Raw genomic sequence first — 115,343 nt, 5'->3', positions numbered from 1 at the left:
AATCACCGATGCCATGGAAGCCGACGATCGTCAGGCCACCTTCGCCGGGCTGCTGGCCCATTCGCGCAATCAGGACGTGGACCTGTCCTGGACCAGGATCACCATCTGGCGAGCGCTGCTGACATCCATGGTGCAGCAGCCGCCCCACCTGCCCATCCGTTCAGTCAGGGTGACCGGCCAGGCCCACTACCTGCCATTGGAGCTGCTGGCCTCCTGGCTGGCCCTGAAATTGAAGGTGCCGGTCACTGTGGAGCGTGACCCGCAAGCCCAGGCTGTCACCGGTGTCTACTTCGAACGCCCTGACGGAGTGATGAGCATGGAGCGCCACCATGACGACCAGGCCCGGATCAACCAGCCCGGTCAAGCCCCACAGACCATCTCCATGCCCCTGCGCTCTGCCGTGGACTGCATGAGCGAGGAACTGGGTCGGCTGGATCCTGACGAGGTCTATCAGGATGTCATCCATACGGGCTGGGGAATGGTCGACCACCAGTAGGCGCCCGGTAGCGACTCAATTCATATGCAAACGCCCGGGTGTAGGCTGAGTCCAGCATCACCTGCATGCAAGGAGGATCAGATGACCGATCGTCGTACCGTGACCTATGCCACAACCAAGTTGCTTAACCAGGCTACGGCAGCCCGCATCCTGCTGGAGCTGGGAGACCTCCTGGCCCGTCAGGATCGGGCCGACCTGGCGCTGACCGGTGGCCGGGACGCGGCGGATGTCTATGCCCGGATGGGCGCTGATCCCCTGAGCCAGAGCGTGGACTGGAGCAGGGTCCACCTCTGGTGGAGCGATGAGCGGTTCGTGGGCCTGGAAGACCCGGACCGCAACGACGAACAGGCACGGCGGGCCTGGTACGGCGCGCTGATCGACCAGGGGCTGCTGCCACAGGCCAACGTGCATTCCATGCCCGTGGACACCCGCAGCCCAGCCCAGGTTGAGTCCGCCGACCAGGAGGAGAACGAACGGGCCCTGACCCAGGCGGCAGCCACATATCAGCAGGAAATCATCGATCAGCTAGGGCCTGAAGGCCGGATGGATCTGGCTGTCTTTGGCGTGGGCCCCGACGGCCACTATGCCTCCCTCTTCCCCGACCGCCCCGAGGTCAGGCTGCAGGATGACTCTCTGCTAGTGACGGGTGTCAGCAACTCACCCAAACTGCCCCCGCTCAGGGTTACCATGACCACGCCGTTCATCCGCCGGACCCCCAAGGTCTGGCTCTTCACCTCAACTGCAGAGAAAGCCTCGGCCGTGGCTGCTGCCCTGGGAACCACAGACGATCCCCACGTCCCCTCTTCCTATGCCAGGGGCACCCTGGAGACTCTCTGGCTTCTGGACGCTGATGCCGCCTCGAAACTGAGCTGACCCTTCTGTACCAAGAGCCTCTACAGATTTCAGGACTCCGAAGATTCCTTAACCGCAGCACGAGCGGAGTCTTCGGGGTCCTTTCTTGTCATTTGTTCGATAGCCCGATCGGATTCGTCGACGATCCAATCCATGGCATGCCGTGCCCCCTCTGCATCGCCCCGACGTATCAGGGCAGCTACGTCGCCGTGCAGACGCAGAGCCTTCTCATCGGCCTTCCTGGGCATAAGCTCATGTCGGGTCCGCCCGGACAGCACTGAGGCAATCACATCGCCCAGCGCCGCGAACATAGCGTTACCCGATGCCTCAAGCAGGGTTCGATGGAAGGTTTCGTCAGCCCGAAGATAGTCCGGCCCATCGGCCCGGTCAGCGTTGGCAACCATATCTATAGCGGCCCGCGTCAGTTTCGCCCATTGATCATGATCAGCCTGGCTGGCCGCCAGCTGGGCAGCCATGGGCTCCACGCACGCCCTGAGCTCGGACAGCTCATGCAGGGTCCGCCCCCGGTCAGGTCCACGCAGCCTCCACTCGATGACCCGCGGATCATAGATGTTCCATAGATGACGGGGGTTAACCGTGGCACCGACCTTGCGTTTGACGGTTACCAGGCCCATGGCCTCGAGAACCCTGGTGACCTCCCGGGTGACCGTGCGTGAAGGCCTCTGGCTATCCAGATCCGGGGCGGGCAGCCGGTCGCCCGGAGCGATGGCGCCACCGACGATGGCTGCCCCCCACTGGTCCAGCAATCGATCATGCAGGGTACCTTCTGCAGCCGTTTCGTCATCAGGTTTCCTCGCGCTTTCCACGAATTCCACTCTAGCAACCAGGCTCGTTCCCAAGCGGATCATAGGGGTCTGCAAACAAGTTCAGGCTCAACCCCGCCCTCAGCATGCCGTCTTCCAATCCATCCCAAGTTCGTGTAAGATAATGTCTGTTAAGGCATACTTAATATCATGCTGTCGATATTAAGTAATGCAAAAATAAGAACCGGGACGCCGCTGAAGCCGAACGGTTCACATCCTCAGAGAAGAGGCAGCCATGCTTTTAGCGTCGCAGCCGGCAGCCGACGGGTACCTAACCCTGGCGGCGAGTCAGGCCATATCCCTGAACACCACCCGATTGGGCATCAGTCTGGTGCTCAGCCTGGCGGTGCTTATTTTCCTGGTCACCGTCGTCAAACTTCACCCCTTTGTCTCCCTGCTGGGTGCCGCCCTGGTGGTCGGCATCGGTTCCGGCTACGGTCCCGTAGCCACCCTGACCAGCTTCACTGGCGAGTTCGGCAACACCATGGGCTCCGTGGGCATTCTGATCGGCCTGGGAGCCATGATCGGCAAGGTCCTCATGGACACAGGAGCCACTGACCAGGTGGTCAACACCCTGGTGGCCAAGTCCAAGCCCGCCACCATCCCCTGGATCATGGCCCTGATCGGCGCTCTGATCGGCCTGCCCATGTTCTTCGAGGTTGGCCTGGTCATTCTGGTCCCGGTCATCATTCTGGTGGCACGTCGTACCAAGCTCCCCCTGATGCGGGTGGCCATCCCCACCCTGGCAGGCCTGTCCATCATGCACGCCTGTGTGCCTCCTCACCCCGGTCCCCTGGCCGCCCTGAGCCAGTTCAAGCAGACCGGCAACGTGGGCCTGACCATGATGTTCGGCATCCCCTTCGCCCTGATCACCCTGGTCGTAGTGGGCCCGGCCTTCTCCCGGCTCGCTTCCCGCTGGGTGCCCATCCAGGCACCAGCCGATTTCGTGGCCAAGAGCGAGCAGGCGGGCAAGGAGGAGACCCGACTGCCATCCTTCGGTCTCTCGGTCTGCTGCATCCTGCTGCCGGCAGTCCTCATGCTGCTGACATCCATCTTCGAGATCGCTGTTCCCGGGTTCAAGGACCGCACGGACGGCCTGGCACAGACCATCAACTTCATCGGCAACCCGGTCATGGCCCTGGCCATAGCGCTGATTGTCTCCATGCTGGTCCTCAAGGCCGCCTCGGGTATCTCCTGGAAGACCGTCAATGACTCCCTGGGAGCCTCGCTACCCGCTGTGGCAGGCATCCTGCTGATCGTGGGCGCAGGCGGCGGCTTCAAGGGTGTTCTGGTCTCCACCGGCATCGGCAAGATCATCGGCACCTTCGTGGAGCACTCCAACATCTCCATCTTCCTGCTGGGCTGGGTCATCGCCGTCTTTGTGCGCATCGCCACAGGCTCGGCCACCGTCTCCATCCTGACCACGGCCGGCATCCTCAGCAACGCCATGACCATGATGCATGCGGGCTCAACGGCCACTACCCTCCTGGTCATCGCCATCGGCGCCGGGTCCATCTTCCTCTCCCACCTCAACGACGCGGGCTTCTGGCTGATCAAGGAGTACTTCGGCCTGAGTGTCGGCGAGACCCTGAAGACCTGGTCGGTTCTGGAATGCCTGCTGTCGGTAGTGGTCCTGGTCCTGGTCATGATTGCCAGCATCTTTGTGCCCATCACCGCCTGAGCGTCATTGTCAGATCACTTTTCAGAAAGGTTGCACATGGTCGACACAACGTTGAAGAATTCCGACGCGCTAAGCGCAGAAGATCACCCGGAGCCCCAGGTCCCCTCAGCAGTGGACAACACGGTTCCCACGGACTACTTCCAAGGCCGCACGCCCATCCTGGTCATCATGGGGGTCTCAGGCTGCGGCAAGACCACCATGAACGAGCACCTGGGCAACAAACTGGGCTGGGACATGGCCGAGGCCGACGACTTCCACCCCCAGGCCAACATCGACAAGATGGCCCGAGGCATCCCCCTGAACGACGAGGACCGATGGCCCTGGCTGGACAGCATCCATGACTGGATCGAGGACCACATACGCCGTGGAGTGCCCGGAACCGTCACCTGCTCAGCCCTGAAGCGGATCTATCGTGACCGGCTGCGGATGCCTGGGGTGGTCTTCATCCACCTGAGCGGGGACTACGACTCCATCATGGAACGGCTCTCCAAGCGGAAGGGCCACTTCATGAAACCGCAGATGCTGCGCTCCCAGTTCGATGACCTGGAGCCCCTGGGACCGGACGAGGTCCACCTGACCATCGACGTGGGTCTGCGCATGTCCCCTGAGATCGAGGCCGAAGAGGTCATAGACACTCTGGGACTCCAGTGTGACGTCAAGGCGCACACCGCCCAGGTTCAGGCCGAGCGCGCCCGGCAGGCAGCCCGCCAGCAACACCGACAAATCGGCCCGACCGCGGCCGATCAGCAACCATCGCGGTCAACTTCACACTGTTGCAGTCAAGGGAGAGGAACTGACACTATGAAGATTGGCATGATTGGCCTGGGACGCATGGGCAAGAACATGGCGGACCGCCTGCGCACCGGCGGCCACCAGGTGGTCGGCTACGACATCGCTCCGGACTCGGGCAGGGATGTTGACAGCCTTGGGGCCCTGGTCCAGGCCCTGGAGGCCCCCCGGGTGATCTGGGTCATGGTTCCGGCCGACAAGCCCATCGAGTCCACTCTCGATCAGCTGGGCGAGCTGATGGAGCGGGGCGACCTGGTCGTGGATGGGGGCAACACCCGCTTCACCCAGGACCAGGAGCACGCCCAAGCCCTGGCCGCCAAGGGTATAGGCCTGGTGGACGTGGGCACCTCCAACGGCATCTGGGGCAAGGAGAAGGGCTACGCCCTGATGGTCGGCGGCTCGGACCAGGATGTGGCCCGGATCCAGCCCATTCTGGACACCCTGAAGCCCGAGGGCGACTACGGTCTGGTCCACGCGGGAGGCACCGGCGCGGGCCACTATGCCAAGATGGTCCACAACGGCATAGAGTATGGGATGATGCAGGCCCTGGCCGAGGGGTATGCGGTCCTGGAGGCCTCCGACCTGATCAAGGAGCCGGGCGAAGTGGTGGAGTCCTGGCGCAAGGGCTCGGTCATCCAGTCCTGGCTGCTGGACCTGCTGGCCCAGGCCCTGAAGGAGGACCCGCACCTGAGCGGAATCGCCGGCAAGGCCGATGAGACCGGTGAGACCAAGTGGATGATTGCGGATGCCCTGGAACTGGGGGTGCCCACACCGGCCATCACCTCGGCCCTCTACGCCCGCCAGTCCTCCAAGATCGAGGACCCCATGACCATGAAGGTGGTCTCCGCCCTGCGCAGCGCCTTCGGCGGCCACCCCATCGTCAGGGAGTAACCGGATTCCGGGTCGGGTACCAGTAGGATCCCACCTGCGGGCGGACCTGGACCATGGTGCTGTCATCCGCGAAGTCCAAGGGGGCGAAGACGATTTCGCGATGGCAGCCGTCGCCCCGGCCGTCCCTGGCGAACCTGTGGTAGGCCACAATCCAATCGTCCCGGCCCGGCACTCGGGTGATGCAGTGGTGCCCAGTGGCCAGAATCCCCTTGGCATGATCGGCCTGGATCAGGACCTGGGGCGCGGTCCATGGCCCGTCCAGCGAGGGCGCGCTGGACCAGCGGATCCGGTAGCTCGGGTCCCTGGTGTCGTTCTCCGACCAGGAGGCATAGTAGGTGTCCCCACGTCGGCAAATGGTGACGGCCTCACGGAAGTTGTCGGGCACGGCGGAGCGCACTGAGCCATCTTCCAGACGCAGGCCGTCCGGGCTCAGCCGCCCCATGTAGGCACGGCCATTGCCCCAGAGCAGATAGGGCACATCGTCATCATCCACAAAGACCGAGGGATCGATGGGCAGGCAATCATAGACCCCCTGGGCGATGAATGGCTCCTGGGCCGCCCGGAAGGGACCGGTTGGACCGGGAGCGACGGCTTGGCCGATCTGCCCGTCGGCCACAAAATACAGGATATAGCGTCCTTGGCGCACCAACAGGCAGGGAGCCCAGGCACCCTGTCCCCCATGCCACCAGGGAACCTGGTCCAGGTCCAGGATTTTTCTGCGGGTCCAATGGCACAGGTCCACGGATTCATAAACATAGAAGGCATGCGAGGACCATTCAGGCAGACCATCCTCGGTGCAGTAGAGGTACCAGCGGTCTCCGATCATGACCAGATCCGGGTCCGCGCAGTAGCGATGCAAGGGGTTGCTCGCCAAGCCCGTCCCTTCCGACCCTTGATGTGCACTTGCGAATTCCTCCATGGACTTTGACTCCGATCCTTCATGAATGCGGCGGCCGGGACCTCCGACCGCCGCCATTGACTACGACCTTCCGATTGGCCGCCTTACCCCTTGACCGCGCCGGCAACCAGCCCGGAAACGATCCACTTCTGGCAGAAGATGAAGAAGACGAATACCGGAATCAGGGCCAGGACCGTAATGGTCATGAAGCTGGGCCAATCAGTGGTGAACTGTCCGACTGCGTTGTAGACCTGCAGAACAATGGTGCGCAGGTTGGAGCTGCTGATGAAGACGTTGGCCGTCATGAAGTCGTTCCAGGTCGACATGGTCTGGAAGACCACCACCGTGGTCAGGATGGGCCTGATCAGCGGCAGGACGATGCTCCAGAAGATCCTTAGGGGGCCGGCACCGTCGATCCTGGCGGCCTCGATGACCTCGAAGGGCAGGGACTGCATGTAGCCCACAATCAGGAAGTAGCAGAAGACCGCCCCGCCCAGGTACATGATGATCAGGCCCAGGAGCGTGTTGACCAGCCCCACGCTGGACTCCATCCGATAGAGGGGAATCAGGGTGGACTGGGTGGGAATGACGAAGGCGATCATGAGAATCACCCCGATGACCGAAGTGAAGATCGACTTGCGCAAAATCATCCCGTAGGCGGCCAGGGCTCCGATCAGCACCTGGAAGAGGACGCCGAAGAAGGTGACGATCAAGGTGTTGACCAGGCTGCGGACGATAGGCACCGTGGCGAAGGCCCGCGTGTAGTTGCGCAGCGTCCACTGCTTGGGCAGGCCCAGCGGATTGGTGGCCATGTCGGGGACGGTCTTGAAGGTGTTGATCAGTATGTACCAGAGGGGCACAGCGCAGATCAATGCGATAATCAGCACCACCACGCTCCTGACCACCGAACGCCGCCGTTCCCGCTGGCTCAGTGTCAAAGTCGAGCTCTTGCTGCTGCTCATTGGAACCTCCTGGAAATCAGGCTGGCGGCGCCCATCTGAGCGAAGACCACCAGGGCCGTGGCCACGGTGAACAGGACCGCCAGGGCCGAACCCAGCCCATACTGGGACTGGCCGATGCCCTGCTGAATGATGGACTGGGTCACCGTATAGGTGGAGTACCCGGGGCCGCCCTTGGTCATGGTGTAGGGCAGGTCGTAGACCTTGAGGCCTCCTGACATGAGCAGGAAGCTGGAGGTGACGATGCCCGGGATCAGCTGGGGCAGGGTGATGTGGACGAACTGCTGGCGTCTGGTGGCCCCGTCCACCGTGGCCTGCTCATAGAGGTCTCCGGGAATGGACTGCAGGAAGGCCAGGTAGAGTGTGGCATGCCAGCCGATCTGCGCCCAGACTGCGATGAAGATGACGCAGCACCGGGCCAGGGTCGAGTTGGACAGCCAGGGCACCGGTCCCAGGCCGAAGACGCCCAGGATAGTGTTGAAGACGCCTGACTTCATGGGCGAGAAGATGTACTTCCAGACCATGCCCATGATGGCCAGCGAGGGCACGCTGAAGAAGAAGAACAGGGAGCGGGCAAAGTTGCGGCCCCAGAACTTCCGGTTCAGGGTGACGGCCAGGGGGATGGCGAAGATGGTCACCAGGACCGTCTGGGCCACGGCGTACAGGATGGTGAACACCAGACCCTGCATGGTCGAGGAATCGGTGAACACGCTATGGTAGTTCTTCCAGCCCACATAGTGCATGTTCAGGCTATAGCCGTTGAAGTCGGTCACCGAGTAGATGATGGTCTGTACCAGCGGCACCGCGAAGAGGATGACGAAGACGGCCAGGATGGGCAGGAGAAACCAGAAAGAGGTCAGGTCCTGCCGCAGGCCGACCATGCGCCGCCGATGGACGTTGGCACGCTCTGCCGCAGATTGGGAAGCCATGATCCAGCCCTTCCTACTTGACCGAGGCCATCTTGTCGTCGATGGCCTTGGCCCACTGATCCAGATTGATGGACCCCTGCACCAGCTGCTGGGTCTCGGACTGGCGGACGGTTGTCAGCACATCCGGCTTGGCGTAGAAGTTCATGAGCAGGAAGTAATGGCCTGGCTGCACGTTGGCCCGGTAGACCTGCTCGTACTCTGGCTTGACCTTGGCCTTGAACCCCTGGACGGTGATGGCATCCCCGTTGTCGGCCGAACGCTGCAGGGCCCAGTGGCTGTCCATGAAGGTCAGGAACTTCCGGGCCGCCTTGAGCTTGTCGCCCTTGAGGTGGGAGTAGATGGCATAGGCGGGCGATGGCGATCCCTGGGCGTAGTTGACCATGCCCTTCTCCATGAGCGGCATGGGGGCCATGCCATACTTGAGCCCAGCCTGGCCGATGGATGGCAGGTCCCAGGGGCCGGTGCAGATCATGGCCACCTGGCCGTTGATGAACTGGGTCTTCATGTCGTCGCCGCTGATGCCGACCGTGTCCCTGGTGACCAGGCCCTGATCGTAGAGCTTCATCCAGGCCGCAGCCGCCTCACGCTGGTCGCTGCCAGGCTTTTGAGGGCGGCGGTCAATCAGACTGGTCACGTCGACCTTGTCCTTGTCGAACTGCGAGCCCATGAAAGCGTCAGGAATCCTGCTGGGGCCATCGGCGATGGTCTCCAGGAAAGGCGTGACCCCGGCGGCCTTGAGCTTCTTGCACAGCTGCAGGAACCCGTCCCAGGTCTCCGGTACCTCCTTGGCTCCCGCCTTGGCCAGCAGGTCCTTGTTGTAGACGATGCCGGAGGCCCAGGAGGACACGGACATGCCGTAGACCTTGCCCTGGTGGCTGACGAAGTCCTTGTTGGCCTGGGAGATGTTGCGCATGAAGGGCTCGTTGGTCAGGTCCCGCACGTAGCCGTTCTTGATGAGGTCAGCCTTGTTCTCGGAGGTGATGATGAACACGTCCGGGGCCTGGTTGCCGACCAGGCGGGTCTGCAGGGTCTGGATGTACTCGGGGGTCGGCGGCGAGTAGCTGAAGTCCACCTTGATCCCTGGGTTCTGTTGCTCGAATTGGTCGATGTATGGCCTCATCACCTGTTCGTTGTTCCATGACAGGAAGGTCAGCGTGGTCTTGGACCCGTCAGCGCCACCAGCCCCGCAGGCACCCATGGCCGACACCAACATGCCGACCCCCAACGCCGCAGCTATGCCCTTCCATGCTCGCTTCAGCTTCATGACTCCTCCTTGCAATCAATCCTCTGAACTTCCTTCCGGGCTGTTCAACGTCGAGACCCGGGAATTGACACGATTCAACTGCTGTCACAATATGGTATAGCACGTTGATTGAATCGTGTCAATTACATTCCGATAAGGCCACCCAGGTGCCTAAGATATTGGCTGAACCCCGGGAAAGGTGCGAGAGATGGTGACGATGAGCGACGTGGCCAAGGAGGCGCAGGTCTCTCGGGCCACTGCCTCCTATGCCCTTCGGGGCGATACACGCATAGCGGATGACACCAGGCGCAGGGTCCTGCTTGCCGCCCACAAGCTCCGTTACTCAGCCAATCTGTCGGCCAGAAGCCTGCGCTCAGGCAAGAGCGGCATCATCGGCGTGGCCATCTTCGAGCTGGATAAGCCCTACCCTGCGCAGATGAGTGCGGCCATCTCCCGGCAGATCAACGCCCACGGCATGCAGGCCATCATCCAGCAGACCTCCAACTCCAAACAGGACGAGGTCTCCATCCTCCGGCATGTCACCAGCCAGCTCTGTGACGGCACCATCTTCAGTCCAGGCAGCATCACCAATGAGGAGATGCAGGAGCTGGCCGATGGCAAGCCTCTGGTTCTGCTGGACGACCCCTCAGCCCAGCCGGTCTTCGATTCGGTCATGACGGCCGGATTCGAGGGAGCCGCCATGGCCGTGCAGCACCTGCTGGACTGCGGATGCCGACGAATAGGCGTGGTGGGTGCAGACATGACGGCCAGCACCGATCCGGTCCAACGGCACTCTGTCCGCGGTCGCAGGGTGGCTGGCTGTCTGAAGGCTCTGAAGGCCGCCGGAATCAAGGCGCGCCCTAATGACTTTCTGCCCCTGGACCGCTGGGACGAGGGAATGGCCCGCAACCTGGGCCGTCAACTGGCGGACACGTCCGACCTGCCCTTTGACGGCATCTTCTGCATGACCGACTCCCTGGCCCTGGGCCTGATCCGAGGACTGCACGAATGCGGCGTGGAGGTTCCCCGGGACATGGCCGTTGTGGGATTCGACGGCATCCAGGAGGGAGAGTCCTATATACCTTCACTGACCACCATCAGCACCGACAAGGAGGACCTGGCCCGCAAGGCGGTGGATGCCCTCCTGGCCCGCCTGCAGGGGGACGACGATAATCGTCCTCCCACTCGGACGACTGCCGATTGCAGGCTGGTGGTCCGGGAATCCACAGCCAGGATCCGCTGACAGGATGGCAGAAGGGTCCGCACTGCCGACCTGGCGGCAGTGCGGACCCTTGCGGTTCTGGCGAGAAGCTCAGTCCTGCTTGATCTCGGACTTGTCCTCGGCCCAGAGAGTGTGGAAGGCGCCTGGCTGATCCACGCGCCCATAGGTGTGAGCGCCGAAGAGGTCGCGCTGGCCCTGGATCAGGGCGGCGGGGAGCCGGTCGGAACGCAGGCCGTCGTAGTAGGACAGGGAGCTGGCAAAGACGGGAATGGGGATGCCGGCCTGGGTGGCACGGGCCACAACACGCCGCCAGGAATCCTGGGCCTGCTCGACCGCCTGCTTGAAGAAGGGGTCGAAGAGCAGGGAACCCGGCTCACGGCCAGAGGCATAGGCGTCGGAGATCCGGTTCAGGAACTTGGCCCGGATGATGCAGCCGCCACGCCAGATGCGGGCGATGGCACCCATGTCAAGCTTCCAGCCATAGACCTTGGCGCCCTCCTGCATCTCGTTGAATCCCTGGGCATAGGCCACGATCTTGGAGGCGTAGAGAGCCTGGCGGATGTCCTCGATGAAGGACTTGCGAGCCTTGGGGTCGGAAGCCAGGTCGGCCATGACGGCCTTGGGCTGCGGACCCTTCAGGCCCTCCTGAGCAGCCTGGCTGCGCAGCTCCGGCGAGGAGGACAGCCCCCGGGCGAAGACGGCCTCGCCGATGCCGGTCACGGGCACGGCCAAATCCAGCGCGGTCTGCACGGTCCAAGTACCGGTGCCCTTCATGCCGGCCTGGTCTGTGACGATGTCAATGAAGGGCTTGCCGGTGGTGGCATCGGTGTGATGGAGCACCTCGGCAGTGATCTGCACCAGGTAGGAGTTCAGATCCCCCTGGTTCCACTCTTCGAAGACCTGGGCGATGGCCTCAGGCTCCATGCCCAGGCCCCGGCGCATCAGGTCGTAGGACTCGGCTATCACCTGCATATCGGCGTACTCAATGCCGTTGTGGACCATCTTGACGAAGTGTCCTGCCCCATCGGTGCCGATGTGGGTGACACAGGGTTCGCCATCGACCTTGGCTGCGATGGACTCCAGGATGGGCCCCAGGGTCTTCCAGGATTCATCGGTCCCGCCAGGCATCATGGAGGGCCCCAAGAGGGCACCCTGTTCGCCTCCGGAAACGCCGCACCCTACAAAGTGCAGTCCACGGGCCCTGATGGCCTTCTCCCGGCGGATGGTGTCCTTGAAGTAGGCATTGCCGGCATCGACGATAATGTCACCCGGCTCCATCAGGTCGGCCAGGTCATTGATCATCTGGTCGGTGGGGTCCCCGGCCTTGACCATGATGATGGCCGTGCGGGGCTTGGTCAGCGAGGCCACGAACTCCTGCAGCGTCTTGGCCGGAACGAACCGGCCTTCCTGGCCATGATCGTGAATCAGGGTCTCGGTACGCGAATAGTGGCGGTTGTAGACCGCTACGGTATTGCCGTGCCGTGCCAGGTTTCTGGACAGGCTGGCACCCATGGCGGCCAGACCCACGACTCCGATATTGGCTTGAGCTTGTGTCATCACATCACCTTTCGACGGTAGCCCGGAAAGGCCGGGCACCAGGTTCCATGACGTCAATTCTATGGCCCGGACCCGATTTGGGCCAGGCTGGATAGGGTGAGATTCCACTCACTCAGCCCTTGTGATGCTTGCCGCCCTTCATCTTGCGGGAGGGCAGTACCACACGCGTCAGCTTGGGAACCGCCCGCGTGGAGACAAACAGGGGCTGCACCTCCACGATGGGGTTGTAGGGAGCCAGGCCGAACCACTTAATCGGCGAGCCCGCCACCTTGCGGATGGCGTACTTGACCTTCAACGAGAAGGCGCCGCGGGAGTCGATCTTGGACTCGGGCATCAGGGCCTTGTGGACCAGCACATAGGTGACTGTGCCGATCTGGGGGTCCTCGTCCACCTTGGGGTAGATGGAGGGCTGCTTGGGCAGCTCGCCGCTATCGATCAGCTCGTGCATGATTTGGTGCAGGTAGGTGGCCACATTCTGGTCCACCTTGAAGCCCAGCCTCATGCGCACACGGAAGAGATAGTTGGTGCCGAAGTTCTCCACCGAGTACTTGCGGGTGTAGGGTGCGTCCGTGGTCTGGACCGAGACGGCCCACCAGGCCCGGGCCCGCTTGGGTCGGTTGGCGAAGATGGAGAAGAAGATATCGGTGTCCAGCCGCCGCATCTCCGCATCCGAGGTCAGATAGACCAGGTTGTCCGCATAGTAGGGGACGCGGAAGTCGTTGTGGAGCATCTCCAGGGCGGGCAGGCACTCCTTGGCCGTCATATGCCGCCGCTGCGAGCGCTCCACCTTGGTGCCCACGTCCCAGGTGTACATGATGTAGAGGATGGCCGCGGTCAGCAGCATGGTGAACCAGCCGCCGTGCATGAACTTGGCCATGGAAGCCATGAAGAAGAGGATCTGGATGGCCAGGAAGACCAAGGCGAAGAGCAGGGAGAGCGCCCGTTTGCCGTCGTGCCAGATGTAGTCGGCCAGCAGAACGGTGGTGGTGATCATGGTCACCGTCAGAGCCAAACCGTAGGCGGCCGAGATGTGCTCGGAATCCTTGAAGATGGCCAGCACGGTCAGCGTGGCCGCGCACAGGACCCAATTGATGGTGGGGATGTAGAGCTGGCCACGGGTACGCGCCGGGTAACGCACCTGCAGGTGGGGCATCCAGTTGAGGCCGGTGGCCTCCGAGACCATGGTGAAGGCGCCCGTTATCAGAGCCTGCGAGGCGATTACGCCGGCCGTCACCGACAGGAGGACCGCCACGTAACGCACGGTGGTGGGCATCATCTGGAAGAATGGGTTGAGCCCGTCCACACCCTGCAGAGCCTTATTGTCACTGTTGCGCAGGATCCAGGCCCCTTGGCCGAAGTAATTGAAGACCAGGGCGACGTTGATGAAGGGCCAGGTGGCGTAGATGTTGCCGCGGCCTACGTGGCCCATGTCGGAATAGAGAGCCTCGGCTCCCGTGGTCGACAGGAAGACCGTGCCCATTATGGTCAGACCCACCGGGTTCTGCGGACTGAAGAGGAAGCGGATCCCATAGACCGGATTCAGAGCCTCGAAGATGGACCAGTCGTTGCCTATGCAGTAGATGCCGATCAGGGCCAGGAAGGCGAACCAGACCATGACCACGCTGCCGAAGACCTTGCCGATCCGCTCGGTTCCGCGCGACTGGACCGCAAACAGGATCAGGATGATCACGAAGGTGATGACCATGGTCAGATTTCCGTTTTCACGGAAGATCGGAGTCAGCACGGGGATGGTCTTGAGGCCCTCGACTGCCGAGGATATGGAGACCGCCGGAGTCAGCACCGAGTCAGCCAGGAAGGCTGCGCCGCCGACCATGGCCGGGATGGCCAGCCATTTGCCGTAGTGCCGGACCAAGGTGTACAGGGCAAAGATGCCGCCCTCGCCCTTGTTGTCGATGCGCATGGCCACCAGCACGTATTTGACCGTGGTAATCAGCGTGATGGACCAAAAGACCAGGGAGAGCATGCCCAGCACGGCCGCCCTGTCCACACGGGCCATGCCGCCCTGCCCGGCCACGAAGGCCTGCATGGTGTACAGGGGCGAGGTGCCGATGTCGCCATAGACCACGCCCAGGGCCACGATGCACATGCCCAGGCTGATCCTGTCAGGTGAGGACTGCACCCGCCGCCACCAGCGGCCCAGAGGACCCTTCGGCGGGGTACGGCGACGCTGGGCCGCCCGCTGGGCCTCGCGCCGGACCCGCTTGAGCTCGTTCTCCTCCTCCCGGGTGCGGGATTTGGCCGAAATCTTTGGGGCCTTGGTAAAGCTCTCCGGAGGAAGTATCGATTCTTTCGTCAACCGACCCTTACGAGAGGCCGCCGTCGACTTCGCCGTTTTTTCACCGGATAACCGGGGTGGTTCGTCAGCGCCCCTGCCATCATCCTGAGCCGCCAACTCATGCCGCTCATCCGCCATAGAGCCCTCCATCGGCCAATGCCTTCACTCATCTACTTCCGGGTGCCGTATGTTGCTGTTTGCGCACACGTGCGACGACAACCGTAGCACTCTCCCCCCCACACCCGGCAGGGGCGATTCAGACCGCGACACACCATTAGCTTAATACCGCCTGCCAGCGTCCGTCGGACATCCCTCACAAGCCATAAACCCGGCGCGTGGTGGCTGCCGTCGCTTCGGCCACCTGGGCCAGGGGGCAATCCAGAGCGTCGGCCATGGCACGCAGGGTGTAGGGAATCATGTAGGGGGAGTTGGTGCGCCCCCGGTAGGGCATGGGGCTCAGGTAGGGCGCATCGGTCTCCACCATGATGTGATCCATGCCGACCACGGACAGGGACTGGCGGATTCCCTCGTTGCCCTTGTATGAGACCGTCCCCGAGAAACTCAAATACCAGCCATGCTCGGCAGCCACCTGGGCCATCTGTGCATCCCCCGAATAGGAGTGGAAGATCGTGCGCTCAGGAGCACCGTCCTCCAGCAGTGTCTCAATGACCTGCTGATGGGCGTCGCGGTCGTGGATCTGCATGGGCAAGCCCAACTCCTTGGCCAGGGCGATGTGATCGCGGAAGGCCTGCCGCTGGATCTCTTCAGCCCCCTGACCGGTCCGGAAGAGGTCCATGCCCGTCTCCCCAATGGCCACCACCTGGTCGGGATATGCGCGAGCCAGGCGGGCGACCTCCTCAAGCGCCTGCTCGAAGGTGATCTCATGCCAGGGCTGATATTTCAGTGGCAGTCCGTCCGGTCCCGGCACCCCTCGATGGCCGTGAAGGACGGCCTCATTGGGATGGATGGCCAGGGCTGCGTGAACCACCCCGGGATGGGCCAGGGCCATGTCTACAGCCGTCTGCAGGTGGGGCAGCTCGCAACCCACGTCGATGGCCCCGACAACGCCCACAGCCCGGGCTCTTTCCAGCTGCTGGTCGACCGTGCGGACGGGGACCGGATCCTGCCCGCGCTCCCTGGCCTGCCGGTCCATCTCCTGGGCAAAGGGGACCACAGAGGCCATGTGGGTATGATCGTCGATGACTCCAATGCCTTCGGGCAGCGGCTCGGGGTCGGGAGCCCAGCTGCGGTCGCGATGATGCCTGCTCATGGTCCACAGTCTAGGGTCCCATGCCACCCAAACCGCGACCCGCCCGGACGGCCGGCTCTGTCAAAGGGAAGGTCGGCAGCTAGAATCGCCCATGACGGCCCTGGAACGGTCGGAACGGAAGAGCGAAGAAGCGCCCGCCGTCCGTCCGCCAGTCCCCCGCCGCCGCGGTACCGTTGCCGTAAACAGGAAAGGTGGAACATGTCTACGGATTGGCAACCCTCGTTCGAGGCGACCAGCGCCTACCTCTTCGTCCACTTCACCGGTCATGAACAAGCTGAGACGGATGAGCAGCTCTACTTCGCCCTCAGCCGCGACGGCCTGCACTGGCATGATCTGCGGGCCCAGGGAGATCCGGTGCTGACCTGGAGCGATGGCGAGGGCGGCGTGCGCGACCCCTATATCGTCCGGGGACCAGACGGCCTCTTCCACATCATCGCCACTGATCTGTCCGTCTACCACAGGGGCGGCTGGCAGGAGGGCCAGGCCACCGTGAACGGATCCACCGGCCTGGTCATCTGGGATTCACCTGACCTGGCCCACTGGGGCAGGCCCCGCCTGGTGGATGTGGCCCAGGCCATTCCCAAGGCCGGCATGGCCTGGGCACCGGAGGCCTGCTGGGATGCCGACAAGGAGCAATGGATAGTCTTCTGGGCCACGGCTGCCGCCGACAGCGCCGAGGACCCGGCCGCAGCCGACCTGGCCAATGAGCTGGGCGACGGCATCAACATGTACTACGCCACCAGCGCTGACCTGATCACCTTCTCCCGCCCGGTCAAGTGGATCGACCGCAGCAACGGAATCATCGACACAACCATGCTCAAGGCACCCGACGGCTGGTGGTACCGGGCCTCCAAGGATGATCAGATCACCCTGGAACGCACACGCAACCCCTATGCGGTCACCCATGAGCTGGTGCGCACAGACGATGACCAAGCCTGGTCATACCTGTCCAACCTGACCGACATCTTCGGCCAGGGACGATACTCCTCACGCTATCTGGAGGGCCCCGAGCTCTTCCTTTACAACGATGCCGATGCCGCTGGGCCTGACGGACGGGCCATGCCCTTCGGCCTGATCTGCGACCAGTTTGCGGAGGGCCGGGGCTACCTGCCCTTCCGCTCGGCGGATTTGTCATCCAGGCGGCAGCAGGACTGGGTCCTGGTCACGGATATGAACTTCGGCCGGTTGACCAAGCGCCACGGCTCCATCACGCCCATCACCGAGAGCGAGTATAGGATTTTGAAACGGACTCTGACCCGCTGAGCGGCTTCTCGGCAGGTTCGATCAGGTGTAGGTCAGCGGCAATCCCCTCTCCATCCACGTACAGGTACATGACATAGATGCTCGCAGACTCAGCCGAAATCCATATAGTCGACGAAAGCCCGGACGTAGGACGCGGTATCGGCTACGTTGCTCAGTCCCAGGACGGCGTGATCAGGCAGGCCGGGCACCTGCCGCCAACGCGATGAGCGGGAGAGATCCAGACCCATGGCATGGGACAGATTAGATACCTGCCGACCCTTGGAATCCACCAGAACACCCTGGCTGGCCAACCGCCGCAGGTCGACGCCCTTCAATCCTTGTGAGGGCTGAGCCACCAGCCCACGCTTGCACAGAGTCGGGAAGAGGCTCGCTGGGGCAATCACCATGTTGATCTCGCCTGCAGTGACCCGGGTCAGAGCCTTGGCCGAATCGTCGTACCCCCGGTCATTCAGCGTCAGGGTCGCCTCCATATCGACCAGTCGACCATCCTTGATTCCCCGGTCGCGCATGAATCCCTGTTTGAGGCGGTCGAACCCCTCCTCATGGGCGCTCAAGTTGAAGCCCTGAACTGAAATAAGCGGGTCCGGTGGCCTGGTCAGTCTGGTGACGACCAGGCCGACCAGCAGGGCCAGTACCAGACCGGCGGCCAGAATACCCGGAAGGAAGTGCTCGGCGAAGTATGGCCAACGCTTGTCCGGCGGCAATTGCCTGAAAATGGTCCATTTGGACTGCCCGGCGTGGGGATCCGCCGATGCCAGAACCCCCAAGGCATCCTCTTGCTCGGAGCTCAACCCATACTGATCGTCCTGACGCTCATCCATGCCTGACCTCCCCGCCCGCGACGCTCACCAGCCCAGTCTAAATCCAGTACGAACAAGGGGCCGATGGAGGTTGATCATCCCCCATCGGCCCCTCGGGCACCAAGCAAAGCGACCCACCCCTCAATGGGCCCTGTACCTGGTGCCGATTATGTCGACCTCGTCGGTCACTTGATGCCCGTCATGGCGATGCCCTGCACGAAGCTCTTCTGAATGAAGAAGAAGACGATCAACAGAGGCAGCGCCGAAATCAGGGCGCCTGCCATGACCACGCCATAGGGTGTGACCGAGGAGCCGTGCCCGGTCAGCATGGCCAGACCAGCGGTGATGGTCCTGGTCTCCGGGCGGCTGGTCATGATCAACGGCCAGAGCAGATCGTTCCAGTTGCCCATGAAGTTGAACATGGTCACCACCAGCACCGCGGACTTGGCGTTGGGCAGAATGATCTGCCAGAAGATGCGGAACTCGCCTGCACCGTCGATGCGGGCCGCGTTGTCCAGATCCTTGGGCAGGGATATGAAGAACTGCCGCAACAGGAAGATGCCGCCCACATCAGCCAGCCTGGGGATGATGATGCCCCAGTAGGAGTTGACCAAACCCATGCTTGCCAGCAGCTTGTAGACCGGGATCAACAGGGCCATGCCAGGGATCATCATGGTGGCGATCAGGATTCCCAGCAGGAACCCGCGCCCCTTGAAATCGATCCTGGAGAGCCCGTAGGCGGCCAGGGAGTCGAAGAAGACCGAGAAGACCGTCACAGCCCCGGCGAAGATCACCGTGTTCATCAGCTGCCTGCCGATGGGCATCCGCTGGAAGAGCGAGGTGTAGTTGTCGAAGGTGAATGAGGAGGGAATCACCTTGGGCGGCCAGGTCTGGGTCAGCTTGTTGGGCGTGAAGGAGGTGATCAGCACAATCAGCAGGGGGAAGATGATGATCACCGTCATCAGGATTAGCAGGAAGTAGGTCAGAACCCTTGCCACCATGTGTCGGGCATGGGCCCTCCTGAGCAGCTTATCGTGCTCGATTGCGGTAGGAGTCGACTGGCTCATCCGATTTCCTCCTTCTCATGCTTGTTGTTCCAGACCAGCTGGATAACGCCGATGATCAGCGTCATGATCAGCAGGACATAGGACAGGGCCGATGCGTAACCCATCTTGCCGTTGCCGAAAGCCTCGGTGTAGATGCGGTAGACGATGGTCTCCGTTGCGCGGTCGGGGCCTCCGGAGGTCAGAATGAAGACCTGGTCGAAGACCTGGAAGGATCCAATCAGTCCGAAGATGACCACGTAGTTGAAAGTGGGAAGCAACCCAGGCAATGTGATGTGCAGGAAGCGCTGCCAGGCGTTGGCCCCATCCAGGGAAGCGGCCTCGTACAGGTCCGGATTGATCCCCTGCAGACCGGCCAGGAAGATGACCATGAAATAGCCGAAGTTCTTCCATACGGTGATGAAGATGATGGTGGCCAGGGCCGTGGACTTGGTTCCCAACAGATCCATGTGCTGGATGCCGAAGAGCATCTTGCCCCAGTAGGGTATAAGACCCAGGGAGGGCGAGAGGAGGAAGCTCCAGGCGATGGAGGCCACAGTCAGCGAGATGATGTAGGGCATGAACAGGCAGGTGCGGAAGAAGCCGACCCCCTTGATGTCCTTGCGGTTGAGCAACAGGGCGAAAGCCAGGGCCACGATGACCACCAGCGGCGCATAGGCGACCGCGTAGATGACCGTGTTGCGGAAGTCTGTCCAGAAGTCCGCATTGGTGAACAGCTCGGCGTAATTGTGCAGACCGACAAAGATGCCCTTACGGTTGATGCGGTCTGTAGTCAGCGAGGTGAAGAAGGTCTTGATGGTCGGGTAGAAGACGAAGACCGACAGAACAATCAGGGCCGGGGCTATGAAGCTCAGCCCGATGCGGATATTGCGCCTGGAAAGAGTTTTCTTGTTCTCCTTGATGGCCGCGTCGGCGCCCTGCGCGGGTGGGATCCCAGTGGTAATGGACATAGGTACTCCAAAGTGCCGCCCGGACACCGGGCCCGGGCGACGGTCAGCCATGAGGGACCGGTCGACGGCACTACTGGCCGCCAGACCGGCTTCTCATGGGCGGATGGTCAATCAGTCCTCAGCCTTGTACTCGTCCAGATACTTCTGGATCTTGTTGGAGGCTTTGGACAGCGAGGCGGAAATATCATCGTCGGTGCGGGCGGTGTTCTGGGTCACTGAATCCAGAGTGGCCGAGATATCACCGAAGCCACCCTTGAGGCCGGCGATGCCGATGTAGGAGTTGTCCGTGTTCTCGGAGACCTTGGCGATCAAGGGCCGCTTGGAGAGCTCTTCGGTGGTCACGGTCTTGTTGTTCGGCGGATAGGCGGAGCCCAGAGACCACATGACCTGGTTGTCATGGTTGTTGTAGTATTTGAAGAAGGCGTAGATGCCCTTCTTCTTGGCCTCGTCCTTGACCTGCGAGGTGACCCACCAATACAGGCCGGTGGAACCGGTGTTGGAGCCCTTCTTGCCGTCGGGGTAGACATAGGTGCCGTCTCCGTTGGGCACGGGGAACAGATCGTGCTTGATGCCCTTGTCGGTGGCTGCCTGGTCCTCCCAGGGGCCGACGATGACCATGGCCGACTGGCCGGATTCGAAGGATTCACGTGCAGCGGTGTCATCCATGCCGGTCTTGGAGTAACCGCCCTTGTAGAACTCGCGCATCTTCTGCAGGAAGGCCTTGTTCTGCTCGGAGTTGATGGTGACCTTGCCCTTGGTGTCGTATAGACCGGTGCCGTTGCCCTTCATGAAGGCCGCCCATCCGGAGTCGGACAGGGCCATACCGTACTGGGAACCGTCACCCTTGGTCAGCTTCTTGGCCACATCCAGGAGCTGGTCCCAGGTCTTGGGATAGTCCTGCTCGGTCAGGCCGGCGGCCTTCCACATATCGGTGTTGTACCAGACGGTGGTGGGTGCGTAGCCCATGGGGACCGCGCACTGCTGCTTCTTGCCATCAATGGTGAACTGGGTCTGCTTGGTCACGTTGGGCAGGTAGTTCTTGGTCTCGTTGGAGGGATCGTCATAGAAGTCCTGCACGCACTGGAAGGTGCCGTCGATGGACCAGCCCTGGCCGTTGTCGGCGCCGGTGGTGACGAAGTCAGGACCGTCGCCCGAGGTGACCTTGGTGACCATGGTCTCGCCGATGGTGCTCCAGGGCTGCAGCTGGGCGTCGATGTGATACTTCTTCTGAGACTTGTTGAAGTTCTCGACGATCTTCTTCAGAGTCTTGCCATCGGCCTCGGAGAATCCGTGCCACATGACGATGTTGGTAACGCCGTCCTTGCCCTTGGCATCCTTGCCTCCACTGCCGGAACCGCAGGCCGAGAGCCCCACGGTGCTGAGCGTGGCGAGCGCGATTGCGGCTACCGCAGCCTTTCTGATTGCCTTCATTGTCTCTGTCCTTTCGACATCAAGCAACGGTTACAAAGGAACCGATGACGACCGGAACAACCATGTCCTGCCCATCTGGTCCAATGGCTTGCATCGCCTGGTCACGCTCCCAGATACGTGAACGTAGCCCACGCCTTTGTAAACCGACATCTTTCTAACGTTGCAAATTATATACTACTCGCTTCTCCAACGATGTACAAGCGTGTCGGGCATGGCCCGACGGTACCGCTCAATGGCTACCGTCGGGAGGCAGGATCTGACGGCTTGTCGGGGTCCACCGATCGTCCGGCAGAGGCCGTCCGAAATCCGGGCCATGGTCTGTCCAAGTGACCAGTCCGACCCTGGCATGGCGATTGGGATCAAAGAGGGGATCCCCTTCGATATCTGTGTAGTTGCGGGCATGGTAGACAATCAGGTCCTGGCTGCCGTCCTCGCTGACCGTGAAGCAGTTGTGGCCGGGGCCATACTGATGGTTCTCCTCTGCCGTCTTGAAGACAGGGTGATCGCTCTTGGTCCACGAGGCCGGATCCAGCAGGTCGGCATCCTCACGGGCTGTCAGCATGCCCACCGCATAGGGGACCCCGGTGCCCGAGGCCGAGTAGGTCAGGTAGATCATGCCCTGGTGAAGCAGGACCGCCGGCCCCTCGTTGACCTTGAAATCAATGCATTCCCAGTCATATTCGGGCTTGGAGAGCATGACAGGATCAGTGGCCAGCGTCCAGGGATTGGCCATGCGAGCGATATAGAGATTGGAATTGCCCTCGATGGCCGGATCCTTCTGGGCCCAGATCAGATACTGGCTGCCCCCGATCACCGCTGTGGTGGCATCCAGGGAGAAGGAATCGATCGGGGTCTGGATCTGCCCCTTCTCGGTCCACTCGCCATCCATGGGGTCTTCGTTGGTATTCTCCAGCACATACATGCGGTGGGTGGGCAGATCGGCAGAGCCGAAGTCCTCCTCTGCAGCGGCAAAGTAGATGTACCAGGCTCCATTGATCTGGTGGAGTTCGGGCGCCCAGATGTACTTGCTCATGGGGCCGGACTCGTGCTTGCGCCAGATAGTGCGCTCAGGTGCGGCCTGCAGGTCATTCAGCCTGGCGGCGGCACGCAGGATGATCCTGTCATAGGCCGGGTAGGAGGCGGTGAAATAGTAGAGGTCCCTGTGCCTGATGACCCAGGGATCGGCCCGCTGGAGTACCAGGGGATTGTGGTATGCGCTCATTATGTGTTCCTATCACGAAGACGGAGGTACTGGTCTATATGACCAATATACAACGTTGAATATTAGCGGACTGCCCACCCTCCGCCGGACGATCGAAGTCGGAGGCGGAGGGCTGTTTGGGCAGTGTTCGGGTTCAGCCCCGGGCTCGGCGAATGGCGGTGAACACCAGTGCTCCCAGACCCAAGACGAGGGCCGCCGATGCGGCAACGACGGGAGTCGACAGGGCCGATCCAGTCAAGGGCAAACGACCGGCCTTGCCTCCCTTGTTTCCCTTGCCGGAGCGACCTGCAGGCGCAGGAGTGGAGTTCGCGGCGGGAACAGCCGCATGACCGCTATCGACATTGGCATCCTTTTGAACCTTGGCATCGGTCAGAGGACGCGAACCCCAGATGGCCGCGGCACCTGCCGCCTTGGAGACATCGGCACCAGCCTCGGTGAAGACATCGCCGCCCAGCCCCGAGAAGAAGACGACCGGATGGCCCTGCTCATCAAGCTGTCGGCCCAGCTTGGCCCGATAGACGCCATGCAACAGAGTGCCCGGATCCGCCGAGTCCACCTTGATGGTCAGGTCGCCACCGGTCGCGGTCCAGGAGCCCTTCACCTGGCCGCCCAGCCGACCGCCGGCCAGCAGGCTCACCGACACCGACCGGTAGATGGCCGGGCTGGACAGGCCGGATCCCGCATAGTAACGGACCGGATCATGGACCACCACCTGGTAGTCGCCGACCACCTGGCTGGAGGAGACCCTGCCCACCGAATCCCGGTATTCGAAGGGCGTCATGACCAGCCAGCCGTCAGCGGTCTGCACCATCTGCTTGACCCGGACCTGGTGCTCTTCCAGGTTGCCCTCAGCGCGCACGAAGCGGGTGTGGTAAACGTTAAAGACGCGATTGTCGTCAATCAACAGTGCGTTGCCCCCCTGCGAGGTCAGCACCTGGTCCTGCCCGGGCTGGGCGAAGGAGGAGTCGATCCGCAGGCCCCGGTTGGCATCCAGATCATTCATTGCGCGCCCATAGACGGCCGGCTTGCCGTTCTGATCCAGGTAGGGGCCGGTGATGGAACGGGAGCGGAATTCACGCATCTGGTAGCCCCCGGTCTGCCCGAGTCCGCCGTAGGAAAGCATCAGATACCACCAGTCCCCCCGATGGACCAGGGCGGTACCTTCGCCTGAGTTGCCGAAGCCTCCGGCGAGTTTGTGCCCGTAGTAGGCGTCGGACTGGTTGGCCTGGGTGGGGTAGGTGGTGGAGTAGTCGCGCAGCCCGGTATTGGGGTCCAGGCGGATCATCCAGATGCCGCCGAACCAGGAGCCGAAACTCATCCACAGGCCCCCCTGACCGTCATCCTTGACACAGGCATCAATCGCATTGATACCCGTATCCGTGAGGCTGGCATAGCGCGACAGATCGGCATTGGGACCCAGCACCTTGGGAACGTCGGTGGCCGCCACATTGGACTTCTGGAAACCGGAGTAGACCACCGGACCCACCAGGCTCCAGTCCCCCTCGATGTCGTCGGCAGTCAGCAGGACGATGACCGACTTCTGGAAGGGGAACCCTCCCCCGTTCAGGCTCAGGTACATGCACCACTTCTTCATGGTGGCGTTGTAGTAGACCTCGGGCGCCCACATGTTGCCGGTCACATCCAGATTGGAGGACTGCTTGGGCCATGCTTTCCAGATGGGATCCAGAATGCGCTGGTAATCCCGGCTCAGATTGTTGGTGAAGGGCTCCCAATGCTTGAGATCGGTGCTGCGGGCCCAGGCCCGGTGGGAGCCGAAGATGTAGTAGCGCCCTCCGGCCTTGACCACGGAAGGGTCATGCACGGAGACGCGCGAGTAGGCGTTCTGACCGTCCTTGGAGGTGCCCCTGACAATAAGCCGGTAGTCCTGCTGGATGGCTTTAGCGTCCCGGGATGACCTCGAGACCTTGTTGGCCTGCAGCCGGGCCGTCAGCGTAACTGGGACATCCCGCTTGCCGGGGACCACATGGGCCCTGCCGGTGGCCGCATTGACACTGACCGTTCCAGGAGCCGAAGAGGTCCACCCCACTGATGCGACAGTAGTTGAGACCGGCAGGTTGAAATCACCGTCCACGGCTGCGGGAACCGCCAGGGATGTGGCCTGCTGGTCGATCAGATCCCCAAGGTCCTCCGGAGGCAGGGTGGCGACGATCTGGTCGGCATTCAGGGCCTGCGGATAGACAGCGAATGACTGCACTGCGCCGTGGAAGAGCGCATCGCCTATGCCGGGGTATCGGGACTGGCCGATTACGTTGTGATGATGGTCGCCAAAGGCGGCAGGATTGACCGTAGCCTTGCCCTCAGCCACCTGTAGACCATTGATATAGAGCCGGACCATATTGTTCTTGCCATCGATGGTGGCGGTCAGCGTGGAGAAGCGGTCATCAGGCAGATTCTTGGATGCCGGCAGATAGGTCTCGCCCTCGCCGTTGGCCTTGGAAGTGATGGATGTGTAGAGGGAGGTGTGGGTGGAGGCGGTCCAGGAGCCGACGGCCTGCTGACCGGTCCCCCCTAGCGACCAGAGGTAGGTCCAGGGGCCTGAGGCGTTGAACCGGTCGTTGCGCACGCGGATGGACACCGTGGCACTGGCGCGTCCGCTCAGTATGTCATCAGGAAGCTTGACATAGGTGGATCCATCGAACAGGAGCGCGTCGTCGGCCTTGACTGCCCCGGTCGGCTGGCCATCGGCGTCCAGGATACGGGCCGGGCCAAAGGATGAGCCTGAGACAGTATTTTTTGCCTCCTTGTCTCCTGTAGCAAGGGCTGAAAAATCGTAGCCGAGCAGGGGCTGTGGCTGGTCGGCTGACATCCTTGTTGTGACGCTGCCGTCGGCTGGGGACTGATCCGCCCATGCTGGAGAAACGACTGTGCCGCCCGCCAGTACCATGCCCACGAGGGCTGCCGCTGCAACCCCTCCTCGGCTCCGTCGTCCTGCGCCTGATGACGATTGATGACGCATGTTCACACCTTTCCATGTCGGCATCGGAGCGACTGCGCTCCGACCGGCAGGCCTCCATGGTCCGCCGATGCCACCTCGAATCGTTCGAGAACGTCTTCAGTATATTACAACGTTAGAAATCAAGAAACCAGGAACACACGAAAAAGAACATCAGCAATCAGACGGCAATCTCGTTTCCTGGCAGGGCACGGGTTGAATTGCGGACCACCAGCGAGGAGGATACCTTGCGGAAGACGTGCTCGCTTTCCTTGGTGTTCAGCGGCTGCACCCCGTTGATCCTGTCCTTGAGAACACGGACCGAGAGCCTGGCCACTGCCTTGAGCCCGGGCGAGATGCTGGTCAGCGAGGGCGACAGATACTGGGAATCGTCGGAATTGTCGAAGCCGATGACCGAGATGTCGTCCGGCACCGACATACCGTGCATTTGTATGGAATGCAGAACCCCTGCCGCCAGCATGTCGTTCAAGGCCACCACCCCGTCGGGGACGATGCCCTGGTCCAGCAGGGAGTTCATGGCGTTGACCCCGTCGATACGGTGCCACATGCGCGATGGGGCCACCAGCCGGGGATCATAGTCCAGGCCGGCCTCCTCAAGGCCCTGTCTGTACCCCTCCAGGCGAAGAGCGGCCGAACCCAGCTTTTCGCCGGGGTGGGTGCCGATGACCGCCACCCGACGGCAGCCGGTGTTGATCAAATAAGCGGTTGCGTGTTTGGCACCCTCCACGTTCTCCGTCGCCACATGATCAAATTGATCGCTGAAGATCCGCTCCCCCACAACCACCAGGGGGTAGTCCACCCGCAGCTGGTCCAGGTCGTCCATGCCCAACTCCAGCGGGCTGTAGATGAGGCCGTCGATCATGGATCGCTGTGAGCCGTGCAGGGCCTCGATTTCACCCTCGCGCGAGTAGAGGGTGGGCTCCACCAGCACCCTCATGCCCAGCTTCTTAGCCTCCTCGATGACCAGGGAGGAGAGCTGAGCGAAATAGGGCATAGCCAGATCCGGTATGGCCAGTGAAATCATCCCCGTATAGCCCAGCCGCAGGTTTCTGGCCGGCACGTTGACCCGGTAGCCCAGCTCCTCTATGGCCTTGTTGACCTTGCCCCTGGTGGCCTCGGAGACGAATTCGTAATCATTGACCACGTTGGAGACGGTCTTGACCGACACTCCTGCAGCCTGGGCCACATCCTTCATGGTCGGGGTGGAACCACGTCCTGTGCCGGGGGAAGCGGCTAAACTCATAAGACCCTGACCTCCAAGGTTACCGTGGCGCGGGTGGGGTCGAGCTCCTCATCCGTCTGCATATCCAATACGGGCATCCCCTCAGCAGACCAATGTACCCGCCGTACCTGACTGTCGCGGCCAAGGTAGCGGTCCTGGTCATGCTCGGCATTATGGAAGACGTAGATCATGGTGCCGTCCTCGTCCTGGGACCACATTCCGTGGCCGGTGCCCAGCTGCCAGTGGCCATTGTACTTCCCGGACTTCTGCAATGGGTAGTCCAGCTTCTTCCACACGCCGGGATCGCATAGATCGGCCCCGACTCCGGCCGGCGCGGTCACCAGTCCGGTGGTGTAGTCGATGCCCACCAGGGAGCCGGAATAGATCAGGAAGATCCGGCCGTCGTGGACCACGGCGTTGGGCCCCTCGGCAATCATGTTGTCCCAGGCGAACTCCGGGACGATGATCTGGCGCGGCGTGCTGGTCAGACGTTCGGGGCGGGCCGGATCGAAGGCGGCGATCCAGACCGAGCCCAGCTGCTGCCATGCGTAATACCAGCGGCCGGTATCGTGCAGGACCGTCATGTCCAGGCTGATTCGCTGGATGGGGTTGAGAGGGGTGCCTTCAGCCCGCAGGATGGGTCGGGGGCTGTCCCAGTTCTCAGGCTGGCGAGGGTCCAGATCCCGGCCCTGGTCGTCGCGGCGAAGCTGCATGATGTGGCAGCAGCCCGTCCACATGTCCGGCTTTCCGGCCCGATCATTGGCGGTCCCGTCCGGGTTGGTCTGCGGACCATCGAAGCAGGGCATGAAGAGGATGGAGAGCCTGCCGCCGATGAGGTGAATCTCCGGGGCCCAGAAGCAGCCGGTCATGACTCGGCCCTCGCTGTTGCGATCGCCCCTGCGCAGCAGGTCCACCTCCTTTTCATGGCCACCGGCCTGATCGCTCAGACCTTCAATGGAATCAGCGACCCGCAGGGGCATGTGCGTGTGCCCGTTCAAGGGGTCGACACAGTTGCCATCCGCATCCTCGGTGGCGATGAACATGAACAGGCGCTGTCCCCTCCAGGACCAGCGGAAAATGGAGGGATCGGCTCGCTGCCGGGCGAAGGGGACCGGGTAAGCCGTCTGCCGGACCCGTCCGCCGATCAGCCTGGTCTGCCCAGGATCCAGGCGACCCTGGGCCAGATCATTGGCCAGACGATCCAATTGACCCTGGTCCCAATCCACCCCGCGCAGGGCGGTGGATCCGTCACTGTAGAGGAGCCTTGCCTGCGCCTGCCGGACCGACTCCAGGCCGTCGCCTTGGGACACCTGAACCGGATCCACCTTCACGCCCGTGTTGTAGATGCGGCCGAAGCGTTCCAGCAGGCCACGCTCGCAATCGGCGCTGACCAGCACCACATTGCCAGCCAGGATGCCCTTCATGCCGCAGTCCTCCTCCAGTGCGTGCCGCCGATCCAGGGGCAGGGGGTCGCCTTGGGCCAGGGGATCATCATCCTCCAGAACCTTCATGTCGGCCACCATGCCCATCCGTGTCGGGTCGTCCACCGTGGCCGTGCACAGCTGCCCGCGGTCGTCGTCCCAGTAAAGCCGGCAGCACTGGCCATCGTCCAGGAGCCGCGCCCTGGGTCTGTGGACCCCATGAGCGCCCAGGATATGGACCTGCGGCAGCCGTCGATAGGTCAACAGATCCGGTGAAAGAGCCGTCAGGAAGGAGTCGGTCTGGGAACCGTCCAGCTGGCCACCCCTAGCCGTCCTGGTGGCCAGAATGACGAAGGTACCATCCCTCAGGGGCAGCAGGAAGGGGTCGATCAGACTCTTAAGGATCAGATCCTGCCCTGGGACCACCGCCAGTTCCTGAGCCGCCTGTGAAGCCTGGCCATCATCGACATTGTCACCGCCATCAGCATCAGCATTGGAGCCCTCGCCCTGATGAGCGTCCAGTCCAGGGTTTTGCTCGCCTTCTTGCGGCGCCACCTCGCCTGGCAGGGCAGCCCCGGCCGTGCAGGCCCCGCGGGCGCTATCCGGCACAGCCCTGGTGGGCACAGCCGCAGCGAAGAAGATGCCGTAGTCACCGTTCAGGGGCTCCCAACGACCGGTCGCCCGTGAACGCAGGGCCAGGTGCATGCTCAGGGCGACATCCTCGTTGTTGGCCTCCTGCCGATCAGTGGGATGCCGGGTATAGCACATGAGTGCAACCCCATTCCCAATTTCGCGTCCACCGTCCAGAGCATCCTCACCCATGACGATTCCTTCCATCCGGCTTGCCGGCTTCAACGCCGACGACTATCGTTTCTAACGATAGAAATTATACATGGAGACCAGTCCCCGACGCCCGATGCCCGCATGGATGAGGCCGGGCTGTTCGCTCATCCAAACCGACTCCGCAAGGTCGGCCATACGTCGCGGGTCGTTATCGATGTCGATCGGGCTGCCTTCACGGAAAGCGAGGAACCATGAGAAGACCCAAACGCACCGGACGGGCCATGAAGGCCTTGACTGCCCTGACGGCGGGTCTGGCGATGCTGTTGACAGGGGCGTTGGCCGCCTGCTCGAGCCAGCAGCCGTCAGCCGGCGGAACAAAAACCGCCGCCACCCAGGAGCCCAAGCGCGTCTCGGTACACGATCCCTCCGTGGTTCGCTCCGGCAAGAACTACTATGTCTTCGGCTCGCATCGGGCCTATGCCCGCAGTACGGATCTGGTCAACTGGACCCCCTTCACCAACAACCTGAGCCGCGATTACAAGAAGATCTTTGCCAAGATATGGAAGGACTGGCCCAAGCAGTCCTCCAATCCGGATGTGACCGGCAACATGTGGGCGCCCGACGTCTACTACAACGCCACCATGAAGAAGTGGTGCATGTACCTGAGCCTGAACGGGGCCGAGCATCGTTCGGTCATCGTCCTGCTGACCGCCGACCGGGTGGACGGCGACTGGACTTACGTGGGGCCAGTGGTCTATTCCGGCTTCACCCGGGCCAATTACATGCGCACCGACGTTCCCAAGGTGCTGGGCTCGGACCCGGAGCTGGACCGCTATCAGTCCTACACGGATACGGGTATCAATGCGATTGATGCCTGTGTCAAGGATGACGGTCAGGGGGGCCTGTGGATGAGCTTCGGCTCCTGGTTCGGCGGCATCTGGATGATCCGCCTGGACCCCAATACCGGGCTGCGCGACTACTCCACCACCTACCCCACCCAGGCCAACCAGTCCGACGCCTACTACGGGCACAAACTCGCCGGAGGCTTCGGCAACTCAGGCGAAGGATCGGCGCTGCTGCACACCAACGGCCACTGGTACCTCTTCCTATCCTACGGCAAGCTGGTGCAGACCGGCGGCTACCAGATGCGGATGTTCCGCTCGGACTCCATCACCGGCCCCTATCTTGACCAGCGGGGCAACCCAGCCATCGCCACCAGCGGCGAGGCCGACAACTGGACCAGCGAGACAGGCATCCGTCTGATGGGTTCCTACCAGTGGAGCGGGGACAAGAAGGGCGACATCGAGGTCTCACAGGGCGGTAACACGGCCCTGCACGACAAGGACGGCCGGGACTATGTGGTCTACCACACCAGATTCTCCGACCGCAAGGAGGAGCATCAGATCCGGGTCCGGCAGCTGATGCCCACAGCAGACGGATGGCTGGTGGCCGCACCCTATGAATATCTAGGCACCAAGGCCGGCGGCCCTTACAGCGCCAAGGACGAGGCCGGCACCTATGAGCTGGTGGAGCATGATCCGACCATCTTCTTCAAGGGACCGCGCAAGGTGACCGACACTCACAGCACCCGATACAGGGGCGTGGTCAAGGCCGTGGACATCCGTCTGGAGCCCGGCGGCCAGGTGACCGGAGCGCGCCAGGGCCACTGGCAAGTCGACGACCAGGGACGGTTGTCCATGGACCTCCAGGAGGAAGACGGGACCGTGACCTACCATGGCGTCTTCGCCCGGTTGCCCAGGGACAAGGACCACCGCACGGTCATGACCTTCAGCGCCCTGGGCAACAACGTCTGCATCTGGGGCTCCAAGCGCTGATCGCCTCAGCGGGGATCCAGAGCCACCCAGACCACGCCGTGTGCAGGCACCAGGGCCACCAGATCCCGGTCGGCACCCTGTCCTTCCAGGCTGACCTGGGCGGACTCAGTGGCCCGGCCCCGCCACAGGTCGACCGGGGTCCAGGCCCTATCCGCCCTATCCAGACCCACCAGGGAGGATAGGGCCGTCCTGACCTGCCGGGGGCGATCCCCGGTCCAGAAGACAGCCGCATAGACCCCGCCGGCATGGGCCGAGGGGGTTCCGTCGGCCCAGTCGCTGGCCAGGGCCCTCCAGACGATCTCCTCGCCTAAGGTCTTCGTGCCTTGGCCATCCCCGCCCTCGACCGGCTCCCGGATGATCTCACCGTTGTCGGCCGAACCGGCGGTAACCTCCTCCAGGGCCGGGTTGTCCAGCAGCGACAGGGTGGCTTCATCACTGCTGGGAAGGTCGCCGCCCACCATCAACGGCGAGCGCCCCATGGCCCAAAGGGTCAGCATGGTGCGCTGCTCATCGGCCGTCAGAAGGCTGGACCGGTCCCCGCCCCGCTCGGCCCGCAGTCCGATATGCCCCAGGGGCAGCATGTCCGCATCGGCCCAGTGGCCTGTGCTCTGCAGAGGTGCCCAGCGGGCCAGACGGGCGAACTGGGCATAAAGGTCCTGCCAACGATCCCAAAGGTCGTCCGAAATCCGCCAGAGTTGGGCATGGTCCCGCATGAAACCAAGATGGGTGGTGGGCACCCGGGTGCCCGGGGACAGGGAGAGGATCATAGGATGGCCATGGGCCTGTTCGGCCTTGCTGATGGCCCGTGCGTAAGCCTCGATCTCCCGGTCCATGAAGGGGGCCTGCATGTCGTCCACCTTCAGGTAATCCACCCCCCAACGGGCGAACTGGTCGACCTGGGCGTCGTACCAGGCCTGGGCTCCCGGATGGGACTGGTCCAGACCGTAATTGTCGGGATTCCAGGCACAGACATGGGTGGTATCAGCCACCTGGGCGGCCGTATAGGAGGTGCCGAGGACGGGCAGATTCCGCTCGACCGCCAGCCTGGGGATACCCCGCATGACATGGATGCCGAACCGCAACCCCAGACCGTGAATCCGGGCGGCCAGAGGAGCGAACCCCCGGCCGCCGGCCGCCGACGGGAACCGGACCGGATCGGGCAGCTGTCTGCCATAGTCATCCAGGACCAGAGGAGCCTTGGCGTTGTAGCCATGGGCCCTGGCGGTTGGGTCATACCAGGCGATGTCTATGACGACCGTGTCCCAGCCCGCCGGGAGCAGTCTGTCGCGCATGACCTGCGCGTTGTTCAGCACCTCCTGCTCGGTGACGGTGGTCCCGTAGCTGTCCCAGCTGTTCCACCCCATGGGTGGTCTCCAGGCCTTGTCCATGTCTTGCTCCTTTCTCAGTCCTTTGGTTCAGTCCTCTTGCGCCAGAGGGCGCAGACGTTCGTATTCCTGTCGGGTCAGGGACAGGACCCCGCCGTGCTTGGTATGGGGGCGCAGGTGGAAGTCCTGCTCCCGGGCGTAGTCGAACCCGGCATCCGGATCATCACTGACCATGGGCCTGTAGCCCACGGAGGGGATCACATCCACCAGCAGGTACCAACGGTTCCGGGCATGGTCGGCATAGAGGGCTGGGCCCTCCACGCCCGAGGGGTTGCCATCGGCGCACCAGTCGGCACCGATCCGCTCCTGGATGGTGGTCCACCGGGCCTGCGGCAGCCACCAGCGGGGATCGTCGGTGCTGTCCAACCAGATACCCCGGCCAAAGCCGTTGTCCTTGGTGGCCCGGTAGGTGCGCAGGCCACCGCCGGGAAGGGGACGCTGGACCATGGTGGTGTCGATGGAATTGCGACCGGTATCGATAAGCACACCCCCATAGCGGAAATGCTCCTGGGTGAAGTCGGTGGTCGACCCCCAGAGCACCCGGTCGTAGGCCGACGGGTCGGCATGGTCAGGATCATCCTGGTCAAAGAGCTTGGATGACCAGTAGAGGACGAAAGCCCCCTGGCCCGACCCCTCGTAGTCAGGCACCCATAGGCACTCCGGCGCCCAGGCCATGCCCAGCGGGACCCTGCTGCCGTCCTGCCGCAAGGACACATCCAGCGGCCAGGGACCTGACCAATGAATCAGGTCGTCAGTGGACCAGATCATCAGCTTGGTGCTGCCATGGCGGGACCAGTGATCCCAACCGCTGCCCTGCGACTGATCGCCGCCGAACACCCGTAGATCGGTGGCCATGACATAGACCCGGCCGTTGCGCGGGTCACGTACCATGTAGGGATCCCGCAGACCGGTGGTGCCCAGGTGCGAGGTCAGCAGCGGCCTGCCCCCGTACAGCGGATCCCAGCTCAGAGGGTCGTCGCCTCGCGACAGGTCGAAGTAGAGGCGCTCGGCATACCCCTGGGGGTCTTCGATGAAGTGCACCATCAGATACCCGTAGGGGTCGGCTCCCTCGACGTCCTTGTGAACCGTATTGCTCAACGTCCGCTCCTTTGCCCTGGCTGCCGAATCTGTCGGCTTTGACTTGTCGTTACTTATTTTACAACGATGTAATACTGCTAGCTGAAGACCGGTACCGACACATAGGTCAGCCTGCTATTGGGCAGAGACAGCCGAATCCTGCCGAACCTGGTTGTCCTGTCCTGCATCATCGCCAGGCTGTGCCGATTGTGCCTGGTCGCCGTTGGCTGTACGGATCATGGCGTACTGGGACTCATGCAGCCGGTAGTAGGCGCCCTTCTTGGCCAGGAGCTCCTGGTGGGTGCCATGCTCCACGATCTGCCCATGATCGATATAGAAGATCTGGTCAGCATTCTCGATGGTGGACAACCGGTGGGCGATGACGAAGGAGGTCCGCCCCTTGAGCAGGTGGGCCAGTCCGGCCTGGAGGGCTTCCTCGGTGCGCGTGTCGATGCTGCTGGTCGCCTCGTCCAGGATCAGGATGCGGGGGTCGGCCAGCAGAACCCTGGCAAAGGCGATCAGCTGCCGCTGTCCTGCAGAGAGGGTGGATCCGCGCTCCTCGACCTTGGTATCGTAACCGTCGGGCAGCTCCATGATGAACTCGTGGGCATGGACGGCCTTGGCGGCCTCCTCGATCTGCTGGTCGGTGGCATCCAGACGGCCATAGCGGATGTTCTCGCGCACGTTACCGGTGAAGATGAAGGTGTCCTGAAGCATGACTCCCATCTGCCGGCGCAGGGAGGCCAGGGTCACGTCGCGCACGTCATGCCCGTCCACGCAGACGCTGCCCTCGGTCACGTCGTAGAAACGCGAGAGAAGGTTGACGATGGTGGTCTTCCCGGCGCCCGTGGGCCCCACCAGGGCGACCGTGCTGCCGGCCGGCACATGGAAGTCCACCAGGTTGAGGATGTTGCGGCCTCCGGGCTCGTACTTGAAGACCACGTCGTTGAAGTCCACCCTGCCCTTGACCGGGGGCAGCTCTATGGCCCCCGGGCGGTCCTCGATCTCCGGGCGGACGTCCAGGGTCTCGAAGATGCGCTCCAGGTATGCCGAGCAGGTGATCAGCTGGTTGTAGAAGTTGCCGATGTTGATGATGGGGTTCCAGAAGTTGTTGGCATAGCCGACGAAGGCGATCAGCATACCCGTGGTCACCTGCACGCCGCCCAGGCCGGTGATCCCCAGATAGTAGATCAGCGCGATGGTGATGGTGGAGATGTTCTGCACTCCTGGCCACATCAGGTACTGGATGTGCACGGCCCGCATCCAGGCGCTGCGAACCTGGCCCTGCTGCTCCTGGAAAGTATGGAACTGCTCGCGCTCCCTGACGAAGGTCTGCGTGGTCTTGACCCCGGCGATGGACTCATGGATGTAGGCGTTCAGGTTGCTCTGCTTGTTGGACAGACGCTGGTAGGCCCTCCGCTGGAAGCGCTGGAGGACCAGCACATAGAGGACCAGCAGGGGCATGAGGACCAGGGACCAGAGGGTCAGCCTCCAGTCGATGACGAACATGACCACCAGGGTCAGCAGGAAGGTGAAGATGTCCGCGATCACGTTGATCAGACCCGAGCTCAGGGTATCCGAGAGGGTGTTGACGTAGTTGACCACCCTGATCAGGATCTTACCGTGGGGCCGGGAATCGAAGTAGGAGAAAGGCAGGGTCTGTATATGGGTGAAGAGGTCCCGGCGCATGTCCTTGAGCATGAGCTGGCCCACCTGGGTGATGGCCACGGTCCGGTAGCGCAGGAGGAGCTCGTAGACCACGATGGCCAGCAGGAAGACCGCGCCCAGGGCGAAGAGCCGAACCGGGTCTTTGGATGGGATGACCGTATCGATCATGGTCTTGGTCATGTAGGGAATGGCCACGGCGATGGCGCTCATGGACAGGACCGCCGCCAGGATGATCACCCCCTGGCGCAGGTAGGGCTTCAGATAGGCCCCTATACGCTTGATGTCACCGAAGTCGATCTGCTCCTCCAGGTCCTCGTCCTCGCGGAAGGTGTTCCTGCGCGCGGTGCCCGTCGAACGTTGCTTTTGCTGCTTCATCGTCTCACCTTGTCAAGCCTGCTGATGTGTCAGAATCCCGCTGACTGTCCGGATTGCAGCCCCAGCTGCTTACGGTAGATCCGGTAGTAGCGGCCATGGGCGTGGACCAGATCCTCATGGGACCCGCGTTCTACGATTCTGCCGTGATCCAGGACCAGGATCAGGTCGGAATCCTTGATGGAGGAGATCCTGTGGGCGATGGTGACCATGGTCCTGGTGCCCTCCATCTCCTGCAGATGCCGCTGGATGGTGGCCTCGGTCTCCATATCGACGGCCGATGTGGTGTCGTCCATGATCAGGATGGCCGGGTCGTCGGCCAGAGCTCGGGCCAGACTGAGCCGCTGCTTCTGCCCGCCCGACAGGCCCACGCCGCGCTCGCCCACCACGGTGTCGTAGCCCTCGGGCATCCGGCTGATGAATGAGTCAGCGCCGGCCATGGAGGCCATGGTCCTGACGTACTGCTCGTCGTCGCGCTGGGCCCCGAAGGCGATGTTGTCGCCGATGGTGTCCGAGAAGAGGAAAGTGTCCTGGGCCACGATGTTGACCTGGCGCCGCAGCAGGTCCAGGGGCCACTGCCTGGCATCGATTCCGTCGATGAGCACATGTCCCACGGTGGGGTCGTAGAAGCGGGCCACCAGGCTGACCAGGGTGGACTTGCCCGAGCCGGTCTCCCCCAGTATGCCCAGCCGGGTGCCGGCCGCCACGTGGAAGTCGATGTCCTTGAGGATGGGGGTCTCCGGATCGTCGGGGAAGGCGAAGCTGACGTGGTCGAAGCGGATGTCCCCACGGATCCTCACCGGGTCCTCGGTCTGCTCGCCGTTGACCTTGGCACGGACCGTGGCCGCCTGGACTACGCCGGCCTGGGCGTTCTTGCGCTCGACGATCCTGGGCTCGGCCGTCAGCAGCCGACGGATCTTGACGCAGGAGGCGTTGAAGCGCTCCACGTCGTTGATCAGCCAGCCGGACTGGCGCACCGGGCCGTCAATCATCCACAGGAAGCTGTTGAAAGAGACCAGGGCGCCCAGGGTCATCTGCTGGCAGATGACCAACCAGCCGCCCAGAATCAGGGTGATCAGCTGGAGCATGTAGGAGCAGCCGTCCAGCCAGGGCATGTAGGTGCGGCTGTTGCGGGCGGAGTCCATATTGCGCTGCATGTAGTCATCGTTGTGCTGATCGAACTTCTCGGTCTCATAAGGCTCGCGAACGAAGGCCTTGACCACCCGGTTGCCCTCGATGTTCTCCTCGACCATGGAATTAAGGGATGCCAGCGAGTTGCGGATGGCGTAGAAGAGCGGGTGGGCGTGCTTGGAGAGCTGCCAGGTGAAGTAGAAGAGGAATGGGGTCACAGCCAGCAAGGCCAGGGCCAGCCGCCATTCGATGGTGAACATGACGGCCAGGGACCCGGCAAAGAGGCAGACAGCATCCAGGATGTTGTAGGAGACCCAGGAGACGAAGTGGCGGATGGCATCGGTGTCCGAGGTCATCCGGCTCATGATGTCGCCATTACGGGTGTGGTTGAAGTAGGTGAAGTCCATGTCGTGGAGCTTTTCGTACTCGTCGCTGACCAGTCGATAGATGGTGTTCTGGCCGAACCGCTCCATGAACATCTGATAGCCATAGCGGCAGATGCTACGACCAAGGGTGACGGCTATCATGGCGAAACAAAGCTTGGGCAGCCGATCCTCATGCCCCTGGCCAATGACCTGATCCACAATCATGCCTGCCAGAATGGGCATAAGCATGACCAGGACCTTATCCCCCGCAAAGAGCACGAGGGCGGCGGCGATTCTACCGGCGTCCGGCCTGCAGTAGGGGAGAATCCATCGAAGGTTGTTGCTGTGCTGATTCTTCGCAGAATCGACGTACATTGGAGGACACCCTCACGTTCCCTGTTGAGCTTCTCTGATCTGGTCTCTTCTCATTGCCGTGACCGTCCGGGAGTGTGACTGACCGATGATGACGCTCGGCTATGTTCTTCACCGCCGCAAGGCCGCGCGCGTCCGCCCTGGATTCGTCCAAGCGTGGCCTATTTTATTGGAGCCTCAACCAGATGCAACCCCGGCTCTCGGCGTGTCTAGACCTAGAATCCGGAGATCATATGCGACGTGGGTGCCCCTGGACCAGAAGGTCCAACTCAGGTCCTGACAAGCGTTTCAGATCGACACCGTCTGATGTTACGACAACCTGGAACCTGGTGCCCCGCACCTCTAGCTGGTAGGTCAGCGAGCGCCAGGATGAAGGCAGGTGGGGGTCGATGCTCAGCCCGGTCCCGCCGGTGTCCCGCAGGCCGCCGAAGCCGCAGACCAGGCTGGACCAGACGCCTCCGCAGGCGGCCAGATGGATACCATCGGTCGTATTGGCATGCAGATCGTCCACGTCCGTAAACAAGGACCGACGGAAGTACTGCATGGCCAACTGTTCATGCCCCACCTCGGCGGCGAGGATGGACTGGGAGGCTGCAGACAGGGTCGAATCCCCGGTGGTCAGTGGATCGTAGTAGTCGAAATCAGCCAGCTTCTGCTCCGGAGTGAACCAGGAGCTGAGCAGGTAGAGGGCCATGACCACGTCGGTCTGCTTGAGCACCTTGTGCCGGTAAATGACCAACGGATGGTAGTGCAGCAGCAGGGGCCTGGCCGTAAACCGGTCGAAGTGCCAGCGGGGGCGTTGCATGAACTGGGCATCCTGGGCATGGACCCCCTCCTGATCGTCGAAGGGGACGAACATGGCCTCAGCCGCACGAGACCACTTGGCGGCCTCATCGTCGTCGAAATGCAGCCTTTCACGTATGCCGCCGATCAGATCCGGGTGCTTCTCGCACAGGGACTGGTAGGCCTTGTAAGCGGCCAGAAGGTTGAACCGGGCCATCTGGTTGGTGTAAAGGTTGTCGTCAACCAGGACCGTATACTCGTCGGGGCCGGTCACACAGTGGATGTGGAAGCGGCCGTCCTCCTTGTACCGTCCCAGGCCCATCCAGAGACGGGCCGTCTCCACCAGGATGTCGATGCCCTCGGCCTGCAGGAAGTCTTCATCGCCGGTGACCTGCACATACTGGGCCACCGCGTAGGCGATGTCGGCATCGATGTGGTACTGGGCCGTGCCCGTGGGGAAATAGGCAGAGGCCTCCTCGCCGTCAATGGTCCTCCAGGGGAAGAGGGCACCGTTCAAATTGAGCGCGCAGGCCCTGCGCCTGGCCGCCGGCAGCATCAGGTAGCGATAGTGAAGGACTGCTCTTGCCCGGGCAGGGGCCGAATAAATCAGGAAGGGGAGAATGTAGATTTCAGTGTCCCAGAAGTAGTGGCCGCTGTAGCCGGATCCGCTCAGGCCCTTGGCGCCTACCCCGTTCTCGATCTGGGCCGTGGACTGGGCCAGCTGGAAGAGTTCCCAACGCACCATCTGCTGGGTGCGACCGCCATCGTCGGCCTGGATGCGGATATCCTGCCGCTGCCAGAATCTGTCCAGCCACTCGCGCTGACGCTGCTCCAGCTCATCCAGAGAAAGGGTGCTGACTTCCTCCAGCCGATCGCGGCAGTCCTCGACCAGATTCCTGGTCCCCTCGCCCCGGGTCTGCACAACCAGACCGTTGCCGCTGGTGCCGGCCGGAAGAATGGGGTGACTGCGGTAGACGGCGTAACGGACCAGACGGGTGGAACCGCCCTTGGGCACGTCCATGCGCCAGCCGGATCCCTCGACAGGCCGTCCGTCCCTGAACTGCCGGACGCCCAGGGCCAGGCTGAGCCGTGAATTATTGCAGCGATAGACCCTGCAATCCGCACTCAGCTCACCGTAGACCGCATTGTCCAGCACTTCATGGATTCCGCAGCCGTCCACAAAGGTCGACTTTCGGGGGTCACTGGAGTTGACATGGCGGGGGTTGTCGGCGTTGACCGGTCCCTCGACCACCACAGCCATGTCCTGGTCGGGCGACTCAACAGTCAGCGTGCAGACGCTCAGGCTGCGGTCATACAGGCAGACCATGCGGGTGAGCACGGTCTTCAGGTGGATGCCGTGGCCCAGATCGTACAGATTGGTGGTGGTCGCGATTCCGGTTCGGAAGTCCAGACGCTGAGTGGTCTTCTCCGGCCGACCCAAGGGCAGCCCCTCCACCTTGAGGGTGAAGTCCGAGGCATCGGGCACCCCCTGGATCAGCTGACCCACCTTGGCATATCCGTAGGCGCTTTCGGGATGGGCTATCCGGAAGGTGTCATGGAAGCCGCTCAGGAAAGTACCGTTGCCCAGGCAGCGTTCCCCGCCGCCTTCGCCCCTGACGCCGACAGAGCCGTTGGTGACTGAGAAAATCGTGGCGCTGACCGCGTCGGGCCGACCGACCTCGCTGAGCCCCCAGTCCTCCACAGGGAAGCGATCCTCATCCAGACTGGGGTCCTCCCTCTGCCCACGCTCGCTAGCATCATCGTCGATCAGTTCGATCAGCTGGTCCACCACCAGGTCCGCACCTGCCTTGAGCAGCTGCTCACGGCCGGCCCCCCTGTTCACGCCCACAACCAGGCCGAACCTGCCCGCATGACCGGCGGCCACGCCAGAGATGGCGTCCTCGACCACAACAGCATCCTCATTACGCAGTCCAAGCACCTTGGCCGCATAGGCGTAGGTGTCCGGAGCAGGCTTACCCTGAAGACCCATCTTGTCCTTGAGATTGCCGTCCACCACGGTATCGAAGTATCCGGCAATCCCGGCAGCCTGGAGGACCTGGGCCGTGTTGCGCGAACTGGACACCACAGCCAGACGCTTCTTGTCGGTGCGCAGGTGCCTGAGCAGATCCACCGTGTCCGGGTAGGGATCGATGCCCTTCTGCTTCAGCATCCGCTCAAAGGTCATGTTCTTGCGATTGCCGTATCCGCAGACGGTGTCCAGCTGCGGATCGTCGTCGGGGTTGCCCCAGTCCAGCTCGATGCCCCTGCTGCGCAACAGGGCGTCGACACCGTCATAGCGGGGCCGGCCATCCACGTAAGCGTAGTAGTCCTGCTCCGTGTAGGCTGGGACGTTCGCGGGCAGGACCTGATCGAACAACGCCTTCCAGGCGGCCTTGTGCAGGATGGTCGTGGGCACCAGCACCCCGTCCAGATCGAAGAGCACACAGGCGAATTGGGCAACCTTCATGGTTACTCATCCTATGAGTCTTCCATGACGAAAGAACCCGGCGGTTCGAAGAGCCGCCGGGCGAGAAGAGAGAGAAGAAGGGGTTCAGTTATCGGGGCCGCATGACCCCCATCGGCCAGTACCTCAACCGACAGAACAAATATAACCAGCGCTACCTTGGAGGAAGTGTCCGAAAACCTCAAAGTTCTCTGTGAATCACGAATACCGTCCCGGGCGCGTCGACTGTTTACTTGCCCTGGTCGCCCAGCTTGGCCTGCTCGGCCTCGAATCTGGCGCGCTCCTTGGCCTTGCGGCGGTCCAGCTGCTCCTGGAAGCGGTCCAGCTCCTCCTGCACGGCTTCCTTGGGAATGCGCGGGAAGATGGGTGTGGGCCGATCAATCGGCGTACCGTCCCTAAGGGGCTCACGAGCCCAAGGATGGACCGTCTCCCCCAGCCTATAGTCGCCGGTGATGATGGGATAGTGGAAGTCGGACCGGTCCAGGTCGTCAACCTCCTCGACATGGGGTAAGGGTGAGAAGGTGCCCTTGCCGCCCATGGTCTCCCAGACCCGTTGAGAGGCATGAGGCAGGAAGGGGGCCAGCATGATGTTGGCATCCAGCACGGCCTGGGCGGCGGTATGCAGGACAGCAGCCAATCGGTTCTGGTCATCCTTAATTTTCCAAGGCTCCTGGGCGGAGATGTACTTGTTGATGTCGCCAACCAGAGCCATGGCCTCGACCAGGGCGGCCTTCTGACGGTGATTCTCGATCAGAGACCCCACGGTATCGAAGGCCTGCAGGCTGCGGTCCAGCAGGGCGTTGTCCTCCTCGGTCAGCCAGTCCTCCTCGATGTGGGGGATGCTGCCGAAGTCCTTGTTGAGCAGGTTGGCCACGCGGTTGACCAAGTTGCCCCAGGAGGCGGCCAGCTCCTCGTTGTTGTGTCGGACGAACTCAGCCCAGGTGAAGTCCGAGTCCGAAGTCTCCGGCCCGGCGATGGAAATGTAGTAGCGGACTGCATCGACCGGATAGCGTGCCAGGATGTCCTTGACATAGATGACGATGCCCCTGGAGGAGCTGAACTTCTTGCCCTCCATGGTCATGAACTCGCTGGCCACCACCTGCTCAGGCAGGTTGAGTTTGCCGTAGGATCCCGGCTGTCCGCCCTTGGAACCCTGGCCGTTGTAGGCCAGAATCTCCGAGGGCCAGATCTGCGAATGGAAAGTGATGTTGTCCTTGCCCATGAAGTAGTAGCCCAGTGCCTTGGGGTCATTCCACCACTTGCGCCAGGCCTCGGGGTCGCCCTGACGGCGGGCCCACTCGATGGATGCCGACAGGTAGCCGATGACGGCATCGAACCAGACATAGAGCTTCTTGTTGGGGTCGTCGACCCAGCCGTCCACAGGTACGGGAATCCCCCAGTCGATGTCGCGCGTGATGGCCCGCGGCTTGACCTCCTTGAAGAGCCCCAGGGAGAAGTTGAGCACATTGCTGCGCCAGCCCTTGCGGGTCTTCAGCCAGGCCAGGTTGGCCTCGGCCAGAGCGGGAAGATCAAGGAAGAAGTGCTTTGACTCCTCAAACCGAGGGGTCTCCCCATTGATCTTGGACACAGGGTTGATCAGCTCGTCCGGATCCAGCTCGTTACCGCAGTTGTCGCATTGGTCGCCGCGAGCGCCGTCGGCGCCACAGATGGGGCAGGTACCCTCGATATAACGGTCCGGCAGGGTCCGGCCCGTGGAAGGCGATATGGCCACCTTCTGCTGGCCCTCATAGATATAGCCATTGGCCCGGCACTGGCGGAAAAGCTCCTGCACCACCTTCTCATGATTGCCGGTTGTGGTCCTGGTGAAAAGGTCATAGCTGAGCCCCAGATCGCACAGATCCTTGACGATGACCCGATTGTAACGGTCAGCGATCTCCTGAGGTCCCACACCTTCGGCGTCAGCCTCCACCAGGATGGGAGTGCCGTGCTCGTCAGTCCCCGAAACCATAAGGACATCATTGCCCTTCATGCGTTCGTAGCGTGCATAGACGTCCGAGGGAACACCGAACCCAGCGACGTGGCCAATGTGACGGGGCCCATTCGCGTAGGGCCAGGCGACGGAAACAAGGATATGACTCATATCAGCAAGATTATCGGCTCAGGCCTACAATCCCCCTGCTCGTCCACAGGACTGCCGCCGAGCAAGCGAATTATCCACAAATGCACAAATTTGGCTCTCCCTCAGGCAAACCCGGGAAGGACCATTTACAGTCGAACCATGAATCGAGAACACGCGCTCGGGGGAGCATCGTGGACGCCTACCACTGCCGTTAGCGCCAGCCGCCCTCCTAGAGCTACCACCAAGCCGCCAAGTCGACCACTACAAGCCGGGGGAGCGCCGACTCATACCCGCAGCCGTCCTTCTACGGCCGAATTTGGGGCACCGATCCCCGAACCCAAACCGCTGCCCAGCCTGATCCAAACCGAGGACCTGCCCGGTCCGCTCAGCCTTAGCCTGCTGGTGAAGGAAGGGATCGTGACCTGTCTGGACCAATCCTGCTGCTACCTGAACGAACAGGCTGAGGGACTCTACGGTCGCGCCTCCATCGTCACGCCCATGGTTCCTTACGGCGCAGCGGCATGCGGCGGTCTGGCGCTCTGGATATGGATCAACGGCCAATTCCCCGATACGCTGGACATCATCTCCAACTCCCACTTCCGCACGCCGGTTCACGGCAGGCCCCTGCGACCCCACCAGCGACAGCTGGATGCCCGCTACCTGATGAAGCTCGGGAAGCTCTGGGTGACTTCGCCACTCTGGACGGCCTGCGATCTGGCCTGCGATTCCTCGGGCCGATGCAACGGGGAGGAGATTACGGCGGTCTTGCATGAACTCATGGAGCGGTATCAGGTCAGCTGCGGATCCTGCGAGGAGCTCCTGTCCTCCAACCCGCGCTGGCCTGGCCACGCCCAAGGACTGGAGACCATAAGACGACTCAAGGCGATCCTATGAACCAGGCGATGAGAGGTGGCCGACACGGTCATGGCCATCATCGACACTGGAATCGGAATCAGAATCGGGGCCGTCGTGGATTCTCCGCTGCTGAACGCATGGCCCGGCTCATGACTGCCGTCAGCAGCCGGTCGCACCCCTGGGCGGAAGACAATTTGAACCGAGAAGATTCCGATAGCTTGGGACCAATGACCGAGGTGCGCGCCCCACCGCCAGAGCCTCCTCTGGTGCCGACGGCCCTGATGGCCACAGACCCCGAGACCGACCCGAGCATCCTCTGGGCCATTGCCCGAGAAGAACCGCAGCTGCGTCGATGGCTGGTAGCCAATCCCGCCGCCTCGCCGGCCCTGCTGGAGGCCGTCTCCCAACTAGGCGGACCCGGTGTGCGCAGGGCACTGGAGGTGCTGCTTGATGAAGGGAACGGGAATCAGTCCTCCTTATCCTCTTCAACAGCCAAGGCATAAATCCTTTTGCGATTGGGCAGGCTACCATCGGTCAGGGGATGCTCCGCAGCCACCCGGGCGATGGCCTCCTTGAGCCGCAGGCCCTCGGATCTGGCCAGATCACGTGCCAGAGTGGCCAGCTGCTGGTCATCCATAGCATCCGGATCGTTGCGCCTGGCCTCCAGGGCGGAGGCACCAGCCACGACCAGGACCATCTCTCCCCTGGGGGGATCTTCTCGCAGGGATTGCACGATGTCGCCAACTGTGCCCCGCCGGATCTGCTCATGCTCCTTGGTCAGCTCCCGGCAGAGGGCCATGAGCCTATCGGGGCCGAAGACCTCCTGAAGGTCCTGCATAGCCTGATCGATGCGGTGGGGCGTCTCGTAGAAGACCATGGTCCGCTCCTCGCTGCGCAGGGTGCGCAGATGCCGCAGCCGCTCCTGGTGTCGGCGGGGAAGAAACCCCTCGTAGCAGAAGCGGTCGGTGGGCAGGCCAGAGAGGGCCAGGGCGTCCAGTACGGCGCTAGGCCCAGGAGCACAGGTGACCGGTATGCCTCGTTCGATGGCTCGCCTGACGATGGCCATGCCCGGATCGTTGATAGTGGGCATGCCCGCATCCGAAACCACCAGCGCGCAGGCCCCGTCACGAACCTGGTCCAGGATGGGGTCAGCCATCCGCCTCTCATTGTGATCGTGATAAGCCATAACCCTGCCGCCTACGCGCACCCCCAACCGGTTGGCCAAATCATAGAGCCTCCGCGTGTCCTCTGCTGCCACCAGATCCGCCGACTGCAGGAGCTTCACCAATCGTGTCGAGGCATCGGCGACATTGCCTATAGGCGTGGCCGCCAGCACCACCATTCCACGTGAAACACTGGGTGGAATCGACTCCTCATGACTTTCTCCGCCCTGTATATGTCCATCGCTCCGGCCATTCATGCTGCTCATGCCTTTAGTATGGCCTAATCTAGGGGGTGATGACATCTTTGGCAGGGCTTTCTTCGCAGCATCGCTCCTCCAGACACGGCAGGCACGCCGCCCACCGGTCCGGTCGCCCTGCCATGCTGTCCATCTTCAACAGGCCCAAGGGTCAGCATACCAAGAGAGGGATCAACCGGATTCCCCGGCTCTCCCATCGGCAGAGCGGCTGGCTGGCCTGCATCCTCATGGCTCTTCTAGGCGGGCTCCTGCGATTTGTGCGGCTGGGCAGCCCCCGGGCCATCGTCTTCGACGAGACCTATTACGTCAAAGACGCCTGGACCATGCTGATGACCGGCGAGCCCCGCAACTGGCCGAAAACAGCCGGCCCGCTGGACCTTCCCATCGACCAGATCTTCGCCCAGGGGCACACCAACGGCTGGCTGCCCCAGGCCGAATACGTGGTTCACCCGCCGGTGGGCAAATGGTGCATCGCCCTGGGACTCAAGCTCTTCGGTGGAGCCGGCAACCCCTTCGCCTGGCGAGTGGCCACCGCCCTGGCCGGCACCATCGCCATCCTGCTGCTCTGCCGTGTGGCCCTGCGCCTCTTCCATAACCTGCCTATCGCCCTGACGGCCGGCTTCCTCATGGCCATAGACGGTCTAGGCATCGTCATGAGCCGTACCGGCCTGCTGGACAACTTCGTCATGATCTTCGTCCTGGGGGCCTGGCTGTGCCTGATGGGCCATCGGGACTGGGCTCGGGCCAGGCTGCGACAATCCTGGGCCAAGGACCAGGCTGACTTCCGTCTGCACTACCGGGTGAAGGTCATTCAGTCACAGGGGCATCAAGGGCAGGAAAGCCGTGTCGAGCTGCCCGTGGCCACCACCGGCCCCTTCATCGCCTGGTCCTGGTGGCGGACGGCCGCCGCCCTGCTACTGGGTCTGGCCACCGGCACCAAGTGGTCAGGTGCCTATTTCTTCGCCGTCTTCGCCCTGATCTCGGTGCTCTGGGACGGCTGGGAGCGCCATCAGGCAGGATACGGATCCTGGTTGCAGAGTGCCGTGTTCCGGGACGGGCTGCCGGCGGCCTTGCTTATGATTCCCATCTGGGCGGGCACCTATCTGGCCTCCTGGACGGGGTGGTTCCTGCACGGCGATTCATTCATGCACAATTGGGCGGCCCAGCACCCTGGTCAGGGTCTGACCTGGTTGCCGGAGGGGCTCCGATCCCTGGCTGAATACCATCGGCAGATGTGGCACTTCCACACCACTCTGCATACCCGCCATCCATACATGGCCAATCCCCTGACATGGCCCCTGCAAATCAGGCCCACCAGTTTCTACTGGCAGAAGCTCACGGGCTTCCCCGGCCTGTGCGGACTGGCCAAGGACTCCCCCTGCGTGGCGGCCGTCACCTCCCTGGGCAATCCTCTGACCTGGTGGCTTGGCAGCATCTGCGTAATCCTGGCCATCGTCATCGCCGTCGTGGTCAAGCACGGAGATTGGCGCATCTGGGGTGTGTTGGCAGGCATGTTGGCCGGCTGGCTGCCCTGGGTCCAATATATGAACCGGACCACCTTCACCTTCTATTCCATCGTCATCCTGCCCTGGATGATTCTGGCAATCTGTTACGTGGTCAACTGGCTACGGCAGAACTCGGACAGCGTCCTCTACCGGCAGACCATGATCATGGGCCTAACCCTGCTTGGCCTGACTTCGGTCTTCTTCTATCCACTGTGGACCGCCATGCCTATCCCCTACGACTTCTGGCGCATGCATATGTGGCTGTCCAGCTGGATCTAAGACAAAGGCGGGGCGGTCGGACAGCGATGCCCAACCGCCTCGCGGACGCGTTTATAAGCCGTCGTGCTCAGACCGGAATCCTTCCAGAACCGCTCCTGAGTGTCATAGTCGACTCTGATCAGCCCAAAGCTCGATGCATGCCGACAGATAGCCGATGACGGCGTCGAACCAGGCATAGAGCTCCTACACCACTTTCTCATGATTACCGGTCATGATCACTCCGGTAGGGAATGTAGGCGGCCGGACACAATGGTGCAAGAGGGCAACCCACCGGGAGAAGGCAAGAGCCCGGCGGGCAGCCCTCCTGTTCCGTGAATACGGCAGCGCTCTAGAGACTGTGCCGAGCTCTGAGAGGTGGACTGAGACCACCCTGAACTCAAACGGTGGCCAGTTGCCAACCGGCCAGTCACCAACCCGGCCGCCTCATCGGTCCTCCCGAAGACCATATCGTATAGTTTGGGCGGGCACGGGGTCCGACGAACCCTGGAGACCTTCCTTGAATCACTGGGGACCCCAGGGCACGTCCGCATCTGTCAATTCTTTGAGTAGTACTGGTCGTAGGCCTTCTGCACCAATTTGATGTTCTGATCCAAATTGGCCTTTTTCAGGGTCTGCACATAGTTGTCCCAATCCTGGTCCACACCACCCTTGGTCACCCACTGGGCGAACTTGGTCATAGCGGTGTTCATCAGGGTCGTGTTGTTGTTCTGCATGGTGGTCTGATCCTCGGAGGAATACTTGAGGGCACCCGGAATGACATCCAGCTTGGGGTCCACATGGGACAGGGCCGGCTCAAGGGGCTGCTCCTGGCTCTTGACCTCCTCAAGATCTGCTGGCAGCTCGATCTTGAGATTGGGACGGATCCAGTAGGGAGAATCATCAGCCAGGGTCTCCGTCCACTTCCAGGTGGAGGGGTCCTTGCTGGAGTCAGCAGGCGGCAGGACCTTATAGGAGTCCGGCCCTGTCTTCTGCACGTCCGTGCCTAGGTCACCCCAGAGCATCTGCAGGGACATGTCCTGCCCATAGAAGGCGTTGGCCACCTTGATGGCGGTTTCCTTGTTCTTGCTCTTGGCCGAGACCACCAGTGCGAACTCACTATAGTCCAACCGGTCCCCCTGGGTGTCGTAGACCAGCTCATCCGGATTCTGGTCGGCCTTGGCCTTTAGCTGCGGCATGGCCACATACTGACTGGCCAACTTGTCACCAAAGCGGTCGGAAGCCGTCCACCCCCAGGTGAAGCCGATTTTGGCCTTGTCGCCCTGTCCTCGTGCGGTGGACTGGGACTTGGAGTAGTCGTGGGTGAAAGCGTCCTTGGCGATCAACCCCTCACCCCAGAGCCTGTTGAGGAACTGGATCAGCTCCTTGTAGCGGTCATCGGTCAGGAAGGACTTGATCTTGCCCTTGTCGGCATAGTAGCCCTGAGTGCCACCTACCGACGTCACGATGCCTAGGCTCCCCAACAGGAGGGTGGGCTGATAGTCACCGAAGCCTCCGGTACCGGGAGACTGGAAGTCGAAGGGGATCTCGTCGGCTTGTCCGTTGCCATTGGGGTCCTTGGTCTTGAAGGCCTTGAGCACCTCCTCAAGCTCATCCCAGGTGGTCGGCACCTGCAGGCCCAGCTTGTCCAGCCACTGTTTGTTGATGTACATGTGGCTGACTGCCTTGGGCCAGATTCCCTTCTTGACAGCGGGCAGGATGTAGATCTTCCCGTCAGGCATGGAGACCACCTGCTTGGCCGTGGGGTCGGTCTTGAACATCTTCTTGACATTCGGCATCTTATCCAGGTCCTGGCTCAGATCCTCGAAGAGGGTGCTGTAAGTGGCTATGTCTGCCAGGTTGATCCCCTTGAGGATGAGGTCGGGCACATCGCCGGCTGCCAGCATGGCCTGCTTCTTCTGGTCCCAGTCCGAGCTGGCCTCCTGCCAATGGATTTCGCAGCCACACTCCTTCTCCAGCTGCTTGGGCCACTTCATCTTGGATATCTTCTTGGTCAAAGGGTGCTTGGCCACGGCTATCGTGATGATCGGCTGGCCCTGGGCATTGGTGGTGGGTTCCTTGGAACCGCCGCAACCGGCCAGCATCATCGACATGGCCATCGTCATGGCCCCCACGGCCACCAGACGGTTTCTGAAACTGTGTTTCCCAAACGAACTCATGATTCGCTTCTCCTGTTCGACAGTGAACTTCTCTGCTTACCCCGGGCCCATGCACCAATCGCATCGATCCGGGCAATGTACGTAAAAGGACGAATCCGTCACTCTCCTTTCGTTGCCATCCCGCCCTGCGCGCCCTGGCGCATCCGGACGGAAAAACCATCGAGCCTGCCGTAGAACCAGACCGCTGACGACGACAGGAGGCAGGGCAGTGCAGGCCCGAAGACCACAGCCAGGCCAGGCCAGGACCAGCAGGCAAAGGCCATAAGGGCCAGGCCGAAAGCCAGAACCACACTCATCCAGGGGCGCGCCAGGACCATTTGAACCGACCTGACCAGGATCCAACCGACCCCCTGGTCGTAAAGGGCGAAGAGGACCCAGGACAGGGCAGTGGCGAGAATCAGGAAGACCATGAGGCAGAAGAGGATGCCAGAGACGAAAACCCCGACCCTGCCGGTCCGATGAAAGTTGACAATCCAATAATCCCCCAGCAGGAGGGCCCAGATGGCGGCCTGCCCCCAACCGAAGATGTTGGCCCCTCTGAGCTCCCTCTTCCACAGACGGTGGAAGGTCCGCCAGGTCTGGGCAATCCCCCACTCCCTGTCCTCATCTGTCAGCCACCTCCTGAAAACCCCGCAGGTCGCGGCCAGGGAGGGGAAGAAGCCTACCAGAACAAGCCCCATGATGGTATGTGCCAGTAGAGCCAGGTTCGTGATGAAGGTCACCAGGACCAAGCGGGCCGCCTGCTCGTATCCGAGGGCGAATCTGTGCATGCTTCCTCCTTCCCCGGGCACAGCCATAGCTGTCCGGCCCATACGTCTTGTCTTTGTTCCCCGTCAGTAGGACGGTCCGGTGCAATCAGCCCTTGATTGCCCCGATCATGACACCTTTGTTGAAGTACTTCTGTATGAAGGGGTAGATGACCAGGAGAGGGAGGGTGGAGACGATGATCACCCCGTACTTGATCTGATCAGCGAACTCCTGTCCGTATCCAGCGCCGGCTGTCGAGCCCGACCCTCCCTGGAAAGCTTGGTTGGACAGGAGGATGTCACGCAGGACGATCTGGAGTGGCTGCTTGTCGTAGGTGCGTATGTATACCAGACCGGTAAAGAAGTCATTCCAGTGCTGTACCAGGTAGTACAGGCCGATGACGGCGATGATCGCAGAACTCAGGGGGATGACAATCCGCGTAAAGTAGCGGAAGTACCCCACCCCGTCAATCTGAGCGGCATCGTGGAGGTCCTCGGGGATGGAGCTCTCGAAGAAGGACCGGGCGATGATCAGGTTGTAGACATTCAGGGCCTGGGGAATGACGAAGACCGCCCAGGAGTCCAGGAGGTCCAGCTGCTTGTAAAGAAGGTATGTGGGGATCAAACCGCCGTTGACGAACATGGTAATGGTGAAGAAGAGCATGATCAGGCGGCGCCACTTGAACTCGGGTCGGGAGAGGGCGAAAGCCGCCGGCATCGTGACCACCAAGTTCAAAACGGTGCCTGCCACAGTGTAAATCAACGTATTCCGGTAGCCGTTCCAGATTCTGTCATCCCCCAGAATCTGCTGGAAGCCATAGGCTGAAATGCCCTTGGGAAACCAGGTGACCTGGCCTGTATTGACCAGGGTCTGATCCGAGACCGAAGCGATGATGATGAACCAAATTGGATAGAGGATGGAGGCCACTATCAGTAGCAGGATGAGGACGATAATCAGGTCAGCCACCCAGTCTCCCAGCGTTCTGCCCCCAATCAGCCGTCTGACCCTGCGGGCCCCGGAGCGTGCCATATCTTGCGTGTTTTCCATTTTGTCTTCCTCCCCCTCAGAAGATGCCGGTATGAGACACCCTCCTGGAGATCTGATTGGCGATGACCAGGAAGACGAAATTAATGAGCATGTTGAATAGGCCGATAGCCGTGGAATATGAGAATTGATTTTGCAGAATGCCGATTTTGTAGGTGTAGGTCGATATGACTTCGGAGGCCGGTAGGTTCAGGGTGTTCTGCATGAGGAACACCTTTTCGAAGCCTACGTTGAGCACACCGCCCATGTTCAGGATCAGGAGGACGCCGGCGGTAGGCATTATGGCAGGTATATCGATGTAACGAATCAACTGGAAGCGGCCTGCCCCATCCATCTTGGCTGCCTCGTAGAGGGCCACGTCGACCGAACTGAGTGCGGCCAGGTAGATGATCGAGTTCCAGCCCATATGCTGCCAGACCTCGCTGATCCAGTAGATTGGCGTAAAGGTGCTGGGGTTCCCCATGAAGTTGGCATTGTCAATGTGAAGGAAGGAGAGGAAACGGGTGAGCAGACCCGTGGACGGGGTCAGGAAGAGGTTGATCATGGCCACGATCACGACCGTAGATATGAAGTGCGGCATGTAAGTGATGGTCTGTACGAAGCTCTTGACCTTGGTGGAGTGGATCTGGTTGATCAGGAGAGCCAGGATGATGGGGGCGATGAAGCCCATGACCAGAGTCCACAGACTAATCCTGATCGTGTTAACCATGAGGGGCTTGAACATAGGTGAGGCGAAGAACTGCCTGAAATACTGGAAGCCCACCCAGTCGCCTCCGGTGAGGCCCTTGGTGAAATCATACTTCCTGAATGCCAGTTGAATGCCGTACATGGGGCCGTAGTTGAATACGGCCACAAACAGCATAGCTGGAAGCACCATGACCCATAAAGGCCAACAGCGCTTCAGGGAAGATTTATACCCCCCCCCCCCCGCGAGAAAGGGTCTTATGCGCCTTGGCGGGTTTGGAGGAGGCGAGGCGCGCGGTTTTACCGGAAGTCTTGACCTGACGGTCGACTTCTTCATCGGTTCCGGTCATGCTCTGCCCTTCTATGACTAGTTTCGTTCCCATCCGGCTCAATCCTTGAACCTGGGGGAATCCATATCCGGCGACTATGCCGCTATGACAACGCAAGCTTATCTAACGTTGTAAAAAATGTCAATTCAGCCCTACATGCCGACGAGAAGAGCACCCCCCCCCTCCGTCGGCATGATCAACCTGATTAAATGGTCAGGATCGGCAGTGCGGACCACCAATCGCACGCGGAGCCATTACCGATCGCAGACCAATCGATATCAGAGCTCTTTCAGATGGCATTGGCCTGCACAATCTGGGAGTAGCGCTTTCCCGAATCCTTCCAGATCCGCTCCTGAGTGTCATAGTCGACCCTGATCAGCCCAAAGCGCTTGGTGTAGCCCAGGGCCCACTCAAAGTTGTCCAGCAGGGACCAGGCGAAGTAGCCGGTAACCCGAGCCCCGGCCTGAATGGCCCTGGCCACGGCCTTGACATGCTCTTCCAGATAGGCTACCCGCTTGGGGTCGTGAACGATCTTCCCGCTGGGCGCGTCCGGATCCCGACTGACCTGATCATCCCAGGCGGAACCGTTCTCGGTCACCATGAGTTCTATGTCGGGGAAACGTCGGCCCAGCTCGACCAGCACATCAGTCAAACCCTTAGGTTCCTGATTCCAGCCCATCCCTGTCAGCTCCCCCTGCGGGGCCAGTCCCTCCACGCCATCCTGGGCCGGCATGGCGTTGGCATGACGATCGACCAGCTTGCCCTCGGGACCGACCGACGCATCGGCGGATTCATCATCAGCCTTCCTGGCCTTGACATAGGTGGTGGCGTAGTAGTTCAGTCCCAGGACATCAAGGGGCTGATGAATGGTCTCCAGGTCACCGTCCTGCACGAAGCGCCAGTCGGTATCCTCCCCTGCCGCCTGACTGACACCTTCCGGATAGACACCTTCCAGCATGGGGGCCAGAAAGACCTCGTTGGCGAAGAGATCGGCCCTCTTCTTGGCGGCGAGGTCCTCCGGGCTGTCAGAAGCCGCCCGGGTCACCTGAAGGTTGAGGGTGACCGAGAGCTGGGCACCCTGCCCGACCTGGGCCCTGATGGCTTGACAGGCCAGGCCATGGGCCAGGCTCAGATGGTGGACGGCGGCCAGGGCCTGGTCGTAGTCCTTGATCCCTGGGGCATGGGCCCCGTTCCCATAGCCCAGATAGGCCGCACACCAGGGCTCGTTCAAGGTGGTCCAGGTGTCCACCCGGTCGCCGAAGGAGGCCGCCAGAGCGGAGGCGTAGTCGCCAAAACGGAGGGCTGTGTCCCTGCTGGGCCAGCCGCCTTCATCCTGTAGGTACTGGGGAAGATCCCAGTGATACAGGGTGACGACGGGCCTGATTCCATTGTCGCGCAGCATATCAAGGACCTTCAGGTAGTGATCCAGCCCGGCCTGGTTCACCGGACCACCAGCCGTGGGAAAAATACGGGACCAGGATATGGACATGCGGTAGGCACCGACACCCATCTGCTTCATCAGGGCTATGTCCTGCGGGTAGCGATGATACTGATCGCAGGCCACATCACCGTTGGACCCGTCGACTACCACGCCCGGCCGGGCGCAATATGTGTCCCAGATGGAATCCGTCCTGCCATCCTCATGTGCCGCCCCTTCCACCTGGAAGGCTGCCGTGGCCGTTCCCCAAGTGAAATCGGACGGGAAGATGAACTTGCTCTCTTGGCCCATGCCAATCCTCTCTTTCGTTTCTTTCATATCCATGGCGCTATTCTCTCCTGCAGTCATTTGCTGTCCCCCGGCCGTTGGACGTCCTCGGTGGCCGCTGTCCCACCGGAGGGGTCGTCTGGACGTAGCCGCTGGTCCTGCACCGCCGGTCCTCCACCCGTAATAAGGCCGTAGGAGGCCAGGCATTCTTCCGAGTCCGGGTCGATGTCACTGGGGTCCATGAACCCATGCCACTTCTCCTGAGGGAAGAGCTCATCGGAGAAGGCGAGCCACTCGGCCACCAGGTCGGCTGACCCGTCCGCCAGCCAGCGGTATTGCAGGCCATCCATGGCCGACATGCACAGCACCCACATGTGGTGGAAGCGGTCAAGGTCGTACCCTCTGGGCAGGCACCAGTTCAGTGACTTGATGGTCTGCCAAAACTTCTGGTTTCGGCCTATGAAATAGCGGTGGGCCGGGTGCGAGGGGCTGAGAGCCTCTCCGTTCAAGATGGAGAAGAGCTTGACCATCTCCGGCCTGCGGGCATTGAAAATGACGTTGTTGGCGCAGAACCGAGGGAAGAAGAGAAGGTTGTGTCCGTCCGCATCCGTCCCCGTGCAGGTCGTGTAGATGAACTCGTCGGCCTCAGGGGAGTCATAGGCCTGCTCCATGACCATCCTGAACAGGTCGTTCTTGGAGTCGATGTAATGATAGAGGGCGGCCTCGGTGATGCCCACCTGATCGGCCACGTCCTGCAGGGACATCCCCCAAAAGCCCTTGGCAGCAATCACCTTGACGGCCGCCTTGACAATCTGTTCCTTGCGCTCATCGGCGGTCATGCGCTTGCGCCGGGGGAAGCCCTTGCCAGTAAAGACCTGACGGGCACGAGGGTTCTCCGAGAAGGTGGACCCGACCGTCGGACCGGATCCGGTGACACTTTTTCCTGCCCGGTACTGGTTCCAATCCTCTACGCCAGTCATGAACCCCCCTTACTCAGGCACTTGGCGGGTGGTGGGATCCTGTCTCTTTACAGTGCCGCCCGCCCCTGCGGGTCCCCATCATGACTGCAGACGGCTCCAATCTGCCCAACCTTTGGGGTTCCGGCCTATTGGAAGCCACATGAGTTCAACCATTATAGGGAATCCGCACACGCTTATCTATAGGTTTATTAATTAATGCTATCATCTTAGTCAAACGATAATACAAACGCGGGTCGCCAGCCTTAGCAGTCTTTCCCGAAATGGGGCACGATTCCGGCAGCTATTCCGATCAGGCACTGCTGCTTTCAAGGGGTTGTGACGCCTCGGGACAGTCCGGAAGGGCCGCCTACGGCCTGCCCAACCGGCCCCAACCCGACGGGGCTGGGCCAAGGTTGCATTGAGGATAGGGAGAACATGCAATACGGTCATTTTGACGACGCAGCCAGAGAGTATGTCATCGACACACCCGCCACCCCGCTGCCCTGGATCAACTATCTGGGCAACCAGGACTTCTTCTCCCTCATCTCCAATACAGGCGGTGGCTATTCCTTCTACAAAGATGCCAAGCTCCAGAGGATAACCCGCTACCGCTATAACGGGGTACCTGCCGACAACGGCAGCCGCAGCTACTACCTGAGCCTTATGGATCGGGACAACCCAGAGTCCGCCCCCCTGGCCACCTGGTCGCCCACCTTCCTGCCCTCCAGGACTCCCCTGGACCGGTACAGCTGCCGTCAGGGGATCGGATATACCATTTTCGAATCCTCATATAAGGGCATCGATACAGTCATGACCGCCTTCGTCCCCGTGGATGCCGATGCCGAAATCAACCGTTTGAAAATCAGGAACACCACCGGCTCCCCCATCCTTCTGGATGTGACCGGCTGTGTTGAGTGGTGCCTGTGGAACGCCGTGGACGACTCCAGCAACTTCCAGCGCAACCTGTCTACGGGCGAAGTGGAGGTCGAGCAGGGATCGGAAGCCACCCTTCTCTACCACAAGACCGAGTACAAGGAACGCCGAAACCATTACGCCTTCTTCGGGGTCAACCAGCCCACCTGCGGGTTCGACACCAGCCGGGACGAGTTCCTGGGTAAGTTCAACGGCTGGGATACCCCCGAAGCCATCACCGAGGGCAGAGCCCGCAACTCCGTGGCACACGGATGGTTCCCTATAGCCGCCAACAGGGTCAGGCTATCCCTGGACCCCGGCCAGGAGGAGAGCCTGGTATTCATCCTGGGCTATGTCCAGCTGCCCAAGGAGGACAAGTGGGAGGACCCCGATGACCCTGCCAAGGTGGGAATCATCAACAAGAAGCCCGCACACGCCCTCTTCGACCGATTCAGAAGGGACGACCAGGTCGACCAGGCCTTCGCCGACCTCAAGGCCTACTGGGCCGATCTCCTGGGCCGGTTCACCCTGGACAGCGGCGACCCCCGCCTGGATCGGATGGTCAACATATGGCACCAGTACCAGTGCATGGTCACCTTCAACCTTTCGCGTTCGGCCTCCTATTTCGAATCAGGCACAGGGAGGGGGATGGGCTTCCGCGACTCCAACCAGGATCTCCTGGGCTTTGTCCACCTGATCCCCGACCGCGCCCGTCAGCGCATCATCGACATCGCCTCAACCCAGCTGGAGGATGGGTCGGCCTGGCACCAGTACCAGCCTCTGACCAAAAGGGGGAACGCCGACATTGGCGGCGGCTTCAACGACGACCCCCTCTGGCTGGTGGCCGGCACCTACGCCTACCTGGCCGAGACCGGGGATTCCTCCATCCTGAAGGAGCCCGTCCCCTTCAACAATGTGGCAGGGACCGAGAAACCCCTCCTGGAGCACCTGCGCCGGTCGATCGGGTTCACAATGAACCACATGGGCCCGCATGACCTCCCCCTGATTGGACGGGCCGACTGGAACGACTGCCTTGACCTCAACTGCTTCTCCGATACACCAGGAGAGAGTTTCCAGACTGTCGAAAACAATGACACAGGTGTGGCTGAGTCGGTCCTGATCGGAGGCATGTTCGTCCTCTATGCCGGCCACTACGCCGACATCCTGGACCATTACGGGACGGATTGCGGGATGGACAGGGATGCTGTGGCCCAGGAGACCGCCTCGGTCCGCCAGGCCATCGAGAAGATGACCCATACCGTGGAGGAGGCCGGCTGGGACGGCCAGTGGTTCCTCAGGGCCTACGACGCTTACTCCCGTCCCGTCGGCTCCCACACTGACACCGAAGGGCAGATCTACATCGAACCCCAGGGGATGTGTGTAATGGCCGGTATCGGTCTCGATGACGGCAAGGCCCGACAGGCCCTGACCTCGGTCAAGGAGAGGCTGACCTCCTCCTGGGGTACGGCCATTCTGGCCCCCGCCTATTCCACCTACCGAATCGAACTAGGCGAGATCTCTTCCTACCCCAGGGGGTACAAGGAGAATGGTGGCGTCTTCTGCCACGTCAACCCCTGGATCTCCATAGCCAACGCCATGGTCGGCGATGACGAAGAGGCCTTCGCGGTCTACAGACGCACCTGCCCCGCCTACCTGGAGAAGAAGTCCGACATCCGCAAGGTGGAGCCCTACGTCTACTGCCAGATGGTGGCCGGTCCTGAGTCCCCCACCCCCGGCGAGGGAAAGAACTCATGGCTGACAGGCACGGCCGCCTGGTCCTTCGTGGATGTCTCCCAGTATCTGCTGGGGGTCAGGCCCACCTTGGACGGACTGGTTATCGAACCCCACCTGCCCGCCGAATTCAACGAACTGACCGTCGGCAGGACCTGGAGGGGGGTCACCTATCGAATTTCCATGAAGCGGACTGGAAGGCGTTCGGTCAGCCTGGACGGCCACGAACTGAGTAGCGGGATGGTACCACCCCAGACAAGCGAGAATCCGGTGAACGTGACCGTGACCTTCTGAGGGGTCGCCGAGTCACCTGGTGATTTACAATGAGCCATGGCCTGAGGGCCCTAACTATCGAAGAGGATGAGAGCAGATGCAGTATTTTGAGCAGGAGATTGAGGGGATTGACGGCAGCCGGGCCAAATTCGTCGGCTACAGCTTGGACAACAGCGAGGAGGTATTGCCGGACCGGGTTCGCCCATCAGTCCTGGTCATCCCCGGAGGCGGCTATGAAATGACCTCGGACAGGGAGGCCGAACCCATCGCCGTACAGTTCCTGGCGGCTGGTTGCAATGCCTTCGTCCTACGCTATTCCTGCTGGCCCTCCGTGTACCCGACAGCCCTGGTCGAAGCGGCCGAAGCCATGAAGCGCATCCGTGAGCACGCCGACCAGTGGCACGTGGACCCCAAGGCCATCAGCATCATGGGCTTCTCAGCCGGTGGCCACCTGGCAGCCAACCTGGCCACAACCGCCGGAGACCAGGACCTCCGGGCCCACGGCTACGACCCCGATGCCGTCCGCCCCGACGGCCTCATGCTGGGCTATCCGGTCATCACCTCCGGTCCCCTCGCTCACCGAGGGAGCATCGACCACCTCCTGGGCGACAAGAAGGAGGACCCTACGGCCCTGGAGGCGGTCTCCATCGAGACGCACATAGACAGCAAGACCCCACCCGTATTCGTCTGGCACACCATGGAGGATGGTCTGGTCCCTCCGGAGAACACCCTCATGCTGGTAGAAGCATGCAAGCAGGCCGGGGTCAGCGTGGAAGCCCACCTCTTCCCCCATGGAGGCCACGGTCTGGGCCTGGGGACCGAAGAGACCGCCTGGCAGGGAACCAATGGAATCGAGCCCTGCGTGCAGATCTGGCCCCGTCTCGCGGCTGCCTGGATCAAGCGGACCTTCAGGGGGCAGGAGGAGCCGACCGTCTGACTTTTGCTCACACCCCAAGAAGGTGACAAGTCCCTGCCATCCACATTCCCCAGGATTCCGATCCTGCAATCAAGAACCGGAATTCTGGGGCCGCATCGGATGAGCCGGGCTTACTTCCGATCGGCATACTGCTTCTCGATCGCCTTGCGCGCCGAGAAGAGACTATGGGTGTTATCCATGTCCACTTGATAGACCTTCTGGAAGCCCAGCCCGTCCACGTTCTTCACCATGGAGGACCAGACCGAGTCGAACCCTTCGTCATCCTTGGCGAAGACGGCCTGCCAGCAGCCGTTAACCACTGCGGTCTTGACCTGTCCCCGGATGGTCGAGATAACGGAGGACTCCTTGGGGGTGGAATAGCTGGCCCCGGGTATCACAGCCAGCTTCTTCGCTTTCTCCAAATACTCCATCGTGGTGCGGGCACCGCCCATGTGCGCCTGCCAGTCCCTGTCGAGGGCCGTGGTCCGCTTGTCCAGTTCCGAATCCCACATCTGATAGTTGTAGGGGGCTTTAGTGGCGGGATCCAACCCCTTGTTCAGGACCGTGTTGACATTGAGTTGGGAGGCCCCATCCGTGTAGCCCCCTCCCCCGTATTCCTCGGGGACGTTTACCTTCTCACCGGACAGAGCTTTGACACCGAAATCCGTCAGGACCGGTCGGCCTCCCTCTACCTTCCAGGTCAGCCCCTTGAGCCCGGCGGCTCCGTTGGTCTGGGAGCCGGAGGCCTGTATGCCATCCGGTGAATAAAGCCAGTCGATGAATCTAACCAGGCGGGCCTTGTTCTTCGCCTTGGCCCCAACCCCGATGAAAGTAGAGGTCCCGTTGGGCTGCGCCCCCTTGGAGGCGATCTTCATGTCGTCTATGGAGAGCATCATGAACCCCTTCCCCTCTTGCCTGTGGGTCTCGGTGTTGTAGGCTGCCTGCCCCAGCCAGGGCCAGAAGGAGAAGAGAATCTTGCCCTGCTGGTACTTGGCGAACATGGTGTCGTAGTTCTGCGTGGTGGAATCGGGATCGACCAGGCCCATCCTCTGCGCCTTGTTGAAGAATTTCAGGGCCCTGACATAAATCCCGTCCGGGGCGATTAGGGACTGGGCATCCGACCCGTCGGCATTGCTCATCACATATCCGGTTCCCTCGGCATAACCGTAGAAGGCTGGCAACTGGAAGCCGTTTTGCATGGCTTGATCGTCCCAGTCCTTGAAGAGACTCAGGGCGTAGATGTCCTTGCGGCCGGTCTCCTGACGGGCTCTCTCCTGCATCTTCTCAAGGACAGGCAGAAGATCCTCCAGGGTGGCGACCTTGGGGTAGCCGACCTCCTTGTAGTAGTCCCATCTGACGAAGGGGCCGAAGGTGGGCTCCACCCCCTCACTGGGCTCCGTAGGCGAGAGGGCCGAGACGGAGATAGGGATTCCCCAGGTACCGTCCTTACGGCCGACATCGGCCCTGAGCTGATCCATGGCCCCCTGATAGGCCTTAAGGTGTTTGGCATCTTTCATATAAGGGGTCAGATCGGCCACCAGGCCCGCCTTGACCACCTTCTTGGCCTGACCGCCGTTGGAGCCTATGACCACCAGGTCACCCAAATTGCCAGCAGCAGAACGGGTGTCGAAAAGCGTGTTGCCACCGCCTGCCACGTTGGGGGCCACGATATTGAGGGTGATGTTGAACTTGTCCTTTACCAGTTTGGCGAACCAACCCTTTTGCTTGCCCTGATAGTTGGCCAGTTGGTCGAAGACCTCCACCGTCATCGATGCTCCGTCGTCAACTCCCTCGGCCTCCGATTCGCCACCCGATCCACAGGCCCCCACGGTCATCGAGATTGCCAGGGTGGCCTGAAGGGCCATCGGCCTGGTCCACATCTTCGACTTCCTCGTCTTTTGACTGTGCATATCTACCTCGCTTCCATCACGAGCCATACGCCATGGCCTCATCGCCATGCAAGAACGCACTGATTAGCATAAAAGGGACTGAAGCGTGGGAACGAATCATTTCGAAGGATTTCGACAGTTCCCGGACCTGACCGGAGACCTGACCGAACCCCGGTCCAGGTATGTGACCGGGATCAACTCCTTGATTCCCCTGCCTGGCCTGGGGCGTCTTCCCTCCACCATCTCGACCAGGACATCGACGGCACGGCCGCACGCCAGGTAAGGGCGCAGGGGGATTTCGTCCAGAGGCGGGTCCAACACGGCCCCTTTGCCGAAGGAGCCCAACTGGATGACCGACATGGCCGATCCAACTGGTCTGCCGACAGCAGCCAGGGCTCTTGTCAGGTTGAACATTCCCATAGTGTCCACCTGTCCCAGAACGGCCGAGATCTCCGGATCAACGGCCAGAGCGCGACATACAAGGCTTTTCATGGGACGAGCCCCCTCACCGTCGAGGTACTCCTCCGTCACAGCTACATGGGCACCGGCGGCCGATGACCTGACCGCCTTCCTGGTCCGAACCAGGAAATTAACGCCCTCCTCGTAGGCATCGGGGTCGGCCCCTAGGAAGAGGAGGTGGGTGTGGCCGGCCGCGACCATACGGTGGACGGCCAGACGGCCCATCTGCTCGAAGTCCAGATCCACCGCGTAGGCCCCGTCCAGGCTGTCCGGACAACCGAGGGACACCACGGGAACCCGTGAGTAAGCGGCCAGTGCGGTACGTGGGTCGTCCACCGTCACATCCATCAGGAGGATTCCGTCCACTTGGCCTGAATCCGCCAGACCAGCCAGGTCCTCATCCTCACCCATAAGGGCCAGGATGTCATACCCGCGCAGATGGGAACGCCGGGCCACCCCGAAGAAGTAAGGCGACCAATCCCCGTAGACCGTCCGCTCGTCCATGGGTGAGCTCAGGGCAAGGATCCTGGTCTCTCCACCCCGGGCCAGGCGTCCATGCGACCGGGGGGCATAGCCCAGTTCGCGGGCGGCCTGCATGACCCTGGCCCTGGTAGAGGCGCTAACCGACCGTTTCCCACTTATGGCATAGGAGACGGTGCTGATGGAGACGCCGACTCGTGCGGCCACCTCCTTGATGCCAGCCATAACAGGACCTGGATACTCAGGTTCGCCGTTAGCCGGTCAGGCCAGCGCGACCAGAGCCACCCCGTAGGGGGGCAGATCCAGTGGGCCAGACACCCGACCGCCTGCAAGGAGGTCCTCACCGCCCCTCAGGAGGGGAAGGTCGGCGGTAATTGGCGAGCGGGCCGAGTTGATCACGATGGCATACCGGGTCCCGTCATCCGATTGGCGGACGGAAAGGCTGACATCCTTGGGAGTGTCGACCGCAGGAAGCCCCAGGCTGTCAACAATGGGATCCATGAAGGCATCCATGCCAGCCTCGTCCAGGGGGGTGCCAACGAAGTAGGCCTTCCCCCTGCCGAAATCGTTCACCGTCAAGGCCGGACTACCGGCGTAGAAGTCGCCACCCCCGTAGGAGGCAAGGGGCTTGGCTCCCTCGCAATGGATCAGGCTGGCCACGATCTGACCGGCAGGCTGGCCGTCAACAGCTGCCAGACCTTCCACCGGTATGGTTTCATCAGGCGCCAGGGCATCGATCTCCTCGACCCAGACCCCGGTCAGCCTCCTTAGAACACCCGGGTACCCACCTGGGACCACCAGGTCGCGTTCGTCATGGATACCGGCCATATAGCCGGTGACGAAGGTGCCCCCATCGGACACATAGGACTCTAGGTGGTCTGCCACATCGGGCAATAGGGAGATCAGGGCCGGGGCCAGGACCAGGTCATACTTCTTCAGGGTCTCGACCGAGGACGTGCTGGGTATGAAGTCCACGGCCAGGTTGCGGCGGTAGAGAGGGCGGTAGAAGCGGTGGACCTCCTGGGGGTAGGAAAAGCCTGTCGTGGGGCCCACGCAACCTTCCAGGGACCAGTAGCTCTGCCAGTCGAACATGATGGCCACCCTGGCCACCACTCGGCTACCCATGAGACGGGCCCCCACCCGATCCAGCTCGGCACCCAGGGCAGTGGTCTCCTTGAAGACTCGGGATTGCTCACTGCCGCTGTGGTCTATGACGGCCCCATGGGTGCGCTCACAGCCGCCCAGGGACTGTTTCATCTGGAAGAACTGCACCGTGTCGGCCCCATGAGCCACGGCCTGCCAACTGAGCTTGCGGACCTCGCCGGGCCGCTTGACCTTGCAGAAGGGGAACCAGCCCTGTTGATTGGGCGTCTGCTCCATCAGCATGAAGGGACGGCCACCGCCCACCCCCCGCATAAGGTCGTGGGACATTGCGGTGAAGCTGGGTGGGGTGTCCATGCCCGGATAGTTGTCCCAACTGACCAGGTCCATCTGCTGGGCCCACTCGAAGTAGTCCAGGTCCTTGAAAGTCCCCATCAGGTTGGTGGTGATCGGCGTGGAACCGTCGTGGCGGCGGATGGCGTCGCGCTCATTGGTGAAGCAGGCCAGCTGTGCCTGCTCCTGGAAGCGGCGGTAATCCATCTGCAACCCGGAGATCACACACTTGTTCTCACCGATCCCATCCCCGTAGGTCACAGGTGGAACCACGTCATCCCAGTCGTAGATGGTGTGGCTCCAGAAGTTGGCGTACCAGGCCTGGTTGAGGGCCTGGATCGTACCGTACTTGTCCTTCAGCCAGATACGGAAGGCCCGGGCACAGCCCTCGCAGTAACACAAGCCGCCTCCACCGCCGTACTCGTTGCCCACATGCCAGGCCACCAGGCCCGGGGTGCCGGCGTAGCGTTCGGCCAGATGGCCTGCCAAAGCCCCGGAGGCCTGCCGGAAGTATTCACTGGTGGGGCAGAAGTTGTGTCGCCCACCGAAAACGCGATGCCTGCCCTCCTGGTCGGTCCGGATCACCTCTGGGTGGGTCCTGACCATCCAGGCAGGCAGGGCCGCCGTCCCCGTCGCCATGACGATGTTGAACCGGTGCTTGACCAGGAGGGCCACAATCTTATCCAGCATGGAGAAATCATATTTGTCTTCCGAAGGTTGCAGAAGAGCCCAGGAGAAGACGTTGATGGTGGCCTCATTGATGCGGGCATCCTCGAGTTTCTCGATGTCCTGTTCCCAGGTGTCCTCCGGCCACTGTTCCGGATTCCAATCGCCTCCGAACAGGAAGCTGCTGAATGTGGGTTTCATGATCGATCTCCTTCAGGTCGTCCGACGGGCACCAAGTGACCTCGTAGCGGGCGACTTCTCTTGTCGTTTTTTTGCGAATGTACAGATTGCTCAGACCCGGTAGGCCACCGGATCGAAGGTGACCCGTCCGGATCCGTGGGCGTAGACCCCCAGAAGGATTCCGGTGAAGCCACCGGCATTGGTGAAGCTGAGGACCTTGCCCGGGGCATGACCCAGGTCGTGACCCCCGTCCCGACCCACAGCACGAAAGGCGTAGCCCATCTCGTCCCCCCTGATCTGAAGACCTATGGGTGCCCCAGCAGGCAGGTCTGCGGACCCCACCAGGCTGACCAGGCCGGCGTTGTGTACCTGGACCTGGACATGCACCAGACCATCCCGCGCAGGTTCCACCGACAGATCCATGTAATGGCCGGCATTGGCGTAGACGGCCAATCCGGCCTGGCCATAAGTCAACTGGGCCGGATCGGGGAGGGCGGCCTCGAAGCTGCAGCGGAAATCTGTCTGCCGGGTTCCGATCATGGGCGCCCCGTCATCCAGGCCGAAGTCATGGCCGGCGGCCTCCACGCGTATGCGGGCCGCCGTCGGGTCACTCGAACCGGTCACGCTGAAACGACCGGCGCTGTCCAGGGAGGGGGTGATCCAGTCAATCTGATCCTCAAGTGCATCCCCCTTGCCCAGAAGGGGCACATCGTAGGATTGATCGGCCAAGGTGGGCCAGCCATCCTGCCAATCGAACCAGACCGCATAGGACTCCCTGCCCAGCCAGCCCTGGGCAGGATACTCATGGTTGTTCCGCGTTCCGTGGAAGACCATCAGGGTGCGGTCCTCATCGAATCCGGCGCAGTCGCAGTGGCCGATGGCCTGAAGGGTCAGGTGGGTACTCCGGTTGGTGATCAGTGGGTTGCCCGGACACATCTCGTAGGGGCCTGTGGGGGAGGCGGAACGGGCCATGTTCTCCATGTGGCCAGCCTCGGTGCCCCCCTCCGCCCACATCAGATAGTAGAGGCCATCCCTCTTGTACATGTGAGGCCCCTCAGGGTTTGCCCCGGTGGTCCCTCCGCAAATCCTCTCCCTCTTAGTCAGGACGGTCCCCGTACCCACATCCAGGCGGGACAGGTAGATACCGGGGACCTCCCTCCTGCCTTCCTGGTCAACCTGGTCGCTTTCATTGCCGCAGATGTAGACGGTTCCATCGTCATCGAAGAGCAGGGTGGGGTCGATACCAGGCCACCCCTTGATCCACAGAGGATCGGACCATCCCTGGTGGGGATCCGGCGTGGTCATGATCATGGTCCCCTTGTTGACGTTGGTGACGATCAGGTAGAACAGGCCGTCATGCCAGCGCAGGGTGGGAGCATAGATGCCCCCGCTGTTGCCCATGCCCTCGCAGGGGAACTGGGAGGGGCGGTCCATGGCGTTCCCCACCAGGGCCCAATGCTTCCCGTCGCCACTCTCGTATATGGGCAAGCCCGGGAAATACTCGAAGGAGCTGTTGACCAGGAAGTAGCGGCCCGAAGGGGCCCGGCAGATAGTCGGGTCCGGGTGGAATCCCGACGCGATCCGACGGGCGGGTTTGCAGTTGAACAGGGTCATCGCGGCACCTCCCTACCGGCGGTCCGCCCTGGCCTGGGCGAATAAGGAGGCCATGTCCGGGTCGAAGAAACGGCCAGTGGCCCGATCCAGGAAACACATCTCCTTGGTGGAGGTATCCCAGAGGACCGGGCAGGATCCGTTCTCGCGGCAGCAGTTCAGAACGGTCGATATCCACTTGAGGTTGCTGGCGTGGTCCTTCCCGTCCACGGCCTCGGTCAGCAGACCATACTCTCCGATGATCACGGGGATGCCGGCATCGACAAAACGGCGGCGCTGAGTGGCGAAATCCGCCTCCACCGCCTTGATGTCCGCCTCACTGCCCCACTCCTGCCTGGGTTTGCACCAGGTGGTGTCGTGTGTGGCCAGGGCGAAATCGGCCGGTGAGTAATAGTGGATGGATACGATCAGCCGGTCCGCTGCGCTGTCCTTGGGCAGGTGGTAACGGGAATCACAGGTCATGGCCGTGTCGGTGTTGTAACCGGGAATCAGCAGGAAACGGTCGGCGTTGTGCGATCCGCTGGCCCTGACCGTGTCGACGAAGATCTGGTTGAGCCTTTCCAGGAGGACATAGGCCTGATCCCGGTCCATGTCATCGAAACCGATCTCGTTGCCGCCCTCCAGGATGAGGTCCTGCCCGTAATCCTTGAACGTGTCGGCGATCTCACGCCAGAGACCGGCGAATCGCCTGCAGACCCCATCCGGGTCCTTGTCCGCCTTGCGGATCCAAGGGAGGTCGCCCTCACCACCATCGTGATGGACGTTGACGATCACCTTGAGCCCGGCATCCAGGCTCCAGTCGACGGCCCGGCGGACCGCGTTCATCCAGATGGAGTCCACGTGTCCCTCCTCGTCAATCCATTCCACCCAAGTGACCGGGATGCGGATGGTGTCGAACCCGGCCTGCTTGACCAGACGGGCGCACCCAGGGGTGAAGGGCTGATTGAACCAGAGTTTCTCCTGATCCTCCGGGGTCCAGGTCCGACCCTCCTTTATGGCCCTTTCATGCTCCCCTTGGAGCGGGAAAGCATCGAAGGTGTTGCCCAGGTTCCATCCCAGGCCCAACTGTCTGACGAATTCAAGAGCGGTCGTCATAAACCGTCCACTTCTTTCTGCCGATAAGGCTGTATTGATAAGGGATGCACCGCCTGACAGACAGGGCCGCCGAACGGAGGGAAGCCGACGGACACATGCATCCACTGGAGTTTTCATTTATGCGATCCGGGGAGGACCACACCGGGCACAGGGAAGTGCCGGCCGCGTGATACCAGAATCCGCCTCACACGTGGAGGGGGTCGGTACCTGGTCTGACCAGGACCGGCAGGGTGTGGTAGTCGTAGGTCTCCTGGTACCAGCGTCCGGGCTCATAGGTCTTTCCTGTCAGCATGTTGGCCCAGGGTCGGCCCGTGCCCTCATCAGGAACGTAGAAGCGTGCGGTCCCGTCCTCATTGAAGATTGGGGCCACCAGGATGTCGTCCCCCAACATGTACTGGGTGTCGATGTCCTCGCAGGTCGGGTCGCTGGGGAACTCCAGGACCATGGCCCTCATCATGGGCAGGCCCGTCTCATGGGTCTCATGCGACATCTTTATCAGATAGGGCACAAGACGCTGCTTGAGCTTGGCGAACTCACGGGTGACCTCGACGGCCTCATCCCCGTATAGCCAGGGAACCTTGTAGGCAGTGGACCCGTGGTAGCGGGAGTGCGAGGAAAGGAGGCCGAACTGGGTCCAGCGCTTGTAGATGTCGGGGGTGGGCTGGTCCTCGAAGCCGGCGATGTCGTGACTCCAGTAGCCGAATCCGCTCATACCGAAGGAGAGACCGGCCCTCAGGCTTTCGGCCATGGAGGGGTAGTTGGAGGTGCAGTCCCCGCCCCAGTGGACCGGGTAGCACTGTCCGCCCACCGTCGCCGAACGGGCGAAGAGGATGGCCTGGTCGGCCCCTTTCACCTCGACCAGGAGGTCATAGACGGCCTTGTTGTATAGGAGGGTGTAATAGTTGTGCATCTTGACCGGGTCGGAACCGTCGTAATAGACGACGCCCTCGGTGGGGATGCGTTCGCCGAAGTCGGTCTTGAAGCAGTCCACGCCCTGGTCCAGCAGGTGCCTGAGCTTACTCTGGTACCAGGCCGTCGCCTCGGGGTTGGTGAAGTCGACGATGGCCATGCCTGCCTGCCACTTGTCCCACTGCCAGACCTGGCCGTCGGTACGCTTGATGAAGTACCCCTTCTCGGCCCCTTCCTTGAAGAGCTTGGACTTCTGGGCGATATAGGGGTTGATCCAGGCACAGACCTTGAGACCCTTCTGGTGGAGGCGGGCCAGCATCCCTTCGGGGTCCGGGAAGGCGGAGTGTTTCCACTCGAAGTTGCACCATTCCAGGTCGTCCATCCAACGGCAGTCGAAGTGGAAGACCGACAGGGGGATGTCCCGCTCCGCCATACCGTCGACGAACTCGTTGACGGTCTTCTCGTCATAGTCGGTGGTGAAGGAGGTCGACAGCCACAAGCCGAAGCTCCAGTCGGGGACCAGAGGGGGCTTACCGGTCAGATCGGTATAGGTGTTCAGCACCCCTTTGAGGTCCTGGCCGCCGATCACCGAGTATGTCAGCTCCTGGCCGGGGACGGAGAACTGGACCTTGGAGACCTCGTCGGAACCGATCTCGAACTCCACCTTGTCAGTGGAATCCACGAAGACTCCATACCCCCGGTTGCTCATATAGAAGGGGACGTTCTTGTAGGCCTGGGCCGTGCCTGTACCACCATCCTGATTCCAGATGGTGACCGTCTGCCCGTTCTTGACGAAGTTGGTGAAACGCTCGCCCAGGCCGTAGATCTTCTCTCCCACGCCCAGGTTGAGGGACTCGACCACGTGTGGCATGCCATCGTCATCGGTTACCAAGGCCTTGCCCCTCCACGCCGACTTGGTCAGCGGACGGCCCTCATACTCGTACTCGAAGTCGATGGCGTCACCCTTGGCGATCTTCAGGGCCAGCCTGCCACTGGTGAAGGTCCATCCCTTCTCATCCTCCTCAATCTTCACCGGGGGATCAGTTCGGTTCAGTGTGAATTGGGGGTCATGGCTGTGATCCTGCCTATAGTTGATGATCCGGGTGGTGATGATGTCCGGACGAGGAGAGGTGACTTCGATGGTGAGCAGTCCTCCGTCCAGGGTCATGCCCGGGTTCCTGATCACCTGGAAGGGGGCGTAGAGGGTCAGTCTCTTCTCTTCGACGTCCGCGCTGTAGATGTTGGCCGCATATTTGACGTCAAAACCGTCGCGCACAAGCCATTCTCCGTTGAGGAACTTCATGTTTTCCTATCTTTCCTTGTTATTGTCGATCACTACGTCCTCGGCCGGTGACAGAAATCCTGCAGGGCCGAATCTCACTCCACATCAATCCGGATGCCCAGAGGCAGGCCGGTGGCCGTGGTCCCAACGGAATCCTTGAGACCCTGAACCAACAGTCCCCGGTCCGTCAGCTCGTAGCTGACCGGTCCTGCACCCAACTGACTGACCTGGCGGACGATACCCTGAAAGACCGACCCCTCCTTGCCTCGTGGAGCAAAGGCCTTGATCAGGGCCCGTCCGTCTGTGGACGGCTTGAGCTGGTAGGCGTAGATAGCGCCTGACGCCGAGGTGAACCGGAAATCCTCAGGGGTGAAGACGGCCTCGGTCTGGTCCGCGAAGGACCCCGCTGCCGGGTGGGTGGGCCCCTCCTGAGCGGCCCACCAGGGGCGGGACCCGTAAATCCCCTCCCCGTTCACATCCATCCAACGACCGATGGATTCCAACATCTCCTCCTCCTCGGGGTCAATGGACCCGTCGGCGCAAGGACCCACGTTGAGCATGAGGTTGCCGTTCTTGCTGACCGCGTCGAGGAGGGCAGCCAGGATTTCAGCCACCGACTTGTGCTCCAGGGTGGTTGTGTGGCACCAGGAGTTGCGGGCAATGGCAGTGTCAGTCTGCCAGACGAAGGGAGTGGGATTGGCGAAGCCGCCGCGCTCCACGTCCACGATGCCCGAACCCCAGGCCATGCCATCCATCTTGTAACAGATGGCGGTCGGAATCCCCCACTCGACGGACCGATCGTAGTAGTAAGCAGCCAGGCGCTGCAAATAGGGCTTGAAGGCCTCGTGCTGAACCCACCAGTCGAAGTAGAGGAGTTCGGGCCGATAGGCGTCGATCACCTCGCAAACCCGCAGGAGCCAGTCATCCAGGTACTCCTTGGTGGGATAGGGCTTGCTGAAGAGGTCCTGGTTGTCGGGCTCGGGCATGGCAGGCCAGTAGAAGTCGCCCCTCTTCATGGGCTGATGCACATCGCTGTCGAACTCCTGCCCGTGACCCATGAACCACCAGTGCTCAGCCCGGTGGTCGGACAGGGCGAAGTGAAGGCCCTCATCCAGAGTGGCCCGCCGCAGCTCACCGATCAGGTCGCGGTGGGGCCCCTTGTCGAAGGCATTCCATTCCGACAGGTCACTGCGGTACATCTGGAATCCGTCGTGGTGCTCGGCCACAGGCATGTAGTAGCGGGCGCCGGCCCGACGGAAGAGGTCCAGCCACTGGTCGGGGTCGAAACGCTCCGCCTTGAACATGGGGATGAAGTCCTTGTAGCCGAACTCCTTCTGGGGTCCGTAGGTCTTCACGTGGTGGTCGAACTCCGGGTACCCCTTGATGTACATGTTGCGCGAGTACCACTCGTTACGGTAAGCGGGCACGCTGTACAGGCCCCAGTGGGTGAAGATGCCAAACTTGGCATCGGCGAACCAGGTGGGGAGCTCCATGGCGCACAGGGAGGCCCAATCGGCCTTGAAGGCACCCCGGCTGATCTCGGCATCCACCCGCGAAAGGTCATCGGCCCCGACCACGTCTTCACGCAGGGGACGAGGCTCCTGTTCACTTTTCGTCATCGAATGTGGTCCTTTCCCAGTCGAAGCCGACGGCTTGAAGCCAGGTCCGGGCCACCAGCATATGCCCCTCGATCCCGGGGTGGCAACGGTCCATGCTGAGTATGTAGCTGCTCTGTTTCTCGAGGAAGTGGTCCATGGCAGCCTGGACGTCCACGTAGATGGCCTTATGTCGGTCCGCCACCTTCCTGGCTACTTCGGCATAACGGTCGACCATGGCCCTCATCGGATCATCCTTGTTTGGCTCCATCATGAAAGGACTCATGACAATCAGACCCCTGACCCGGGGCTCGGTTCTGCCCAACAGATCTTCGTAAGTGTGTTCGAATTCATCCAGGGAGACCAGGTCCGCCTGGCGGAAGGGACCGTCGAAGTGACGCCAGACGTCGTTGATCCCTATCATGACCGAGACGTAGTCGGGCTTCATGTCGAGCACATCCCTGTCCCACCGGGCTGCCATCAACTTGATGTCGTCCCCGCTGACTCCCTCGTTCATGATCATGAGCTCCCGGTCAGGGTAGACGGCGGTAAGAAGGGCGTGAACCAGGTTGACATAGCCATCACCGAAGGAGCCCCAGCCGGCGGGAATGGCCTTGTAATCACGGTTGACGTCAGTGACCGAGTCTCCGCAGAAGACAATTCTTGAATTCTTTTCAAATGGGAGCATGCAGCTCTCGCACCTCGTTTTCCTTCTCTGTTTTCCATCATTCGCGGCACGGCCCCTGATTGGAACAAAGGCCACATTCATAACCGGTAACCGGTAACCGGAAACACATCCACCGTGTCACCGACATGGCAAGGGGAGCGCGACGGAGGGTGGTTGACCACCCGCCCGGCTAACGCTCCCCCACCGGTACATGCCTGACGATGGGCAGGGTCACCAGAGCTCCCCCGCCTTACCGTCCGGTGCGGAATCAGTTGCCTTCCGCCTTCTCGCGGTTGGCGAACTGCTTCTTGATGTTGACACGGGCCGTGTTCTGATCCTTGGCGTTCTTCATGTCCACATCCAGGACCTGCTTGAAGCCCAGTCCGTCGACCTTGGAACGCATCTCGTCCATCAGGCTGTTGAACTCGTTGTCGTCCTTGGCAAAGACTGCCTTCCAGGAGGTGTTGACGATTTCGGTCTTCACCTGACCACGAAGGGTGGAGATCTGGGAGGACTCATCGGGCTGGATGAAGCTGGAGCCAGGGGCGATCATGAGCTTGTTCGCCTTCTCCAGGTACTGCATGGAGGTCTTGGCCCCATCCATGTGCTCGGACCAATCCTTGTCCAGGGCGGAGTTGCTGAACTGGTCGATGGTGGACTGCCACATGCTGGAGTCATAGGGCTCCTTGGTGTCGGGATCGATATCAGTGGCCAGCTCGGTGGTGAAGTTCAGGGCCGATACACCGTCGGAGTAAGAACCGCCACCGAACTGGGCGGGGACCTTGGAGGACTTGTTGCTCTGGAGCTTCTTGCCGAAGTCGGTCAGCTCGGGCTTGCCGTCCTTGATGTCGAAGTTCATGCCCTTGACACTGCCGGCCATGGCATAGACGCCTTCCTTGGAGTAGAGCCAGTCGATGAAGTTGACCAGGCGTTGCTTGTTCTTGGCCTTGGATCCGACGGCGATGATGGCTGCCCCGCCATTAGGGGTGGCTCCGTAGGAGAAGATCTTCATGTCACCCATGGGGGCCAGCATGTAGCCCTTGCCCTGGGCCTTGTTTTCCGTGGTGTTGTAAGCAGCGGGCCCCAGATAGCTCCAGAAGGAGAAGAGAATCTTGCCCTGCTGGTACTTGGCCGACATGGTGTCGTAGTTCTGGGTAGAAGACTCAGGGTCGACCAGACCCATCTGGTTGGCCTTGTTGAAGAACTGGAGGGCCTTCTCGTACATCCCGCCCTTCTGGGTGACCGACTGGTAGTCGGAGCCGTCGGCCTTGGCCAGGACAAAGCCCATCTCGTCATAACCGAAGTAGGTTGTAGGCTGCTTGGCGTTGTTCATCATGTTGCCGTCCCAATCCTTGAAGAGGGAGAAGGCGTAGACGTTCTTGTCACCGGTCTCGGCCCGGGCCTTGTCCTGCATCTGCTTGAGCACCTGCAGGAAGTCATCCAGGTTGTTGAACTTGGGGTAGCCGAGCTCACGGTAGTAGTCCCAGCGGATGTAGGGGCCGAAAACGGGCTCGTTACCCTCGGAGGGGTCGGTCGGGCTCTTGGTGGAGACGCTCTGCGGCACCCCCCAGACCCCGCTGCTCTGACCCGACAGTTTGTTGAGGGAGTCGGTGGCGGTCTTGTACTTCTTGATGTTCTTGGCATTCTTCAGGTACGGCGTCATGTCCTCGATCAGGTGAGCCTTGATCAACTTGGTCAGTCTGCCATTGCCGGCTCCGGTGATGACCAGATCGCCCAGGTTCCCGGCTGCTGAACGGGTGTCGAAGAGGGTGCTGCCACCACCGGCCACATTGGGCGAGATCATGTTCAATTTAATGTTGAACTTGTCCTTGACCATCTTGGCGAACCAGCCCTTTTGGACGCCCTGGTAGTTGGCGAGGTCGTCGTAGACGTCCACCTTCATCAGGGAGCCGTCGTCCTTCTCATTGGCGGAGTTGCCTCCGCCGCCGCCACAGCCGGCCAGGGCCAGCGAGGCTGACAGCACCGCTGCCGTCACCACTGCGAGTTTGCTTTTCTTCATGGTTTCCTTGTTACCTTTCTCTGCCATAGTCTGGTTTTCAGACTCCCTTGGTCGGCTCGGGCCGGTCGTACGACACAGGCCGACCAAGGTGGTCAAGTCTTCATGTGAGGTCCGAATCCCCCGGGAATCCCGATGGGGGCCGGACGCTCATCTTCCTGTTCACTTCTTGTCTTCGAACTGCTTCTTGATGTCCACCCGGGCCGTGTTCTGATCCTTGGCGTCCTTCATGTCCACATCGAGAACCTGCTTGTAGCCCATCCCGTCAACCTTGGAGCGCATCTCATCGAGGAGGGCATTGAACTCGTTGTCATCCTTGGCGAAGGAGGCCTTCCAGGAGGCGTTGACGATCTCGGTCTTCACCTGGCCGCGGAGGGTCTTGATCTGGGAGGACTCATCAGGAGTCACGTAGCTGGAACCGGGGGCCACCATGATCTTGTCGTTCTTCTTCAGATATTCCATGGTGGTCTTGGCCCCGCCCATGTGGGCGGACCAGTCGGTGCTCAGCGGGTCCGTGTTCTTGGCCAGCTGCGAGGGCCACATGCTGGCGTTGTAGGGATAGCCTGTGGAGGGATCCTTGTCCTGGACGATCACAGTCGGGTAGTTCAAGGCCGAGACCCCGTCCTTGTATGTGCCGCCGCCCCAATCGGCCGGTACGTTGGCACCGTTGCCGAAGAGGACCTTCTCGCCGAAATCGGTCAGCTCGGGCTTGCCGTCCTTGACCGTCCAGTTCAGGTTCTTGGGACCAGCGGACCCGCCGGTCTGGGCACCGGAGGCGTAGACCCCCTCAGGCGAGTAGAGCCAGTCGATGAAGTTGACCAGGCGTTGCTTGTTCTTGGCCTTGGAACCCAGAGCGATGAAGGTGCTGCCCCCGTCAGGCGTGGCGCCGTAGGAGAAGATCTTCATATCCTCCAGGGGAGCGATCATGAAGCCCTTGCCCTGGGCCTTGTTATCCGTGGTGTTGTAGGCTGCCTGCCCCAGCCAGGGCCAGAAGGAGAAGAGAATCTTGCCCTGCTGGTACTTGGCATACATGGTGTCGTAGTTCTGGGTGGTCGACTCGGGGTCGACCAGGCCGGCCTGCGATGCCTTGTTGAAGAACTGGAGGGCCTTCTCATACATTCCGCCCTTTTGGGTGACCGACTGGTAGTCGGAGCCGTCGGCCTTGGCCAGGACGAAGCCCATCTCGTCATAACCGTAGTAGCAGGTGGGCTGCTTGGCGTTGTTCATCATGTTGCCATCCCAGTCCTTGAAGAGGGACATGGCGTAGATGTTCTTGTCGCCGGTATCTGCCCGGGCCTTGTCCTGCATCTGCTTGAGGACATTGACCAGGTCATCCATATCGGCGATCCTGGGATAGCCTACCTCCTTGTAGATGTCCCACCGCACGTAGGGGCCGAAGGTGGGCTCCAGCCCCTCGGAGGGCTCCGTGGGCGGCAGGGAAGTGACCGACCCAGGCACTCCCCAGACCCCGCTGGTCTGCCCGGCCACCTTGTTGAAGGCGTCGGTGGCGGACTTGTACTTCTTGATGTTCTTGGCATTCTTCATGTACGGCGTCATGTCGTCAATTAAATGGGCCTTGACCAACTTGGCCGCCTGCCCGGAGCCTGAGCCGGTAATGACGATGTCGCCCAGGTTCCCAGCTGCCGAACGGGTATCGAAGAGGGTATTGCCCCCGCCCGCAACATTGGGGGCCACTATGTTCAGCTTGAGGTTGAACTTGTCCTTGACCATCTTGGCGAACCAGCCCTTCTGGATTCCCTGATAGTTGGCCAGGCCATCGAAGACGTCCACCTGCATGAGCGACCCGTCGTCCTTTTCGTTGGCGGAGTTACCGCCACCACCACAGCCCGCCAAGGCCATGGACACGGTTATGACAGCGGCAGCCACCGCCGTCAGCTTCTTGGCTTGCATGTTTCCCCTTTCCAGACACCGTCCGGTTCCTGGGCCCGTCCTGTCACCTTCGGCAGGTCGGCGGACCGCAGGTCATCGGGAGGGTTCTGACTTCCGCTTACATCCTTGTGGCTTATACGACTGTCTCAACGGCCTGCAGGGCCCTTCTCGGTCCATACGCCCGGCCTTCAGCCCCTGCCCACCGCCGACGACTCCGTGAGCGGTGATGGTCAACCCAGTGATTGATCTCCTTCGGACCGGCGGGGCCACTGCCGGTCTTGCACCTGTCATCGATTTGTCCTCCTTGATGAATCGACATGGACGCTTCCTGGCCGCCGCGTGGAACCAGGCCCACACGGCGGCGAGATTGTACCCCCTCTCGATCAGCCCTTGACGGCGCCGAGCATCATGCCCTTGACGAAGTAGCGCTGGAAGAGCGGGTAGATGAAGAGGATGGGCAGGACCACGATGACCGAGACGGTCATCCTGATCGACGACGGGGTCTGCTGGGTGGCCAGGGCCGCCATGTTCAGGGCCCCACCAGCGCTGGCCTTGACTGCACTGGCCAGGGAGCTTGCCTGGTTGATGTACTGATAGAGCAGGTACTGCAGGGAGTAGAGCTTGGAGTCAGTCATGTAGATCAAGGTGTCCTGGAAGGAGTTCCACTGCCCCACGGCCGAGAAGATGGCCACCGTGGCCAGAATCGGCGTGCACATGGGCAGGACGATCTTGAAGAAGACCGTCAGTGTGCCGGCGCCGTCCACTTCGGCCGCCTCCTGGAGGGAGGAGGGAATGGACTCGATGTAGGTCTTCACCAGGATGATGTTGAAGGGCTGCACGATGGCCGGCAGGATGTACACCCAGAAGTTGTTGGTCAGGCCCAGGTTCTTCATCGTGATGAACATGGGGATCAGCCCGGCGTTGAAGTACATGGTCACGATGATGAAGCGGTACCAGAACTTGCGGTGCCACATGCCCTGCTGGGTGAAGAGGAAGCCCAGGAAGGCACTGGCCAGTACGGTCAGGGTGGCGCCGATCACGGTACGTCCCAGGGAGACCATGGCCGCCGTGCCCAGACCCTCCAGCTTGAAGACCTCCACATAGTTGCTCCAGTGGACTCCCTTGGGCAGGACGGTGATCTTGCCGGCGGCACTCAGGGTGTTGTCGGAGATGCTGTTGATGATCAGATAGTAGAACGGGTAGACGCAGATGAAGGCGAAGAGGATGAAGAAGGCGATGTTGAAGACATTGAACACCTTCTCGCCCTTGGTCCGCTGCAGGAGGGGAGAAACGCCCTTCGATTCGATTGCCATGCTGTCGCTCATGATTGCTTTCCCCTCACGCTCAGATAATTGACTCGCCACGGGTCCGCTTGGAGGCCCAATTGACCAGGAACAGGAGGACCACGCTGACCAAGGATTTCAGCATGGATATGGCCGTTGCCAGAGAGAGGCTGTTCTGACCCATGCCCACGTTGTAGACGTAGAGGTCAAGCACCTGAATGTGCTTGAGGTTGAAGGCGTTCTGGAAGACGAAGTACTGATCCATCCCGTTGTTGAGGAAGTTGGAGACGCTCAGCATCAGCATGACCAGGTAGGTGGGCATGAGTTGCGGAACCGTGACGTGGATGATCTGCTGGAAGCGGTTAGCACCATCCACCTGGGCGGCTTCGTAGAGTTCGGGGTCGATGCCGGATATGCCAGCCAGGTAGAGGATGGACCCCCAGCCCAGACCCTTCCACAGGCTCCACAGGAGCATCTTGAAGTAGGTCCCGCTGTCGGAATCCAGGAAGTGGATGGGCTGTGAAATCAGGTGGATGTTCTGCAGGAGCTGGTTGACCATGCCGGTGGAGGAGAACATGGCGAATGCCACGGCGTAGACCAGGACCCAGCTGATGAAGTTGGGCAGGGTGGTCAGTGTCTGGATGACGTTCTTGAAGTGTTTATTGCGAATCTCATTGAGGCCGATGGCGAAGAACAGCGGGAAGAACGAGGTCAGAATGCCCAGGCCGCTCATCACGAAAGTATTGACCAGGACCTGACCGACCGTATGCAGCTGGGCAGGGTTCTGGACAATCATCTTGAACCACTGGAAGCCGACGAACTGGCTCTCCGACAGTGGGATTGGGGGCTGGTAGTCATAGAAGGCATATACCCAGCCGAGCAGGGGATAGTAACTGAATAGGATGACCAGTATCAGAAAGGGGATGGTCAAGAGGAAGAGGTTGATGCTATGTTTCTTCCTACCGCTTATGCCCCCTTGGCGTTTAGTCTTACCCCGCCGGGTGACCTTCAACGGAATGTCGCCAGTTGACATCCTGCCCTCCTGTCTTTTCCCATAAGCCCGCTCCCTTGCGTTGCCAGCCATGCGCCGTATGTATCCGCTACATCTCGGCGCCGCGTAGATCGTAGTCGGCTTATTTATATGTTTGTAAATAGATTAGTACACCGATTTTACTAAGCTGTCAAGCCGCATTCCCCCGCCAGGCATGTCACCACGCGAGGCAGGACCAGACCGTCGGCACTCCAATCCGACAGATTGGCCAGACTGGGTCAGGACCGGGCACTTTCCCGACAAGCCCGTCCGGCAAACGGTCCTGCAGCCGACGGGGCAGAGGACAGCACGACACGGGGGTTGCCGGACCCACTCTTCTGTCCGCGTCACCGCACCTGCCGGGAGGACCGGCAGGTAGAGTCGAAGAGGAAAGGCGGATCATGCACTTCAACCTCGAAAGCCCCTTCTGGCAGTTCGTGAACACCCTGCTCAGATTCACAGCCTTGAACCTGCTCTTCGTCGTCACCTGCATACCCCTGGTCACGATAGGCCCCGCCCGCAGCGCCCTCTACGGTACGGTCTTCGCCTATGACGACCATGAGGACATCCCCCTCTGCAGGCAGTACCTGCAACGTTTCATCCGGGAGTTCAAACAATCCATCGTCGCTTTCATCATCCACGTGGCGCTGGGGGCCATCATCATTTACTCACTGGCCTTTTGGTTGAACATGAAGGGGGCGGCGACCTACCCGGCCCTCATCATCCTGATTATCGGGACCGTCCTACTGGTTCTCTCATACGAGTTCTTCTACCCCTTGCAATCCCGCTATACCAATACGGTCTGGGGTTTCTTCAAGCTTTCCGTGGGGGTTCCCATGGGGATTCCCCTCTACGCCATCTGCCTTCTGGCCATCGACGTGGCCTTCGCCTTCCTCATCTACTCCGTGCCCTTCCTGCGGGTCCTGGTCATCATCTTCGGCTTCTCCTGGCTGGCATACGCCAAGTCACTGATCTATCTGCGGGCCTTCGATCGTTTCGAACGCGGAACCAAGGGAGACACCAAGACCACCTACAAGAACGGTTCCCTGTGAGGTCGTATGGAAGTAGGCGTATGGCTGGTACCCCCTTTCACACGAAATAGGCATAGGGCAAGACCCGAGATGTACAACGGTTGTGTCTTCCTCGCAAGGGTCTGATGAAGACCGACCTGCTGTGGACGAGGCTTGCTACAGTTTGGAACGGTTCGTGTTTCGACGTAACAGGACGGTCTTTGGCAAATGGGATTCATACACTGGCTCATCAACCTACTCAAGGATCCGCGCAGCGCCATCGCGGGGTGGATTGCCATGGGACTGGTGCCCACATATGCATTCATCTTCCTGATCATCTTCATCGAGACGGGCGTGGTCTTCATGCCCTTTCTGCCCGGTGACTCCCTCCTATTCGCTGCCGGCGTCTTCGCACACGACCCCACCAGCGGGATGACATTGGACATCCTCCTGCCGGTCGTCTGGCTGGCCCCAATCCTCGGCGACCAGAGCAACTACTTCATAGGGCACTTTTTCGGACGGGCCATCATCAGGTCAGGCAGGGTGAAGGCCCTGACCCCGGAACGGCTGGCCAAAACAGAGGGAATGATAGACAAGTGGGGGCCCTTGGCCGTATTCCTGGGACGTTTCTTCCCCTTCATCAGAACCTTCATGCCCTTCATCTCGGGAATCTCGGGGATGAAGTGGAGCCGGTTCACCCCCTTCAGTGTTCTGGGGGGCCTGGTCTGGTCCACCCTCTTCACCCTCCTGGGTTACTTCTTCGGCGGCATCCCGGCCGTCCAGGAGCATTTCGAACTGGTCATCATCCTCATCCTGCTCATATCCGTCATGCCGACCATCATCGGGCTGATCAAGGCCAGGGCAGGCAAGGGCAAAAAGGCCGAATCGAAGCAGGCGACCGGTGACCGGGACGAGCTCCAGGAAATCAAGCAGGACGGGAACCTCAGCGACTGAACATGACAACCATCCGGCAGCCGCGGAAACCGCGCCATTGGTTTGTAACACGGAGCCATGGCACAGACCGTCCGGATTGCGTTTGTGCCCACCGTGCGATACAGTACAGTCTGTTGTTCGGCTACGGTCGGGCAACGAATGGGGCTGTAGCTCAGTTGGTAGAGCGCTTCGTTCGCATCGAAGAGGTCGGGGTTTCGACTACCCTCAGCTCCACTTTTCGCTAGTGATTCCGGGCATGCATGCCTGGCCCGTCAGCTGGTTCAGCCTCCGCTATTTATTCTAATGATTGAACTATAATATCTGTATGAGATTCTGCCACGGTTGGCGGGCTCACTGAGACGGCACAGTACGGTTGTGCCGTGCAGCTGCATACTCAGCGCAGCACACAGGAAACATCTGGCAGGCCCTGCCCTGCAGGCAGAGCCTGCCCAGTTACGGAACGGGGGATTGAATTGACAATGAAGCGATTCAGATTATTTATCACGAAGACAGGCAAGACGAGAACGAACGGTTGGGGTCCGGCCCTGACCGCGGCCACGACAGCCCTGACCGCCATGGGGCTGGTCCTGGCACCTGCGGCGAGCGCAGACACCCAAATCCGATCTGGAACCGACCCAGAGACTGCCGCTGCCTCGACTACCATCCTGCCGAAGACCGGGCAGACACCCTCTCTCCAGTTCGCCAAGGAGATGGGCAGGGGATGGAACCTGGGCAATTCCTTCGATGCGGTGGACACCAACTGGTCCTCCCCCGATCAGGGCGAACAGGCCTGGGGGAATCCCAAGGTGACCCCCGACCTGCTCAAGGCCGTCAAGGACAAGGGCTACACCAGCATCCGGATTCCAATGACCGTCTACCGGCGATACCAGGATCTGGGCTCGACCAACAAGGACGGCTACCGTTACCTGATCAATCAGGATTGGCTCAATCGGTATCGCCAGGTGGTCGACCAGGCGACCGGACTGGGGATGCACGTTCTGGTCAACATCCATCATGACTCCTGGATCTGGCTGAAGCAGTGGAATGGTCAGGTCGGGGCCAAGGAGGAGGTCATGTTCTCGGATTTCTGGAAACGGCTGGCCAGAACCTTCGCCGACGAGTCGGACAAGGTGGCCTTCGAAACCATCAACGAACCCCAGTTCAACACCTGGGACTACCCGTCCGCCCAGGAGAAGTTGGACAGATTGAACACGGAAGCACGCTCCATCATCCGCTCCGTGCCCGGCAACGAGCACCGCATGATCGTCATGCCCACCCCTTCCACCACCCCTTCTGACGAGTACACCAGGCATCTGGCCTCCCTGATCAAGGGCTTCAACGACCCGTACCTCGCTGCCACGGTTCACTACTACAGTGAGTGGCTCTACAGCGCCAACCTTGGGATCACCGGCTTCGACGAGAGGATCGGCACCGACAACCAGGGCCGCCCGACCACGGCCAGAACCTCGGCCGCCGCCACCTTCAAGACCATCCAGGACAACCTGACCAGTCAAGGCATCGGGACAGTGATTGGCGAATACGGCCTCCTGGGCTATGACACAGGCAGCGACGTGCTCCAGGAGGGCGAGGAACTCAAGTACTACGACTACATGAACCAGATGGCCCGCCAGGGCGGAATTGGGCTCATGCTCTGGGACAACGGCTCCATGATTTCACGTCAGGCCCCATATGGGTGGAAGAGCGCTCGGATCGGCTCCGAACTCCAGGCGGCCATGAGTGCCACTTCCTCCTATGCCACAGGCCCCGACACTATTTATCTTGCTTCCAAGACTCAATCTGGACTGACCATTCCCCTGGCCCTGAACGGGAACTCCTTCAACTCGATCAAGGGTCTCAAGGCCGGTTCCGACTACACCTACGACGCCTCCTCCCAGACGGTGACCCTGACCGCCTCCTACCTGAACCGGATTCTGTCTGCCCCTAAGGCACCGGCCTACGGTCAGCTGGCCGATCTGACCCTCACATTCACCGCCGGCGCCGACTGGCATGAGTATCTGGTTCGTGCCGGGCAGGCCACCTCCTCGCCCGCCGTTGGCCAGCGCAGCGGAATCACAATCCCCATGAACTATGAGGGAAACGCCGTCCGCAGGGTCTCCGCCAAGGAATACGGGCGAGCCATCGGCCCCAACTCCTCCTGGTGGTCCTATCTGCAGGCCGGTTCCGCCTTCTCCAGTGACAGGAGGGCCGACACCTTCACCCTGAACGGAAACTTCTTCTCCGACCCCAGCGTGGCTGATGGAACAGTAGAAGTGACCATCGAGTTCTTCAACGGGTCCTCGATCGTGGTCCCAATGACCATTTCATCTGGATCCGTGCAGGCAGGGGCATCGCGCCCGGCCGACCAGTAAGCACAAGGGCGGTATGTGGCAGCGTCCGGCCCCGGACCGATACAAAGTCGGTTCGGGGCCGGACGTTTCTGCTTGTGCCTGTATTAGCCCCGGGGATGGGCAAGGAGGCCGGAACGGGCCACCTGCCCCAACCAAGCCAAGGAGGGCTTGGGGTGACGCTCGAAAGTCTCGCGGTCCACGGAGACTAGACCGAAGGTGGGTTTGTAGGACCCCCACTCGTAGTTGTCCAGGAGGGACCAGTGGAGGTAGCCCTCCACATGCACGCCTTCCTCCATGGCCTGGCGAAGGCCGACCAGGGCGTCGAAGGTGTAGTCGATCCTCCGTCTGTCATCGGCTGTGGCGATTCCATTCTCGGTGACCACGATGGGGGTGTGCTCGGCGGTCTGCCAGGTGTGGCGCACGGCCTCGCCCAGGGCGGCAGGGTAATACTCCCAGCCGGTCAGGGTCTTCTCCACATCCTCCGGGACCGGTCGGGGGCCATCGTGGCCGATGAAGGTGCGCAGGTAGGCCTGCACCCCTATGAAGTCGTCACCTCGTGCAGCCTGGGTGAAAAAGTCCTCACGAGGGTAGCGATACTCCTCCATGTCTTGCTCACAGCCCGGCAAGGCCTGGAAATCCTGGCAGGCAATGGTCCAACCGGACTTGATTCCCGGTCGGCGGGAAAGGACTGCACGAGCCTTCCTGTGGGCCTTGACCAAGGATTCGGAGATGACCGGGTCAGGGGTGGGCAGGGAGGCGGCAGCCATGTCGCTGCCCTCCCGCCCCCCTTGGGTCAGAGCCACCATATTTGGCTCGTTGATCGTGCAGACCCAGGTGACACCTTCCAGAATGGGGATGAGGTGCTCCACGTACCGGCCGAAGAGGTCTGCGGAGGCAGGATCGCGCCAGCCCCCTCGCCTGGCCAACCAGCGGGGCAGGGTCATGTGGTTCAGAGTGACCATGGGGGTCACTCCGGCCTGGAGGCAGGCGTCGATCATGGCTCGGTAGTGCAGGAGCTGGGCCTGGGAGAAGAACCCCTCCTCAGGCTCCACCCTGGCCCACTCCACTGAGAAGCGGTAGGTGTTCAACCCGCTGTCGGCCAGGAGGGATATGTCTTCCCTATAACGGTTGTAGCTGTCGTCGGCATCTCCCGAGGGCTCGCTGAGGTCGCTGTCCGGCCGGTGCTCACGCTCCCACCAGTCCGCGTTGACATTGTTGCCCTCTATCTGATGGGCAGCCGTGGCCGCTCCCCAGAGGAAGTCCTTTGGAAAGATGTATGTAGGCTTTGGCATGAGAATGTACCTTCCTTGTTGGATTTGGTGGGCGGCCCCTGCCGGAACCCACGTTGAACCGGTCTGTTTGCACCTTTCCGGCGGGGGTGCCAGCCCTCCCCTGGCCATGTTGCACGCACTTGCACTCGGAATGCAATGCAGCCAATCGGAAACTTCCAGCACTTTCAGACAGCTGGCTGCCCGGCTATCTTCCTTGCCGACACGGGCTGGCGGACAGTTGTAAGCATGGGCGTCGGCACTTACTGTACAGTCTGTCCGTCGACTGTGAGGAATATGTCGATATGGGCGGCATCGGCCAACTGGCTCTGGGTCACTTCCAACCCGCCCTTGCGGTAAGGCAGATCCAGAATCCGGCCCTCAAGCCTGCGTCCATCAGCCTCAACCCTCAAGCGGTCCGAACCTGTACCCTCTGAACCGGTGTCTCCTGGTCCAGCGACCGGCCCACCAGCCACATGGTAGCGAATGGTACGCAGCTGGCCGAATATGGTCATGGTCACCTCCAGTCCGTCATCTTCCTGGGACAGGACCGGGTCGAAGACAACCCGCCCATCGCGCAACTGGAGGCCGAAGAGGTGCTGGACCACCTGTCGGCAGTAGATGCCCGGACCGGAGGAATAAATCCTCCACCCTCCCCTCACGCCTACGGGGTCCTTGGACCCCTCTTTGAGTCTCGACCATTGGGAGGCTGCCGTGTACCTGTCGGGGAAGTCGGCGTCCGACGAGGCGAAGTAGCAGTTGCGTTGCCTGGGCTCGCTGGTGGTCAGGCGGCGGAATTGGCCCACCGGACTGATTCTTAGGAGCTCCTGGCCCAGGCGGGTCCTGCCCAGCAGGCCCAGGGCCTCCGTGTAACGCACATGGGCGTGCGTATACATCAGGCCGATCTCCCGGCCCACGTTGGCGGCCTGTTCGGCTCTCTTGAAGACCCTGGTCACCCCATCATGGAAGGAGGCCGGGCGGTCCATGAGCCTCACTCCGTCCGGATAATGGAGATTGCCTTCGATGATTCTCTCGTGGTCCACCTCCTGGTCGGGTGTGAGCAGACCGGCGATGATGGAGCGAGTCATGGGAATCAACCTGTACCGTATGCCGGTCCTGGTATCCGAGGGGTGTATGACCGGGAGGGGTTGGCCATCAACGAAGTTGACGTATCCGGCCAGGACCCCTTGGAAGATAAAGTTATCGGCGAAGTCAGCCTTGATTCTGCCAGCCTCACCCGCAAAGCGGGAGGCCAGGTCGGTGCGGCCGGCGGCCTCAAGGAGCGGTTGCAATCCGCAACAGGCCTGGTAGAGGAGGGCGATGGTCCATGTGGAGGCCATCTGGCTTTTCATGGACTCCTGGGCCGGCTGAAGGGTGTCGTCCCAGTCCCCCTCGCCATAACAGAAGAGGTCGGTGTCCGGGACCCTATGCGACTGGATATAGTCCAACGTCCGAGCCAGATGGTCGGCCACCGTAGGCAGGTCGGATGAGCGGCTACCGTGTGTGACCGGGCTTTTAGCTTCGACCTGTCCGACTGATGCGGAGGGGCGAAGAGCATCATCTCGCCAAAAAGCCACGCGCTCATCCAAGAGGTCCGGCCTACCGCCCGCCTCGATGTACTCAGCCAGCGCCAGCAGGGGCCAGACTGGGATGTCCCCATGGGAATCGTGCTGGTAGAGGTCCGCATACTGGTCGAACATGAACCACTGCGGCAGGGAACCATCGGGGTTCTGGTGGGCGAAGACCTTGAGAAGGATGGTCCGTGCCAGGTCGGTATGACCGAAGGTCAGGGCCAGTTCCAGGGGCCCCTGACAGACGTCACGTGTACCCCAGGCGGCGCCCCCGTACTGTTCCAGCCCATGGGGTGACAGAAAATGAACCAGGGCGTTCTGCACCAGCCAGGGCAGGAGGTCATTGAATTCGGCGAATCTTCCCTCCCCTGCCACATGCAGACCTTGCATAAAGGATGTCATAGCCAGGTAATGGGCATGAAGTAGCTCCCGCTCGGAGGCGGCGGAAGCCGCATCGGGTGAGCTCTCCTCGATTGCGCCGCCATCCATGGATCCGGCGATGGTGACGGACAGGGTATGGCCCCCGTTCGACAAGAAGGTGACCATGGCCGGATCGGTAGTGTGTACCCCTGCGTCTGGATCGAAGAGGGGGCCGTCATCTCCGACCCTTGCGTCGGGCGATGAGATGACGTATTTCAGCCCCGGACAACGTTCAGCTGCCAGGCTGCCCGATGCAGGGGTAAAGGAAACGGACCCTCCTATCCCCCGGGCGGGCTCGGCAGGAGCGAACTTTCGGAGCCAGGTGGACGGATCTTCCAGGCTGATAGTCAACAGGGCCCGGATCGGACCATCGGCCTCCAGATGAATATCGATGGCGGCCCTGTCCAGGTGGGCGATGGTGGACACCGTCAGGGTCCGATCACCCAGACGATAGACCCAGCGGGATCCACCCAGATCCATGATGTAGGCCGAGGGAAGGCCCAGGAGACGCCAGGGCCCGTCCACCTGGACCAGGATGCGGACCCCCCGCGAGCGCAGGAGGCCCAAACCGGTCTTTTGGACTGAAATCAGCTGGTTCATGTTGGTGTTGCCCAGGACCACCTGGGATGCGAAGACACCCCCGGCATAGCTGGTGGCTGCCATGGTGGGCTGTGACGGGTCGGTATCTGGGTTGCCGGACAGGAGAATCTGTCCGTGGGAGCGGGCCACCTCCAGTTCCTTGCGTGTGCTTACCACATGGCAGGCATCATTTCCGAAGTAAGAAAGCAGATGGCCTGTCTGGTCCGCCTCTGGCTGGCGGATGGGCCCTCCGCCCAGTTGGCCGAACTCATCCTCAGGCAGGGGGTCGCCATTCAACAGTGCGGAAGAGATCAGGAGTGAGGTTGCTGACTGAGCCTGAGAGGCAACGGGAGAGGCAGGCGAGGTGTCGTGGGAGCCGGTGGACGGACCGTCATCGGCCTCGGTCTTGCCCGCCCGACCCCGACTTTCCTCAGAGGCCTCTGCGCAGGAGACGCAGGCCTTGCCCAGGTCACCCCTGTAATCTGACAGTGCCATGTTCCACACCTGCCAGGTGAGGCCTTTCTGGGTCAGCGGAACCCTGGGGGAGAGCAGGCAGGCCATGGCGAACTCATATTGGTCTATGCCCCCCCGGTCCCAGTCGGCATCGGCGAGGGCCGCAGGCTGACCGCCCAGACGGGCACCTAGCCCGTAAAAGTCGTAACCGTCGGTCATGAATGCCCTGCATCCCTGTGAGATTCCCGTAACGTACAAGGGGAGTCGAGGGGCACAACCCATCGTCTGCCGGGCTGACAGGACGCTGCCTAAATTGGGGACGTCCTGCACATGATAGGCGATGTACTGGGAGATGTAGGACTCGGCACCGGCAGCCATGGCCGGCTCCACCAGGGCCAGATCCTGGGCGGAAACCAGGTCCCACAGATCGTCAGACAAGGCGGCATCATCCCATTCCCGCCTCTCGCTATCGGCAGTCGAGCCACCCTGGTCGATCGTGACCGATACCTCCCAGGTCCAGGACGCCCCCCTGCCAGACCCTCCGCTTTCGCCGCCAGATGGAAGAGCCCGGGAAAGTGCAGGAGATATGGCGCTTGGAACAAGTCGAACCCGCCAGCGGACGCCCAGGTCCCTCCCCTCCCAGACGGGGCTGTCGGCTACCGGATCGAAAGAGGCCTGGGAACCTGATCCGGTCAGTCGGATGGAGTCGATCCGCCCCTCCCGATGGCGGCGCAGCCAGAGACCAGCCAGGGGACAGTCATGGATGCCGGGCCTGAACTGGTTGATCTGGATGCCTCCTGCATCAATCAGTGTCAGGTCCCCGTTGAAGTTGAACGAAGCCGAGAAGTCCCCCCTCTCGACGGTCATGCCTTTGGGCTGTCGCATCCTGCCCCCGTCTCCCTCGCCGTCACCTGCATCCTGATCGGGAGACTTGCTGCGTGGAGTGTCTGTGTTCATCTTCTCCGCTTTCGTTGCTAATAGGCTTGTTCCTGCTGAAATTCACCGTTTGTCTTGCGCAGAAGCCCAGAAGTCGTCCAGGAGGGCCGCCGTCTCCTCAGGCCTGTCGATGTTGGGGCAGTGACCCGCATCCGTAATCACCTCATAGCGGGCACCCAGCAGGCGGGCCATCCGGGCCTGCCAGTCCTGGGGCCAGGAGAAATCGTCGTGCTCGCCATGGAAAACCATCATGGGCAGGCCGGTGGCAGCCAGCTGTTCGGTCCTGTCATGCAGGTCGGCCAGCTGGTCTATGGCTCCGATGAGCTGGTCTCGGCTGGTCCGCTCTGCCCGAAGGCGCTGGAACCTGTCCTGCGGATTCAGCTCCTCGTCCGGCAGGCTGGCCCTGTCCGGATTGTCCAGCCTCCACAGGTCCCCGCCAGGGTGGTCCAGGAGTCGCTGGCGCAGGTCCGCCTTCCGGCCCGGCCAACCGTGGGGGCCGGACGACATGAGGGTGAGGCTGGCAAAGAGGTCAGGGTCGGCCAGGAGGGCCGCCTGGGCAACCACCCCGCCGAAGCTGTGGCCCAGAAGGTGGACCCGTTTGGCCCCGGTGTGCTCGATAAGGATACGGGCCACGTCCACGGCATCACCGGCCGTGGACCGCCTGTCGTAGGCCATCCTCCCTTCAGGGGCCACCGAATCTGCCTGCCCCCTCTGCGAGTAGGACCAGACATCCCAACCATCCTCTCCCAGGATGGAGCTGATCTGGTAGAAGTCCTCCTTGGAACCGGTGAAACCGGGAATCATCATGACCACTCCCCGCTTTCCCCTTACCCCCTTGGGGGCATGGAGGGCGGTAAGGTCACCCACGGGGGCATGTATGACCATGGCCTCGATGTTCTCCGGCAGGGGTAGATCCCCAAAGGGCACACCCCTGTCCACGGCATGGTGGGATATCATTGTTTCTCCTGTAGATTTCCGCCTTCAGGCCTGCGTGCGCAGGCTGGGGATGGCGTCGAGCAGCTTGATCGTATAGTCGTTCTCAGGGTGCTGAAGGACCTGGGCCGTCTGTCCCCGCTCCACCACGGTGCCCTTGTTGAGGACCATGATCGAATCGGTGATCAGTCGGGCCGACAAGAGATCGTGGGTAATGTAGAGCATGCTCACATTCAACCGGACCCTCAAGTCGTCAAGGAGGGCCAGAATTCCGGCTCTCAGGGTCATGTCCAACATGGAGACCGGTTCATCGGCCACCAGGACGTGGGGATTGCTGGCCAGCGCCCGGGCTATGACCACCCTCTGACGCTGTCCTCCCGACAACTGGTGGGGGAGTTTGGCGGCATACTGTTCCACAGGGGTCAGACCTACCGTGTCCAGGAGTTCCAACATCCGCCTGCGGGCATCGTCCCCCCTCAGGTCCGTGTAATTGAGGATGGGCCTGGTCAGCGTGTACTCCACCGTGTGGAGGGGGTTGAGTGCCGAATAGGGATCCTGGAAGATCATCTGGATGTCGGAACGCAGTGACCTCAGATCCTTGCGCCGTTTCATCTGATCCACACGCCTGCCACCCAGGGTGATGTTGCCTGAGGTGGGCCTTTCCACACCGGTGAGCATTTTGGCTATCGTGGACTTGCCTGATCCGGATGCCCCCACCAGGGCCAAGGACTGGCCCGGGGAGAGGGTGAAGGTGACATTGTTGACGGCGGTCACTGAATCCTCACCCCGCTTGCGGGCGGGATAGATTTTGGAGACGCCGGTCACCGTGACCGTCATGTCTTCCTCATCGTCGGCCTGTGAGGGGGTTCCGCCAACCGAGCCGGAGGCGGCGGCCTCATCGCGCGGCTTCAAGCCGGGCACTGAAACGTGCTCGGCTCTGGGGTCGCCATAATGGCTGAGAAGCATCTTGGTGTAGTCGTCCTGGGGATCGGTCAGGATCCGCTCGCTGGGGGCATCCTCCACAATCCGCCCGTTGTGCATGACCAGGACCCTCTGGGTGGACTCGAGGACCACACCGAGGTCGTGGCTGATCAGAATGGCGGTGAAGCCCTCCTGTTTCTGCAGCTCTCGGATGGTCCCCATCACCTCATGTTGGACCAGGACGTCCAGAGCGGTGGTCGGCTCGTCGAAGACCATGAGCTTGGGCTCCAAGGCCAGTGCCAGGGATATGGAGACCCTCTGCCTCATGCCGCCCGACAGTTCGCCCGGGTAGGCGTTGAGAACGGAGTCCTGCAGACCTACCTTCTCTACCAGCTGCCTGGAATGGGCCTCGTAATCCTTCTTCTCCACGTTCCCGTGGGCCTTGTAGATGTCCACGAAGTGCTTGCGGACGGTCCGCACCGGGTTCAAGGCGTTCATGCCCGACTGGAGGACCATGGCGAATCCGCCGCACCGTTGCCTGCGAAGCTCCTCCTGGCTGAGGGTGGTAATGTCCTTGCCACCGAAGAGCACACGCCCCTTGCTGATCCGGGCCGGCGGCTTGGAAAGTCGTGTGACGGCAAATCCCAGGGTGGACTTGCCCGACCCCGACTCCCCGACCAGGCCCACGAATTCACCCTGATCCAGCGAAAAACTCACATCCTCGACCGCCTTGACCGGTTCCTGGTCGGGGCTGTCATATTCGACGGACAGATTCTCGACACGTAGCAGTTCCATCATGCCTTCCCTTCACGCAGACGGGGGTTGCTCAGGCGGTCCACACCGAAGTTGATGAAGGTCATGGAGACCGCCAGGAGGGCGACCATGAGACCGGGCGCCAGCAGGAGTGCCCACTGACCGGTCAGGATAACATTGTTGTTCTGGGCCCAGTAGAGCATGGTGCCCCAGCTGACCGTGGTCGAGTCGCCCAGGCCCAGGAATTCCAGGCCTGCTTCCGACAGGGCGCCGGAGGTGGCCGCACCGAAGAAGTTGTTGATGATCAGGGAGAGCATGTTGGGGAAGATCTCATGGAAGATGATCCGCCAAGAGCTGTCCCCGCTGAAGGCCGCTGCAGTGACGAAGTCCCTGGAACGCAGGGACTGGGTCTGCGAGCGCAGGACCCGGGACCCCCAGGCCCACCCGGTCAGGACGATGACCAGTATGATCACGCTCATGCCTCCGTTCTGGAGGTAGGCAGCGATGATGATCATCAGAGGGAGGGATGGGATGACCAGGAATAGGTTGACGATGAAACCGACGAACTCCCCGGCGAAGGAACGGATGTAGCCCCAGCTCAGGCCCACCAACACGGCTATGCAGGTGGATAGGAGGCCGGAGACCATGGCCACCATGACGGAGACCCTCCCGCCCCACAGGAGCTGGGAGAGGACGTCCTGCCCGTTGCTGGTGGTGCCGAGCCAGTGCTGGGCGCTGGGTCCTATACTGGCCTCGAAATCACCCGCCTTGGGATCATAGGGGCTGAGCCAAGGGGCAAACAGGGTCGAAAGGACAATCAAGGCCAACAGGATCAGGCCGAACCTGGCCTTGGGCACCTCCCAGACCGTCCTGAACCCCTTGCCTATCACCTCCAGGGCCCGGAGGACGGGGTTCTGGCCTCTGGCTGTACGGACCTGCGGCCCTTGAGGGTCATTCCCGTCCCCTTGTGCGGAAGTCTGCATCCCTGTGCTGACGATGCTGTTCGTCATCGCCCTCACCTCCTCGTCCTCGGGTCAAGGACCCCGTAAAGAATGTCCACGATGAAGTTGGCCACCAGCACGCTGATGGTGATCATCAGGAAGATGGCCTGCATCAGGGGATAGTCCTGGTTGGTCACAGCCTGGTAGAGGAGGAGGCCGACCCCCGGATAGTTGAAGACCTGCTCGACCAGTAGGGAACCGCCGACCACGCCGCCCAGCACCAGACCGAAGGAGGTCAGGTTGGGAAGGAGGGCGTTCCTGGCCGCGTACTTGAGCATGACCGTCCGCTGACGCAGGCCGTTGGCTTCAGCGAAGGTGACGTAGTCATCACCCAATGTATTGATCATGGTGTTGCGCATGCCCATCACATAGCTGCCCAGGGAGGTCAGCAGGATGGTCAGTGCCGGCAGTATGGAGTGCTCCACGGCGTCAGATATGAAGTCCATCGAGAAGTTGGGTATCGCGGTGGACGAGTAGGCGCCGGAGGTCGGGAAGATGCCGGCCTTGTAACCGAGGAAGAAGAGGAGCATGAGGGCCAGCCAGAAGGAAGGGAAGGCCGAGAGGAAGGAGCTGGAGATCGTACCAGTCACGTCGACGGCGGTCCCCCGCTTCCAGGCCATGAGAGCCCCGAGTGCAGTCCCGATGATGAAGGAGATAATCGTGACCAGCCCTACCAGTGTCAGGGTCCAAGGAAGGGCCGCTCCCACCAGATCCGATACGTTCTGCGGGAAGTTGCTGTACGAGACGCCGAAGTTCAGGTGGACCACATCCCCCAGATACTGCCAGTACTGGCTGAGCAGGTTGCCCTTGGGCATGCCCAGCTGGGCTTCTATGGAAGCCCTGACCTCAGGAGTGACCGGCCCGTTCTGGGACAATTTGGCTATGGCCGCGTCGGCAGGTGATCCAGGCATCATCCTGGGCAGTATGAAGTTGACGGTTATGGCCGCCCAGAGGGTAACGAAGAATAGACCAATTTTCCCGAAAAAATATCGCACGTGACGACCTTTCATCCGTCAGGGGCGGGGGGCGGCCCGACAGGGAGGCCGGGAGGGGCTGTCCTCCCGTCCACCCTGATGGGCCCGGCCTCTCAGGCCTTCTTGATATGGGTTACCACCATGAGGACCGACTGGGTCCAGGTGCTGGGTGAGGTATAGGGGTCGTCCTCACTGGGCCAGCCGGTGTAGTTCCGTGTGCTGAACAGGCCCCAAAGACCGCCGTAGAAGAGACCAATCACAGGCACGTCGTCGTAGACGATCTGCTGAAGCTGGTCGACTATGGCCTTCTGGGACTTCTCATCGGCCGCCTGCTTGAGCTGGGCCAGGAGTTCATCAGCCTTGGGGTTCTTGTAGCGCTCGAAGTTGGCGTTGGCCGACTGACCCACAGGAACCGCGAACTCACTGTTGAGCAGGCCGTTGTAGTCCTGGAAGACGCTGCCGGTACCTCCGAAGGAGGAGATCAGGAGGTCATAGTCGCCATTGTTCTGCGCCTGTGTGTATGCGGCGGGCTGGGGCTGGGTGAGCTTGACGGCTATACCCAGCTTGGTCAGCTGGCCCTGCATGGTCTGCACGCCGCGCAGCCAGTCAGTGTAGCCGCTGGGCACGGTGATATTGACCTCGAGCTGCTTGCCGTTGGAGTCCACCAACTGGTCACCCTGCTTCTTGTAACCGGCCTTGGCGAAGTACTCCAGGGACTGGGTCTCGTCCTGGGAGACCTTTCCCTTGTTGGGAATGGAATCGTTGACCCACTTGTCGTGGTTGGGCAGGATGAGGCCGGTCTGGGTGGCACCGTCCACGTAACCTTCCTCGGCATCCTTGGCGATCTTGTCACGGTCAAGGGCATAGCTGAGGCCCTTGCGGAAGTTCACGTCGTTGAAGGGGGCCTTGGTCAGGTTCGGGTAAAGGGAGACTGTGCCCCCCGGGGGGAACCAGTAGTGGTTGTGCTGCTTGTCAGCACCCACCCAGGTCTTGTCCACGTTGTTGATGAAGGAGTAGGCCCAGTCATACTTCTTGTTGACCAGGTCCAACTGCTTGTTGGAAGCGGGCAGGACGATGGTGTCGGCCGCGACCTTCTCGGCCTGCCAGTAGTTCTTGTTCTTCGTCAGGGTGTACTGGTTGGGCTTGAAGGTGTCCAACTTGTAGGGGCCCGTCCCGACGGGATTCTCATTGGTCCACTTGAGAGGGTCCTTCACACCCTTCCATATGTGCTCCGGGACGATGTTCTGCTGACTGACGATCGACACTGCAGGCACATCGTTGTCCTTGAAGTGGAAGGTCACCTTGGATCCCGAGGCCTCAAGGGAGGAGATGTGTTGCCAGACCCCCAGGGAGTCCATGGCCGCATCCTTCTTGACCAGGTTGAAAGTGAAGACCACGTCCTGCGCCGAGAAGGGCTTGCCGTCGCTCCACTTGACCCCGTCACGAATCTGGAACTCGACCGTCTTGGGGTCCACGATCTTGTGCTCGCTGGCCAGGAAGGGAGTTGAGGTCCCATCCAGGCTGTTAACCACTTCGAGGGGTTCGTAGATGAAGTTGATGCCTATCCTCTTGCTGGTCGAGAATGGGTTGAAATTACGGGTGAAAGTTGGACTGCCACTGTCACCGCCGAAGAGGATCTGATTGCCTGCGGCAGCCTGCTGCGTTTCCCCGGACTTACTGCCGCACGCCCCCAGTCCCAGGAGGGTGGCCCCCGCAACCAGTGTTGCGAGAATCCTCACCGCCACTGTTTTCCGTCTCATATGTCTCCTTTGTCCGCATTGACATTCACGGGCCAAATCCGTCCTCTGCTATTGGAATCCAGTCGGCACGTGCATGCACGAGTGGGCTCCCGGACCTGCACGGCTTCCTGTGACCGGACCGGATCAACCATCGCGCTTTCTAGTGTATGCGCTTACATTAAAATGTGCAAATCTGCTTTTGTCATGGGAGTTTAGCGTATGCTTTCCTTAGATTACTAGATATAACTACCCATATTACCGAATCAAAGCAAAAATGTTAGCGCTATCAAATCCTGCGATCAACTGCACGCTTCAATGATATGCTGTATGAGATGTATGAAAGAGGGAAAGCGGATGGCAAGGAAACCGACCGTCTACGATGTCGCCCGCGAGGCCGACGTGTCCATAGCCACCGTCTCCAGGGTCCTGCGCACCCCGGAGAGGGTAAGGCCCGAAACCCGACAGACCGTGCTCAAGGCCATAAACCTCCTGGGCTACCTCCCAAGTGGCAGCGCACGGAGTCTGGCCGCCCGGCGAACCAATACCATAGGTCTTTTCCTGCCCAACATCGATCAGCTGGACCAGATCGGTGACTTCGAACTGGTCAGTGAGGATGCCGCCGACATAGTCGTCGACCCACCCCACGCCCAGGAGAATAATTCGGATTCCCTCTACTTCGACGAGGTCTTGAGGGGGTGCGAACTGGAATCCTGGCGGCAGGGCCTCAGCCTCATGGTCAGTATCGGATTGAAGGGGAAAGATGGCGACATTCCCCAACTGATCAACAGTATGTCGGAAAAGGTGGACGGCCTGATTGTCCTGGCAAGGTCCGTGCCTGACAGCGTCCTGGCCTTCCTGCGCAAACGCCTGCCCGTGGTCATGATCGCCAATGCCCCGGTCAACCAGGAAAGCGAATTCGACTTGGTCCGCGTGAGCAACCGCAAGGGCATGTACACCCTGGTCAGGCACCTGTTCGAGAAACACCAGGTGCGGCAGATGGCTTACATGACGGGCATGGATGATTCTCCAGACAATGGCAAACGCTACGAAGGGTTCTGTGAGGGTCTGAAGTCAGAGGGGCTGGAGCCCTCCGCCGCGCCAATCTACAGGGGGCAATTCTCCCAGTCCGTCGCTTACCAGATCGCCGCCAGCCTGGCCAGGCAGGGCACTCTCCCCCAAGCCCTGGTGTGCGCCAACGACCAGATGGCGCTTGGGGTCCTGCGAGCCCTGTCAGATGCGGGTATCAGCGTTCCCGACCAGGTCATCGTCACCGGGTTCGACGGAATCAAGGAGGCCTCCGTCTCCCAACCCCGCTTGACCACAGTCCGCCAGCCCATGGTTGATCTGGGCCGGGCCGCCGTCTCCACCCTGGTCAGGCGCCTGGGCTCACCGGAGTGCCCGCCCATCTCCACCGAACTCCCTGTACAGGTCCAACTCCGGGAGAGCTGCGAGGGGACCATGGTCTGACCCATGCGGTCTGACCGGTCAATGAACACGACAGGTATATCCTCCCAGCGGGAGCGATCAGTGGGACTTGACCTGACGGAAAGGATTATCGTCCCGCCTCCGCCTGCCTCCGCCATGCCTGTGATTACCGTTGCGGTAGGTGCGACCGCCGTCATCGAAACGACCGTCATCGTGACGACCCCGCCCACGAGCTCCGCCCGCACGGCCACGATTGCCCCTGCCTCGGTAGCTACCGGCTTGAGCGGAATGATTAGAGTCGGCATGGCCGTGCCGCCTACGCCCGTCAAAGGGGCGATTCTCATCAAGCTCGTCAGCCCACTTGCGATAGGGATTCCTCCCATCACCATCAGATCCTCGGCCAGAGCCCCTCGGCCGCCTTTCGAACCGATCGTATTTCCGTCTCCTACGGGCAGGGCCGCCGGATCGACGGCCACGAGAACCGGTCTGCTTGCCGTCCTGTGACCCTCGGCTTCCAGCCATGGCGGCCTCCAAGGACCAACCCTCAACCAAGGGGGCGTGGGGTCCCACAAGATCGCCTACCTCCTGGGAGTTGGCCGTGACCCCAATCGGCTTGGCATCTATATGGGCCATACGCAGCATCCGTCGTGTATCCCGCCGCTGATCGGGTAGGACGACCGTCACCACGTCGCCGGAGTGGCCAGCCCTCGCCGTGCGCCCGGAACGGTGGAGGAAAGACTTGTAGTCGGCTGGAGGGTCCACCTGGACCACCAGATCCACCCCACTGACATCCATACCCCTGGCCGCCACATCAGTGGCCACCATGACCCGGACCAGACCTTCCGAGAAGGCCTTGAGGTTCCGATCCCTCTGCCTCTGGGAGAGGTTGCCATGCAATTGGACGGCAGGGATGCCGTTGTCAATCAGATTCTTTGCCAGCTTCTTGGCTTGGAACTTGGTCCTGGTGAATAGGATCCTCTTGCCCTGCCCTGCGGCCAAGGTGCGAACCAGGTCGTGCTTGGCAGCCTGCGTCGTCTCGAAGATGTGGTGGGTCATCAGGTCCACATGCTGGGTGGCGGAATCCACCTCGTGAATTTTGGGATCCTTGAGGAAACGCTTGACCACGGCATCCACTCCATGATCAAGGGTGGCTGAGAAGAGCATGCGCTGACCGCCCGGACGAACCTGGGCCAGAATTCGCTCCACGGCGGGGAGGAAGCCCATGTCGGCCATCTCGTCGGCCTCGTCCAGCACGGCGATCTCCACGTCCTCCAGGCTGAGCTTGTGCTGGCGGAGCAGGTCCTCCAGGCGACCGGGGCAGGCCACCACAATCATGGCCCCGCGCCGAAGGGCATCGACCTGACGACCCTGGCCAACACCACCGTAGACGGTGCAGGTCCGCATGCCGTAGGCCTGAGCCAGGGGGTTGAGAACCTCGTCGATCTGATTGGCCAGCTCGCGTGTAGGAGCCAGGACAAGACCACGCGGGCGGGGCAGACTGCCTGAACCGGCAGCACCACCGCGACCATGGCGGGCCTGTCCTCCTTGGTCGGCGGCAAGTCGAGCCACCAGAGGGATGCTGAAAGCCAGGGTCTTGCCGGAACCGGTCCGGCCCCGTCCCAGGATGTCACGGCCAGCCAGGGCATCAGGCAGAGTATCCCGCTGGATGGGGAAGGCGCTGGTCTTGCCGTCCTTGCGCAGCACGCGGACCAAGGGTTCAGGTACACCCAGCTGATCGAAAGTCATAGTTTCTACGGCAGATTGGCCGGAATTAGAAGAATTAGAATCGGGCATGGATGAAGCAGTCACAATGACCTTTCACAACAGGGAAGAAACGGTACTGTCGGTCGACAGTTCGCAGGCCGCTTGCAAAGCAGAGAATGACGAATTTCGCGCAAGCGGTTTCCCCGTACTCAAAGCATTCAGGCGACGATCAGCCGCAGCTCTTGGGCGAGCGACCAACCTGTACACCATAGCACAGGCCACTCACCTGTCTCAGGAGCGTACGCTCCAAACGATCAGCGATTTGGAATCAGTCGGATCGGCCTCGTCATGCGTCGTGTCCTGCCGCCAGAGCCTGGCCCTGCTGGACCGCCTGACTTCGACAACCCGACCATCGGCAGCGGCTGCGAACATACTGGACCCCTGTGACTGGTGGGAGCGCCTCAGCTGACGCCTCAGCTGGCGATTCTCCTCTGCCAGGGCCAGAATCCTGGTCACACCGGCCAGGTTGATGGACTCGTCCTGACTCAGATGCTGGGCCTGACCAAGCCGGTCCAGATCCCGCAGAGAGTATCGGCGCGCACCCCCCTCGGTCCGTTCCGGCACAATCAGACCCAGCCGGTCGTATTGGCGCAGGGTCTGCGGATGGATGTTGGCCAACTGTCCGACCTGGCCGACGCTGAAGACCGGCAACTCGATGTCCAAGCCGGCATCGTCGGCAGCATCCAGGCTGATGTGCCCGGCCACCAGGCCGCGAGCACAGGCCAGATAAATCCGCCTGGTCTCGGGATCCACCCTGACCATGATCATCACTCCTCTCCGCTGTTCGTTCCGACTTAATCCGGCACCCGGATCGTCATATCTTCATGCGCTCCCCGGCAATCTGCTCGTCGAAGTCACCACTGGACTTGGCAAAGTCATGCATGGCCTTCTTCTGGGCCATACCCAGTCGGCCTGGCATGCGGATCTCAAGCCGCCCCACCAGGTCTCCCTTGCCGCGACGGTCCTGAACCCCCTTGCCGGCGATGCGGATCTCGTCGCCGCTGGAGGAACCAGCCGGGATCTTGAAGGTGACGACCTGGTCGTCGATGTCCCGGGCCTGGACCTTGGCCCCCAGGGCAGCCTCGGAGACCGTCACTGGCAGGTTCATAACCAGGTCCCTGTCCTTCATGGTGAACCGCTGGCTGGGCTGGACGCTGATCTGCAGGTAGAGGTCGCCATTGGCACCTCCGTCCCTGCCGGGCCGACCCTTGCCAGCCAACCTGATCCGCTGGCCGTTGCGAACCCCGGCGGGGATATGCGTCTTGAAGCGCTTGCCGCCCACGCTCAGGGAGACCGTGGCCCCCTTGACCGCCTGACGGAAGGACAACCCGATTTTCGAGTTGCGATCCTCGCCCTTGACAGGCCTGGGCCTGCTCTCCTGGTAAGCGGTCCGACCGCCACCGCCGGCACCCCCGCCAAAGGAGGAGAAGATGTCAGCAAAGTCCGGCTGCCCCGAACCGTCGCCGAAACGGATTCGGGTGCCTCCCGGCGCCCCGGCCCCACCGAACATGGAGCCGAAGATGTCCGAGAACGCATCGGTGTTGAAGCCACCCTGGCCGGAGCCTCCGGCGAACCGGGCTCCCCCCATGCCGAACTGGCGGATGGCATCGTACTTCTGACGTTGCTCCTTGTTGCTGAGCACGTCGTAGGCCTCGGAGATTTCCTTGAACTTCTCCTCAGCCTCCTTGGTCTTATTGAGATCGGGATGGTATTTGCGGGCAAGCTTGCGGTAGGCCTTGGTGATCTCCGCTTCGCTGGCGTCCTTGGAGACACCAAGGACCTTGTAATAGTCCTTGCTCAGCCATTCATTCTCAGCCATCCATGTCTCCTTTCCTCATAAGCTACGAATATATCGAATTGGAATCCGCCCTTTTCGCGTGCGGCGGCGGGCGGGACCATAACCCACCCAGCCGCCGCATGCGAAGGCGTCGATTCAGCCTGCGGAAGGTCCGCAATCACCGTCCCTGCTACTGCCCGGGCGAGGTCACCACCACCCTGGCGGCCCGGATCACCCGGTCGCCGATCCGATAGCCTGCCTCGACAACCGTGTCAACTGTCTCTTTCTTGGCCTCGGGGTCCGGCTTGTGCAGGATGGCCTCATGCTTGGTGGGGTCGAAATCCTCGCCTTTTTCACCGAACTTTTCGACACCGAACTTCTCAAAGGTCTTGTCGATCTTCTTGGCCACGGCCTGGAAGGAGTCGTCCATCTGCCCGTGCTCCTTGATCCTGTCAATGTCATCAAGGGCCGGAAGGAGGGCGGTCAGCACATCCACAATGCCATGCTGGCGGAAGATGTCCTGCTCCTTCTTGGCGCGGTTGCGGAAATTGACGAACTCGGCCCGCTCGCGCTGAAGGGCCTCCAGATAATCAGCGGCCTCCTTCTTGGCCCGGCCCAGAGGAGTCAGCCCCCCTGATCCCTTGTCGGCACCGTCTTCCTTGGCCGAGTCAGCATCAGTCTTGTCATCAGCCTGAGCATCCGATGACGACCCGTCCTTGGAGGAGGAATCCGACGAGGACTGGCTGGCCGCCTGGCTCTCGTCTGCAGCGGTCTTGTCGGCGTGACGGCCACGAGCCGCTTCCTGGTCGGGCGTCGAGGCGGCGTCAGAGGCCTTGGCCTCGTTTCCGTCCGGTCCGCCGGCGGCGGCCGGGTCGCCCTTCAGCGGCCCGGCATCATCCTTGTCGAAGGCTGACATGTCACTCGCCGTCCTTCTTCTTGTCGTCGTCGTCCACGACCTCGGCATCCACCACGTCGTCATCAGCGGACGAGGAGGAGCCTGCACCCGAGGCAGCACCGGCGGCACCTGCAGCGCCCTGAGCGCCTGCACCGTCAGCGGAGCCCTGCTGGGCGTAAAGGGCCTGGCCGATCTTCTGGGCAGAGGTCATCAGCTCGCTCTGGGCGTTCTTGATCTTGTCCATGTCCTCGCCCTTCAGAGCCTCTTTCAGAGCGTTGACCTTGTCGGTGACCTCCTTGGCCACCTCGTCGGAGATCTTGTCCTTGTTGTCGTTGACCAGCTTCTCGGTCTGGTAGGCGGCGGACTCAGCGGCATTACGGGTGTCGGCATCCTCACGACGCTGCTTGTCCTCGGCCTCATGAGCCTCGGCCTCCTTGACCATGCGGTCGATCTCGTCCTTGGGCAGGGCGGAACCGCCGGTGATGGTCATGGACTGCTCCTTGCCGGTGCCCTTGTCCTTGGCGGAGACGTGCACGATGCCGTTGGCGTCGATGTCGAAGGTGACCTCGATCTGAGGAACGCCACGCGGGGCCGGAGCGATACCGGTCAGCTCGAAGGTCCCCAGAGGCTTGTTGTCACGGGCGAACTCACGCTCGCCCTGGTAGACCTGGATCAGCACGGAGGGCTGGTTGTCCTCGGCGGTCGAGAAGACTTCGGACCGCTTGGTGGGGATGGCGGTGTTGCGGTCGATCAGCTTGGTCATGATGCCGCCCTTGGTCTCGATGCCCAGAGAGAGCGGGGTCACGTCGATCAGCAGCACGTCCTTGCGGTCGCCCTTGATGACGCCGGACTGCACGGCAGCGCCAACGGCCACAACCTCATCGGGGTTGACGGTCTGGTTGGCTTCCTTGCCGCCGGTCAGTTCCTTGACCAGGTCCTTGACGGCGGGCATACGGGTGGAGCCGCCGACCAGCACCACGTGATCGATGTCCTGAACCGAAATGCCGGCATCGTGCAGCACGTTGTTGAAGGGCGTGCGGCAACGGCCCAGCAGGTCGGATGTCATCTCTTCGAAGTGGGCGCGGGTCAGGGTCTCGTCCAGGTGGACTGGAGTCCCGTCGGGGGTCATGGCCAGGTACTGCATAGAGATGCTGGTGGACGAGGAGGAGCTCAGCTCCTTCTTGGCCTGCTCGGCGGCCTCCTTGAGTCGCTGCAGGGCAATCTTGTCCTTGGACAGATCCACGTTGTACTTGTTCTTGACCTCGCTGACCAGCCAGTCGATAATCTTCTGATCCCAGTCGTCGCCGCCCAGCTTGTTGTCGCCGTTGGTGGCCTGGACCTGGATGGTGGAGAAGCCGTCGTCATCCTTGCCGATCTCCAGCAGGGAGACATCGAAGGTGCCGCCGCCCAGATCGAAGACCAGGATGCGCTCATCCTCCTTGCCCTTCTCCAGACCGTAGGCCAGAGCCGCAGCCGTGGGCTCGTTGATGATGCGCAGGACGTTCAGACCGGCGATCTTGCCGGCATCCTTGGTGGCCTGGCGCTGAGCGTCGTTGAAGTATGCAGGGCAGGTGATGACCGCGTCAGTGACGGGTTCGCCCAGGTAGGACTCGGCGTCCCTCTTGAGCTTCATAAGAATCTGGGCCGAAATTTCCTGAGGGGTCCACTTCTTGCCGTCGATCTCGACAGACCAATCGGTGCCCATGTGACGCTTGACCGAGCTGATGGTCCTGTCCACGTTGGTGACCGCCTGGCGCTTGGCCACCTCGCCGACCAGAATCTCGCCGGACTTGCTGAATGCCACCACCGATGGCGTGGTCCGCGCGCCCTCAGCGTTGACGATTACCGTGGGCTCGCCGCCTTCCAGGGTTGCAATGCAGGAATTGGTGGTTCCCAGATCGATGCCAACTGCACGTGCCATACTCGTTACCTCCTGATGTAATCGAGGCGTGGGTTCTGGCCCGCACCTCATCGTTCACGTTCTCCGCTCGCGCTTCGTTCGTGGTCCCGATGGCCGGCTCCCGTCGGCCCGGACAAGCAGCCATCATGACCACTCCGAAACTTGAGCCTACATCACTCAACTTCTTCTGGCAAATATTATTCCCTTTTTCACGACAATCTTGACTTCAGTCATGTCAGACACTTCATATCCCACAACGGCCAGACCTCTAATATGCCGTTTCCGCCACTTACCAGACACAACTTGAGACGCAGCATGGTTAGTATTTGCAAACGTTGTCATCAATGCTTCATATGATAAAAGACGAGTGCGGACCAATGCGCTTTGCATTAGCACTAGACACAGGAAAAATCACATACACGAGTCAACGACGACGCTTCTAAGGCGAAGCAGCAAAAGGAAGAACATGCATTCATATCAAAGCAGCAGCGATTGGTGGAAACAGGCTGTCGTATATCAGATTTATCCGCGCAGCTTCAAAGATTCAAACAATGACGGTATCGGCGACATTCCGGGAATCACTTCAAAAATCGATTATCTCGCAGATTTGGGCATCGATGCCATCTGGCTTTCCCCTTTTTACCCATCGGCCTTAGCTGATGGCGGATACGATGTCATCAATTACCGTGATGTTGACTCACGCTTGGGCACAATAGCGGATTTCGATAACATGGTCGCCGCCGCGCATAAGGCTGACATCCGTGTAATCGTAGACATCGTCCCAAACCACACCTCCAATCAACACCCTTGGTTCAAGGAAGCGCTGGCTTCTCCAAAGGGTTCACCAGCCAGAGATAGATACATATTCCGTCATGGCCGCGGCAAGAATGGTGAGATACCACCGACTGACTGGATTGCAGAATTTGGCGGCTCAGCATGGGAGCTTGTTGGCGATGGCGAGTGGTATATGCATTCTTTCGCGAAAGAACAGCCCGACCTCAATTGGCTCAATCAAGATGTGCGCAAGGACTTTCTTGAGACCCTGCGGTTCTGGTCTGATCATGGAACCGATGGATTCCGTATCGATGTTGCTCATGGACTGGCTAAAGATGTATTGACTCGTGACCTAAATGATCTGGATAAATGGAGCTTGCAGAATAAACATAATCCTGACGGTGCTAATCCTCTATGGGACCGGCCAGAAGTGCATGATATATACAAGGAATGGCGGAAAGTTTTCAATGAGTATACCCCTCCTAGGTTTGCAGTAGGGGAAGCTTGGGTAGACCCTGATCATCAATACTTATATTCCTCTGAAGATGAACTAGGCCAAGTCTTCAATTTTGAATTTGCAAAAGCGGCCTGGACGGCTGAGTCGATGAAACACGCAATATTGACTGGACTGATGTCGGCTGAGCGATCGAAATCAACTGCTACGTGGGTCATGAGTAATCATGATATTGTGCGCCATGCCAGCAGATACGCGCTTCCACAAGTGCCCGCAAGGACTCAGCATCAAATTGCCAAGGACTGGGTACTCAGGAACGGTGAATCATATTTTGAGGACAGAACACTTGGAACTAAAAGAGCACGAGCAGCTATTCTTCTTGAACTGGGTTTACCAGGATCTGTATATGTTTATCAGGGCGAAGAACTGGGTTTGTTCGAAGTTGCAGACATACCATGGAACATGCTAGAAGACCCCACTGCGGTTCGATCACAAGGGGCTTTAAAGGAAAAGGGACGTGACGGATGTCGTGTACCACTTCCCTGGTCCTCTCGGGATATGCCAGATCCAGCCGTTTGGAACAAGCATTTTGGTACTGGCGCATCCTTCGGATTTTCGGATACTGAAAGTCGCACTCCCTCTAACCCCCATCTTCCACAGCCTTTATGGTTCAAAGATTTCACCGTCGAAGGCGAGCGCGAAGATAGCTCCTCTATGTTGATGCTGTACAAGAGCGTTATAGAGGTGAGGAAAAAGCTCCTCACCAAAACATGGGATACTAAGCTTTCGTGGCTACGGAAATACGATAGCAGACATGTCATAGCGTACAGCAGACCAACTATTCATAAAGGCTCTAGATTAGCTGTAATAACCAACTTTGGAGAAACGCCCATCTCTCTACCCGACGGGAGAATCATCATTGCCTCCTCAGATTGTCCTGGAGGAAAGCTACCAAAAGATACGACAGCGTGGGTCAACCTGAACATATGATTCCAAGGGCGGGTTACATTTCCGCAAGAATATGACAACTCGCCCTTATTCATTTCATTGGGATTCTTGATAGAAAGGTACCGATGGGAGCAACCATACAAGAAGTTGCCGCCGCTGCGCATGTTTCTGTATCAACTGTATCCAGAGCGTTCAACAGGCCCGACCTCGTCTCGGCGAAAACCAGGCATCGCGTTATAGAGATGGCTCGAAAACTTGGCTTTACTATTCTTCGATCAGCAACAGCTCTAAAATCCGGCAGAGCATTCAGGATTGCTTTATTAGTCAGCGGCCCAATCAGCTCATGGTTCAACGCTTCGATTCTGGAAGGATTGGATGCGGTTCTTCGACCAGCAGAGTATGATCTCGCAATCTGGCAAATCGGAACTTACAGGGAACAGCAATGTTTTTTCGATGATCTGCCTGAGCGCCGCAACGTAGATGCCGTCATTGTCTCATCATTCGATATTAAGACCCGCGAAATCGACCGATTAGCGACTATGGGTGTCCCACTAATCGGCATAAATTCGCCTATCGATTCAAGGATGGCCGCCTCCGTTAATACGGATGATCTTCACGGAGGAACTATTATGGCCAATCACCTCATGTCATTAGGACACCAGAACATCGTTTTTGTCGCAACTCGAACGGCAGAACATATACTGCGCTTCAGTGCAAATAGACGTTGGGAATCATTCGCTCGGACTTGTAAACTCAAGGATATCAATCCGCGACTAATAATGACTGAGCGCAAGCCGAATATGGCAGAAGTCCTATCTGACAGACTTTTGACGATGAAGAGCCGACCGACAGCTGTAGCTTGTCAGGACGACGAAATTGCCATTCCATTGTTATTGGAATTACGACGTAGAAACGTTGCGGTCCCTGGTCAATTCTCCATAATCGGATTCGACGATAGCCGTTATGCCAGAGAAACGGGATTGACAACCATAAGGCAACTGCCGATTCAGCTGGGTATGATCACCGGCGCTAAAATACTTGACCTGCTCAGTACAGGAAAGACGAATGCTCCTTTTGAAAGCTGTACTGCCGCTCTCATCGAGCGAAGCAGTACAGCTCCACCGAAGAATCTTGATACGATACTGGTCAATTAGCGTAATCCGCGATGCAACTCCATATGCGAAAGATGAATTGATCCGTTCGTCACAAAAGCCCCGAGCGTACCGCCATGGTGGCTGTACATTCTGCTGGTCAACGCCACACCGTTAACATATATTGTAACTATTGTGTCATCGACAATCACCTGAAGATGACAAACTCGCCCCGGCGCCAATTGGATAGGCCTATTCAAACCTATATTCATAACTGTAAACCAAGGATAATTAGGCACACCATCGAATTCAACGCGTTGCTCACTCACATTGAATATGTATCTATAGGCTTCGCCAGTTTTCGGATCACCATTGATTAAAATACCAAATGAGCTCGTTTCCTTGTCATATGACAAATCAGCTTCAAATGCGAATAGGGAGCCGCATTCTGAAGCGAGCGTCTGAACGCTGCGCTCATAAACCCCAGTTAAAGTGCGATCCGGCAGACACTCTCCTTCAGCGAAAGCTGACCACAAGGTATCAACCGGTGCGGCTGCAAGTGTTCCGTCATCGCGTTGAGATATTTGGTGAGGCACGAAAGTACCTCCCCATTCGTAATTGCCATCATCCGTATTATGCTCTTTGGTACCAACCCAGCCAAATAGCACTCTTTTGCCATTCAGCTCGAAAGTACGACCCGCATAATATGCACTGCCATCAAAAGCATCATCCCATTTGGCAATCCAGGGACCTTTCAAGCTATGGGACATCCTATATGTCATTCCATGCCGATCACTGTATTCAGTGACAATGTGATACCACCAATCCCCAATTTTAAAAAGGTCTGGCATTTCATGCATGGTATACATTCCAGGAGCCCAGAAGTCACCTTCAAAATTCCAATGTTGCAAATCCTGAGAGGAAAACTGAACGGTTCTACCTGTCTGCATAGTTTTCGGCCCTTGCAAGCGAGTCCCCAGGATCAGCAAATACCGCTTATTGTCAGGATCCCATATAATCCATGGGTCACGCCAGTCATCTGCATCATATCCTGGCTGAGGTTTGAAAGTAAGCTCATCATTAGTCTTATGCCAATGAAGCAGATCCGTACTGGTTGCATGCATGAGAACTTGAGAAGTCATCTTTTTGGCTGAATAGTCACGATTATAGCCAGTATAGAAAATGTGATATTGACCTTCTGCCTCACACACACTCCCTGCATATATGAACTGATCCTGATCATCCTTCCCTCCAGGGGGCAATACCACCCCGTGATCCTGGTAGTGGACAAAATCCTTGGTCGTTACCAAGCTCCACCCAAATGGCTCACCAAACGGAACAGGCCTACGCGTATCCCTCTGGTGGAATAGATAGAATTCATCACCTTTGCCAAACGGCATACAGTCACCGAACCAAGTGCCTGGAAATTGATAATACAATTTGTTCATCATGCGCCCTTTCATGAGCCACAACCTGCTGGGCGATTATGCGCAACAGGTTAATTGCAATTAAAGGAATTTACGATCTGCGGAGATGCGGACCGAATTCCGTGGCTAAACAGCAACACCTTTACATTCAGTTGCAGTCGACACGTTTGGGCTCCACTTAAACCGAGAATCGATTCCAATACTTGGTTATTTGATGCCGCTCATTGTCACCCCCTGGATGAAGTACTTCTGCAAGAAGATGAATAGCAAGAGAATCGGGGTAACAACCAGTACCGCACCTGCTAAAAGAATGCTATAGTCCGTAGCCTGCTGACCCGTGGAGTACAAAGACAAGGCAACAGGCAGCGTATACATCTTGTTTGACTGCGCCGCAACGAGCGGCCAAAGAAAGTTATTCCAAGAAGAGAGAAATGTTAAGACAGCCAGAGTCGCCATAGGTGGTTTGCATTGAGGAAGAACGATCTGGAAGAAAATCCGCAACTCGCCTGCCCCGTCTATCCTTCCAGCCTCCAATAGGGCATCTGGAATACCCATCATGAATTGTCTCATCAAAAAGACACCTAGCGGCTGTGTCAAGAAGGGCAATATCAGAGACATGTACGTATTGAGCATGTGCATGTTCGTAATGATGACAAACAGCGGCACAAAAGTTGCCACGCTCGGCACCATCAAAGTTATCATTACCAGTCCGAAAAGTAGGTTCTTGCCGGCAAAATCGATTTTGGCCAGAGCATACCCAACCATTGAGCAGAATACGAGATTCCCTAATGTTGTGACGACGGCAACGATAGCACTATTTATAAAGAAGGTGCCGAAATCAAGTTCGGTAAACCAACGCGTGAAGTTACTAAAAGTCGGGTTCTGAGGAAGAAAGGTGGGAGGTATTCGCATGATCTCGCGTTGAGTTTTCAACGATCCCAAAATCATCCAACAGAAAGGAAAGATCCAAATACAAGCGAAGAGAGTAAGAACAGTGTATGTAATACCGTGAGCTCTACGAAACCTTCTCCATAACGAAGGGCGGTTATCAGGGACGATTGCGTCCATCATTCTCGATTGACGCTGTCGACTAGAGGGAACTGCTACCGATGATTTCATTGATTCACTCATCCTTATTCCTCATCAATCTGAATTGAAGAGCGCTGACAGCGGCGATGATGATAAAAAGGACATAGCTGGCAGCGGAAGAAATACCGTATTGCCCGAATCCGAATTTTTCGTAAATGTAATACGAAGCTGACAAGGTAGACCCAAGAGGCCCTCCTTCAGTCATCACAAACGGTTCATCAAAGAATTGCAGATATGAGACTGATTGCAGAACCGCGCCAAGCAGAAGCGTAGGTTTCAGCAACGGCAACACGATGCATCTGAACTTTGTCCATTCTCCAGCCCCATCCATAGATGCGGCTTCCAAAACCTCAGTTGGTATGGCCTGCAAACCTGCGATGAAGATAATCATCAAGGTTCCTACATTCCGCCAGGTTGCCATTACGATCAAAGAAGGCAACGCGGTTCGTGTATCATGCAGCCAGTCAGGACCTTGCACATTAATTATCGCAAGCAATGAATTAAGTAAGCCATCGTTCTGAAGAATGTATCGCCACACGACTGCTATGGCTATGGTTGATGCCACCACTGGCGCATAGAACAGTGCCCGGAAAAAGGCATTAACACGGCGCAGTCCCTTGTTCAGAGCCACAGCCAAAGCCAGAGCGACAGCCATGGTAAGGGGCAAACCAACCAAAACAAACAAGGCCGTAACCCGCATGGAACTCCAGAATTGCTTATCGCTGAACAAAGACATGAAATTATGGAATCCCACGAAGTTCACGTTGAAAGGCGTCTGAATATCACTAGAGCCTATGTCCGTGAAAGACATCGCCAGCGATGACAACAGAGGCACCAGCATAAACAGCACGAAAACAATGACGAACGGTAAAGAGAACCCCCAGGCGATGACGGTTCTGCGGCGACGCAGAACCGTCATCGCCTTCACGTCAGAGGATTGGTTCCTATCTCGACGCATAAAACCAGTTCACTTTCCTACACCCAAGGAGTCGGCTTGCTTTTGAATGTCTGCTAGTCCGACATCAACAGTTACCGTACCTTTGCAAATATGTTCAAACTCTTTATCAGAGTATGCAAGAAGCTGGGGCCAAGTAGAGGCATATGGCACAGACTTAACATCCTTAACCTGTTCGAGGAACGGGACCATCTTTGGATTGTCGGACAGGACCTTATTCTGAGTAGCCTTGGTTGACGCAGGCAAATCACTGGATGCCTTATAGAATTCAACTTGTGTCTCTGGCTTAAGGAACCATTGAATATACTTCCAAGCCGCCTGCTTGTTCTTCGAATTTTTCCAAACAGCCACATTGGCACCGCCAACGAAGGAAGTTGAAGATTTGCTTTTTGGCAAAACAGCAGTTGCATACCTATTATTAAAATCTTCGCCGCCTAGCTTTTTAAGCTCTGTGAGCGCATATGGCGAGGTGAACATAATGGGTATTTTCCCGGCTACGAACTGCTGCAAATCCGCTCCCGCTTCAATACTTACATTCGGATCCGCGATACCAGTCTTAAATAGATCAGTGGTATACTCCAAAGCTCCTTTGAACTCAGGCGTATCAAAGGTATATTTCGAATGATCGGCATTCATTATTGAAGCTCCGTTGGAGTAAGCCCAGAAGAGATAATTCTGGAAGGAGTCAGTACCTGCCGGTCCTATATAAATTCCAGAGCTGACTCCATCTACCTTCCGAACGTCTGAAGCCATTTGCTTCAGTTCATCCCATGTTTTGGGAGCGCGGTTCCATCCGGCTTGTTGGGCGATATCAGTGCGGTAGAACATGACTCGCGGATCAGCATAGAAGGGTATTGCTATCTGTCGTCCGTTGACATTCGAGATTTTTCGCAATGACATCGGAATATCCGTTAGGTCAAAATTCGATGGCGCAGGCGAGAATGCATCAGAAAATGCCGCTAGATCGGCATTGCCCGCCATCGAGATGTCCGGACCTGTACCTGAGGCAACAGCAGTACGGAATTTCTCTCTATAGCTGCTCCAGGGGAGAGTGGTGAGCTTGATTTTCACATCGGGATTCTCCTGTTCGAATTGTTTAATGAACTTGGGCATAGCCTCCCCCTCGGCACCCATAGCCCACATTGTTATTTCGCCTTTGGCTGGTTTAGCATCAATCGTCTTTAATGCAGTATTGTCCTGGGCCGAAGATGAATCGCTTTGTCTGCCACATCCACCGATTGAGATCATGCACGCTATGCTTGCAAGAGCTCCGATGGCCTTCATCCGGACTTGCATCTGAACCTCCTTGATCAGATTGATGAGGCTTATAGCTGGCTCCATCACACTGCTTAATCGCTTAAACATTTAAGCGATTAAGCATTAATATAGACCGGTGGTTTTATGTTTGTCAACTCACTATTCCGTTAAGCCAGCAATGCCATCGGTTATCTAATGCTTATCAGTCAAACATGTTTGACCGATCGACGTTTCACCACTGGACACGGCACCAACGTTTCTTGCCTGGATACAATTCTCATATTGGTTTTTGCAGACTCTTTATTATCGTTTGCGACGGAACTTTGTTTCGTTTGCCTATTGTTTGCGAGCAATAAACGTATCCCGAGAACTCCGAGCGCGTATTGAGGTAGCCCTACCGTTGAAAGTGCAGGATGCAAGTGATTCGCTATTACTTCTTGATTATCAAATCCGACAATCGAGAAGTCTTCTGGTATGCGTTTCCCTCTACTTTTCAAGGCATCATACAAACCCATTGCCGTGCGATCATTATGGCAGAATACCGAATCTGCGCCGCTTGCTAAAACCGCTTCAGCTGCGCTGTAGCCACCCTCCTGATCAGCAGTCCGCAGGATAACCAACGAGGGATCATAAGGTATACCTGCTTTAGCAAGAGCCTGCTTATAACCTTTTAACCTGCCAACTGAAGCCGGTGTGCGGACTTTGTCATTTATAAATGCCACTCGAGTGTGTCCAGCAGCCAACAACAGATTTGTGGCAGCCTCACCCCCCTGCACCTCATCCGGCACTACCGCTGGGTATCGCATTGCTGAGTCAAAACAATTAATGAGTACAGTATTCACTTTGGACAATTCATTTGGCGGAGTAACCAAATGATGTACCCAACTGGAATATGCTATTCCCTCCACTTGATGTTCCAGCATGAAGGCACAAGCTTTGCTTGCTATCTCATCATCTCCATTCGTATCAATGACGAGCAGCAGCTTATTACTCCTCCAAGCTTCATCCTGCGCTCCTTGGAGAACTTGACCGGCAAATGGAGATGTCGCAACTCCATCGCTGATAAAACCAATCAAATCGGACTGCCCTCGCGCCAGACCACGAGCCAGCGCATTCTGCCTATACCCAAGTTTCTGAGCTACTTTGCGAACCCTTTCCTGCGTCGCTTCAGGAATCCTGACATGTCTATTATCATTAATGGCCCAAGACGCCGTAGCTATCGACACCCCAGCCTCGCGGGCGACATCCTGCAGTGTGACCATAAATGCCAATCCTAATGCCACAGACCGCTCGTGAATACCAAAAAGCACTATTCGGAGCTGCTGCTATTCCCCTAATACCTGTGATAATACCGTCGGTGCTACGGCCTGTCACGCAAATGTTTCCTAAGCAGCAAGTCAACCAAGTAAGGAACAGCTGACGCACATAAAAGACTGTTGCCTAGAGGCAAGGTATTACACCATCAGCAAAGGTAATGGTGAAGAGTCGAGTCACACATTCCACTGCCTGAGCACGCGCTCCCCCTGGTAGATGCCAAGAACACCGTAATGCGCCGTATTCATCCTGAACAACTGTGCCTTGCTTGGGTCTAAGGCTAACCACTGCGTGGTCAGGATGCGCAGAATATGAGCGTGCGCCACCAGGAGCACATGCCGCCCAGCACATACCTGGGGTTCAAGCCATTCGACTATCTCTCGCGCACGAGCGGCCACCTGATCCAGACTTTCACCGCGGGTCACGTGCACTGGAACACGATTACCTGAAGGCAGAACGACCACTCGGTCACCAGTCAGTTCCTTGATGCCCAAGGCCCGCGGGCCGTCGACCCACAATTTCCAGTCACGGCCGAGACTAGCCACCACATCTTGAGGACGATGCCCCTCAGCCGGACCATAATCCCACTCCAGAATCTCATCCATCGGTGTCGGATCAGGAAAGCCGGCCAGCTCGGCTGTCTGCCTGGCACGTCGTAGAGGGCTGGAAAAAACACAACCAGCGTCAAACCCCTTAGGAAAGGCTTTGGCCAGTTTCCGACCAGCCTCTCTAGCTTGCTCACATCCTTGGTCAGTCAAGGGAATATCGGTGCGTCCCGTATACTGTCCAGTTTTGCTCCAAATAGTCTGACCATGCCGTAACAGCACGGCGTAGCCCTCACTCTCAGCCGAGGCATCATTGCCCGCCGCGTTTTTCTCAGTATCCATGCATGGTATTTTAACCCCATGCGTGTGGGATAATGGACCTATGACGGACTCAGGACGGGAACCTGGCGGGATGGCCGACCAAGTGGTCGGCATGCTTCATCAGGTGGATGGCAAGGTGAATGACATGCGCAACTCTATTGAATCGGATCCGGACTCACTGACAGACAAGCTGGTCAAATTCGCTCTTCCCAGCATCGCCGCACTGCTGGCGGGCAAGCTCTTCCAGTCCTTCTGGAGCGGACTGGTCCGCAAGCGCAACGGAGGCGTGGACAGCCCTGAAGAGGATCAGGAGAGTGCTACTGACGGTCTTCTCTTCGGCGTTCTATCGGCAGCCGTTATCGCCTTGGTCACAGGTCTGTCCGAGCGGGGTTCCCAGGCTCTGATCGACCGTCGTCACCAGCGCTGAAAGCAAGGGACGCTGACTGATAACCAGACCGGTCCAGATAACGCTGATTGCGTGATTTTGACGACAAGGTCTTGCATTGGAAGGCATTGACGGTCAGAATGTCAAAATGACCTTATCAAACGCACAGAAAACCCCGGCCACGAATGCGGCCGACAATCCCACCATACGGACCTTGCTAGAGAGACGCTCCATCCGCGGATTCACAGACGAACCCGTTGACGAACAGACCGTCGCCCTGCTGGAGCAGGCGGCCCAGCATGCAGCGACCAGCCGGTACTTCCATGAATGGTCGGCCATCAGAGTGACGGACCATGATGAGGCGCTTGCCATTGCCGACATGGCCCATCAGCGCTATGTCGCCGAAGCCCCGTTGCTCTACATCTTCCTGGCAGACCAGCGTCGCAATGCCGACCTGGTCCGACGATTCGCCGATGATCTGGACCCGGATACCACCCTGCTCAACTCCGGTTATGTCTTCCTGCAGTCGCAGAACGATGCTGTCTTGGCCCTACACGCCATGGAGACCGCGGCCAACGCGCTGGGCCTTGGCGGAGTCATTCTGGGCAGCGTCATCAATGACACAGACAGGTTGATTGATTTGCTGAAACTGCCCAAACTGGTCTATCCGGTGCTGGGTCTCGCCATCGGTCACCCGGCCCAGGATCCGGATCCCAAGCCCAGGATGCCTCGTCAGGCGCAAATCTTTACCAACACCTATCAGCTGGCCGATGAGGATGCAGACATGAAGGATGCCCTGGCCGACTTCGACCAGACGGTCACCCGCTATTATCGCGACATCCGGCACATGGACGATCCCCACCGCTCATTCAGCGCCATGATGGCCGACAAGGTTCGTAACCCTGCCTCCGGCCATGAACCAATGCTTGATTCGATTCGCCGACAGGGCTTCGACCCAGCCTGCTAGACAACGTAACGGCCACCCGATAAGTTCACCGGCCTAGTTCACCAGCTTTAAGTGAACAGACGAGTGCAATCGGCCCCGAGCAGCGAAATCAACGGAATCCAATCTTGCTGCTTGGGGCCGGCAGAATCAATCCAAATTAACTTGGTAGGCAATGACTGCCTCACCTGTGACGTGGCTTGTACCCACGTTTGCGACTGTGTGGTTTTGAAGCGCGTGAGACCGCTCTCACGCGCTGATAGGAGCCCGGCTCATGGCTGGTCAAATGCCAGCTTCCGCAGTAGTCACAGCGGTAGACCCATAGAAGAACGTCGCGTTCGACCATGCTGCGGTCGGCGGCCTGCTGGGCCTTGACCCGATCGTGATACATGATCTTGGACGTAGCAGCGCAACGTCGTGGGGTGAAATAATGCATGACAGCGTACGACTACCTCGAAACCAATCTGACTATCCTTCTGTGCATCTTATACACTCACGGCGTCCGATGCCCTACCAGGCAGATCCTGCCAGCTGACGCAAGAAGATTGATGCAAGATCAGACTGGCAGGACGCAAACCTTCATAATCTGAAACGGTGAAACTGAACAGAAACCATGCGGACGCGAGCGACCCTACAGCCGGGGATCAGGGCAGGTCGTGACCGGCGCTCAGGTAGAGGTCGTACCATTCCTGAGCTGTCAGATCCACATCCGCACCAGCGGCCATCTGGGTGATGCGCTCGGGGTTCATGGATCCCAGGAGCACCTGTATGCCAGCGGGGTGCCGCAGGATCCAGGCCACAGCAATAGCGCTCTTGGCCACTCCATGCTGCTCGGCCAGTTTGTCCAGCTCGGCGTTGAGTTCGGGATAGTGGGGATTGTCCAGGAAGACACCGTCGAAGTATCCAGTCTGGAAGGGGCTCCAGGCCTGAATGGTCATGGACTTGAGCCGCGAATAGGCCAGAAGACCGCCATCATGATCCAGGCTGGGATCATCGCCCATGTTGACGTGAATCTCCTGGTCGACCATGCCGGTGTGCCCCAGTCCGAACTGCAGCTGGTTGACCTCCAGCCGCTGGCTTACCGCGCTCTGCAACAGCTCCACCTGCATTGGGTTGACGTTGCTGACACCGAAGTGCCGAACCTTCCCGCTGGACTGCAGCTCATTGAAAGCCTCAGCCAGATCGTCCAAGTCGACCAGAGTATCGGGTCGATGCAGCAGCACGAAGTCGACATGGTCAGTCTGCAGGTTGACCAGCTCCTCATCCAGGGCCTTCAGCAGATGATCCTTGGAGAAGTCGTAGCGGGTGATCTGGTCGCTGTCCGGGTTGCGGAAGATGCCGAACTTGGTCTGGATGCCCACGCTGTTCCGATCTACGCTCAGATCCTTCAAAGCTTGTCCCAGGGCACGACTGCTGGCCCCGGCATGGTAGCAGTCTGCCGTGTCGAAGAAGTCCACGCCCGCATTCATGGCCGTCTCCACAATGGTCCGCGCTTCCTCGCGGCTCTTCTGATCGATCCGCATGACCCCCAGGGCCACACGGGAGGCCCGGAATCCTGACCGTCCTAAATTCATGTATCGCACAATGTCCTCCTCGTGATTGACGTCTAGGCTCGAGTCTACCCGTCTCAGCCAGCTCAAGCCCTGTGCGGTTACTCCAGCAGGTTGCGGCGCAGGACCTCCACCTGGTCGGGCCCGAACCCCAGAGCCTGCTGGGCGTAAGTGAAGACATCCCCGTATGCCTGGAGCACGGTCTGTTGAGCATGAGCCAGGTATTCTTTCTTGACGCAGAGCGCAATCTGCAGTGCATCCAGTGAATCCTGGTCGAAGCCTTTTGCCCTGAATTGGTCCAGCAGCTGGTTGTTGGCCGCGACCCTCTCCTGGTTGGTCTTCAGATAGTCGGCGAATATCTGGTCGTCGTCCACCTCCAGCAGCCAGAGCACCAGGGCTGCTGCGAACCCGGTCCGGTCCTTGCCGGCGAAACAGTGGAAGAGCGTGGCCCCCTGGGCGTTGTCCACGACGATGCGCAGGAACTTCCCATACCCCTGCTGGGCCGCGGGATTCATGACCAGGTCATGGTAGACATTCAACATGTGGCCGTTGACCTGATCCGCTAAACCCAGCGAGGCGAAATCGTCCAAGCTGGCGCCGTTGGTACCACTTTGTTCCAGCAGATCAATGTTGGTAAAGGTCACACCATCAATCCTGTCGTCCGGACTTTCTTGTCTCTCGAAGGGCCGGCGGAAGTCCACGACCTGCGTCACCCGGTAGCGGTCGACCAGTTCCCTCTTCGTATCTTCGTCCAGGCCGACCAGCTGCCCTGACCGGATGAACCTTTGGGGGCGGACCCGGCGGCCATGGATGGTCCGAATGCCTCCCAGATCCCGGAAATTGGTGATGTTCATTAACGACCTCCTTAGGATTCGTCCGGTCCCCAAGGCAACCTCATCTTCACCGAGATTACAGGGACGCAGCGTGCCAACGCGCGATTAGCGGCAACATGCATTGCAACTAAGGTACCATTGCCGTTGTTGTACATACACGCCGTAGCTTACCGTCAGAACTGCTCTTGAAGAATGAGCGAGTTCCGTCACCGTTTTTCGGTGAGGGCCTGTGTGATGGGTGTGCTGCCTCCGGTGATGTTGTAGATCCGGCCTATGGTCTGGGGGAGGTCGACGCAGTCGGCCAGGCATTGCGCCACGTCGGGAATCGGTATGGGTCCGGGGCCGTCCGGCTCCACCTGGATGGTTCCAGTGCCCTTCTGCTCGGTGAGGCTGCCCGGCTCGATGATGGTGTAGTCCAGCCCGGAGCCGATCAGGTACTGGTCGGCCATGTTCTTGGTCACGTAGTAGTCGGCCAGGGCGTCGATGGCTGGTTTGACCTGTGGCTGCTCCCAGCGCAGCCAGTCCGCTGCATACATAGCCCCCAGCATGATGTACCTGGTGATGCCGACCTTTTTGGCGGCCTCTATGGTCTTCATGGCTCCCAGGGCGTCGATCTGGTTGATGTCCTTGCCGCGTGAGCCTGCGGTGAAGACGACAGCGTCCGCTTGCCTCTTGCGGAATGCGTCGGTTACCTGGGAAAGCGGGTTGTGCAGATCCAAGGTCAGAGGCTCCACCTGCTGGCTTGCCTGAATCTTCGAGGCCCCCCGCGCGCAGGCGACAACTTCATGGCCGGCTTTGACCAGGTTCGCGAGGGCCGATGCACCCACCCTGCCGGTGGCTCCTACAAGAATGATTCTTTTGCCCATGCTCATCCGCTTTCTTCGCATACGGTGTTTGCACACCTGATTTGGCTGCTTTTTCATTCTAGGTGTCCCGGACCATAAACAACAGGCGGCAAAGCAAGCCACAATTTCCGCATTATTGCCTTGAATATCGAATGCGAATATGAAAAAGGAGGCATATTCAGGATCTCCTCCTGAATATGCCTCCCATATTCACGTGTTGTGGCGGCGGTGTGCTACTCTCCCACACTCTTCCGGGTGCAGTACCATTGCCGTGCTGGGTCTTAGCTTCCGGGTTCGGAATGGGACCGGGCGTCTCCCCCAGGCCATGACCGCCGCGAATCTTCAATTTCATCCATCCCCTTCAGGCGAAGGGCATGGGGTCTTCTGGTGGTTCGGGGACCGGATGGTGGACGCGTGTTCCGTGTTCGATCGCCTGTGGCC

The 115,343-nt window shown here is 60.2% G+C and carries 83 protein-coding genes, 1 tRNA gene and 1 rRNA gene (1 of these 85 running past the window's edge); 21 read left to right on the top strand and 64 right to left on the bottom strand.

Features of this window, described 5'->3' with window-relative positions; genetic code table 11:
* Window positions 1–496, top strand: partial view of a glucose-6-phosphate dehydrogenase assembly protein OpcA gene (locus P272_RS0100445; RefSeq protein WP_029677605.1) — the 3' portion only. The gene continues 512 nt to the left of window position 1, outside the view; only the last 496 of its 1,008 coding nucleotides appear in the window; the start codon falls outside the window, past its left edge; its stop codon occupies window positions 494–496.
* An 81-nt stretch (window positions 497–577) separates the two neighbouring features.
* The gene (pgl, locus tag P272_RS0100440) at window positions 578–1,369 is read left to right on the top strand and encodes a 6-phosphogluconolactonase (protein ID WP_029677604.1); all 792 of its coding nucleotides are present in this window, start codon (window positions 578–580) and stop codon (window positions 1,367–1,369) included.
* A 29-nt stretch (window positions 1,370–1,398) separates the two neighbouring features.
* On the opposite strand, the gene P272_RS0100435 is transcribed toward pgl, so the two are convergent.
* Window positions 1,399–2,175, bottom strand: coding sequence for a FadR/GntR family transcriptional regulator (locus tag P272_RS0100435; protein WP_044097614.1), 777 nt, complete (start codon window positions 2,173–2,175; stop codon window positions 1,399–1,401).
* A 232-nt stretch (window positions 2,176–2,407) separates the two neighbouring features.
* On the opposite strand from P272_RS0100435, the gene P272_RS0100430 reads away from it, so the two are divergent.
* Together P272_RS0100430 and gnd are read left to right on the top strand one after the other, a co-directional pair.
* Window positions 2,408–3,853 (top strand): GntP family permease, encoded by a 1,446-nt coding sequence (locus tag P272_RS0100430; protein WP_044097613.1) that lies wholly within the window; start codon window positions 2,408–2,410, stop codon window positions 3,851–3,853.
* A 36-nt stretch (window positions 3,854–3,889) separates the two neighbouring features.
* The gene (gene gnd / locus P272_RS09505) at window positions 3,890–5,533 is read left to right on the top strand and encodes a phosphogluconate dehydrogenase (NAD(+)-dependent, decarboxylating) (protein ID WP_081708962.1); all 1,644 of its coding nucleotides are present in this window, start codon (window positions 3,890–3,892) and stop codon (window positions 5,531–5,533) included.
* Here the strand turns inward: gnd and P272_RS0100410 are convergent.
* From P272_RS0100410 to P272_RS0100395, 4 genes are all read right to left on the bottom strand, one after another.
* The gene (locus P272_RS0100410; RefSeq protein WP_253269629.1) at window positions 5,523–6,407 is read right to left on the bottom strand and encodes a family 43 glycosylhydrolase; all 885 of its coding nucleotides are present in this window, start codon (window positions 6,405–6,407) and stop codon (window positions 5,523–5,525) included. The genes gnd and P272_RS0100410 overlap by 11 nt on opposite strands.
* A 128-nt stretch (window positions 6,408–6,535) precedes the next feature.
* Window positions 6,536–7,393, bottom strand: coding sequence for a carbohydrate ABC transporter permease (locus P272_RS0100405; RefSeq protein ID WP_029677600.1), 858 nt, complete (start codon window positions 7,391–7,393; stop codon window positions 6,536–6,538).
* Window positions 7,390–8,319, bottom strand: a complete 930-nt coding sequence (locus P272_RS0100400) for a carbohydrate ABC transporter permease (RefSeq protein WP_029677599.1) — start codon at window positions 8,317–8,319, stop codon at window positions 7,390–7,392. Before P272_RS0100400 ends, P272_RS0100405 begins: the two co-directional genes overlap by 4 nt.
* A 13-nt stretch (window positions 8,320–8,332) precedes the next feature.
* On the bottom strand, window positions 8,333–9,583 hold the full coding sequence (locus P272_RS0100395; RefSeq protein ID WP_029677598.1) for an ABC transporter substrate-binding protein: 1,251 nt from the start codon (window positions 9,581–9,583) through the stop codon (window positions 8,333–8,335).
* 187 nt (window positions 9,584–9,770) lie between these two features.
* Here P272_RS0100395 and P272_RS0100390 point away from each other — a divergent pair, with 187 nt between their 5' ends.
* The gene (locus P272_RS0100390) at window positions 9,771–10,805 is read left to right on the top strand and encodes a LacI family DNA-binding transcriptional regulator (protein ID WP_029677597.1); all 1,035 of its coding nucleotides are present in this window, start codon (window positions 9,771–9,773) and stop codon (window positions 10,803–10,805) included.
* A gap of 69 nt (window positions 10,806–10,874) precedes the next feature.
* On the opposite strand, the gene gndA is transcribed toward P272_RS0100390, so the two are convergent.
* The 3 genes from gndA to P272_RS0100375 form a co-directional block, all read right to left on the bottom strand.
* On the bottom strand, window positions 10,875–12,341 hold the full coding sequence (gndA, locus tag P272_RS0100385) for an NADP-dependent phosphogluconate dehydrogenase (RefSeq protein WP_029677596.1): 1,467 nt from the start codon (window positions 12,339–12,341) through the stop codon (window positions 10,875–10,877).
* 112 nt (window positions 12,342–12,453) lie between these two features.
* Complete coding sequence (locus P272_RS0100380; protein ID WP_029677595.1) at window positions 12,454–14,775, bottom strand: KUP/HAK/KT family potassium transporter; 2,322 nt, start codon at window positions 14,773–14,775, stop codon at window positions 12,454–12,456.
* A gap of 175 nt (window positions 14,776–14,950) precedes the next feature.
* Window positions 14,951–15,907: a TatD family hydrolase gene (locus P272_RS0100375; RefSeq protein WP_029677594.1), complete on the bottom strand. Its 957-nt coding sequence runs from the start codon at window positions 15,905–15,907 to the stop codon at window positions 14,951–14,953.
* A 198-nt stretch (window positions 15,908–16,105) separates the two neighbouring features.
* Between P272_RS0100375 and P272_RS0100370 the strand changes: the two genes are divergently transcribed.
* The gene (locus P272_RS0100370; protein ID WP_029677593.1) at window positions 16,106–17,170 is read left to right on the top strand and encodes a glycoside hydrolase family 43 protein; all 1,065 of its coding nucleotides are present in this window, start codon (window positions 16,106–16,108) and stop codon (window positions 17,168–17,170) included.
* A gap of 89 nt (window positions 17,171–17,259) precedes the next feature.
* On the opposite strand, the gene P272_RS0100365 is transcribed toward P272_RS0100370, so the two are convergent.
* The 8 genes from P272_RS0100365 to P272_RS0100330 form a co-directional block, all read right to left on the bottom strand.
* Entirely contained in the window at window positions 17,260–17,991 is a 732-nt protein-coding gene (locus P272_RS0100365; protein WP_029677592.1) for a hypothetical protein, read from the bottom strand.
* A 164-nt stretch (window positions 17,992–18,155) separates the two neighbouring features.
* Window positions 18,156–19,037, bottom strand: a complete 882-nt coding sequence (locus P272_RS0100360) for a carbohydrate ABC transporter permease (protein WP_029677591.1) — start codon at window positions 19,035–19,037, stop codon at window positions 18,156–18,158.
* Complete coding sequence (locus P272_RS0100355; RefSeq protein WP_044097612.1) at window positions 19,034–19,984, bottom strand: carbohydrate ABC transporter permease; 951 nt, start codon at window positions 19,982–19,984, stop codon at window positions 19,034–19,036. The genes P272_RS0100360 and P272_RS0100355 overlap by 4 nt, the downstream gene beginning before the upstream one ends.
* A 111-nt stretch (window positions 19,985–20,095) precedes the next feature.
* The gene (locus P272_RS0100350) at window positions 20,096–21,415 is read right to left on the bottom strand and encodes an ABC transporter substrate-binding protein (protein WP_029677589.1); all 1,320 of its coding nucleotides are present in this window, start codon (window positions 21,413–21,415) and stop codon (window positions 20,096–20,098) included.
* A 229-nt stretch (window positions 21,416–21,644) separates the two neighbouring features.
* Window positions 21,645–22,637 carry a glycoside hydrolase family 43 protein gene (locus P272_RS0100345; protein WP_029677588.1) on the bottom strand — a complete coding sequence of 331 codons (993 nt, stop codon included), beginning with the start codon at window positions 22,635–22,637 and terminating at the stop codon, window positions 21,645–21,647.
* Between the two features lie 133 nt (window positions 22,638–22,770).
* The gene (locus P272_RS08760; protein WP_172636675.1) at window positions 22,771–25,614 is read right to left on the bottom strand and encodes a family 43 glycosylhydrolase; all 2,844 of its coding nucleotides are present in this window, start codon (window positions 25,612–25,614) and stop codon (window positions 22,771–22,773) included.
* Between the two features lie 157 nt (window positions 25,615–25,771).
* Window positions 25,772–26,854, bottom strand: coding sequence for a LacI family DNA-binding transcriptional regulator (locus P272_RS0100335; RefSeq protein WP_029677586.1), 1,083 nt, complete (start codon window positions 26,852–26,854; stop codon window positions 25,772–25,774).
* Window positions 26,851–29,076, bottom strand: coding sequence for a family 43 glycosylhydrolase (locus P272_RS0100330; protein ID WP_044097611.1), 2,226 nt, complete (start codon window positions 29,074–29,076; stop codon window positions 26,851–26,853). Before P272_RS0100330 ends, P272_RS0100335 begins: the two co-directional genes overlap by 4 nt.
* 212 nt (window positions 29,077–29,288) lie before the next feature.
* On the opposite strand from P272_RS0100330, the gene P272_RS0100320 reads away from it, so the two are divergent.
* Entirely contained in the window at window positions 29,289–30,872 is a 1,584-nt protein-coding gene (locus P272_RS0100320) for a glycoside hydrolase family 43 protein (protein WP_052323055.1), read from the top strand.
* 5 nt (window positions 30,873–30,877) lie between these two features.
* Here the strand turns inward: P272_RS0100320 and P272_RS0100315 are convergent, their stop codons facing one another.
* The 6 genes from P272_RS0100315 to metG all read right to left on the bottom strand — a co-directional run bounded on the left by P272_RS0100315 (window position 30,878) and on the right by metG (window position 42,590).
* The gene (locus P272_RS0100315) at window positions 30,878–32,236 is read right to left on the bottom strand and encodes a glycoside hydrolase family 27 protein (protein WP_029677583.1); all 1,359 of its coding nucleotides are present in this window, start codon (window positions 32,234–32,236) and stop codon (window positions 30,878–30,880) included.
* 51 nt (window positions 32,237–32,287) lie between these two features.
* On the bottom strand, window positions 32,288–33,355 hold the full coding sequence (locus P272_RS0100310; protein WP_029677582.1) for a glycoside hydrolase family 43 protein: 1,068 nt from the start codon (window positions 33,353–33,355) through the stop codon (window positions 32,288–32,290).
* 114 nt (window positions 33,356–33,469) lie between these two features.
* Complete coding sequence (locus P272_RS0100305) at window positions 33,470–35,377, bottom strand: ABC transporter ATP-binding protein (RefSeq protein ID WP_029677581.1); 1,908 nt, start codon at window positions 35,375–35,377, stop codon at window positions 33,470–33,472.
* Window positions 35,378–35,406: 29 nt separating this feature from the next.
* Window positions 35,407–37,245, bottom strand: coding sequence for an ABC transporter ATP-binding protein (locus P272_RS0100300; RefSeq protein ID WP_029677580.1), 1,839 nt, complete (start codon window positions 37,243–37,245; stop codon window positions 35,407–35,409).
* A 226-nt stretch (window positions 37,246–37,471) separates the two neighbouring features.
* On the bottom strand, window positions 37,472–40,492 hold the full coding sequence (locus P272_RS0100295) for an HAD-IA family hydrolase (protein WP_052323054.1): 3,021 nt from the start codon (window positions 40,490–40,492) through the stop codon (window positions 37,472–37,474).
* 226 nt (window positions 40,493–40,718) lie between these two features.
* Window positions 40,719–42,590, bottom strand: a complete 1,872-nt coding sequence (gene metG / locus P272_RS0100290; protein ID WP_029677578.1) for a methionine--tRNA ligase — start codon at window positions 42,588–42,590, stop codon at window positions 40,719–40,721.
* A gap of 396 nt (window positions 42,591–42,986) precedes the next feature.
* On the opposite strand from metG, the gene P272_RS0100285 reads away from it, so the two are divergent.
* Both P272_RS0100285 and P272_RS09000 read left to right on the top strand, forming a co-directional pair.
* Window positions 42,987–43,463 carry a hypothetical protein gene (locus P272_RS0100285; protein ID WP_052323053.1) on the top strand — a complete coding sequence of 159 codons (477 nt, stop codon included), beginning with the start codon at window positions 42,987–42,989 and terminating at the stop codon, window positions 43,461–43,463.
* A gap of 188 nt (window positions 43,464–43,651) precedes the next feature.
* Window positions 43,652–43,927 carry a hypothetical protein gene (locus P272_RS09000; protein ID WP_081708960.1) on the top strand — a complete coding sequence of 92 codons (276 nt, stop codon included), beginning with the start codon at window positions 43,652–43,654 and terminating at the stop codon, window positions 43,925–43,927.
* Here P272_RS09000 and rsmI read toward each other — a convergent pair.
* On the bottom strand, window positions 43,891–44,844 hold the full coding sequence (gene rsmI / locus P272_RS0100275; RefSeq protein WP_081708959.1) for a 16S rRNA (cytidine(1402)-2'-O)-methyltransferase: 954 nt from the start codon (window positions 44,842–44,844) through the stop codon (window positions 43,891–43,893). The genes P272_RS09000 and rsmI overlap by 37 nt on opposite strands.
* Before the next feature lie 227 nt (window positions 44,845–45,071).
* Here rsmI and P272_RS0100270 point away from each other — a divergent pair, with 227 nt between their 5' ends.
* Complete coding sequence (locus P272_RS0100270; protein ID WP_044097665.1) at window positions 45,072–46,628, top strand: dolichyl-phosphate-mannose--protein mannosyltransferase; 1,557 nt, start codon at window positions 45,072–45,074, stop codon at window positions 46,626–46,628.
* A 533-nt stretch (window positions 46,629–47,161) separates the two neighbouring features.
* On the opposite strand, the gene P272_RS0100265 is transcribed toward P272_RS0100270, so the two are convergent.
* The 6 genes from P272_RS0100265 to P272_RS0100240 form a co-directional block, all read right to left on the bottom strand.
* Complete coding sequence (locus tag P272_RS0100265) at window positions 47,162–48,784, bottom strand: extracellular solute-binding protein (RefSeq protein ID WP_029677574.1); 1,623 nt, start codon at window positions 48,782–48,784, stop codon at window positions 47,162–47,164.
* A 98-nt stretch (window positions 48,785–48,882) separates the two neighbouring features.
* Window positions 48,883–49,554 (bottom strand): YesL family protein, encoded by a 672-nt coding sequence (locus tag P272_RS0100260; RefSeq protein ID WP_029677573.1) that lies wholly within the window; start codon window positions 49,552–49,554, stop codon window positions 48,883–48,885.
* Window positions 49,555–49,639: 85 nt separating this feature from the next.
* The gene (locus P272_RS0100255) at window positions 49,640–50,560 is read right to left on the bottom strand and encodes a carbohydrate ABC transporter permease (RefSeq protein ID WP_253269646.1); all 921 of its coding nucleotides are present in this window, start codon (window positions 50,558–50,560) and stop codon (window positions 49,640–49,642) included.
* A 34-nt stretch (window positions 50,561–50,594) separates the two neighbouring features.
* Window positions 50,595–51,596, bottom strand: a complete 1,002-nt coding sequence (locus P272_RS0100250; RefSeq protein ID WP_081708957.1) for an ABC transporter permease subunit — start codon at window positions 51,594–51,596, stop codon at window positions 50,595–50,597.
* A gap of 281 nt (window positions 51,597–51,877) precedes the next feature.
* The gene (locus P272_RS0100245; RefSeq protein WP_253269628.1) at window positions 51,878–53,344 is read right to left on the bottom strand and encodes a glycoside hydrolase family 1 protein; all 1,467 of its coding nucleotides are present in this window, start codon (window positions 53,342–53,344) and stop codon (window positions 51,878–51,880) included.
* A 26-nt stretch (window positions 53,345–53,370) separates the two neighbouring features.
* The gene (locus P272_RS0100240) at window positions 53,371–54,273 is read right to left on the bottom strand and encodes a TetR/AcrR family transcriptional regulator (RefSeq protein ID WP_081708956.1); all 903 of its coding nucleotides are present in this window, start codon (window positions 54,271–54,273) and stop codon (window positions 53,371–53,373) included.
* 414 nt (window positions 54,274–54,687) lie between these two features.
* Here P272_RS0100240 and P272_RS0100235 point away from each other — a divergent pair, with 414 nt between their 5' ends.
* Window positions 54,688–57,189 (top strand): GH36-type glycosyl hydrolase domain-containing protein, encoded by a 2,502-nt coding sequence (locus P272_RS0100235; RefSeq protein WP_029677568.1) that lies wholly within the window; start codon window positions 54,688–54,690, stop codon window positions 57,187–57,189.
* Between the two features lie 76 nt (window positions 57,190–57,265).
* On the top strand, window positions 57,266–58,105 hold the full coding sequence (locus tag P272_RS0100230; RefSeq protein WP_029677567.1) for an alpha/beta hydrolase: 840 nt from the start codon (window positions 57,266–57,268) through the stop codon (window positions 58,103–58,105).
* A 110-nt stretch (window positions 58,106–58,215) separates the two neighbouring features.
* Here the strand turns inward: P272_RS0100230 and P272_RS0100225 are convergent, their stop codons facing one another.
* From P272_RS0100225 to P272_RS0100170, 12 genes are all read right to left on the bottom strand, one after another.
* Window positions 58,216–59,964 (bottom strand): extracellular solute-binding protein, encoded by a 1,749-nt coding sequence (locus tag P272_RS0100225; RefSeq protein ID WP_029677566.1) that lies wholly within the window; start codon window positions 59,962–59,964, stop codon window positions 58,216–58,218.
* Between the two features lie 126 nt (window positions 59,965–60,090).
* Entirely contained in the window at window positions 60,091–61,137 is a 1,047-nt protein-coding gene (locus P272_RS0100220; protein ID WP_044097610.1) for a LacI family DNA-binding transcriptional regulator, read from the bottom strand.
* A 36-nt stretch (window positions 61,138–61,173) separates the two neighbouring features.
* Window positions 61,174–63,213: a beta-galactosidase gene (locus tag P272_RS0100215; protein ID WP_029677564.1), complete on the bottom strand. Its 2,040-nt coding sequence runs from the start codon at window positions 63,211–63,213 to the stop codon at window positions 61,174–61,176.
* 90 nt (window positions 63,214–63,303) lie between these two features.
* Window positions 63,304–64,806, bottom strand: a complete 1,503-nt coding sequence (locus P272_RS0100210) for a glycoside hydrolase family 43 protein (protein WP_029677563.1) — start codon at window positions 64,804–64,806, stop codon at window positions 63,304–63,306.
* Window positions 64,807–64,818: 12 nt separating this feature from the next.
* Window positions 64,819–65,898, bottom strand: coding sequence for a glycoside hydrolase family 5 protein (locus P272_RS0100205; RefSeq protein WP_029677562.1), 1,080 nt, complete (start codon window positions 65,896–65,898; stop codon window positions 64,819–64,821).
* A gap of 184 nt (window positions 65,899–66,082) precedes the next feature.
* The gene (gene yicI, locus P272_RS0100200) at window positions 66,083–68,110 is read right to left on the bottom strand and encodes an alpha-xylosidase (protein WP_029677561.1); all 2,028 of its coding nucleotides are present in this window, start codon (window positions 68,108–68,110) and stop codon (window positions 66,083–66,085) included.
* A 74-nt stretch (window positions 68,111–68,184) separates the two neighbouring features.
* Window positions 68,185–69,708 (bottom strand): alpha-L-fucosidase, encoded by a 1,524-nt coding sequence (locus tag P272_RS0100195; protein ID WP_155804875.1) that lies wholly within the window; start codon window positions 69,706–69,708, stop codon window positions 68,185–68,187.
* Entirely contained in the window at window positions 69,695–70,372 is a 678-nt protein-coding gene (locus tag P272_RS0100190) for an SGNH/GDSL hydrolase family protein (protein ID WP_029677559.1), read from the bottom strand. The genes P272_RS0100195 and P272_RS0100190 overlap by 14 nt, the downstream gene beginning before the upstream one ends.
* A 247-nt stretch (window positions 70,373–70,619) precedes the next feature.
* Window positions 70,620–72,371: an ABC transporter substrate-binding protein gene (locus P272_RS0100185; protein ID WP_029677558.1), complete on the bottom strand. Its 1,752-nt coding sequence runs from the start codon at window positions 72,369–72,371 to the stop codon at window positions 70,620–70,622.
* Window positions 72,372–72,530: 159 nt separating this feature from the next.
* Entirely contained in the window at window positions 72,531–74,279 is a 1,749-nt protein-coding gene (locus tag P272_RS0100180; RefSeq protein ID WP_029677557.1) for an ABC transporter substrate-binding protein, read from the bottom strand.
* A gap of 362 nt (window positions 74,280–74,641) precedes the next feature.
* Window positions 74,642–75,571 (bottom strand): carbohydrate ABC transporter permease, encoded by a 930-nt coding sequence (locus tag P272_RS0100175; protein ID WP_044097663.1) that lies wholly within the window; start codon window positions 75,569–75,571, stop codon window positions 74,642–74,644.
* Window positions 75,572–75,602: 31 nt separating this feature from the next.
* Window positions 75,603–76,625 (bottom strand): ABC transporter permease, encoded by a 1,023-nt coding sequence (locus P272_RS0100170; RefSeq protein WP_052323052.1) that lies wholly within the window; start codon window positions 76,623–76,625, stop codon window positions 75,603–75,605.
* A 347-nt stretch (window positions 76,626–76,972) separates the two neighbouring features.
* Between P272_RS0100170 and P272_RS0100165 the strand changes: the two genes are divergently transcribed.
* From P272_RS0100165 to P272_RS0100150, 4 genes are all read left to right on the top strand, one after another.
* Window positions 76,973–77,623, top strand: coding sequence for a YesL family protein (locus P272_RS0100165; RefSeq protein WP_044097609.1), 651 nt, complete (start codon window positions 76,973–76,975; stop codon window positions 77,621–77,623).
* A 186-nt stretch (window positions 77,624–77,809) separates the two neighbouring features.
* Entirely contained in the window at window positions 77,810–78,535 is a 726-nt protein-coding gene (locus tag P272_RS0100160; RefSeq protein WP_044097608.1) for a DedA family protein, read from the top strand.
* A gap of 140 nt (window positions 78,536–78,675) precedes the next feature.
* Window positions 78,676–78,748, top strand: a tRNA-Ala gene (locus P272_RS0100155).
* Between the two features lie 245 nt (window positions 78,749–78,993).
* Window positions 78,994–80,883 carry a cellulase family glycosylhydrolase gene (locus P272_RS0100150; protein ID WP_052323051.1) on the top strand — a complete coding sequence of 630 codons (1,890 nt, stop codon included), beginning with the start codon at window positions 78,994–78,996 and terminating at the stop codon, window positions 80,881–80,883.
* Window positions 80,884–80,966: 83 nt separating this feature from the next.
* On the opposite strand, the gene P272_RS0100145 is transcribed toward P272_RS0100150, so the two are convergent.
* From P272_RS0100145 to P272_RS0100115, 7 genes are all read right to left on the bottom strand, one after another.
* Window positions 80,967–82,154 carry a glycoside hydrolase family 1 protein gene (locus P272_RS0100145; protein ID WP_029677551.1) on the bottom strand — a complete coding sequence of 396 codons (1,188 nt, stop codon included), beginning with the start codon at window positions 82,152–82,154 and terminating at the stop codon, window positions 80,967–80,969.
* A 239-nt stretch (window positions 82,155–82,393) separates the two neighbouring features.
* Window positions 82,394–86,110, bottom strand: coding sequence for a hypothetical protein (locus P272_RS0100140; protein WP_029677550.1), 3,717 nt, complete (start codon window positions 86,108–86,110; stop codon window positions 82,394–82,396).
* A 42-nt stretch (window positions 86,111–86,152) separates the two neighbouring features.
* A complete protein-coding gene (locus tag P272_RS0100135; RefSeq protein ID WP_052323050.1) occupies window positions 86,153–87,046 on the bottom strand; it encodes an alpha/beta fold hydrolase in 894 nt (297 codons plus the stop codon).
* A 24-nt stretch (window positions 87,047–87,070) separates the two neighbouring features.
* Window positions 87,071–88,738 carry an ABC transporter ATP-binding protein gene (locus P272_RS0100130; protein WP_029677548.1) on the bottom strand — a complete coding sequence of 556 codons (1,668 nt, stop codon included), beginning with the start codon at window positions 88,736–88,738 and terminating at the stop codon, window positions 87,071–87,073.
* Window positions 88,738–89,706: an ABC transporter permease gene (locus P272_RS0100125; RefSeq protein WP_216476229.1), complete on the bottom strand. Its 969-nt coding sequence runs from the start codon at window positions 89,704–89,706 to the stop codon at window positions 88,738–88,740. Before P272_RS0100125 ends, P272_RS0100130 begins: the two co-directional genes overlap by 1 nt.
* A gap of 5 nt (window positions 89,707–89,711) precedes the next feature.
* Entirely contained in the window at window positions 89,712–90,611 is a 900-nt protein-coding gene (locus P272_RS0100120) for an ABC transporter permease (RefSeq protein WP_232346830.1), read from the bottom strand.
* A 173-nt stretch (window positions 90,612–90,784) separates the two neighbouring features.
* Window positions 90,785–92,431, bottom strand: coding sequence for an ABC transporter substrate-binding protein (locus P272_RS0100115; protein WP_029677545.1), 1,647 nt, complete (start codon window positions 92,429–92,431; stop codon window positions 90,785–90,787).
* A 333-nt stretch (window positions 92,432–92,764) separates the two neighbouring features.
* On the opposite strand from P272_RS0100115, the gene P272_RS0100110 reads away from it, so the two are divergent.
* Window positions 92,765–93,877: a LacI family DNA-binding transcriptional regulator gene (locus tag P272_RS0100110; protein WP_029677544.1), complete on the top strand. Its 1,113-nt coding sequence runs from the start codon at window positions 92,765–92,767 to the stop codon at window positions 93,875–93,877.
* A 57-nt stretch (window positions 93,878–93,934) separates the two neighbouring features.
* Here the strand turns inward: P272_RS0100110 and P272_RS0100105 are convergent, their stop codons facing one another.
* The 5 genes from P272_RS0100105 to dnaK all read right to left on the bottom strand — a co-directional run bounded on the left by P272_RS0100105 (window position 93,935) and on the right by dnaK (window position 100,192).
* Window positions 93,935–95,629, bottom strand: coding sequence for a DEAD/DEAH box helicase (locus P272_RS0100105; protein WP_044097658.1), 1,695 nt, complete (start codon window positions 95,627–95,629; stop codon window positions 93,935–93,937).
* Between the two features lie 201 nt (window positions 95,630–95,830).
* Entirely contained in the window at window positions 95,831–96,361 is a 531-nt protein-coding gene (locus P272_RS0100100; RefSeq protein WP_110412787.1) for a heat shock protein transcriptional repressor HspR, read from the bottom strand.
* 52 nt (window positions 96,362–96,413) lie between these two features.
* The gene (locus P272_RS0100095; RefSeq protein ID WP_029677541.1) at window positions 96,414–97,418 is read right to left on the bottom strand and encodes a DnaJ C-terminal domain-containing protein; all 1,005 of its coding nucleotides are present in this window, start codon (window positions 97,416–97,418) and stop codon (window positions 96,414–96,416) included.
* Window positions 97,419–97,566: 148 nt separating this feature from the next.
* Complete coding sequence (gene grpE / locus P272_RS0100090) at window positions 97,567–98,292, bottom strand: nucleotide exchange factor GrpE (protein ID WP_029677540.1); 726 nt, start codon at window positions 98,290–98,292, stop codon at window positions 97,567–97,569.
* A 1-nt stretch (window position 98,293) separates the two neighbouring features.
* Window positions 98,294–100,192: a molecular chaperone DnaK gene (gene dnaK / locus P272_RS0100085; protein WP_024627812.1), complete on the bottom strand. Its 1,899-nt coding sequence runs from the start codon at window positions 100,190–100,192 to the stop codon at window positions 98,294–98,296.
* Between the two features lie 445 nt (window positions 100,193–100,637).
* Between dnaK and P272_RS0100080 the strand changes: the two genes are divergently transcribed.
* Window positions 100,638–102,389, top strand: a complete 1,752-nt coding sequence (locus tag P272_RS0100080) for a glycoside hydrolase family 13 protein (RefSeq protein WP_029677539.1) — start codon at window positions 100,638–100,640, stop codon at window positions 102,387–102,389.
* 83 nt (window positions 102,390–102,472) lie between these two features.
* Window positions 102,473–103,501 (top strand): LacI family DNA-binding transcriptional regulator, encoded by a 1,029-nt coding sequence (locus P272_RS0100075; RefSeq protein ID WP_044097607.1) that lies wholly within the window; start codon window positions 102,473–102,475, stop codon window positions 103,499–103,501.
* Here P272_RS0100075 and P272_RS0100070 read toward each other — a convergent pair.
* The 6 genes from P272_RS0100070 to P272_RS0100045 form a co-directional block, all read right to left on the bottom strand.
* On the bottom strand, window positions 103,498–104,889 hold the full coding sequence (locus tag P272_RS0100070; protein ID WP_253269627.1) for a glycoside hydrolase family 32 protein: 1,392 nt from the start codon (window positions 104,887–104,889) through the stop codon (window positions 103,498–103,500). The two genes, P272_RS0100075 and P272_RS0100070, sit on opposite strands and share 4 nt — an antisense overlap.
* Before the next feature lie 183 nt (window positions 104,890–105,072).
* Complete coding sequence (locus P272_RS0100065; protein WP_155804873.1) at window positions 105,073–105,996, bottom strand: carbohydrate ABC transporter permease; 924 nt, start codon at window positions 105,994–105,996, stop codon at window positions 105,073–105,075.
* Window positions 105,989–106,873: a carbohydrate ABC transporter permease gene (locus tag P272_RS0100060; RefSeq protein ID WP_253269645.1), complete on the bottom strand. Its 885-nt coding sequence runs from the start codon at window positions 106,871–106,873 to the stop codon at window positions 105,989–105,991. The genes P272_RS0100065 and P272_RS0100060 overlap by 8 nt, the downstream gene beginning before the upstream one ends.
* Before the next feature lie 48 nt (window positions 106,874–106,921).
* Complete coding sequence (locus P272_RS0100055; RefSeq protein ID WP_029677534.1) at window positions 106,922–108,205, bottom strand: extracellular solute-binding protein; 1,284 nt, start codon at window positions 108,203–108,205, stop codon at window positions 106,922–106,924.
* A gap of 167 nt (window positions 108,206–108,372) precedes the next feature.
* Window positions 108,373–109,428 carry a LacI family DNA-binding transcriptional regulator gene (locus P272_RS08995; RefSeq protein WP_081708953.1) on the bottom strand — a complete coding sequence of 352 codons (1,056 nt, stop codon included), beginning with the start codon at window positions 109,426–109,428 and terminating at the stop codon, window positions 108,373–108,375.
* A gap of 228 nt (window positions 109,429–109,656) precedes the next feature.
* A complete protein-coding gene (locus P272_RS0100045) occupies window positions 109,657–110,367 on the bottom strand; it encodes a histidine phosphatase family protein (RefSeq protein ID WP_029677532.1) in 711 nt (236 codons plus the stop codon).
* Window positions 110,368–110,407: 40 nt separating this feature from the next.
* Between P272_RS0100045 and P272_RS0100040 the strand changes: the two genes are divergently transcribed.
* Both P272_RS0100040 and P272_RS0100035 read left to right on the top strand, forming a co-directional pair.
* Window positions 110,408–110,773 carry a DUF4235 domain-containing protein gene (locus P272_RS0100040; RefSeq protein ID WP_029677531.1) on the top strand — a complete coding sequence of 122 codons (366 nt, stop codon included), beginning with the start codon at window positions 110,408–110,410 and terminating at the stop codon, window positions 110,771–110,773.
* 106 nt (window positions 110,774–110,879) lie between these two features.
* Complete coding sequence (locus P272_RS0100035) at window positions 110,880–111,698, top strand: nitroreductase family protein (RefSeq protein ID WP_029677530.1); 819 nt, start codon at window positions 110,880–110,882, stop codon at window positions 111,696–111,698.
* A gap of 160 nt (window positions 111,699–111,858) precedes the next feature.
* On the opposite strand, the gene P272_RS09500 is transcribed toward P272_RS0100035, so the two are convergent.
* The 5 genes from P272_RS09500 to rrf all read right to left on the bottom strand — a co-directional run bounded on the left by P272_RS09500 (window position 111,859) and on the right by rrf (window position 115,239).
* Window positions 111,859–112,110 carry a hypothetical protein gene (locus P272_RS09500; RefSeq protein ID WP_029677529.1) on the bottom strand — a complete coding sequence of 84 codons (252 nt, stop codon included), beginning with the start codon at window positions 112,108–112,110 and terminating at the stop codon, window positions 111,859–111,861.
* A gap of 208 nt (window positions 112,111–112,318) precedes the next feature.
* Window positions 112,319–113,257, bottom strand: coding sequence for an aldo/keto reductase (locus P272_RS0100020; protein WP_029677528.1), 939 nt, complete (start codon window positions 113,255–113,257; stop codon window positions 112,319–112,321).
* A gap of 68 nt (window positions 113,258–113,325) precedes the next feature.
* Window positions 113,326–114,078 (bottom strand): tyrosine-protein phosphatase, encoded by a 753-nt coding sequence (locus P272_RS0100015; protein ID WP_044097605.1) that lies wholly within the window; start codon window positions 114,076–114,078, stop codon window positions 113,326–113,328.
* A gap of 185 nt (window positions 114,079–114,263) precedes the next feature.
* A complete protein-coding gene (locus P272_RS0100010; protein ID WP_052323048.1) occupies window positions 114,264–114,929 on the bottom strand; it encodes an NAD(P)H-binding protein in 666 nt (221 codons plus the stop codon).
* A gap of 193 nt (window positions 114,930–115,122) precedes the next feature.
* A 5S ribosomal RNA gene (rrf, locus tag P272_RS0100005) occupies window positions 115,123–115,239 on the bottom strand.
* Between the last annotated feature and the right edge of the window lie 104 nt (window positions 115,240–115,343).

The sequence above is a fragment of the Bifidobacterium sp. 7101 genome (assembly GCF_000499285.1).
Classification (GTDB): Bacteria; Actinomycetota; Actinomycetes; order Actinomycetales; family Bifidobacteriaceae; genus Bombiscardovia; species Bombiscardovia apis_A.
The sequence above is the reverse complement of the archived record's forward strand: the minus strand, read 5'-3'. Positions and strand labels throughout refer to the sequence as shown.

What these genes read in the sequence shown, in the direction of transcription:
- P272_RS0100195 (WP_155804875.1), bottom strand. Translation starts at nt 69,708, where the DNA reads ATGACGAAAAGTGAACAGGAGCCTCGTCCCCTGCGTGAAGACGTGGTC.
- P272_RS0100130 (WP_029677548.1), bottom strand. Translation starts at nt 88,738, where the DNA reads ATGGAACTGCTACGTGTCGAGAATCTGTCCGTCGAATATGACAGCCCC.
- P272_RS0100125 (WP_216476229.1), bottom strand. Translation starts at nt 89,706, where the DNA reads ATGACGAACAGCATCGTCAGCACAGGGATGCAGACTTCCGCACAAGGG.
- P272_RS0100230 (WP_029677567.1), top strand. Translation starts at nt 57,266, where the DNA reads ATGCAGTATTTTGAGCAGGAGATTGAGGGGATTGACGGCAGCCGGGCC.
- P272_RS0100265 (WP_029677574.1), bottom strand. Translation starts at nt 48,784, where the DNA reads ATGAGTTCGTTTGGGAAACACAGTTTCAGAAACCGTCTGGTGGCCGTG.
- gndA (WP_029677596.1), bottom strand. Translation starts at nt 12,341, where the DNA reads ATGACACAAGCTCAAGCCAATATCGGAGTCGTGGGTCTGGCCGCCATG.
- P272_RS0100220 (WP_044097610.1), bottom strand. Translation starts at nt 61,137, where the DNA reads ATGGCTGGCATCAAGGAGGTGGCCGCACGAGTCGGCGTCTCCATCAGC.
- metG (WP_029677578.1), bottom strand. Translation starts at nt 42,590, where the DNA reads ATGAGTCATATCCTTGTTTCCGTCGCCTGGCCCTACGCGAATGGGCCC.
- P272_RS0100115 (WP_029677545.1), bottom strand. Translation starts at nt 92,431, where the DNA reads ATGAGACGGAAAACAGTGGCGGTGAGGATTCTCGCAACACTGGTTGCG.
- P272_RS0100045 (WP_029677532.1), bottom strand. Translation starts at nt 110,367, where the DNA reads ATGGATACTGAGAAAAACGCGGCGGGCAATGATGCCTCGGCTGAGAGT.
- P272_RS0100135 (WP_052323050.1), bottom strand. Translation starts at nt 87,046, where the DNA reads ATGATATCCCACCATGCCGTGGACAGGGGTGTGCCCTTTGGGGATCTA.
- P272_RS0100400 (WP_029677599.1), bottom strand. Translation starts at nt 8,319, where the DNA reads ATGGCTTCCCAATCTGCGGCAGAGCGTGCCAACGTCCATCGGCGGCGC.
- P272_RS0100145 (WP_029677551.1), bottom strand. Translation starts at nt 82,154, where the DNA reads ATGCCAAAGCCTACATACATCTTTCCAAAGGACTTCCTCTGGGGAGCG.
- P272_RS0100390 (WP_029677597.1), top strand. Translation starts at nt 9,771, where the DNA reads ATGGTGACGATGAGCGACGTGGCCAAGGAGGCGCAGGTCTCTCGGGCC.
- P272_RS0100170 (WP_052323052.1), bottom strand. Translation starts at nt 76,625, where the DNA reads ATGGCTGGCAACGCAAGGGAGCGGGCTTATGGGAAAAGACAGGAGGGC.
- P272_RS0100065 (WP_155804873.1), bottom strand. Translation starts at nt 105,996, where the DNA reads ATGAGTGAATCAATGAAATCATCGGTAGCAGTTCCCTCTAGTCGACAG.
- P272_RS0100395 (WP_029677598.1), bottom strand. Translation starts at nt 9,583, where the DNA reads ATGAAGCTGAAGCGAGCATGGAAGGGCATAGCTGCGGCGTTGGGGGTC.
- P272_RS0100175 (WP_044097663.1), bottom strand. Translation starts at nt 75,571, where the DNA reads ATGGCAATCGAATCGAAGGGCGTTTCTCCCCTCCTGCAGCGGACCAAG.
- P272_RS0100260 (WP_029677573.1), bottom strand. Translation starts at nt 49,554, where the DNA reads ATGCACAGATTCGCCCTCGGATACGAGCAGGCGGCCCGCTTGGTCCTG.
- P272_RS0100375 (WP_029677594.1), bottom strand. Translation starts at nt 15,907, where the DNA reads ATGAGCAGGCATCATCGCGACCGCAGCTGGGCTCCCGACCCCGAGCCG.
- P272_RS0100210 (WP_029677563.1), bottom strand. Translation starts at nt 64,806, where the DNA reads ATGACCCTGTTCAACTGCAAACCCGCCCGTCGGATCGCGTCGGGATTC.
- P272_RS0100255 (WP_253269646.1), bottom strand. Translation starts at nt 50,560, where the DNA reads ATGGCACGCTCCGGGGCCCGCAGGGTCAGACGGCTGATTGGGGGCAGA.
- P272_RS0100160 (WP_044097608.1), top strand. Translation starts at nt 77,810, where the DNA reads ATGGGATTCATACACTGGCTCATCAACCTACTCAAGGATCCGCGCAGC.
- P272_RS0100355 (WP_044097612.1), bottom strand. Translation starts at nt 19,984, where the DNA reads ATGTCCATTACCACTGGGATCCCACCCGCGCAGGGCGCCGACGCGGCC.
- grpE (WP_029677540.1), bottom strand. Translation starts at nt 98,292, where the DNA reads ATGTCAGCCTTCGACAAGGATGATGCCGGGCCGCTGAAGGGCGACCCG.
- P272_RS0100305 (WP_029677581.1), bottom strand. Translation starts at nt 35,377, where the DNA reads ATGAAGCAGCAAAAGCAACGTTCGACGGGCACCGCGCGCAGGAACACC.
- P272_RS0100165 (WP_044097609.1), top strand. Translation starts at nt 76,973, where the DNA reads ATGCACTTCAACCTCGAAAGCCCCTTCTGGCAGTTCGTGAACACCCTG.
- P272_RS0100365 (WP_029677592.1), bottom strand. Translation starts at nt 17,991, where the DNA reads ATGGATGAGCGTCAGGACGATCAGTATGGGTTGAGCTCCGAGCAAGAG.
- P272_RS08760 (WP_172636675.1), bottom strand. Translation starts at nt 25,614, where the DNA reads ATGCGTCATCAATCGTCATCAGGCGCAGGACGACGGAGCCGAGGAGGG.
- rsmI (WP_081708959.1), bottom strand. Translation starts at nt 44,844, where the DNA reads ATGAATGGCCGGAGCGATGGACATATACAGGGCGGAGAAAGTCATGAG.
- P272_RS0100315 (WP_029677583.1), bottom strand. Translation starts at nt 32,236, where the DNA reads ATGGGGTGGAACAGCTGGGACAGCTACGGGACCACCGTCACCGAGCAG.
- P272_RS0100330 (WP_044097611.1), bottom strand. Translation starts at nt 29,076, where the DNA reads ATGGGTGAGGATGCTCTGGACGGTGGACGCGAAATTGGGAATGGGGTT.
- P272_RS0100150 (WP_052323051.1), top strand. Translation starts at nt 78,994, where the DNA reads ATGAAGCGATTCAGATTATTTATCACGAAGACAGGCAAGACGAGAACG.
- P272_RS09500 (WP_029677529.1), bottom strand. Translation starts at nt 112,110, where the DNA reads ATGCATTATTTCACCCCACGACGTTGCGCTGCTACGTCCAAGATCATG.
- P272_RS0100225 (WP_029677566.1), bottom strand. Translation starts at nt 59,964, where the DNA reads ATGTGGACCAGGCCGATGGCCCTTCAGGCCACCCTGGCAATCTCGATG.
- P272_RS08995 (WP_081708953.1), bottom strand. Translation starts at nt 109,428, where the DNA reads ATGGTCACACTGCAGGATGTCGCCCGCGAGGCTGGGGTGTCGATAGCT.
- P272_RS0100345 (WP_029677588.1), bottom strand. Translation starts at nt 22,637, where the DNA reads ATGAGCGCATACCACAATCCCCTGGTACTCCAGCGGGCCGATCCCTGG.
- P272_RS0100270 (WP_044097665.1), top strand. Translation starts at nt 45,072, where the DNA reads ATGGCTCTTCTAGGCGGGCTCCTGCGATTTGTGCGGCTGGGCAGCCCC.
- P272_RS0100035 (WP_029677530.1), top strand. Translation starts at nt 110,880, where the DNA reads ATGACCTTATCAAACGCACAGAAAACCCCGGCCACGAATGCGGCCGAC.
- P272_RS0100300 (WP_029677580.1), bottom strand. Translation starts at nt 37,245, where the DNA reads ATGTACGTCGATTCTGCGAAGAATCAGCACAGCAACAACCTTCGATGG.
- P272_RS0100075 (WP_044097607.1), top strand. Translation starts at nt 102,473, where the DNA reads ATGGGAGCAACCATACAAGAAGTTGCCGCCGCTGCGCATGTTTCTGTA.
- P272_RS0100080 (WP_029677539.1), top strand. Translation starts at nt 100,638, where the DNA reads ATGCATTCATATCAAAGCAGCAGCGATTGGTGGAAACAGGCTGTCGTA.
- P272_RS0100010 (WP_052323048.1), bottom strand. Translation starts at nt 114,929, where the DNA reads ATGAGCATGGGCAAAAGAATCATTCTTGTAGGAGCCACCGGCAGGGTG.
- P272_RS0100430 (WP_044097613.1), top strand. Translation starts at nt 2,408, where the DNA reads ATGCTTTTAGCGTCGCAGCCGGCAGCCGACGGGTACCTAACCCTGGCG.
- P272_RS0100295 (WP_052323054.1), bottom strand. Translation starts at nt 40,492, where the DNA reads ATGAAGGTTGCCCAATTCGCCTGTGTGCTCTTCGATCTGGACGGGGTG.
- P272_RS0100055 (WP_029677534.1), bottom strand. Translation starts at nt 108,205, where the DNA reads ATGCAAGTCCGGATGAAGGCCATCGGAGCTCTTGCAAGCATAGCGTGC.
- dnaK (WP_024627812.1), bottom strand. Translation starts at nt 100,192, where the DNA reads ATGGCACGTGCAGTTGGCATCGATCTGGGAACCACCAATTCCTGCATT.
- P272_RS0100360 (WP_029677591.1), bottom strand. Translation starts at nt 19,037, where the DNA reads ATGAGCCAGTCGACTCCTACCGCAATCGAGCACGATAAGCTGCTCAGG.
- P272_RS0100335 (WP_029677586.1), bottom strand. Translation starts at nt 26,854, where the DNA reads ATGAGTTTAGCCGCTTCCCCCGGCACAGGACGTGGTTCCACCCCGACC.
- P272_RS0100180 (WP_029677557.1), bottom strand. Translation starts at nt 74,279, where the DNA reads ATGCAAGCCAAGAAGCTGACGGCGGTGGCTGCCGCTGTCATAACCGTG.
- P272_RS0100320 (WP_052323055.1), top strand. Translation starts at nt 29,289, where the DNA reads ATGAGAAGACCCAAACGCACCGGACGGGCCATGAAGGCCTTGACTGCC.
- P272_RS0100190 (WP_029677559.1), bottom strand. Translation starts at nt 70,372, where the DNA reads ATGCTCCCATTTGAAAAGAATTCAAGAATTGTCTTCTGCGGAGACTCG.
- P272_RS0100095 (WP_029677541.1), bottom strand. Translation starts at nt 97,418, where the DNA reads ATGGCTGAGAATGAATGGCTGAGCAAGGACTATTACAAGGTCCTTGGT.
- P272_RS0100380 (WP_029677595.1), bottom strand. Translation starts at nt 14,775, where the DNA reads ATGGCGGATGAGCGGCATGAGTTGGCGGCTCAGGATGATGGCAGGGGC.
- P272_RS0100070 (WP_253269627.1), bottom strand. Translation starts at nt 104,889, where the DNA reads ATGATGAACAAATTGTATTATCAATTTCCAGGCACTTGGTTCGGTGAC.
- P272_RS0100250 (WP_081708957.1), bottom strand. Translation starts at nt 51,596, where the DNA reads ATGAAGAAGTCGACCGTCAGGTCAAGACTTCCGGTAAAACCGCGCGCC.
- P272_RS0100370 (WP_029677593.1), top strand. Translation starts at nt 16,106, where the DNA reads ATGTCTACGGATTGGCAACCCTCGTTCGAGGCGACCAGCGCCTACCTC.
- P272_RS09000 (WP_081708960.1), top strand. Translation starts at nt 43,652, where the DNA reads ATGACCGAGGTGCGCGCCCCACCGCCAGAGCCTCCTCTGGTGCCGACG.
- P272_RS0100405 (WP_029677600.1), bottom strand. Translation starts at nt 7,393, where the DNA reads ATGAGCAGCAGCAAGAGCTCGACTTTGACACTGAGCCAGCGGGAACGG.
- P272_RS0100105 (WP_044097658.1), bottom strand. Translation starts at nt 95,629, where the DNA reads ATGCCCGATTCTAATTCTTCTAATTCCGGCCAATCTGCCGTAGAAACT.
- P272_RS0100140 (WP_029677550.1), bottom strand. Translation starts at nt 86,110, where the DNA reads ATGAACACAGACACTCCACGCAGCAAGTCTCCCGATCAGGATGCAGGT.
- P272_RS0100100 (WP_110412787.1), bottom strand. Translation starts at nt 96,361, where the DNA reads ATGGTCAGGGTGGATCCCGAGACCAGGCGGATTTATCTGGCCTGTGCT.
- gnd (WP_081708962.1), top strand. Translation starts at nt 3,890, where the DNA reads ATGGTCGACACAACGTTGAAGAATTCCGACGCGCTAAGCGCAGAAGAT.
- P272_RS0100245 (WP_253269628.1), bottom strand. Translation starts at nt 53,344, where the DNA reads ATGAAAGAAACGAAAGAGAGGATTGGCATGGGCCAAGAGAGCAAGTTC.
- P272_RS0100110 (WP_029677544.1), top strand. Translation starts at nt 92,765, where the DNA reads ATGGCAAGGAAACCGACCGTCTACGATGTCGCCCGCGAGGCCGACGTG.
- P272_RS0100235 (WP_029677568.1), top strand. Translation starts at nt 54,688, where the DNA reads ATGCAATACGGTCATTTTGACGACGCAGCCAGAGAGTATGTCATCGAC.
- P272_RS0100205 (WP_029677562.1), bottom strand. Translation starts at nt 65,898, where the DNA reads ATGACGACCGCTCTTGAATTCGTCAGACAGTTGGGCCTGGGATGGAAC.
- P272_RS0100060 (WP_253269645.1), bottom strand. Translation starts at nt 106,873, where the DNA reads ATGACGGTTCTGCGTCGCCGCAGAACCGTCATCGCCTGGGGGTTCTCT.
- P272_RS0100040 (WP_029677531.1), top strand. Translation starts at nt 110,408, where the DNA reads ATGACGGACTCAGGACGGGAACCTGGCGGGATGGCCGACCAAGTGGTC.
- P272_RS0100240 (WP_081708956.1), bottom strand. Translation starts at nt 54,273, where the DNA reads ATGACTGGCGTAGAGGATTGGAACCAGTACCGGGCAGGAAAAAGTGTC.
- yicI (WP_029677561.1), bottom strand. Translation starts at nt 68,110, where the DNA reads ATGAAGTTCCTCAACGGAGAATGGCTTGTGCGCGACGGTTTTGACGTC.
- P272_RS0100185 (WP_029677558.1), bottom strand. Translation starts at nt 72,371, where the DNA reads ATGAAGAAAAGCAAACTCGCAGTGGTGACGGCAGCGGTGCTGTCAGCC.
- P272_RS0100120 (WP_232346830.1), bottom strand. Translation starts at nt 90,611, where the DNA reads ATGATGCCTGGATCACCTGCCGACGCGGCCATAGCCAAATTGTCCCAG.
- P272_RS0100015 (WP_044097605.1), bottom strand. Translation starts at nt 114,078, where the DNA reads ATGAACATCACCAATTTCCGGGATCTGGGAGGCATTCGGACCATCCAT.
- P272_RS0100215 (WP_029677564.1), bottom strand. Translation starts at nt 63,213, where the DNA reads ATGAAACCCACATTCAGCAGCTTCCTGTTCGGAGGCGATTGGAATCCG.
- P272_RS0100350 (WP_029677589.1), bottom strand. Translation starts at nt 21,415, where the DNA reads ATGAAGGCAATCAGAAAGGCTGCGGTAGCCGCAATCGCGCTCGCCACG.
- pgl (WP_029677604.1), top strand. Translation starts at nt 578, where the DNA reads ATGACCGATCGTCGTACCGTGACCTATGCCACAACCAAGTTGCTTAAC.